Source organism: Epilithonimonas caeni DSM 17710, from assembly GCF_000426465.1.
Taxonomy (GTDB): domain Bacteria; phylum Bacteroidota; class Bacteroidia; order Flavobacteriales; family Weeksellaceae; genus Epilithonimonas; species Epilithonimonas caeni.
The window spans coordinates 1-85,830 of sequence record NZ_AUFK01000002.1; the positions used below are offsets into that span (position 1 = coordinate 1).

Below are 85,830 nucleotides of genomic sequence, written 5' to 3' on the forward strand. Positions count from 1 at the left end.
GGAAAAGAAATTTGTGGCTAACTTGGTTGTAACCCCAAGAACAGCAAAAGAACCCGTTATCGGAAGGGTTATATTACTGAACAGAGGAAATTCCGATGTCAATAAGGCAAAGTTCAACGAATCGTTATCAGCAGAAGCAAGAACGTCTAATCTATTTGGAAAAGAGATAACCTTTTATCTTTGGGAAGAAGGGGCTTCAGAATCTGACAAATACAAAAAGCCTAAGAGAGCCTTTGTTGATAAAAACGGAATAGCCAAAGTAACATTTAGTTTGTCTGAATATGCTACACCAAAAACCCTTATGAGCTTTTTTACAGGAAATTCAAACTCCACAAAGAAGTTTTTTGTATCAGCAGTTTATGAGAATAAAATGGCTACCAACAAAACACCTGTAGTAGCAAGTGACGGAACAACACAACCTGCAAGTCCTCCCGCAAATAGTAATAGTAATAGTAATAGTAATAGTAATAGTAATAGTAATAGTAATAGTAATAGTAATAGTAATAGTAATAGTAATAGTAATAGTAATAGTAATAGTAATAGTAATAGTAATAGTAATAGTAATAGTAATAGTAATAGTAATAGTAATAGTAATAGTAATAGTAATAGTAATAGTAATAGTAATAGTGGTGGTTCTAACATAATAGGCAGATTAGCTGAAATAGTTGCTGAAGGAATTGAAAGTATTACAAGCACCAATCAAGAAAACACGAGGACTGCAACGAGTGTAGGGCAAAGACAACCTGCACAATCTAATACTGAAAATAAATGCCCGAATTGTGAGAAAGATATAACTTTGGAACAAATTAAAGCAATATGTGTAAGTAAGAAAGATAATAAGGGAAAAGAAAAATGTTTGGTTGAAGATGATACTATGATAAAAAAAGCACTTCCTTTTTTGAATCAGTTTAGAAAAAAAGTAGGAATAAACACATGCATTACTAAAGCTCATTTTTTAGCTCAAATATCACACGAGAGTAAATTTTTTGAGTTACAAGAACGGTTTAAATATACTAGTGCTACTCGAATGAATGGAATATTTGATTCTTATTTTAAACAATTTGGAAAAAATAGGATGCAGGAAGCAGAACGTTTGTCTGAACTATCGTTGAAAAAAGAAAATTGGCCAGAAGTTGCTAATGCAATTTACGGCAAAACTCACCCTCTGGGAAAAAAGCATACAAATCCAGATGATGGTTGGAGGTATAGTGGAAAAGGTTTTAAGCAGATAACATGGAAGGATAATTATGTAAATTTACAGTCATATACAAATACGCTTTTTGGTAAAAATTATAAATGGATTGGTGGAGATAACCCTTACAAATTAAAGAATGCCCCTGAAGATGCAATCACTTCAGCTCTTGGTTTTTGGGGCAAACATAATATTAATAGCGTAGCCATAGAAATCAGTAACGCAGCTGTTAAAAATGTGACCATATTGATTAATCCTGCTTTAGATGGTCTTTCTGAAAGAGAACGATTTTTTAAGAAAGCTGTAGAAATTTTAAAGGTAAAAGAATGTAAACCCAAAGGAGAAGTAAGAGTATCTAATGAAAAAGGAACTGTTGTTTTGGTATCTGGTGCAGATAAAGTTTTGAAAAATGACCCTGCAAAAGCGGGTTTGCAATGGGTGATGTACAAAACATTTGTTTATAGAGATATGAGTTTAGATACATTCAAAAAATTGAAAGGAAGTAACAAGTTGCCTGAAGCAGATTATGTTACATATTTAAGTAGGGAGAATGAAATATTTTATAGTTTTACAAAACAAAATGAGGGTGTAATTCTGTCCAACATTCGGGGAGACTTACAAAAGTGTTACGAATTGTTACCGAAATGATAAAAATTGATAAATTATTTTTTCAAAAAAATTCAAATAGCTGTATTTAAGTGAAATAAATAAAAAAACGCCCTTAATAGGGCGTTTCTTGTGGTCCCACCTGGGCTCGAACCAGGGACCACCTGATTATGAGTGAATTGTTTATTCAAGAATCTGCCTGTTTATGCGCTTTTTCAGACGTTTTTATGATGTTATTTTTAAGATTTCCTTATTAATGTTACACGTAACGTTACTAATTATTCCCGGTACATCTTATCGGTGAATCCGAAGATATAGTTCATGTCTACCTTATAAACTTCACCTACCTTTCTGATCTGTTCCAAGGTAAAATGATAATTCCTATCCGGATTCTTTTCAGAATTTTTTATCTTATTGATGTTTGTAGGGTTCAAACCGATAGAAACCGCAAACTGTTTGTTTGGTATCTTGTGAATTTGCTTGAGATGTTCGGCCAATTTCAATATGTTTTTATCAGGACTATCCATAATCGTACATTGTACTATTTATATCTATATTTGTAATAAAATATTAAATTATGATTGTAAAATTTGATTTGTCAAAGACTAAAAGTATTATTGACAAAAAATTAAAACAGATTCGAAAGATTAAAGATTCAGGAAAATCATTATCCGGAAAAAAATTAAAGATGATCGATAGATCGATAATGAACTCTTATCCGAAAAACTCATTGTGAATTTCATCTAATTTCTCATAAAAATATGCTTTGACAACTTCAGGTTTTTCATCTGTTTCCACTTTAAAATCCTCTAAATAGACTACAAAATTTTTGTAGTCAGTTAATTTTCTACTGAGTTCACTCAGATCACTACCATATGAGTTTTTTAGAAATTGATTTTGAGCTGACTCTAAAAATCTATCAATTTTTGATTTATAATCATCCATATTGCATTATTTAATAGTACATTGTACTATATTGATTGTTGGTTTAATTTTTTTTAACATTCATTTATTATGCGACAAGTTTTGTCGTTATGATTAACAATCTTTACAGAGTTATAAATGAAGAATGTTTACATATGTTAACTTATATTTAAACAATTATTTGATAAAGTGTTAAATTTTTATTTATTTTATGTTCATATATGATTAATGTTGAATTATTATTAAATTTGACACCCTTAAAAATTTTAGCGATGAAAAAAAAATCCGAATATATTGAGTCAATCGAAAAATTATCATCAATCAATGATGTGCTTTTTACTTCCAATTTGATTGATTACCATGAATATGATAGTAATTGTAAGGCATTCATGATGCTTATTATAAAGTATATCCAATTCACTGACAATCAGAAGAAACTTATATCAATAGCTGGAAACGATAGGATATGCATCACAAAATTCAGATTATGCATAACAATGATTTTTGTTAATTTGAATTGACAAATGATTTTTGTATTCCAGTTATTTCCTTTTTATCATCTTTTGAAAGGGCTATGTTCAATTTAGCAGATATATTTTTCATGTATATATCCATATATAGCATCATAGCATGTTGGGTCTCAATAATTTTATCATTCTGCTCGATAATTTCACTGTTTTCATTCTTAAGGATTTCAACTTCCGATTTTAAATCAATATTTTGATTTATTAAATATGTCAACTTATCTTCTATAGATAGTTTAGAAAAATCTTTTTTTGGAAGGTTTAATTCCAGAAGTCCTTTGGTTTCACCAGGACTTCCCGTTAATATTTTTCCAATATCAAAACCATACAGTTCCGATAATTGTTTTGCTACTTCTTTCCCAACTTTTTTTTTGCCATTCATTAACGCAGAAACATAGGATTGAGGTTTATTCAAATCTTTAACTATTTCAGCTTGTTTTTTATTGAGTTTTTTAAACTCAATAAATAAATATTCATTTATATCACCGTTTTGGTAATTTATATCACCGTTCCCCATTGTTTAATTTTTATATCTATCCAATTAATTAGCTCAATTATTAATTTTAAATCGATATAATTTAAAATTTTCTTATTGAAAATCAATCAATTACCTTTAATATAACTATTTTAGTTATTTATTTGAGTTATATATCTAAAATAGTTATATATTTGTACTACTAAGTAATACAAAGGTAAATAAAAAAGGAATTAGGAATTACGGAAATCCGTAAAAACATAAAACTGAAAATGATTATGGAAATACAGACAGGAAAATTCATCGATCAAAATCTATCAGAATATCTAAGAAAATATACTTCCAAAAATGATATGCTTGATATCTGCACGGACAATGTAAGTGTTTACACGCTTAGAGAAGTAATGATGAGAAATAGAAAAGTGACAGAAGAAAATAAACCTGTATTTCTTCTGCTAGTAGTGAGAGCCAAGGAAAATGCTGATAAGGAAATAGTATCGGCTACAGCTTGCAAAAAGGACCTTCTTGAACTATTAGACACAATATAGCCATGGCAAAAAGAAATCTACTTCCGGAACAAAAGGCAAAGGCCATTCTTTCAAAAGTACAAACTATGAAGGCCTATGCAAAGAACATGAAGTCATATGCTATCAATCTAGAACATTATGCTGCCAGTCTTGAGGCGCAAATAGGTGATTATCTGGGCGGTGTTGGAGCCGCTCAAGATGATCAGGAAGCAGCTATCAGAAAACAAAATTTAATTCAAAAATTTCATAAAAATTTAATCGTAAAGCAATGAGAAAAACTATCAAAATCGCAAAAAAAATCCTTTGGGTAATCATGTGGCCTTTCTTGAGAGTTGACGTTATCCCTTTCAACGAAAATGGAAGAAAAGTAGAATTCTGCACTCTTTTCATATTGTGCATTCCAACGATCTCTAAAATCTATTTTCATGACAGAACTTGAAAGATTGAAGATCAAGAAACCGGAATTGTTTGAAGAGATCAGCACAATGACACCGGACGAGTTGAGAGAACAATATGCAAATGAAGTTTTGGAGCAAGAAGAATTGGAAAAGGATTTCGGCTATTTATCAGCTCGTATCTCAGATTACATCAAACGGAAATATCCCAAAGATGAAGATAACATATCGGTGATCATTACAACTGAAAAATCGATAGTGACAAAAACTAAAGAAACATATTTATAAAACCTACAGCAATGAGTATTGTAACATTAAAAAAACTTTCCCTTATTAACTTCAAGGGTATCAGAAATCTGACAATTGATTTCGATTCGAACACTAACATCTATGGTGATAACGGAACCGGAAAAACAACGGTTTTCGACTCTTTCGTTTGGCTTCTTTTCGGAAAGGACTCAACCGATAGAAAAGACTTTGAGATCAAAACGCTTGATTCAAACAACATGGCAATTCCAAAGATTGAACATGAAGTATCTGCAGAACTTGAAGTAAATGGGGAATTAGTAATTCTCAAAAGAGTTTTCAAAGAAAAGTGGGTAAAGACCAAAGGTGCTTTGGAAGCTGAATTTTCCGGAAATGAAACACTTTATTATTGGAATGACGTTCCTTTATCAATGAAGGAATTTGGAAACAAAGTGAGCGAGATTCTTGATGAAAAAGTATTCAAGCTTATTACTTCACCTTCTGCATTCAATATGCTTAAATGGCAGGAACGTAGAGATGTTCTAGTAAAGATTGCAGGTGACGTTTCTGATGCGGATCTGGCAGCTGGAAACTCCGACTATTTGGCCTTGCTTTCCCAATTGACAAATAAATCTCTTGACGAATATAAGAAGCAGATCGCAGCAACGATCAAAAAGGCAAAGGATGATATTAAAATGATCCCTACCCGTATCGATGAGGTTGAAAGAAGCAAACCTGAAGCTGTGGATGAAGAAATGGTAAACTCAGTGATTTATGCAAAGGAAAAAGAGATTGCAAGCATCGATAACCAACTTCAAGATAAAGCTGCGGCTTATGATGAGGTTATCAAAAAAAGAAATGAGAACCAGGATAAGATCTATGACCTGAAATCAAAGCAGAACGGTATCAGATTCACGATTTCTGAGCAAGTAAAATCCGAATCAAAATCCGAAACCTCCAAGGCTGATTCTATCAGATCAGAAATACACAAAAAAGACTCAGAAGAATTGGTCCCGGCTCAACAAAAAGTTGATAGACTGAAATCTGAAAGAAATGAAGTTGTATCGATGATCGAAAGATTTGAAAAGATAGTTACTTCAAAGCGTGAAGAATGGAATACTGAAAACTCCAAAACCTTCACTTTTTCAGAAGAAAACGCAGTTTGTCCTACTTGTGGTCATGCTATGGATGCATCCGAAATTGAAGAAAAGAGAAATTCACTTCAGGAAAACTTCAATACAAATAAAGCGAACAGACTTTCCGAAATATCGGCTGAAGGGAAAGGCTATGCAGAAAAGGTTTCTTCTTACAGATCTCAATTATCTGATTTAGATTCAAGAATTGATACTGGTGAACAATATATAAAAGGTATCACGGCTGAAATTACAAAACTCAGATCTGATCTATTACTAGAGAATGACAGTAATAAACCTGCCGTATCAAATGATGTTATCATTTCCCAAAGAATCGAAGCTAATGAGGAATATCAGCAGTTATCTAAAGAGATTGCGAATCTTGAATCTTTGAAATTCGAAATCAATGATAGTGATGATAATACCTCACAATTGAAAATCGCCAAAGGAACATTACAAAATCATATCACTGATTTAAAATCATCCCTTCAGGCAAACGTTCAAATCGCCAACGCTGATAAAAGGATTGCAGAACTTCAAGACGAAGAATCCAAGTTGGCTCAACAGATCGCTGATATTGAGAAAACACAATTCACTATTGAAAGCTTCATCAAGTTGAAAGTAGATACTATCGAATCTATGATCAACAAGAAATTTTCTTTTGTGAAATTCAAGCTTTTCGAAACTCAAATAAATGGTGGTCAGGTTGAATGTTGTGAAGCTTTGATCAATGGAGTGCCGTTCTCCGATGCCAATACAGCAAGTAAAATCAATGCAGGTATAGACATTATTAATACGCTTTGTGAGTTCTACCAGGTTTCGGCTCCGATTTTCATCGATAACCGTGAAAGTGTTGTTAAGCTAATTGATAGTAATTCTCAAATAATCAACCTCATCGTATCTCCAGAAGATAAAAAACTAAGAGTATCATAATGGAAAAAATTTTAATAATAGATATCGAAACTACAGACTTCTTGCAATACGGCGGTAAAATAGTAGAAGTCGGAATTGTAGAACTTGACCTTTCAAATGGTAGTAAAAAAATCATATTCGATGAAGTATGTCAAGAACCAGATATGACAAGAATATCGATTGAGAAAGCTTGGATTTTTGGAAACTCTAATCTTACAGTTGATGAAGTTCTAAATTCTAAACAATTACAAGAACTAAAACCTACAATTCAAAATATCCTTAATGATTATAAGCATGGTGCAACTGCTTTTAATAATGCATTCGACTTTGGATTTTTAGAGCATAGAGGCTTTGTTTTTCCGAACAAACTAGCCTGTCCAATGAAACTTTCAACAAATATTTGTCAAATTCCTTCACACCGTGGATTCAAATGGCCAAAGGTAGAAGAGGCTCACAAATTCTTTTTCGGTGATGTTGGATATATAGAGGCTCACCGAGGGGCTGATGATGCTTTCCATGAAGCCGATATAGTCTATGAACTATACAAAAGAGGAGTTTTCACATTAAATAACAATTAAAATTAATAAAAATGAGTACCGAAAATCAAAACACTCAACTTGACAAAAGTCAAAAAAATACAGACTTAACACAACAAAAAGTAGAAGTTTCGCCATCCGAAAGATTCACTCAAGCTGTATTGAAAGAATTTCCTAATCCAGGAAACGAAACTTTGGAACTAACAAATTTCCAAAGGAAGCTTATTCAGAACTACTTTATAAAATTAGATGGTGTATTAAAGGAAAATGAAACCAAAAGACTGTCTAAATCTGAACAATATAGAGATAGTTTAGCTTATAGTTGGAATAATGTAAACATCAACAAGTTGGCTCAAGATGTTGTTGCATACTCAATGATAGGCCTTGACCCACTTCAAAAAAATCACATCAACCCTATCCCTTACAAAAACAATAAGACCCAAAAATTTGACATCCAATTTATTGAGGGATTCAACGGATTGGAATTGAAAGCAAGAAAATACGGTTATGATGTTCCTGAAAATGTGATTTTCGAATTAAAGTATTCAACAGACAAATTCAAGTCTATTAAAAGAAACATCAATAATAAAATCGAAAGCTACGAATTTGAAATTTTGGATGATTTTAATCGTGGTGAATTGCAAGGAGGTTTCTATTATATGATGTATGAGAATAAGGAAAAAAATAGACTGGTAGTCCTTAGTAGAGAACAAATTGAAAAAAGAAAACCAGAATATGCATCTGCTGAATTTTGGGGAGGTGAAAAGGATGAATATAAAAACGGTCAGAAAACCGGAAACAAGATTGAAATAGAAGGATGGGAAGAGGAAATGTTTATGAAAACATTAAAAAGACATTGTTGGAACTCTATCAATATTGATTCTGAAAAAATAGATGAACATCTACTTAGAATTATCACTAATGAAAACGACAAAGTTCCACAAGAAGTAAAACAAGAAATTGATGCCAACGCCAACAAAGAAGAGATTGGTTTCAAAGATATCTCTGATGCTGTTGTTGTTGAAGAGGTGAAAGAAGAACCTGCACAGGAATCTCCAAAGGAAACTTTATTCGAAGAAACTACAACCACAAATGAAGGACCTGGATTCTAATGGAAATCACTCACAAAATAGAATTCGTTGAAGGAAACTTCGAAACGAAAACAGGGCAACTTGTAGCTGTTATGAATCGGAAGTATGGAGATGTTCACTTATGTGTAAAAGCAAATATGAACATTCCAATCGCTGAAGTAAAGCTTTACTCAAGGGATTTAGCTGTCGATGCAGATGCTGTGATTGATAGTGCTTATGATCTGGCCAATGAGATTGCGAGAAGATTCAATGAATTTCCTGAAGATGATAAATTATGATTCTGAAAGTAATTGGCTCAGGCTCAAAAGGAAATGCTTACCTGCTCGAAAATGAGCAGGAAGCTCTTCTAATCGAATGTGGTGTAAATATTATGGACATCAAGAAAGCTGTGAATTTCAATATTTCAAAGATTTCCGGATGTTTAATAACTCACGAACATGGAGACCACGCAAAGAGTATTTGTGAAGTTCTAGGATCTGGAATCAATACCTATGCAACGTTTGGAACATTCACAAATTCTAAGGCCGGATTATCATTGAATAGTTCACGACAAAAGGTAATTCCACAGAAAGGAGAATTTCAGGTTGGAAATTTCAAAGTGATGAGTTTTCCAACGATACATGATGTTGCAGAACCTTGCGGATTCCTGATTTATCATAAAGATTGTGGAGTGACATTATTCTTGACCGATACTGTTTATTCAAACTTCACTTTCTCCGGACTGAACAATATTATTATCGAGGCCAATTATGATGAAGAAATCATCAATGAGAAATTGGGAGATAAGAAATTCCTTAGAGATAGGATTTATAATTCTCACATGAGTCTTGATACTTGTATGGAGTTTCTGGAAGCCAATGATCTAAGTCAGGTAAACAATATTGTTTTGATTCACTTATCTGACAGCAATAGCCACGAATTAAATTTCGCTAAAAAAGTATCTGCAATCACCGGAAAAACAGTTTCCGTGGCAGATAATGGAATGACAATCAATTTTAACAAAACACCTTTTTAATATGGATAACGGACTAAAAACAATCAATCCTCAATTATTATCTGTTTCAAATAGAGATGATCAGCTAATGGAAGTATTCACTGATGAAGTGAATCCCGGACTTACTAAAAAAGAATATTTCTCAAGTCTTTTCATCCAAGGAATTCTTTCCTCTCAAACACAAATGAGAGCAAATGGTATTCAGAATGATCATTTCAGTGGTCAAGTTGAAAATATTTTTTCAGAAGCAATTGTATTTGCAGATGAACTATTAAAACAATTAGAAAAAACTCAAAAATAATTACAATGACAATCAAAATCCAAAACGCAAAAATCAGAAGTCGCCTTTTCCTTTCATACGGTTATACAGCCAAAGAAAATGAGGTTGAGAACAAAATCAAACAAGATTCTGACGCTCCAATTCACGAGGACCTTGAAAGAGCTTTCGACAACCTTATCCCACATTTCATAATCATCACAGAAGAATCAGAGGTTACTGAAAAACTGAAAAGATTGATCACAAGGCCTGACAACGAAGATTTCATTCTTCCTGAAGATATAGAGAAAAAGTATAAAGTGACAGGAATTTCGATTTCAGGTTCTGAGGACAATCAAGGTGTAACTATTTCAGGTTACAAAAACCTTAACACCGGAAAGTCAGTAAGTTTTGATACTCCAAATCAAAAGTTCGATGATGAGGATTACGAATTCTCACAAGAATTATATGATGCTGTTGAACATCTGAAAAGTGAGGTTCTTGAATATATGGACGGTAAACATGGGACCAGAATGGTAGTTGGTACGCTTGATTTCAACGATAATGAAGATGGAGCATTCCAATTACCTAGCGGTGTAACGGTTGAGGTTTCAATGTCTAAGACAGAAACTGATGATGATATTATGGACCCTGATTTCGAAGATCTATCAGATGTAATAAATGATGAGGAATGAAATTAACCTGATTGATCTGTTTTCCGGCGTTGGAGGGTTCTCATTAGGACTCAAAAATGCCGGGTTCAAGATCGGGAAACATTATTTCTCAGAGATAGATATCCATTCAATTGCAAATTATAAATACAATTTCCCAGATGCAGAATACATCGGTAATATCAAGTTTGTTCAGTCAAGAGACTTTGGAAGAAATGTCGCTGTCTGCTTTGGATCGCCTTGCCAGGATTTCTCATTGGCTGGAAAACGAAGGGGTTTGGGCGGTGAACGAAGTAGTCTTATCCAGCTCGCATTGTCCACAATTATTAGGGTCCAACCAGACTTTTTTATCTGGGAAAATGTTAAAGGAGCATACAGCTCAAACGATCGCGCAGACTTTTGGGCAATTATCAAAGCCTTTGCCGACCTTGATAATTACAGATTCGAAAAACAACTTGTTAATACAGCATGGCTATTACCCCAAAATAGAGAGCGGATATACCTTGTCGGACATCTTGCAGGACGAAGTAGGTACGGAGTATTTCCTATCGGAGAAAATGAAATCATATCTAAATCAGAGACAGAATCAGAGAAAGGACAATCACAAGCCAAACATCGTAGCACAACATTAAGATCTGGAAATATGAAGGCAACTGATACTTTTATTTCAGTACCTAAAATAGCTGGGACATTAACAGCTGGCGGAAATTCGGGCGGACTTCATTCAGATATGACTTTGATAAAATCAGGAACTCTGAGAACACATAATGATGGAAAAGGCTTTCGAGAAAACATAGGAGAAAACATTCCTACCATACCTGCAAGATCGAGAACTGATGGAAGCGGCCAACCCGTAGTAAAGGTTTTCAATATGATGCCTCGAAGCGGTGACCCGAAAAAAGGAGGAACCGGATTATTGACTAAGGAAAATGAAACCTTTTGTCTGGACACAGGTAATACAAATGCTGTTGAGGTTGAAGAAAATATCAGAAGGCTAACCGAGATAGAATGTGAACGCCTTCAAGGCTTTCCGGATGATTGGACGAAATACGGAATGTATCTATCAAAAAAAGTAAACAATTACATCTTCGGGAAAAAGAAGAAATGGAGAACCGAAAAAGCTACACACAGACTATTTGTCCATGCTATCAATAACACAAAACTTGTAAAGAAAGAGATTCCGGCAACTGCGAGATATAAGCAATGTGGAAATGCAGTAACGACCAAAATGGTAGAGACCATAGCAAAAAGAATTGAATTATTATGAACTATCAAGAATTTTTAAAAGGCAAAGTAATTATTTCGGAAGATTTCGGTTTCGAACCTGGAGAACTTTCAAGTAGATTACACCTTCATCAACCAGATATTGTAAGATGGTGCCTTAAAGGTGGGAGACGTGCTATTTTCGCTTCTTTCGGCCTTGGTAAATCAATGATGCAGCTTGAGATAGCGAAGCAATGTATTTTGAAGGAAAACAAACCTTTCCTCATTGTTTGTCCTTTGGGTGTTGTCGGAGAATTTAAAAGAGATAATGAAAAGCTACAAACCGGATTCGATATAGTTTACATCACTGATACTGATTCAATTCAAGATTTGAACAATGTTATTTTCATTACCAACTACGAACGTGTAAGAAAAGGTGATATCGACCCTTCCAAGTTTTCCGGGGTTTCTTTCGATGAAGCATCAATATTGAGAAATCTCAAAACAGAAACTACAAACTATGTTTTGAACCACTTCAAAAAGGTGCCTTACAGATTCGTTGCAACTGCAACACCTACTCCAAATGATTTCATAGAGATATTGAACTATGCTGAATATTTAGGTGTTGCCGATCGCGGACATCTGTTGACAAGATTCTTCAAAAGAGATTCTACAAAGGCCGGAAATCTCACTTTGCTAGAAAGCAAGAAAGATGAGTTCTGGAAATGGGTTGCAACATGGGCTGTATTCATAAACAAACCTTCCGACCTTGGTTATGATGATTCCAAATATGATCTGCCAAATCTTCATATCCATGAAATTGAGGTCGAAAATCTTACAGATGAGCTTATCACTGACAAATACGGAAAACCCATTCTTTTCAAGGACAATACTAAATCTCTGATCGATACTTCACGGGAAAAATCACAAACGGTTGATATCAGAGTCAATAAAGCATTTGAAATTGTTTGGGATAAAGGTACCGAAAATGACAAATGGATCCTTTGGCATCACCTGGAGGCTGAAAGGATAGCGATTGAAAAGAAATTCAAAAGTGAAAATATAGTGATCAATTCTGTTTTTGGTTCACAACCAAATGACATAAAAGAAAATCTTTTGATAGACTTTTCAGAAGGTAAATATCAGATACTTTCTACAAAACCAAAGATTGCAGGTTCAGGATGCAACTTTCAACATGCCTGTCATAAAATGATCTTCGTTGGTATAGACTTCAAATTCAATGATTTCATACAGGCTGTTCACAGAGTGTACAGATTCATGCAGGATAAGGAGGTACACATCTACATTATCTATACCCAGAACGAAAGAGAGGTTTTGAAAACACTTTTTGACAAATGGAGCAAACATAAAGAGCTGCAATCAGAAATGATCGCATTAGTTAGAGAATACGGACTTAATTCAGAATTAATCAAATCTCAAATGGAAAGACAAATATTTAAAAATGGTAGAAAACTTATAATAGGTAATGCTACACTATACAATAACGACACAACAATAATCCACGCAGATAGAAATGAGATTCCGGATGATTCCGTTGGCATGCATCTAAGTTCATGGCCTTTTGGTGACCATTACGAATACTCGGACAACTATAATGATTTTGGACACAATGACGGAAATGCTAAATTCTTTGAACAGGCTGATTTCCTTACGCCGAATCTATATAGGACTTTGAAGCCAGGTAGAATAATGGCCGTTCACGTAAAGGACCGACCTAGATATTCCCATCAAACGGATTTCTCATTCTTCACTATCGAACCGTTTTCCGATCATGTGGTAGACCATTGTAGAAAACATGGATTCGGATATGTAGGAAGAATCACGGTAACAACAGATGTTGTTAGGGAAAATAACCAGACCTATAGATTAGGTTGGGGCGAACAACGTAAAGATGCTTCTAAAATGGGTGTTGGAATTCCTGAATACATTCTACTATTCAGAAAACCACCTAGCCATAATAAAAATGCTTATGCAGATGATCCGGTGATCAAGAAGATAGATGAATATCTTTTGTCTATGTGGCAGTTGGATGCACATTCTTACTGGAGATCTTCAGGAAACAGGTTTTTAACTTCTGAGGAAGTGAAGCGTTTTGACATGGACAAAATATATCGGGCTTGGACGAAATATAACACTTCTGAGATCTATGATTATGAAAAACATCTGGAAGCATGTGAGATGTTGGAGGGAGAAGATAAGCTATCAAAGCTATTCATGACATTACCACCTCATTCAAATCAAGAATGTGTTTGGTCCGATGTCAATAGGATGGAAACATTGAACGCCAAACAAGTTTCTTATAAAAAGGAAAAACACATTTGTCCTTTACAACTTGACATTATCAGAAGATTGATCTACCGGTTCACAAATGAAGGTGATCTTGTGGATGATTGTTTCGGAGGTCTTTTCTCAACTGCTTACATGGCATTGATGTTAAAAAGATTGGCTATTTCTTGTGAGTTGAATCCTGAATATTTCAATGATGGAGTAAGCTATGTGAATGCTATTAATCACAAAGTCAATATGCCAACGTTATTCGACATTCTGGAACAAACTCAAGCTTGATGTTATGCAAAGGACACCTACATCCCAATTGGACGATCTTTCGATATTCTGTCACATTCTGGTTAGAAGGGAGAAAAAAAAAGTAATAGAAGTTGCCGAATTGCTGGGTAAGCACCACGCAACCGTAATATTCCATTTGCAAAGGTATGATGATGCTATCTCGCTTTGTGAAAAGTTCAAACAATGGCCGTCAAGTAAGGATTTCAAAGCTAAAGTAGATAATTTCAAATTGGAAGATTTTGTAAAGAACTACAAGCAGAAAGATATCTATCTGGACCCAATGACCTACGAAGATGTTGAACATTTTTTTATCCATTAAAATGAAAAACCTAATAACTAAAATCAGATCATTTTTCTCCAAAAAAAGGAAATCTGCAACCGAAACGAAATTATTTCCGGAGAACATGAAGATCTTAAATACACACTGGTAAAATGCAAGTAGTAGAATTTATAAACGAATTTCATATAAAGACAGATTTCGGACGTTGGAAAGATTTCCAGACACAAAGGGTGAAAGCTGTCTGCAAGGTCATAGAATGGTCTGTGAGTATATTCGATGGTTCCTATATCAGCAAACCTGCAAAGATCGGTAACATCGTACTGAATAAAACCCAGATGGAAGAAATCGGGATTCCCTTCCAATTCTCCAAAGACAATAAATCGATCGTATTCAGAAAATTCGAATCGGTGGCAACCTGGAACTTCAAGAACAAATGTTGGATAATCCCGATTGATTACATGGTTGAGGTTTACAATATAGGTAAACACTGTAAGGCCTCGCACATCAAGATAGGTGAACAATTGCCGGAAGAGGTCGATAAGATACCTGTACTGCCAGACCTTGATTTCGATGTTCCTTTGAAGAAAGGAGAAATGAGACCATATCAGAAACAAGGTGTTGCTAGAGGCCTTCAACTGAAGAAATATATCAATGGGGACATGCCGGGCCTGGGAAAAACTTTGCAGTCTATTGCCACGGTTTACGCCGCCGAATTGAAAGGAGAACTATCATTTCCATGTCTTGTGATCTGTCCATCTGCTTTGAAGATAAACTGGCAAAGGGAATTTGAGATGTGGACGGATAAGAAGGCAATGGTCCTTGATGATAAGGTAAAAGGTACATGGCACCGTTTCTGGGAAATGCAGGTAGCTGATGTTTTCATTGTCAACTATGAGAGCTTGAGAAAATTCTTTGTTCGAAAATATCCAACTAAAGATGAACTTAAATCAGCTGCAGATATCGAAATGGATTCCAGGATCGAAATGTTCAATTCCGTTATCATCGATGAGATCCACAAGCTGAAAAATACGGCTTCACAAAGGACAAAGATATCTCTGAGAATTACACGAGGAAAGAATTTCATCATCGGCCTTACCGGAACACCTGTTGTGAACAAACCTTTCGACCTCATCGCACAATTGGCGATAATATCAAAACTGAAAAGATTTGGCGGTCTCGATGGATTCAAGACCAGGTATTGTGAAGGTGGTTCCGGAGCTTCCAACCTGAAGGAATTGAATTATCTACTTAATAGTAATTGTTTCTTCAGACGTGAAAAGCACGAGGTATTGAAGGACCTTCCGGCAAAGATGAGACAGACCATCAATTGCGAGATAACCAACATCGATGAATACAAGAAGGTTGAAAGGGATTTCAAGAAATATCTTCAGGAATCGGATATCTCAGATGCTGAGATCAGGAAGAAACTACAATCCGAGGTTATCGTGAAGATAACAATGCTTTTACAGATCGCTGCAAAAGGAAAGCTTGAAGCAGCTCAAGAGTACATTGATGAGGTTTTGGACTCTGATCAGAAGATCGTTGTTTTCTGCAAGCATAAGGCAATTGTTGACGAGCTGTGTAAGATATATCCTCAGGCCGTAAAAGTGACCGGATCTGAAAATGTAGAACAAAAACAGAATTCTGTCGATATGTTCCAGAAGAATCCAAAAACCAATATCATCATCGGTTCGCACAAGGCCGCTGGTGTAGGTTTGACATTGACAGCGAGTTCGGAGGTTCTTTTCCTTGAATTGCCCTGGACATTCGCAGACCTCGAACAATGTGAGGACAGATGTCACAGGATGGGTCAAGCGAACTCGGTAAGATGTACATCATTGATTGCTGAAGGTACTTTGGATAACTGGCTTTATAATGATGTGATAATGACAAAAAAACAGATCGCGGATGCTGTTACGGGGGCTGATGATATAGTTCCTGTGAGTATGCTCGATTCAATTATGAACGCTTTTAAAAAATAATTAAATATGGAAAATACACGAGAAAACAAAGCGAAGTTTTTCGCTCAATATTTAGGTACACAAATCACCTACCCTGATACTGATGATAAATTAATTACATGCAAATTACATGGGGTTACATTCTCAGAAGTTGAGACAATTTATAAAAGAAAAAAGAAAGGTTGTGTTGGAGATATTTTATCATTTAAATCCAATGGAAATCATAATAGTGATGCTATAAATGCATATTTAGAACTCAAACCTCTTTCATTAATTACGAATGACGAATTGGGAGCTATTGCCAGATTTTACAACCGAACAGCAACTAATGTTTACATAGATAATGAACAATTGACTTTTGATTATTACCACGGAGATGAAACACATAGTGCTGCCATTGAATTAAATTCAGGTTATTGTTTGGATTATTTGAGAAATAATGGTTTTGCTGCGGAATGGATGGGACTGACAGTTGAAGAGCAAATCAAATTCGGCTGGGTAAAACTTAAAACTATTTAAACTATGGAAATGTTCCCACCAACAGAGCAAGAGTTGAATGATATCATCGCAGTATTGAAAGCCAGACTTGAAGATGATGCCTATCAGGAAGAATGGATTAAGATCCATGATGAACTTCTATTCAGACAAAAACAACTAAAAGAAATTCAAAACCAATAATTATGAAACTAATATCAATGACAGATTATGTCTTACAATTTGACAAACCAGTTGGATATTTTGAAAATGAATCTGATTTCCTGCATTGTCAAGTAGATTATATGGGAAAAGTAATGAATTATGCTCAATTCCTAAAACAGCCACTAACACTTGGAATGTTTGTTCCATGTGATGAAAACGGAAATGCTTTGCCGGAACCGCAAATGAGACCAGAAAAAAATTCTTTTGATGAGGAAGATATGGATTATGATGTTCAGGAACTTTACGAATATATCGAGGCTAAAAAAAGGGTATTGTTTAAAGGTGCCGAAATCTTGGAAGAAAAAGATGGAAACGAAACTAATTACTATTTGATTCTTTCAGGAATGTCGATTTTGAATAAGATTCAAGGCTACAACTGGGAAACAAGTCCAGGATTTGAAAGAGTTGAGACTCTACTGGATTTTGATAATATCGAATTAACAGAATCAGCAATCAAACAATTAGTATGAAAGCACTATCCATCAAACAACCTTGGGCATCGTTAATTGCTCACGGTATCAAAGACATCGAAAACAGAACTTGGAAAACTAATTTTAGAGGGCGTGTTTTTATTCACGCTTCTGCTAAATGGGATGAAAGGTCCAATAGTAACAATCCTGATGATATTTTTACATGGACACAACGAAAAGCTATTCCAGATAAAGTAGGAAGTAAATTTCTTGATTATGGAGTATTAGTAAAAGATGATGAAACACCTGTTTCCGCAATAATAGGAGAAGTTGACATCGTTGATTGTGTTATCAATCATCAGAGTATTTGGGCTGAAATATCACCTTTTTGTCCGGTTACTGGGTTAAAACATTTTGCCAGTATCACTAATGAAGATAGTGTATTTGTAGAAACTTATGGAGGTCCTTTTGATAGCTACACAATACCCATTCAAGATCCAGATGATCCAAAAGAATTCACAAGAACAAGATACTGTCATGACCGTGGAGAATGGCGAGGTGATGAAATGATTTCTAAGAAAACAGGAATCCCAAAAGATAGAAAACCAATATACAATTGGGTTCTTGCTAATCCCGTAATCTACGAAAAACCTATCCTAAACGTAAAAGGAAAGCTTTCTTTCTGGGAACCGGATATCATAATTGAAGAATGCATCGGATGTTCAGGAAATTTTGATTATGAAACTATGCAGCAAGATTCTGCAGGTGAAAACTATTGTTCTGATTGCGCAAAAGAAATGTTTCCACTTATGAAAGCAGAATACGATGAAATGGTACGTAAAGGTGAAATTGAAGAATAATTGATATGGGTCTTACTGAAAAATCTATCCAAAAAGCTCTTTTTATGAATTTCTTTTCACATGATTATAAATTCATAAATGTGTATTACTTCAACAATGAAAGTGATTGGTTGAGCTTTCTCCCATCCGGATATTGCTACGAAGTTGAAATCAAGATAAGCCGTTCAGATTTCAAAGCCGACTTCAAGAAGGAAAAACACAGACTTCATAATAGCAATACAGTTGGAAGAAAAACATATTTGGTCAGACAGGGTACAAAATTACTTCATGAGCCTAATTGGGAACTATGTAAGGCTTTTCCTGAATTGATCATAGCTCAAGAACATTTCAATCATTGGAGTACTAAAAAAAGAGAATTTGAATCAAGAGTAACTCTGAGAATGGAGCATTCATCAATGATAGATTTCAGGACATTCGCTAACGAAAAGCTACCAAATAAGTTCTTTTATGCAGTTCCTGAAGGTATGATCAGCAAAGATGAGGTTCCGGATTATGCAGGACTACTTTACATCGATGAAAATCTAAAAGTTACCAAAGTAAAAGATGGGAAATTCATTCACAAAGATATTCTGGATGTTAAAAAATTATTCAAGAAAACATATTACGCTTACGAATCTTTTGTAAGAAATAACTTCAATAATAAAGAAATTAAAGCTAGTTAAGATGCCACAATTGATAAAATACAAAACAGATGTCCGCCCGTATAAAAATGGAGAATATTACAATAGATGTACCCTTTATTTCAAATGGCTTTGGTTCAGATGGTCCATAATTTATGATCTCACAATGTTCGATACATTTTCAGTTTATACAAACCATTGGGATGAAATGATAAAAACAAAGGTAAAATTACCTTTTTCTCAAGTTAAGCAAAGAAAAATATTTTAGTTATGGCACAGTTAGGATATACCTGGTACCCTCAGGATTGGTGGACCTCAGAAACGTTTAAAAGGCTTAAAAGATTCCCGATGGTTCGTTATACTATCCGTGAACTTTTCGACCTCATGTACAAAGAAGGTGCGCCCGTGAAAATGAATCGTGAATACCTCGAAGATGATTTCAATATCATACTTACAGATCAGGATTACGAAAAGCTTTTGGAATTTATTACAATTACTGAAGATGGTCTTTGGTGGATTGACTCTATCCGAAAGAGATTGACAAAAGCAGAATCATCTCGCGAAAATGGTAAAAATGGAGGCCGTCCAAAAGGAGTAAAAAACAGTCAAAAAATTGAAGAAAAAAAAACCCAAAAACCCAGCGAAAAAACCCAAGCAAATAACCTAAAAAACCCACCTTTAGAAATAGAAATAGAAAGAGAAAAGAAAGAGAAATTAAATAGAAAAGAAATAGAAGTTGAAAGTGGAAAAAAATTTCCACCAGAAACAACTAGAAATATTCTTTTTTCAAAACCAATTTCGATAAATCAATGGTCGATGAAAAACAAGGTCGATGAAAATCGGATCAAAGAATGCATCATCGAATTTTCAGAGTTCAAAGAACGGACGGGTGAAAATCAAAAATGGCAAAATGAGGCCGACCTGATCAAAAATTTTGAATTCTGGTTAAACTCAAATGCAAAAGAAAAAAAACCGGAAAATTTCACATCAAAAACATTCTCCAATGAGCCAAAAGAAATATTCAGAAATCGAAAATAATACACCGCCCCGAAAAACGGCAATTCTCGAAATGCTTTTGAAGGTCGATAAAGATCATCCGTTAGTGAAAAAATACAACGAGCAAAATGATGAATATCTCAAAAACCTAAACAATCAGATTTCTGCACTTGAGAAAAAAAATAGCGAAAAAATTATTTTGCCGGAATTGAAACCGATCGATGTTGAAAGTTTTTACAGTCGTTTCCTGGAAGCTTTCGAATTTTTCAACGGAAAAAAGTTTGATGAAAATGTGAATGATGGGGAATGTAGAAAATTAGCAAGAACACTTTGCGCATACCTCATCGGTAAAAAAGATTTTTTAAGATCACCACTTCTCAATCGTGACGTTTCAGAACCTAGTTTGAACAAAGGAATTTTAATGATCGGAGGAAAGGGAATTGGAAAAACCACTATCATGAAAACCTTCAAAGAGATGTTTTTGTATGCTTCTAATCCGAATTACAAACCGTTGACGGTCCAGGATATCGAAGGTACCCATCAGATTTTAAACCGATATATCCAGCGTGATAAAATGTCATTTGGTTTCCATACCGCAAATGAGGTTGTCGATGCTTATGAAGCTATAGAAGATTCGAAAGAGCAAGAAAACTTCAACATAAAGTACAGCCAAGGTTTTAGGTACTTTGATGATATTATGACCGAAGAAGTGGCAAGTAGATACGGCAAAAGAGATATTTTCAGAACTATTTTTGAAAAGAGATATTCCAACCACGCTAAAACTATGGTGAGCATAAACTACCATGATGAACAGGAAGGCAAACAAAAGAACCTTGAAAAAACATTGACAGCTTTCGGCAATAGATACGGTGACAGGGTATTTGACAGAAGTTTTGAAATGTACAACATCATAGAACTCAAAGGAGACAGTCTAAGAAAATGAGAATAGAAGATTTACCCGAAAACTTCACGCCTGAAGAGTTTATGAAACTGGACAAGATGGAACTTGATAATTTGCCCTACGATGTTCTGAAATGGGAATGTTGTTTCAAAAATTGTAATCGTGGAACAACTATCAGGGATTATGGAATCGGTCCTTTTTACTTCCTGAATCGGAATAGTAAAGCGGCCGAGAAGCATCCGGAGCGATATTGGAATAACTTAAATCACATTGTTTGGTTCTGTGGCAAACATTATCCGTACTTCAAACGTCTTGGATGGCAACAGATAGAACACCGATACTTTGAGCGTAAAGAATTATCAATCAATCCCATAAAAAAAGTCAATCAAGGAAATGAAAAATTAGGCTGAATTTATGGAATCCCGTAAACAAATCAATAATCAAAATTTTAATTTTAAATCATGAAAGCAATCAAAGAATTTATAAACGAATGTCTTTTATTCAAAAGTAAAGACAAACAAATAAGAATAATCGGAATTCTTTTCTGGATATTGATAATAGCACTCATAGCTAATAACATTTATCCAATATGAACTGGAACAAAGAACTTCTAAAAAAGCTTGAAAAGGAAGGAAAAATAAAGTCCGTTACCATTCCTCCAGATGCAAAGAACAAAATAAAGATCCCTAAAGAAATCGGGAAATATAAGCTGCACATCATCGCAGTTCTCGAAAGGTCCGAACTTCCATTTGTCTCCGAACTGAAATTCGATGAGGTTCGTGATTTTCGTTTCGACTGGGCTATTCCCGAACTAAATCTCGCAATTGAGTATGAAGGTATCTTCTCCGATAAGTCTGGTCATACCACATTATCCGGTTACAAGAAAGATTGTGAAAAGTACAATCTTGCTACTCTGAGAGGTTGGAGAATGCTCCGATATACCGCCGCCAACTACCTTGATATCGAAGAAGATATAAAGAATTTAAAAAATTTTCAATTTAAATAGTACATTGTACGGTTTTTTAATTATATTTGTGACGTTATATGTCTTTTTTCATGAGTAGAACACCTAGGACGACAGCGGTTGAGAAGCAAAAGAGATTAGCTGAAATTAAGAAATGGCTGATTGATGAGGTTCCGAGTTCTACCATTTCAGAAAGGATTGAAAAGAAATATGGATTATCAAAAAGGCAGGGAGATCGATATGTTGCAGAAGCTTCAAAATACTGGTTGAATCAAGTTGATGAAGATTTTACTGTCAAATTGAATAAACGGATAGATAGTCTAAAGAATGATATTCAGAATCTAAGTGCAAAAGAAAAAAAGTCAGCAAAGGGAATCAGGACCATTCTAGCCATCAAAAAGGAAATATCAAGATTGGAAGGTCTTTATCCTGTTAAAAAGGTTCAACATTCTGGTGACAAAGATAATCCGGTTGTGGTAAATTCCACATCATTCAAAAGTGAGCAGGACGAAGAAGATTTCAAAGAGTTCGTAACAAAAAAATATAATTTCAAAACATAAATCAAAGCACGATCGACAGGTTAGTAATATCGAAACATTCAAGAACTATTTTAAATTAATTTTTTCAAACTGTCAGCGTAGGTGTTATCGTGCTTTTTAAAATATACATCCAGTAAGGTTTGCGCCCGGAGTATCCTTTGGAGAAAGATGGGGTGTCCTGTGATAGGTTCTTTTGAGTAAGATTAAATGCCTTGGATTTTCAGCCTAATGAGAAAGCAAACCAAATCGGGGAAGTAGGCGAATGATAGAGCCCCCTCTTAGTTGAGCGGTAATAAGTTGCAGGTTCAAGTCCTGCCTTCTCCACAAACATTTTTTTGAGAAAGGACCATGCAACGGAAAAAAGGTTGATCACCTTGTAAGTTGCAAATTATAGAGGTTGTATGGTCCGCAGTTAATTCTGTTAGCATTTAAGAAATCAAAACAAAATGCAGGGGGGGACGTAGCTCAGGGGTAGAGCGGTTGAGGAAGATAAAGCGAGTAGGTGCAGAATAAGGTACAATAAAAGCAGGAAAGCATAATTTCAATACACAGGTCATGGGTTCGATTCCCATCTCTCCACAAAATCCGGAAGGTTGACTCTTGAAAAAGGGAAAAGAAGATTCTCATGTTTAATTTGAGGTTTTATGGTTATTAGTTTTTGCCCGGCTGAAATATTTCGGTCGGGTTTTTAAATTATCAGAATATAAAAATAGAAACAATGCAAGACATTAAAAACAAAAAATTTGAAATTGATAATTATTTTGATTTCACGATTATGGATGAATACGCCAACAGATGGGATGGAGATTCCGAACCAATTGAAGTATCAATTGGAATAAGTTCAAATGATGAATCTTGTAGCATAGCAGAAGTTAAGGTTAAAGACTTTGATGACTTAACAAAATGGCAAGTTACTCAAGTTGCTGATAATGCTACAGAAATAGAAGTGCGTGAATTCTTGAAAGAGAAACATGCAGAATTAAAAGATTTGCTATACGAAAAACTGAATAACCCTGATAGTAACGGCCAGTGTTAAATTTTAAACCTAAAAATAATCGATGATGATAGTATACAAAGTTTGCAAAAAAGGTGAGTGTAATAATGTTCCTTTTGAAATAGATATAAAAGGAAAAACAAAAAAATTTTGTTGTAAAAAAGGTTTTGAAAAATCAATTTCCGAATTTACAAAATCAATTAAACAATGACAAACAAAGAACTTAAAGCCGATAAAAAACAAACGTTGTTAGGATGCACTATCCTACTATCAATCGCTTTGACATTTGTTGCTGCAGGGGCAACAGTTGGAATATTGTTTTATAAATTCTTGTTTCTGTAATCTTGAATGCCGGAAGTAAAATCAAAGACCGTTAGAAAATCTCCCAGGGATATCCTTCGGGAAATCGTTCTTTCATCATTTGAAAACTTCATCTATTACATTCAGAAAGAACATTTCGGATATAAGCCCAATCTTTATCCATATCAACTTAGAATAGTTGAGGACCTTGAAAAGGTTTTGAGAGGTGAAATAACCCGTGAAATAATCAATCTCCCACCGAGATATAGAAAAACTGAAATAGCCGTAAAGATGTTCATAGCATACGCCCTGGCACATAATCCAAAAGCAAAGTTTATCCATGTATCGTACTCTACCAAGTTGGCACTTGATAACTCGGAGGCTATCAAAGATATTGTGATGAGTGAAGCTTATCAATATCTATTTCCGGAAGTTCAAATAAAGAAAGATTCGAAAGCAAAAGAAAAGTGGTACACAACTCAAGGCGGTGGAGTTTATGCAACATCATCTGGAGGACAGATAACAGGTTTCGGAGCCGGTAGTTCTATTGAGGAATATGATGATGAGGTTGAGGAATCAGAAGATAATAATGAAGGTATTGAAGAATTCATTCCAGTAAATCCGGAAGATCAAAACTCTGTTTTCAATTATGTTTTCGGTGGTGCCATTGTAATCGATGATGCCAACAAACCGGAAGATGCTTGGAGTCGATTGATGTTGAGCCGTGTCAATGAACGATATGATAGTACGATAAAAAACCGTGTCAATTCCAGATTCACACCAATCATCAATATCCAACAAAGGATATCAAAGAATGATCTCAGTTCTCATCTTATCAAAGCAGGTGGATGGAATCTTCTAAAGTTGAAAGCGCTCGATGATAAAGGCAATCCATTATGCAGCAAGATACATACCCGTGATGAATTATTGCAGCTTAAGAAAGAAAACGAGAATATCTTTAACAGTCAATATCAGCAAGAACCACAAGATGCAGAAGGTTTGATGTATGAACTTATCAAAGTTGATAAGATTGAGAAGCGTGGGTTATCTATTTCAGCGTGCGACCCTGCAGATGATGGAGAATGTTACATCGCTTCTATTTTCGCGTACATCTACGATAATACTATTTGGGTCCATGATGTTGTATTCAATCAAGATGGCAGTGAAAAAACTATTCCGGAAAATATCCGGAAGGCCAAACTACACAAGCCTTATGCATTCTGGTTTGAGAAGGATGGTTTAGGTTCAATATATGCAAAGCAGGTTAAGCAGAAATATACTTTAGTGAGGACATTCAACGCAAAAGGTAATAAGGATGCCAGGATATTCGATAAAGCTTATCTGGTATCAAAACATTTCCGGTTCTTGAACATTTCACCAAATCAGGAATATGAGAACGCTATCAACAATCTTTCATCATACGAGAAGAAAGCCGAAAACAATGAGATAAAAGATTTCGCTGATATATGTACCTCGCTTATGGATATAGCTATCAAGAATAAACTAATTAACATCTACAAGGATTAATGAATACTAAATTAATTTGTAAGTGCTGCAACAATCAAATAGGCAATTTCACCAAGGATGTTATTTCCTTTGAAAATATGAAAGCATTATCAAAGCTTGAAATAAACTTTTCATCCGGATTGATGAATGTTAAATGCCATCATTGCCACAATTGGAATAGTATAGATTCAAATAAAACAGTTACTAAGAACGACAAAAGAAAAGCTCAAGAACATTTAAGACTATAAATTCTTAAAACAGAATAGCTATGAAAACAAAGTTTACAAAGGACTCGGATTATCCGGGAAAGCAATATCAAGAATTGCATGATCATATGTTCGAAGAACACGGTCTTATTCTATTAGAAAGCCAAATGCAAGACATAATCCATATAGTCAACAAGATGCAATCCCCTGACAGAGAAGAAGAGATGAGAGAGATGTTGGAGGAACTTGTGGAACTGAAAAGAATCAAAGACCTAGATGGAAAAACGCCATATTATTTAGAAAGACAACCAAAAGTATGGGAAAAAGCTAAAGCACTACTCCAATCCCTAAAACAACCGTAGTTTTCTAACGAAGCAGAAAGTATTTAATATACAATTACTTACAACTGATGTAAGTTTTCTAACGAAGCAAATTAATCCATAAAACAAGAGAAATGATAAGTTTATTAACAATAATAGTTGCTTATTCAATAGCAAAGAAACTTGATGATTCATCAGATTATAAAACCCCGAAAGGAAAATATAAAAACAGGTATAAATAATGGAAGCAAACCAATTACAAGCAAAAGATTTACGTTTGGGGAATTTTGTAAGAGATAAAATTTCAAAAGAGCTATTAGTAGTTATTGAATTAAATGATAATCGCATCTCTACAAAGGTTATTGATAGAAGTAAATTTCCATTACCCGATGGATGGTGCTTAGAGCCTATTCCCCTTTCCGAAGATGTTCTCTTGAAGATGGGGTTTGAGAAAAATAACGGAATGTGGTTTAAAGAAAAATGTGTTTTTTATTTTACAAAATACACTACTGAAATAGGATATTATAGTTTCTTCGTAGGAAATGCTACTATCGCAATACTCAGGTACACTCACCAGTTACAGAACCTTCATTTCGCCCTTTGTGGAGAAGAGCTAACTTTTAAAAATTAGAATTATGGACTGGAAAAACTTAAGTAAAGAAAAATCTATTTGCACACAAACAGGAAATTGGGACGGTAAAAAATCCGATGAACTTATTGTAAGAGATTACAAAGGAAATTATTATATAGCTGTATGTTATCAAGGTTTTATCGATGGTAGTGAATTTTGTGAGTTCTTTGATTATAATGATTTTCAAATTGACGGCGTAATTTTTTGGGCGACAATTCCCGAACCTTTCTAACTACGGAAACCCGTAAACCAATAACAAAAAACAAATTATGAAAGCATTTTTAGACATTGAAACTGGAGGTTTCTCCATTAACAAAAACGGAGTTTGCGAAATTGCCGTTGTGATCACTGATAATAACCTTGTACCAGTTGAAGAATTTCATTCGCTGATCAAACCTTATCTGAGAGAATGTGGAACCGAGCTAGTATCATATAAAGATGATTCGATGGCGGTCAACGGAATTACAATTGAGGACCTGGAAACTAAAGGCCGTGATGTATGTGATGTTATTTATGATATTGTATTGCTTTTAAAATTACATTCTCAAACTGAAAAAATAGTGTTAGTAGGTCATAACTCCACTATATTTGACATTCCTAGAATCCAACATCTGTGTAATAGATTCCATCACGAAAAAGATTTCTTCATCAACTTTCTTCAAGAAGATACGATGAAGATAGCAAAAGGTTTTCTAAATCTTCCATCCTATTCGCTTGAAAATCTTTGTTCTCATTTCCAAATTGTAAATGAGAAAGCACATTCTGCATTGTCTGATACTTATTCGACAATCGAACTTTACAAAAAATTGGTTGGATAAATTTCGGTGCATATAAAACTAATCACACTCTTAGATTAAAGTAAGAAGCTAGCGTAGACGTGAAGCGATAAGTAAAGCTCAATTATTGGCTAATCATAATTCGGCAAGGGAAAGGAGCAAATACCGACAGGCCGTTGATTAAATTCACAGACACTATCAGGAGTGTGATTTTATTAATTTGTTTTTTTTTACAAATAACTAATTGCATATCAAAAATTTATTACATTTGTAGAAATTAAATCACGATCACGGAAATTATGAAATAGGATTTCTTCAAAGCTTATTCGAACGGAATAAACCAACATTTTCTAAACAGGAAAATGGTTTGCCTTTTTTTCATAATACCAGTTCACCTCTTTTTCAAGCGATATTCTCTACTTCTTGGGAAAATATCAATCAAAGCTTTTACACACGCCTTGCACAATCTATTGATCCAATAGATAGCACTATCACTTTTTTCGGAGAAGTTCTTTCATCCGGAATACTCAAATCTGTCAATTCAAAAGGTGAAGATGTTACTGAAAGTGATGATCTTATCAAACTTCTAAGAAATCCTAATTCAAATCAGAATTTCAGTCAATTCATTGAAGAATGGCTCTATTACCATTACTCGCATGGATGGAATTATATTGTACCGCAGAATAGATCTGTAGGTTTTGAAACAAAACTAAATAGCGGTACACAGTTATTTAATTGTGATCCTGATTATATAGATTGGAATAGCTTATATAGTTTCGTATTCAATTTCTTCAGTAAAAATGAAGATCTTCATTTCAGTTATCGTCCATTAGGATTTACGAGAATCAAATATTCCAATGTGATCCCGTATTTCGATGTCCGTCAAAATCCGGAGAAACCTTATATAGGTATATCAAGGTTACTTGCATTAAAGCAGAACATTCAAAATTACGCTTTGGCAGGTCAGGCCAAAGAAAATATGATCAAAAGGTCCGGATCTCAGATAGTTTCATTGGATGTAAAAACATTTGATGATTTCGGATTGGATGGTGAGGTTGGAACCGGTGAAATTGATAAAGATGGAAATCCAATAACTACAACCCACAAAAAGAAACTTGAGAAGGAACTTCGTGAAACAGGTATCGGCAACAATACATATGGTGTTGCATTCTCTACATTACCTTTAAAAGCTTTCTCTTTATCTGATGGACTTGAAAAGCTTGATTATGACAAGTTATCTGTTGAAGATGCGAGGGTTATAATCAACAAATACAACCTTCCAAAAGAATTTCAAAACCTTACAACTGAATCGGCAAAGTTTGCGAATCGTCAGATGGCAATGATAGAGGTTATCCAAAACACAATTGAACCTTTAGCTCAATATTTCTGTGAGAAGATATCATCATTCTTCAAATGGGAAAATACGATATATATCGACTATTCCCATCTACCAGTTTTTGCAGAAAATGAAAAAACGAAGATCGAGACTATGAAAATAAAACTTGAAGTCTTATTCAGCATGTTTGAAAAAGGATTGATAGATGAATCCAAACTGAAAGAAAAAATCCAAGGATATGAAGAATACATATAACCGTGACAAAGAACTTAATAAAGTTCAAGATATAGCTGGAAAACTTAAAGATGAAAAGCTATTGAAAGATTTAAAAAAGAGAAAAGAAAATTCAAATATCTGTAAAGATGGCAAAGATGAACATAAAAAAATTCAGTGATCCTAAAGCACAAGCTAAATGGTTGGTTGAGAATCAAGCATTGTTAAAAGCTCAAAGAAGAAGTGAACCAAAAAAATCTGATGGAATGTCATTCGGGTTTACTTCTTTTGCTGTAAATGAAAAAGGTGAAAGATTAAAAGCTGAATCAGACGATACAGGAAATCCAATTGAGGACAAAGGGGTTTTAAAAGTGAAATGTATTATCAATGCAACGAACATTCTCGATTCTCATCGAGATCTTCATATTCCCGGTTTGTGGAAAAAATCTTTGACAGAAAAGAAATTGATATATCTATGCAAAGAACACAATCTGACATTTGAAGGTATTATATCTGATGAAATTACTGCATATACTCAAAATTACACATTCGCTGAGTTGGGATATCCTGAATATGAGGGTTCAGCTGAATGTTTAGTATTTGATGCTATAATCAGAAAAAGCCGTAACGAATATATGTATGATCAATACAAGCAAGGTTTTGTTCGTAACCATTCCATTAGAATGGAATATGTCAAAGAATATTTCTGTATGCGAGAAAGCTTTGCTGAAGGAGAAGCTAGTTACACAGATTATATAGATCATTGGAACAAATATGCTCCTATGTGTGCAAATCAAGATGATCTTGATAGTGTGAATTGGTTTTATGCAGTGGTAGAAGCAAAAATTAAAGATGAAGGAAGTGCAGTAGTAAAAGGTAGTTGCTTCACAACCCCCACAATAGAGTTGTCAGATGATGACGATGAAGATATAGAAGAAGGTCAAGCCGGCGATAAGTCACTTGATGAAGATAAAAACGAGCCGGATACTTCCACTCAAAAAAGCTATTACTCAAGTTTAATTTAATTTACTAATCAAAATGAAAAAATTTAAAGATTTTCTAAAATCAAAAAACGTAACAGAAGAAGCTTTCAAGACAATGGAAGCAGCTGAACAGGCCAAACTTCACTCTGAATTTCTTAATGAAATGGGTGATGAGATAGATAAAAAGGCTTCTTCTGAAGATCTTGAAAGCTTGAAAAGTGAGCTTGAAACTGAAAAAGGAACAAATGCAACTCTAAAAACTGAAGTTGAGGAACTTAAAGAAATTGTAAAAACTCAAGGTGAAGCAATCAAAGATGGTGCAAATTCCCCTGAAAATGCTGGATTTGGTGTTGCCAAATCCCTAAAAGAAGAGTTGGAAGCTATCCACAAGTCAAGTAATGAAGGCACACTCAATGGAAAGGTAACAATCAAGGCCGATGCTATCGGGGTTAATGCTAATGCAGGTGCAGGAATAGCTGGAGCTATCACAACTATCGGTAACTATTTCGCACAATTGATTCCCGGTATTGCGAAAAAACCGGTACCAAAATCTAATATCTTGGATGAAATTGATATGCTTCCTTTGAATGCTGACAGATTGGTGTCTATTTCTGAAACTGAGACGGTTAATATAGCTGTTACCGCTGAAGGTGCAGTAAAGCCAGAATCTACAGTGATATGGGCTGCTATCGATGAACCTGCTGAAGCAGTTGCAACGACTTGGAAAACAACAACAAAGATGAGAAGATTCTTTGCTATGTTCGTTACTTCGTTCTTGAAAACACTTCAATCCTATTTCGATAAGAAATTACCTCAGTTGGTGATTGCAAAGATCAAAGCAAACGCTACAGCATTTACACCGGTTCCGGCTCAAGCTGTACATACTGCACCTAATAACTTCGATGCTATCATTGCGGTTATCTCATCTTTGGTCAAGCTTGGATATGCCCCTAATTCTGCTAGGATGTCAGTTTATGCATGGGAAAATATGCAAACCCTGAAAGCTAGTGATGGACATTATATGTTGGAGAATAAAGGTAGTATCAATCTATTGAACAATACCATCAATTTTGGTGATGATGTATCTGTCAGAATTCGTACTGATGTTGAATTAGGAAATGATGATCTGATCGTAGGTGATTTCAAAACATCTGTAAAAGCAGGTATTGATACGGCAACAGATTATACTGAATTTTATTCCGGAACAGATGGTAATAAAAACCTATTATCTCACAGATTGGAAAAATTCTTTGCATGCATCGTTCCGGTTGCTACCAGAACGGGAATTGTTTCTGATACATTCACAAACATCAAAGCAGGTATTACAGCAGATTAATTCAGCTGTAATACCTTATCAAAAGTGTAGTTCAATTTTTTAACTAATTCTAAAATAATAATACAATGGCTGGAACAGAAGAAACACCAGAAGTAAAAACGGAAGCTAAAAAAGGCGGTCCAAAATCATTGGCAGATGTCTATAAAGGATATCAGGATAAAGCTGCTAAAACACCTGAAAAAGTCCATAAGGTAAATTTAACGAAACTTTTCAATGTTGAATTTACTGCTGATTTCCGTGGATTCAAGAAAGGTCATAAGTTGACAAACATTTCTCAGGTTATGAGAGACCTATATGTAAGCAATGGAGTTGCAAAAGAGTTTACTCCAGATGTTGAAACCGAATCAGAGGACTAATCAAAATTATCAGACATGCTTTTCACAGATCTAACATTTTTCAAGAACGAACCATTCAAGATATCTAACATTAACGAAATGGGAGATGTTGCTTTGGAAATTTCAAGATTCATTTATGATCATGAAAAGCAATGTTTGATTTTGGTTTTAGGTCAGGAACTTTACAACGAGTTGCAGGATTGTTTTGATACTGATAATAATTTGAAAGATGATGCACCAGAACATTTAAAAGCATTGATAAACGGTATCTCATACGAGGTTACAGTTAATGATATTATCAAAAAAAAAGAATGGAAAGGTATTGTTCAGAAAGATAGTTTCAAATTCAACGGAACTGATATCGAATTGAGATCTTCCTTCATTGCAGATTATATCTACTATCACTACAATTATAATTACAGAACCTCAACTACAGGTGTCGGTCAGGTTATTTTGACAGCTGCAAATTCATTCACGGTGTCAGGATTTCCAAAGCGCATCGATGCTTATAATTCATTCCAGATGAAAGTTGTAGGAGGTATAAAGAATCAAACATCTTTGTATGAGTTTTTAAGAGATCATAAAGAAGATTTTCCAACCTGGAAACCTTCACATATCGAACCTAAAAACAAATTCTAATGCAACCGATAGAGAAAGCTTTGAACAATGTATTTGATTTCCTCGGAAACAAATATGACCTTCCTGCAGGAGAATATATCAATAGTGATTTTGGAGAAGTTGTTCAGATAAAAAATCCTTATTATTTCCAAAGCCCGGCGAATGTAAAATTTTCATTCGGAACCGAAAAAGAGCTTAATGTTTGGCTTCAAGGAAAAAAAGAGAAATATCCATTGGCTTGGTTGGTTTATCCTGTAACGGAAAATTCAGATAATACTCCGAACAAGATAGTCACATATAGATCAATGCGAATCATTTTCGCTATCAACAACGATTCAGATAAGTTGGTCCAAACAAGGGTGCAGACAACGAGATATATTCTTGATCAGGTAGTTGAAAAGTTTTGTAAACTCATGACCCAGGGAAAATTCAGGAAATACATTTGGATGGATAGGAATGGTCAACATTCTCAGAAATTCTTTCCAAATTATTCTGTGAATTCTCAAACTGACAGTGGACAAATAGATATATGGGATGCCATAGTGTTGGAATGCGATATCTATTTTAATCCGAACTGTATGCCAAAATAATTAATTAATAAAAAAAAATATCAAAATGAGTATTGTTATCGATACATTAAATTGTGGAGAAGGTACGATCGGAACTTATTTTAACGGTTGTAATATCTCACTTAAGGATGTCGTAAAGGTATTCCTGAAAAAAAAGAGTCTCAAAATATCATTAGCTGATGGTAATTTTGATTTGGAAGCACGAGCTGAATACATAAAATCAGGGGAATTGATCCCATTAAATGATTTGTTGAATTTCACTGATAATCCACAAAAAAACAACGTACAAACTTTCACCAACAAGATCAAGAAAACAGTATCACAAGGGTTATATGATTTCTCATTGGATTTTGAAGAAAGTACTTGTTTAAGTAACGCCTTTCACAAAATTGCGAAGCAGAATGGTTGGGAGCTTCTAATTCTTGATTCGGAGGACAAACTATTCTTTGATAACAAAGGTGGTTTCCTTAACGGGTTCAGCATTAGCGATATTTCAGTGAATAACACAACATTCAATGATGGTGCTGCAAAAATCTCAATGTTGACATTAGATATCCAATTGGACCAAAATGGAACTGCAGGATTCAACAAAAGAAGAAGCTTTATTGTTGATGATACTTTGGTCGATGTGAATGGTATTCAGGATGTAACAATCTTAAAGCTTTCACAAGCATCAGCTGCTATAAAAGTGCAATTGGTTTCCGGATGTGATAACTCATCTACAGTTTCCGGGTTAGCATCAAAATTCAGAGTCAGAAAAGCTTCCGATAACAGTGTTGTAGCATCGGTTGCAACTGAAGTGAATGGAGAATATAACATCCCAATAGCATCAGCGAATGGCGATTACTTGATTGACCTATATGATAGTGCTGATAGTTCAACTGTGGTTGATATTCTTGATGAGGCATTTTATAAATCGAATGTCCTTCAAGCTTCTTTCCCATAAGAATAGATATTCAAATAAATAAAAGCGGTGGGTATTCTACCGCTTTTTTAAAATCATGACAATCTACGACTACATAGAAAATATAACAGGTTATTCGCCTTCAAAATACGTTTCTGATATAAAAAATGAGTTGGAAAATGACAAAACTATTCCCGAAATCCAAACAAAACAATGGGAAAAAGGTCAAGATTCCAATGGAAATATTGTCGGAACCTATTCTGAAATGACCGAAATATTATCAGGAGGTCGTAAACAGGCCGGTACTCCATATACATTCTACGATACTGGAGATCTTTACAAGCAAACGAAAGCTATTATCAATGAAAAAGATAACGATTTGACATTCATCGTAGATTCAGATAGTCCTCATAAAAAGGACCTGTTTGATTTCTTCGATAAAAATGCAAGTCCGGTTACATCATTCGACCCTGAAGATCTGTTCGGTATTCAAAAGGAAAACATGGATGAGGTTGTAGATGTAGTTCAAGACAAATGTTCCTCACTATTAATAAAAAATCTAAAAATTTAAATCATGTGCGATTGCAAAAATAAAGTAGGCTTCAAGGATAAATTACGAGAAGCCGGAAAGAAAACAAAAGACACGGGAATACTTCACGTAGTTTACGTTCACAAAGCAACTGATAGTATTTTCATCCGCAAAGAAAGCGATCTTAATGATGAATTGAATATCTGCTGCTATTTCACACCAGATGGTAAAGAAGTTCTCTACGTAAAAAAAACAGTTGAAAATTCAGAAACTATCAAGGATGATAAAACTACTCCAAAAAAGAAAACTGCTCCAAAACCTAATTGATTTCTTTAGGAAAACGAAGGTCTTCGATCTGTACGATAAGTGTAATATCCTGCCTATCCATAATTTCAATGAGGCTATGAGCGGAGACCTTTCTTTTCTAAAAAAAGATCCCAATTCCAAGGTTCCTGATTTTATACTTCAAAATCTTTGGATAGAGATATTGGATGAGTTCCTAAAGATATCAGACAATAAGATATCGATGATGATGCTAGGAAAAAAGATCAAGACCGTTTATTTGTTGAGTCAGATGGACGTTTTTACAGCTATTAAAGTATCAATTAATGCAGGTGTGGATGTTGAACCATATCTAAAAAAATATAGGGTAAAAAAAGAAAATATCGACCTTAAGATTTCCCTTTTAAAAAATGAGATAAACAGGATATTTTTCTCTGAAAACAAAAAAGAAAATAATGATGGTCAAGGACACTCAAATTTTGAGATGTCACTGGCCATGATACGAAAAGAAGGTTATTCTGTTGACCGCTTCAAAATGGTAGTTACAGAATGGTGTGCGATACTCAATCAAATCGAAAAACAACACAAAATACAGCAAAAAAATGGCAAAAGAAGTTAGTTTTCCAGGTCTAAAAGAACATATTAAAGAAGTATCTGAACTTACCGAAGAGATGAAAAAGCTTCTTAAGATATCATTGGATATTGCTGTGATGAAGGAAGAAGAGGCCAAACAATATACCAAAAGTACGATTTCCATTAAAAATTATCTGGAGGTTCAGGAAAAGACCAAGAAAATTCAAAAAGAAGCTGATGAAAATGACAAGAAGGTTATAAACACTCAATCAGCATTGGAAAAAGCAAAGGCAAGATTGAAAACTGCTATGGATAATGAAGCAAAGCAAATAGCTTCTGTCAATCTCCAAATTGCAAGACAGAATCAACTTAATAAGGAAAATGCAAAACTAAACGAAGAAGGTTTTTCTGCTTTGGAAAAACTGAACGCCCAAATTTCTAAATATACTCGTGAAGCCAAAGACCTGGGAGCTCAATTGGTTTTATTGAAGCAAGAAGGGAAAGAGACAACTGAAGAATATAAGAATATTGAAAAACAATTCGAAGCTGCTTCTGCTAAATCAAGTCAATTAAATGCTGATTATAGGGCATTGTCTAAAGCTTCCGGGGATAACCGTGCATTGGTTGGAAGTTACTCGGAAGAATTGGAAGGTCATTTCAGCAAACTAGGTGACAATATCAATGGACTTATGGATAATTTAGCTTCCGGAAATATTCTAGGTGTAATCAATCAAGGAAGAGAAGTAGCTATCGGATTTCAACAAGGATATCAGGTTGTAAAAGATACGATAAGCAGTGTTAATGAGACCCTTGTTAATGGAGCTAAAAATATGCTTGGTTTTGGCAGTGCATCTCAAACTGTGGCATCAACACAGGTCGATCTTGCAGCGGCCGAAGAATTGGTGACGGTTGCTACCAATGAACAGAATATATCTCAAGAAACAGCTATCGGATTTAGAACTTCTGCAGCTGTTGCCAACACGGAATTAGCGGTTGCAGAAGGTGCGACAACTATTGCCACTATCACATCTACGGAAGCTACGATTGCAGATACAATTGCGACAGAAGCAAATACGGTTTCAAATATCGAACAGGCTATTTCAGAGGAAGCCTCAACTGCAAGTTCAGTTGCCGAAACATTGGCAACTGAGGCGCAAACAGTAGCACATGTCGAATTGGCAGCATCAGAAAATATTTCAACTGTTGCAATTGCAGAAAATACCACAGCTGAAGCTGCATCTATTGTTGCTACCAATACAGCTACAAATTCCATAGTCAGAGAAACTGCTGCCTTAAATGCAGAAACAGCATCTTTGAATAGAGCAAGTGTTGCATCTGGACAATTGGCAACTGGACAAATAGGTGTTGCCGCCGCTTCTGAGACAGCTGCAGTAGCCGAAGGTACGGCTGCAACGGCTACAGGTATTCTTAATATTGCCATGGGAATTCTATTGGCTCCCATAACACTTGTAATATTGGCTGTAGGAGCCTTGATATACATATTCAAACAGTTCACTCCAATAGTAGATATAGTTGAACAGGCTATTGCCGGTATCAGTGCCGCTTTCAATGTCGTAAAGAATTCTATTATAGGTTTGGTAACAGGAACTAAATCCCTTTCAGAAGCATTTTCCGGACTAGCTGGTGATATGAGGGATGCAGCTGCTGCAGCTGCTGAACTTAAGAAAGCACAACAGGACCTTGAAGATAATATGGAGGGGCAATCTATCCAGAATTCAAAAATTCAAGGTCAGATAGAAGCTTTGATAATACAATCAAAAGATAGGACCAAATCTGAGGAACAAAGACTAGCTGCATTGAAGAAAGCGGAAGAATTGGAAAAGCAGAATTATGCTCAGAGAATTGCTTTGGCAAAAGAAGATCTGAGAATTGCAGAACAGGTAATTCTTCAAAAGGCTGGAATCACTAAAAAGGAAGAGGCTGAATTACGAAAAAGATATACAAATGAAAATGATTTTTACAATGCATTCAAATCTCTAGCAGAAAGCAGAACTACCAGTGTAGATGAAGAATTTACGAATTTCAAAGAATCCCTTTCCGGATATTATGAGGTACTTAACGAACATAATAAATTCACGGAAAAAACCGTAAATGCCAATAATAAGATCATTGAAAAAGGTGAGGCTGATCGCGAAAAGATGGAGAAAAAACGTGAAGAAGAAGCTAAAAAGGCAAAAGAGCGAATGGAAAAAGCTCAGAAAGAAGCTGAAGATCATTCCAGAAAAATAATAGAACTTGCTATAAATAAGAAAAAAGCTGAAATAGATTCTCTTATTTCTGGTTACGATCAAACTAACCACTTACAAGCAGATAATATAAAATTTATTGAAGATATTTCAGCTAGAAAAATGGCTATTTCCCAACTAGAAATGAGTAAGGACCTTATTGGACTAAAAGTAAATAAGGAGTTAATCGATGAAAAAATTAAAAATAATCGTAAATTATCTTCTAGCGAACTTGATTATTTATTGATAAAGCAAAAGTATGCAGATAATGAAGTAAAAATTAATAATGACAAAGAAAATGGAATCAAAAAAGTTAATAATGACAATTCAAAATTCGAATTGGAACTCTATGACGCAAAGCAAAAATCCTTACTAGAGGGTGTTACTTCATTAACAGACGATTTAGTTAATGCTGAAAAAGACAGAATTAAGCAAGTTTACGAAGTACATCAAAAAGCATTAGAAGATGAGTTTAAATTAGATCAAGAAAAGATAGATGAAAAGGTTAAAAACAATGAAAAATTAACAGAGGCTGAAACAAAATTCTACATTCAAAGCTTAAAACTTAAAAAAGATTTTGATAAAGACACAAAGGAGATAGATAAAAAAAGTCAAGAGTATAAACTGAAAGTTATCGATGATGAAGAAAAAAGAAATATTAAAAATTTCAAACAAAAAACAAAAGATAGTAATGCTCAGAAAGCTAATGAATTATCCGAAGAAAGAAAATCTCTTAATTCAAAATTAGCTCTTTATAAAGCTGGATCAAAGGAAGAGATTGACATAAATGAAAAGTTAAAGGATAATAATTTTTACATTAATCAGTTAATCAAAGATTCTAAAATTGAATCCCTAAATTCAGGACTTGATTTCTTCATTAATATTGCCGGAGAAGAATCAAAATTAGGGAAAGCTTTAGCAACTCTAAAAGTTACAATGGACACATACGAGAAAGCATCTAGTGCTTTTAATACGGGACATTTATTAGCCTCAAACCCAGTTACAGCTGCTCTTGCTCCAAACGCATATTTACAAGGAGGTTTAATAATTGCCGGGGGACTTTTAAAGGTTTCTCAAATAAATGGAATAAGTTTGTTTGCTGAAGGTTCTGATTTTGTTCCTTATACTGGTTTAGCAATTAAAGATGAATTAGGTCCTGAATTACACTTAAATAGGTTCGGAAAAATAAAATCCTGGGGTTCTGATCAAGGAGCGCATTTTGAGCAAGTAGAAATAGGGGATAAAATCATACCTGCAGATATTACTGCTATGATTAGGGAAACTGCTTTTGCGGAACCTTTAAGAAGAATTCAAATATTGGATTTTAATAATACAAATGTTGATTCAAGAATTGATTATGAAATGATTGGAAATGAATTTGGAAAGCACGCTTCTAAGATAGTTGGAGCAATTAAAAACAATAAAACAAACATTACTATTAATAATAATCGTGGTCAAGATTTCTATAATCGTGTTCGTCACGTAGGAAAAAAAGTTTAATAAAATTACGGGAAACCGTAATTTTTGTATTTATATTAATTGTAATTTCGTAAAAAATAATTATTATGAGAATAAAATTTACTTTCTTTTTAATTTTAGTTTTGCTGAATTCATGTAGCAGCAACTCTGATGATACAACAGAAACCCAAAACTCTAATGGTATAATGCCAACAGAAGTAATCAATGGTTTCGGAAAAGATTTATATTATTATAATGGTGATAAATTAAATAAGATTATTTCAGGAGGTACTACTACAACATTTACATATAGTGGAGATAAAATAACAAATATAAATAATAGTATAGATAATTATGATTTTAGCTATAACGGCTCAAAACTAATAAAGGTAAATTACACTAATATTAGTACCTTAAAAACTGGAGTAGAAATTTTCACTTGGATTGATGATTACAACTGTAATTATGATGTCAAGTATCCGAGTAGTATAGAAAATGGTAAAATAAAATTAGATTCAAATTTTAATCTTGAAAAAATTTCCGTTAATAAAGACGCGATAAATTACCATACTGAAACTAGATACACTTATACAAATAATAATTCACCATTTATAAATATTAAAGGTTTAAGGTATTTACATGGTTTTTTTTTAGTAGGATATCTTTTTGGATATAACAATAACTTAGCTTTTTCTTCTAAAATACCTCAAGAAAAAAAATTCTATAATTTAGATAACTTATCAAATCCTTTAGATATTACTAAATATAATGCTGAATATATAAGTAACGGAATGCCAAGTCAGATAGAGTCAAGAGGAACAGACCCTTTTAATTATACATTACAAAAGTTCACTTATTAATAATTCCCGATTACGGCAATGAGATATAAATAATCCGATAGATATTAATGCGTTCTCGCATTTCCTCCGATTCAAAAGTCTAGGACGAGAAGAACTTTACCAAATCACTGAACCTTCCGGATTTGATGTAGCTAACTTTGTTATCAAACAGAATGAAGGGCGTTTTGGACGTGATATCGTTTATGGTAATGAGATCCAAAATCTGATGTTCTATTCCGACACCGGATTTGAATTGGTAGATTTTGAACAAGACCTTAATCCCGAAGGTCAAAAAACCAGATACCTCAATACAGGATTTGCCTTTATTATTGAAACTTACAATCAATTCGGCTTCGAAGGTGAAATAGAATACATTCTCAAAAAAAATAACTCACAATTCATTATCGGACTTCTGGATATGGCCAATCCTGATACTGATGGATTAACATATTTCGGGTGTACTCTGATCCAAAACACTAATATTTCTGACTATAAAAAGCAATTATCTACCAGTATAGACCTATTTTCGACAAAAGATATTGATGGTAAACCTATAAGTCCGGCACCTACAATTAAAGTATTGCGTAAAGCTCTCCCGATATATACACGCTCATTTTGGAGCGTAAAAGATACTTGGAATGAAAGAATGTTCAGTGCTGAAAACAAAGATACATTATATTCATACTTCAATCCGTGTGTTAACAATGTAGTATCCGAGATCACAAACTCAAATACTGGAGGTTCAGAAATGCATCAAATAACAATTCCAGATGATGCCTGGGATAACAACGCAGGTTCGTTGATGATAGCAGCCGACAATGTCGCAAAAAGCATGTTCGCTTATGTCAATTCGACTAAGTTCATGGTAGATACCGAGATCACAATTGATAATTTCAGTTTCAGTATAGACGGTTCGCACGGAGGTGGATCTGCAACCGGTGGTACAGCGACAACCAATTTTCAGATAGCCTGGGGATATAATTTGAAAGATGTTCTGGGAACAAACAGCCCAATGCCTCCACGTACAGGTGATATGGGTGGACAAGTTTTTTTTCAAAGCACAATAGGCTCCCACGATGGACATTTTGATTTCAATATGGGAAAGACCGTGATCAAGATTCCTGATCTTCCAATCGGTGCCAAAATATGGATCTTCTTTAACTCATTTGTAAGGCACAAAACCGGAGGTAATACTGTAAGATTTAAACATACTATAAGTAATTTCACAATAGATATCAAGACCACTCAGAAAGCACTTGACAATGTTATAAGTACTGTAAGATATATTGACGTCCTAAAACAGTGTAGTAAATTTATAAAAGGAGTTCCGGTAAATGCTCCATTATTTGATATTGGCGGCGAACATTACAACAATGTATGTTGGAATAGAGCGATGCTTTCTATGAATACTTCCAACTCCAAGGAACTTATATCTGAGACGTTGCCGGAAGGTCTATTCCTGGGTGAAATCGTAAACAATACGCTTGCAGATTCCATGGAATTGGGCTATTATTTCTGGAATGGTCTAAAATGGATATTGCTAAACGAAAGCGAAATAACAAAAAGAAATCTAATTTCAAATACCGAACCTTCCGGAACCTTAGGGGAACTTATTTACAACACCAATAAGATGGTTGAACCTTCTGGGCTATGTTATTGGTCCGGAAGTGCATGGGTTGGGCTTGAATATGCCCGTCCATTTGTTACCAATTTTCAGGATGCATATGAGAATTCTATGGCAATAGAAGCATGTGCAGACTATGAGATCAATGAAAATGAGATATATTTTGGCAAATATGGCGATTTTTACAGAGATGTAAAATTGGCGTCATTTCCCATGGCATCAGGAAAGAACTATAAGGAGGAATGGAATGATAGATTTAAAATCAATAACGTTTTGATAGGATATGATACCTACGAGACCAACAGGCTTTCAAAGAATACTACCAATGATATCCATACATCTGCAGAATGGAGTTTACCTAATTCCAAGGTAGAGAATAAATTCGAAAGAAGTATCAAATATGTAAGATCTGGATTTTCATCTCAAGCTATCATAGATCTGGAAACAAAGACACCGGCAACTGCAGATGATGATGATGATAAGGTTTTTATTAATTCAGTGGTCCCATTGGAATCAGGAATAGCTTGTGAATTTAGTGCTAATTTGCAAATGTCAATATCCGGGGGAAATCTGTTACTTTCAAATTTCAGTGAGAATTCTTCAACAAGTGATGTAACAATAAATTGGAATATGCGAGGTTTGAAAGTTGGGGATGATTTCAAAATAAAGGAAGGTCATAATTCAGGAGATTACGAAATCCTATCAATCACGCAGGTAACATTGACACTTAAACCGATAGGACACACCCCGACATATAACGAGACCTCAGCAATTACGATATATTATGTTTATCAGGATGTCAATTTTCAGACAGCCACAAATGAAGGGTTTGATCTGATACAAAATCTAGCTTCACCTACTCTATATCCGAATCTAGATTATAGTATCAGAAGAAATTTCGACAGATGGAATAACTTTTTTTCTACAGCATGCAGCTTTAGCCGTAACCAGAGCATCAATAATCTTTATTTCAAAAATAACCCACCGTTGGAAAGCCAAAAAACTAATGGTATTCTGGTAAAAGAGATGGGTTCTATCAATTGCGTGAATCTTCCGGAACCAATCTTAACACCTAAATTCCTAAATGTAGAAGTTTATGCAGATTTCGAACTATTCTTGAAAATGATGGAAGATTATAAGAATCTTGATGCAGAGAATTGCCGGGGATATATTGAATGCTTTGATGAAGTTGGAAACGTGATAACAGGATATCCCTTCGAGGTTGACTATACCTGGAAAACCGGAACCTTGAAGTTAAAATTGGAACAAAGGAATGATAAAGAGTTGAGGTATAAGATATTTGATAAAACATTTAGCGATGCATTTGAATAATTAATTATATTTGTAAAATAATACTACGATCACGGCAATAATGAGATAGATATATCTTTTTTAAAATTCTATGAAAGCATTTCCGATGCTTTGATGAATGACAATACCAATGTTTACTTTAATAAGTTCGCAGGTTTTGTTCATATATTGCCTAATGATTCCATACTACAATTTACAAACATTGATTTTGATTGGAATATCAATGGAGTGATTACAGCTCAGTTGATAGACGAATGTGGTAATGCTATCAAAACATTCCAAGATGGATATGATATCTTGATAAAACCATTTCTTGATACCATTTCAGGTAAATATCAGCTGATATTTGAATTCATAACTGATACGGATTTTGGTGAAAGTCTGTTAATGTTGAAGTTTACTTCGTCAGGGAAAAGCATATATTCATACCCATTTTACAGCACATTCGATAACCAGGAAGAAACGTCTAAGTTTTTCTATAAAAACGAGGGATATCTTTTCGGAATACCTTACAGTGACCAATCATTTTATCAGGTTATCAGGCTTAGATGTTTCAAGAATGATTCTGATCAGGAAACTGAGAACGAAGAAATTATTCAATTATCAGGTAATAAGTTCTATTCAAGGAATGTAACCACACCTGTCAATAAATTTTTATTCTATTTGAGTGATTATTTCACTTTCAATCGATTAGTAAAATTATTGAGTCATAATATTACCTATATAGACAGGCAAAGACATACTTCCAGTCCTTCCAAAATATCAAAAGGTGATAGGATACCGGATTCCAATGTTTTTCAGATAGATTTTGAAGGTAATCCTATTGAGGAATATCTTGATATAACCTCCCAGATCCTCTCAGATCTTTACGTTGTCAGTCTATATCATCCGGATGATTCAGTTTTTGACCCTGGAGTAACAGTGACGAAGACATTTACAGTAACTTTTAATAGAAATATTTTCATTTTCGATGATTCTATAAGGTTCAATTTGTACAAAAATGGTTCATTAATAGAATCAAAAAAGCCAAATGCCTATCAAAATACCCTGTTTGCCCAATTTACACCTGATCTTGATGCAGGGGATTACTACATATTAGTTGACGGAGATAAAGCAGGTATTCATACACCTATTCAAGATATATTATGGGAAGGAATCACTGATATAAATGATTGGAATTTCAAAGTTCTTGATGAGATACCTCCGGATCCGGACCCGATTGTTGAAATTACTTGGCCTGATAATAATACAGGTCCTTTAACAGGGATATATAATCAAATAGAGATAAATTCAGGTGTTAGTAACATTTCACCCTCGAACCCTATAACATATTGGAGTTGGCAAAGAAAGGATATCAATAATCCTACAACGTTTGTTGAATATAACAACACTTCGACAACATACACAGAAGTTGTTCTTAGGACCGGGGAAAACTATTTCAGACTTGTTCTGACCTTGCAGAATGGCGACCAAATCACATCGAATATACTGCAATATACAAAGGAGATATCTTCAACTATTTATATTACCGATAAAATATCAGATATTAATTCAGGAACATGCACCTATAAACTGCATGTGGAAGGTATGGAGTTTATAGGATTTGCCAATGTGGTAGGTAGGAAAGGTTCAAAAGTAAAGGCTTCTCATGTTAATGTTAATCCTTTCGGCAATGATCTAACTATACCAACATCAACACCAATAGGTACTGATGTATTTAATTCAACTCCTTTAACAATACCGGTAGGAGTTTACAACTGTTCGATATACTTGAATGCAGCTCCAGTGAGTATGAATGATGATGTAATTTTAGATGGTGCTATATCATATGGCTATGATCAAAATTACTACAATGGTATAGCTCAAGCAGAAGCTCATCTCTTTATCCCGACAAATAATCCACCAGAAGTTTAAAATTATGAGCGTAGAAACCAAACAAGAACTAATTGAGGTAATTAGAAATGAAACAGAGATCGGCGGGAACACTTGTGAAAGAATAGCTACTGCATTTACCGAATCCAACCAAGAAAAGCTGGAAAAAAACGGTACAAACCTTTCACAAAGTGACATTGAGGCGTTACGAATTAAATTAGGTATCTATGATGATGATTCAAATGAAAATCACATTGATCTGATAGGTGAGATAACGACCTCATCAGATAGTGTGACGATCAATATGAGTGATTCAGGTGTTAACAAAGTGACTTTAGGAGGTATTGCCTATTATACCTATGCACCCTCTGAATTTTCCTTCACACCCGTTTCCGAAGATCAGATAAAAGTACTAATTATTTATGCCTTGTCAACAGTCGAACTATTCTATCTGGCAGAAGGTGAGGAAGGATATGAAGCTATCGAACCAACTATCCCAGATGGTGCATTCTTTATAAAAAGAATCACTGTTACATCCGATGGCCAAGTTATAGATCCGGAACTTATTTCTGGATTAAAAGAAAAGATAGAGGATAATTGGAAGAAAGTCATTTTCAATAAGGGAACTACTTTCTATCTGGATTTCAATGATAAACGTCAATCGTTCTATTTAAATCCATCAACCAGGACAAGCTCATTTGCTACAATTATATCCGGAATTACTTTTTCTGAAGAAAGCACAAGGGCTTTTGACTTCCATATATACAACAATTCGAATGTCAATATCAATATAAATACCAGTTCTACATCCGGACTTTCAAAGGGATTTTCGGCAATAAATACTCCTTTTGTTTTAAAGCCAAAAACAACTGTTTTCGTCAAATATGATCCGGAAACAAACCTGTTAGATATTCTAAAACCGGCTGGAGCTATAGCAACTGTAAACGTTACAGGACCTATAACCGGTAACGGTGATGATATCGCATTGGATATATTGCAGGCATCATCTTCACAACGTGGCTCGATGAGTGCAGCTCATTGGAGCAAGTTAGAAGGAATAAATCTTTCGGACTATGTGACCAATGTTACTTATTCGGCTGCAATTGCAAATCGATATGTTATCACAACTACCAATATCACTGCTCCGGACTCGACTTATCTATACGCTTTAATCACTGATTCATTAGGTATTGTAAGACGATTGAATCTTTCCACATATCTAAGCAACACAAGAGAACCTTTGAAGCAACTAAGATATGGTTCCCAAAATCCTCCTACTTTGGCGCAGTTGACCACTTTGGGCATTCAACGGGGAGAATATTATGTACAAACATCCGATGGTACATCATCGGGTACAGAGATACAGCGAACATCATTTAATGGAATTCAGTTAACAGAATGGACGGTAACAACTGCTGTGTATAACGCAATGTCAACAGATCAGAAGAATGCAATTAAAAATCTAAATATAACAGCATAATGTCATTAATATTTAAAGGTCAAACGGTATCAAAGATTCAATCAATGGGAAATAGATCCCTACAAAGGCGAATATCCGATAATATTGTGTTTAATGATGCTGATATCAAGATTTTAGTAGGAATTAGTAAAACAGATAGAACAACCGCTGGAAGCCTTGTTGTAACTTTCAATAAGAGTTTAGATATTATAGCTAATTATGGGATAGGTACAAATGCCAATATCTTTAAAAAAACAACTTCTAATTCAATATCGAAAACATTTAATATAAACGAAGATAATAACGGTTCAGGAAATGGTTTGAAAGATGAGGATTTTCCAAACAATTTTTTTTACCTATCAATATTTGATATTACATCAATAACTATATCTCAAACTTCAAATGGTATATGGAAGACCGAATTACAAATATTCACGAATTTTCCAAATTTAGTTAATTATACCAGCAGTATTAATCAATCGCCAGACTTCACATTTTTGAGTTCTTTACCAGGTATAACGAATTTGGATTTTGCAGTTTCTGTAACTAATGGATGGGCTGCAGGATTAACATCTTTGAAAAATAGCAATCTGAAAGCTTTAACACTTAGGTCTTACAATTCAGTAAACCCACCTTTGATGCAAAATTTACCTGCAACCCTATATTACTTCAAATGCACACAATTAGAAGGGTTGCAGGTCGATTTGAAAGATTATTTTACAGGAAATAGAGTGGCATTTGTCAGTATGGGAAATTCTGCTGGCGGCCCTGTTAATAGGCTTACATATTCGGGAGGTGCTGTATTCCCATCTGTTTTAACTGAAAATGTTCAGGCAGTAGATTATTTATTATACCAATCAACTAATACACCTAATAAATTAACAAGTGACCAGTTTTCTCAATTTATCATAGATATGGCAAATCAGGTGACAGCGGTAAACTTAACGACAAAAAGAATTACCGTTCAAGGCACATCACCGAATACGAGTTATACCGATAATACAAAACCTATCTACCAAACTTATACAGCTGCTAGGAATTATCTTATCGGAACATTAGGAATAGTGATCACAACATCATAACATTAAAATAAATCAAAATGAAAGAATTAACAAAACCTTGTATCGTAGTTTGGAATAATGAGAATATAATCCAAACAAAACTTTATGACAACGTATCTACATGGCATGGTCCAATGTATGAATCAGCAGAATTCGATTCCCCGGAAGAATTGGACCAATTCATCTCAGATAATGAGCTTATCGATATGGGTTGGAGAAATTCAGCTGATGAAATAGCAGAAGATGATAATATGGAACTTTAGTAAGATGAGAACAAAATTAAAATATATCATCACAAGAATAGCATTATGGTTAACGCCTGTTATTTTGCTTTTCGCACACCGGATTCCACTAACTTATGAAGATCGCTTTCGATATTTCTACAAAGGTTTTTTTAAAATAACACCAATTATTTTCATCGTTAATCTCTTGGTCGGATGGCACAATGAACATCTAATTTTTTTAAAAAGTTTATATGGTGTTTTAGTGATTAATGCTGGAATTGGTATTTGGGCGCATATTAAACTTGGAACCTTTGACATTGGTGAATTTTTCAAATCTACACTTATCACGATTGCTGTTATTTTCGCAGTCTATTTTTCATTAGATAAATTGGGAGAATCTATTCCGGAGGGATTTCTGGAAATAGGATTTGCAAGCACAGTCCAAGTGATGACATTACTATTTCCTATATCAAAAATAGCTCGAAACGGCTTCATTTTAACCAATGGAGGATTTCCACCTGAATTTTTAATAAAAGCACTTTATAATTATCAAAAAGATGGAAATCTCAAAGCTTTCCTTGAATTTCAAAATACCCAAAATAATAATGAAGAAAATAATTTACCTGCTGCTTAGCATTGTTTTGATTTCTTGTGGAAGTCGAAACACCGAAAAAGAAAAGACAAAAGAGTCTGAGAAAGCTTCTTTGAATCAATTTTCAGAAAGTAAATCAGATATTTCTAAAATTGAAAACACTGAAAAATCAGAGTCGAAAACGGAAGATAATTCAGTTGCTCAAGATTTTCGAACAACTGAATTATCAAAATCGGATTCTGAGAAATCCGGAGAAAAATCAAATTCAGAAAATAGTTCCGAGATCGAGAAGATCAGAGAATATTATGAGAATGGAAAATTGAAATCAGAACGGGAAACTTCAAAAAACTATTCGAAATTATCACAAGAAAAAGATTACTGGAAATCATCAGCCGAATCTTTGAGAGAAGATAATTTAAAAATACTTGAAAATTCAAAACTGATTTACCGGGATAATTTGAAACTTCAGCGAAATAATCAGAAATTAATAACCACAAATAATAAATCACTATCTAAATTACAAAAAACTAGTCTTGAATTATCGAAAAAAACAGAAAGCAAAAGAGATTCGTGGTGGCTTTATGTTTTGATTGTGGTTGTTTCAATTATTGGATGGGAACTATTGACAAAGTATAATCGAACCGGAAGAATGTTTAATTTTTAATGTTATAAATATGAAAACAACTTCACAATACATTTTAAAATATGGTGTGCCGACACCTAACGGAACGGGCTATCTCACAACAATAGAGCTTCCATTTCCTTTGCGTATTGCTTGGGATAAAAAGACATCTGTAAAAAAATTGACTTGTCACAAAGCTATTGCGGAACCTTTGAAGGCCGTTTTTGCTGATTTACTCAAAGCTTACGGCTATGAAAAAATCAAAGAATTAGGGATTGATCTGTTTGGCGGCTGCTTTAATTTCAGGCAAATGAGGGGCGGTTCTAACTATTCGGTTCATGCTTGGGGTTTGGCAATCGATTTGGACCCAGAACGTAATCAATTAAAGGAAACTTCCAAAACTGCAAGATTTGCACGTCCTGAATATAAGCAGATGATTGACATATTTTATAAAAATGGATTTGTTTCACTAGGCCGTGAAAAAAACTATGACTGGATGCATTTTCAATGGGATAATTTCTAAAAAAATGAGATGTTTATCTAATCCCGGACGTGTTCCGGGATTTTTATTATTCGTTCACTGGTTTTGCTTCATCACAATATAAATGCGTGAAGTATGATTTTTTCTTTGTTTTTGGTTCTTCAAATATTTCTGATTGGAATCTTATTTTGAATTCCCAATAATCCCATTTACGAATTCCCAATTGATATGGATTGAACGTGCAATGCACTTCAAAATGCTGTTTTTTGGCATCACCATAAAATTCAACTATTACACTTTTATCAGTTGGTTCAATTGATTCCCGGATTGTGGCTTTAAGTTTCATCTTTTGAAATTGATAAACTAAATTAAAGTAAAAATAATTAAAAAAAGTTGCAAAAATATTTGCATATTAGTATATAATTATATACCTTTACAGGGTTGAATTAATACAGAAAAACGTTCTATGAAATCAAGCGAATTACACCGAAAGGTAAAAAAGAATGGATGGATTCACATCAGAACCGATGGAAGCCATTACATCTACGAGAAAGACGGTCGAACTTACCCAGTTCCTTATCATGGACCAAAAGAAGTTGGAAAAGGTCTTGAACGTAAGATCATCAAAGAAATGGGGCTTTAATTAGCCCCTATTTTTGAAAGCTGATTAATTCATAAAACAATTAGTAAATCTTTAAAATCTCTAAAACAATGAATACTATTAAAATAGTTATCGAAAAAACACCGGATATGTATTCTGCTTATGCTGAAAATGTTGAAGGTATTTATGGCGGTGGTGATACACCACAAGAAGCCAAAGAATCCATTTTAAAATCGATTCAACTTTTAATTGAGAATAATGCACCTGAAAATGTTCCTAGCATTTTAAAAGGTCAATACACTGTCAAGTATGAATTTGACACAGAAAGTCTGATTAATTACTTGAAAGGAATTATCACTTATCCTGGATTCGAAACGCTGACAGGAATCAACGAAAAACAAATTGCACATTATTCATCTGGTTTAAAAAAACCGAGAAGGGAACAAAAAGATAAAATTCAAATCGGATTACATAACTTTGCAAAAGAATTATTGGCAATAGAACTTTAGTATTAATTCAACACTTCTACTTATCTATTGTTAAGAAGCCCTGAATAAATCAGGGCTTTATTATTTTTATTATATTTGCGTTAAGTTTAACTCATTGCTGAATATAAACTTAACTTTAATAGCGACAGATCCAACATTGTCGCTATTTTTTTATCCGACCTCGATATTCTTTAGGAACTCAAGCTGCCTTTTGCTTCTGCCAACCGTATATATTGATGTTGTTTTATCAGTTGTGTGTGAAGCTGCGGTTTGGGCAATATTAAAGTCGATAGGGATAACATTTGACGAATTTTGAATTTGGTCCAGTTTATCCAAATAAAGATATTTCCATGAATAGAAATCTTCTGTAATGGGAATAACATTACCATTCTCATCTTTGATATTATCCGTATTTTTTACATATTTTGACCATCTATGTGTTATCCTAGATGGAGATATCGAATAATTGCCTGGAACAAGACCTTCAGAGAATATATAATCATCTTCAGAAGTACAAAGCTCACATAGCTCTTTCCAATATTTCAATGAGCCTATATTTATGGCTTTAGTAACCCATTTATAATAGCTTCCTTTCTGTATTTGGATAACATATTCGTGTTTTTCGATATTGACATGCTTTTTCTGTATCCGGAACAGCTCGGAAGATCGCGAACCACTTCTATAGAATATCTCTTTATATCTGAAGAAACTATAATGTCTTTCCTTTAAAAATTTGTCAATATATGGGAGCTTCTCATCCGAAATGATTTCCCTGATCTTTGGAATGACCTTTCTCTTATCGATCTCCCTGACCGGATTATTCTCAATACATCCCCTTTGAACCAATATCTTGAAGATATCTTTCAGATATTGCCTGAACTTATTGAAGTAACTTGGACCTAATTTCAGATGGTCCAATGTATTTACGATATGCCATATCTTGACCGTGGAAATATTGATATAGGAATAGTTCATTTCATCGATACCCTTTTCGAATCTATTAATGGCAATCCTTACTTCATTCAGATGTTTATCGGACCCGGAAAGATGCAAACGTGCTTTCTGCAAAGCTGATTTGAAGTCAGTATCCGGATTCAGTTCGCTTGATTCGTCCACCATATATTTTTGCGTGATGGGATTGTAATGATAATCGTCCAGAAGCCTTTCCATTTCACTTCTATAAACAACAGCGGCCTCCTTTAGTTCTGCTAGTGTCGTAAATCCATTCAACCGTTTCCGGAACTGGTAACCTGAAGGGTGTTTCACTTGGAATTTCGGATCATGGAAACGACATTCTATGAAACAATCTTTTTGTAATGTGATGTTTGACCTTGCTGTAAGGAGGTCTTTAGGTGAAAAGTAGAATTGAGTTCTGGAACATCCGTTCCTGAGGTCTTTTCTAGGGACCCTTTGTTTTGTCTTTTTCATTGCTGACAGATTTAATGTTACTTATAATGTTACTCGTAAACATAAACTGCCAGATTCTTGAGGCTTTAAAAAACCGGAGAAACCTAATGTTGGAGCGGTTTCCCCGATTAGTGGTCCCACCTGGGCTCGAACCAGGGACCACCTGATTATGAGTCAGGTGCTCTAACCAACTGAGCTATAGGACCTCAAAATTTGGTTAAATTTTGTGTGTGCAAAAATAACAAAATTTATCTATCTACAAAACTTTTCAAGGTTTTTCTTGGCACAATTCTACCAATACCCCATTGGTCGATTTAGGATGGAGGAAGACAACTAATTTATTATCAGCACCTTCTTTCGGTTCTTCAGAGATGAAAGCAAAGCCTTCCTTTTTTAATCTTTCGATCTCATTTTGTATGTTTTCGACCCCGAATGCAATATGATGGATTCCTTCTCCCTTTTTATCGAGGAATTTACCGATCGGGCTTTCTGGTTTTGCGGCTTCCAAAAGTTCGATTTTGCTTTCCCCTATTTTGTAAAAAGAAGTTGTTACACCCTCTCTTTCAACAGATTCTCTTTTGTAGTTTGATCTTCCTAAAAGTCGGGCAAACAGATCGTCGGAATTTTCCAGGGAATTTACCGCAATTCCTATGTGTTCGATTTTCATTTTGAATTATTGATTTTATAAATACTTTGCCAAAGTTATTATTTATTGATGTTACTTCCCAATATTCCTCCGATGGGATTGATTGTACAGAAGCGATAAGACATTGGATATTTAACATAAAAATAACTTTTATTAAGTAAATTTTAATTTTTTGTGGCCTAGTTATTGTTTATGGATGAAGCGATTCTCATGTTTAATTTGAGTTTTCATGGTTATTAGTTTTTACCCAGCTTCGGCTGGGTTTTTTTATTGGAATAAGCGTAGATCATGCTGGTTTATTGAAAGGTCTGGTGGAGGGTGGTGATTGTCCCGGCATATAGGTGGGCTCGCAGGTTTCAGAAGCCTGTTCTGGAAAGGTCAAAAAATACAGTAGCATAATTGCACGTGCCAACCAAAGGATGCCTTCATGTATTCGATTTGCTTAACGATATGGAAAAAAACTTGAAATAACAGTCGCAGAGTATGATTGGTACGAACAGTAAACCACATCGGAAAAACAATTCCAGATATTTATTTTGAAAAATATATTTTAATTGTTCTGATATGATTTTGTTGAAATAGGAAATGTTCGTGACAACCATTTAAAATAAAAGATCCTCTGATAACGATAGTTTCAGAGGATCTGATGTACCCCTTCCCGAATTATCATTGAACCAGTTTTGCTTAGACATGACAGCGATTTTGGAAGCTGTAGCAAGCTGTAATAACAGTTAATTTAGTATAGCGAATTAATATAAAACATCCGGTTATTAAGTTAAATCATTAATCCCTTTTTTCTGAAACTGATGAGTATCCGCTATTATATAATCCCATCTTTAAACACCCATCCACATACACCTGCGGAATTTTCTCCTGTTCCAGCCTGTTTTTTTCCAAAGTCTTTAAATATTGGAAAAGATCATTTTCCTCTTTGGTCAGGAGGTTTAAATTATTGGATTGATTTCTGGCGCCGCTTACGGCGTAGTTTTGGAAAGTTTCAAAAGTCGTCCGGTCCATCATGACACTTTGGGCATGCGGATGGTACGACCGTAGCTGATGCAGAATCTGAAAGCCATGTTCATCGATATCGCCCCAATATCTGATCTTTTTGCCCGACAGCCAGGGAGCATTTTTTAGATAGGAAATATTAAAACCTCCTCCGCTCCAGATAGCGACAGTGGATCCTAATAGTGGTAAGGTTAAAAAATTCATTTTATTCTCTGCTATCAGAACGTTTCCTGCATGCAGTTCAAGGGTTTCGAAATCGGATAGTGGAATGCTGATGTCCCTGAACTTGAAATCCGGATGCGGGTTTTCATCCAGAAAGCGGAGCCTGATCAACGGTTCATCGTACCGCAAAAAGAATCGCTCGGCAAAACGTTTTTGTTGAGCTGAACGCACATGATCCTGAATTAGGAAATCGAGTAAGGATTGAATCAGCGCATTATTTTCTTCAATAAATTTGGTGTGAATCTCAATAGGTAGTTGCCGCAGGTAAAGGTTGGGCCGGGGTGTCTCCATGAAAAATTGGCAAACCTTCAGCACATCTTTCCAGTTGATTTCTCCTTTTGTTAACCATAAGCAATTGTTTAAGGTCCAGTCTTTCAATTCCGGAATAGTATTGATAATGGTTTTATAATTGTCTATAAAAAGACGCCATTCCTTTGTACAGCCAATAAAATAAATATAATCATCAATCGTTTCGAAAACCAGGGTATCCGGCAAATCATGACTGCCCGTCCGCCTGAAATTCCGACCGGCAGTCTGCACGAGATAGCCTTTACCGGTTTGGTTTTTAGAAAAGCGGTATAACTCTTCTATTTCCTTTTGCAGGATTTCAAATCGCTCTGTAATTTGACCCGATTTTACTTTTCCGATGCGGTCTATTATTTTCGGGAAAAAGGGTTCTCCATGGATATGGCTTTGCAGTAAAGGCTTCCACCATTTCAATGCCTGTTTTTTTATTTCTGCCGGACTAATCATATTTCAGGAGTATTAGGGAAAATTCCGTTATGTTTATCGCGTTCGCTCTCATATTCTTCTTTGGTGAAATTACTCACCTGCGAATTGTTGCCTTCCCGGTTGCTCACAAAGTGAAAGGAGTTGACATGACCTTCTATTACATGGATTTTCTGCAGCGGTGTTACAATCAGCAGTTGGAGATTAAGCTTTTTAAACAACTCCAGTCCGTAACGGGTACTTTCGTCGCTGCCTCTTCCAAAGGCTTCATCAATCACCACGAAACGGAAACTTTTACTCTTGCGCTCTCCGAACTGCAAGCCAAACTGGTAGGCCAAAGCACTGGCCAGAATGGTGTAGGCTAGTTTTTCCTTTTGTCCGCCGCTTTTTCCGCCTGAACCTTCATAAAATTCTTTTTCCGTACCATCGGAGCGGTAACGTTCGCTGGCGTTGAATTCAAACCACTGGCGTACATCGGTAACGGTTGAAGTCCAGTCGCGGTCTGCGTTTTCCATACTGGCAAAACGGTCTAAAATCCTTTTCACCTGTTCGTATTTTTCTTCCGTGTATAGATCATTATGGCTGCTGAAGGAATGGATATAACATTTTTTCAACTCTTCCCTGAAAAGCCGTACTTCTTTATTTGGAGTAGCATCCATTAAAATGGTGATATAGGTATCCTGAACGGCATTATACACAATCTCCGAAAGATGTTCGTTTATGGTCCTGATTTTCTGTTTGATGTCTTTTTCGTGTTTCTGCAGCTGGCTGTCGAAGACGGCAATGCTGTTGATCAGGTTTTTGTTCAGCTCTTCCTTAAAGCGTTCTTCGTGCCGTTTCAGATCTTCAGACTCCAGTTGTCTGAATTTTATGATGTATTCGGCACGGGCATCGATGCTATCGGTAACTTCGCTGTATTCAGCCCGGGAATGTTCCTTGATTTCCCGCATCTTTTTTTCAATATTTGTTCGATGCCCCGCCTGTCGTCCGCGAAGTCTTTTCAATTCGCCGCTCTCTCCCTGAAATTGTTTGCGGAATTCTTCCTGCCTGTTCTCTATGCCCCTGAGGTTGATTTTCACTCCACTGAGTTTTTCATCGATCAGTGGATACCATTTTTCTTTCAGGTGAGGCGATAATTGTTCTTTTTGCTGTATGGCCTGGTGTTGCTGATCCCGATAGTTTTGAATATTCGTTTTAAATCCTCCGATATCTTCTGTAAACTGATTGCGCCTATCCCTTCCTTCCATAATCTGCTGGTCTACCTCACTTTTGTTGCGTTCCAGCTGGGCAAGCTTATCATCTTTATTCAATAATTGATCACGTTCCTGTTCCAATTCGTAGATTTTAGCAACATGATATTGCCAGTTGATGCGGGAAAAGTCTTTCACATAAAGCAAAAGCCCCAGCAATTGCTTCTGTTCACTGTTCTTTTTCTCTTTTTCTTCAAAATCCTTTAGTCTGGATTCGAGTTCACGGATGGTTAGTTCCAGCTTATCGACCGAATTTTCCAATACTTTTATTTTTTCAGCATTGCTCCAGCCCAATACATAATTACGCCGGTCGTCAATCCGTTTGCGGTCATCTTTGGTATGCCGGATGCGGCCGCTCTTAATCAGCCCTTGCCGGGTGATCCCGAAAGGAACATGTTGTAAACCATCAACATCGGTACAAATATAATCGCCGAAGCTGCGTTGCAGGTAACTTTCCAGCCAATCGTAAAAAGGTGTCTCAGGTTTAATGTCTATTTTATATGCGATGCTGTCTTCATCCAATTCTTTAAGGATTCGAGCATTGCCATTCCAATCTGCTTCCAAATAGGTCAGCTTGATGCCCCTTCCATCCGCACCCTTCAATGGATTGCTGTTAACGTAATGGCTGACACTCCGGTAATGCTTTCCGGGAACCAGTAAGCTGATGCCTGCATCACGGAGCAGTTTTTCAATCGCGCCTTCCCATTCGGTTTCCTGTTCATTCACTTTCAGCAATTCTCCTGCAAAGGGTAAATCTTCTTCATCAATCCGCAGATCGGCACAGAGTTGTGAGCGAAAGGCTACCAGCCAGGCCGGAATCTGGGTTTTACGTTCTTTGAGTGATTGCAGTTCTTTTCGTTCCATCTGAAATTCCGCTTCCTGCTTGCGCAGCTCAGTCACCTGGTTGTCCCGCTGTTCCCGCAGCTCTTCTTCCAGACGGCCGCATTTTTCCATTGATTCATTGGCACGCCTGATGTTGTTCTGAAAATCACTTTCCTGTTTTATGCTTGATAACCCAGTTTGTAAAGCGAGATATTCATATTGATCGAAATCCCTTTGCTTAATTTCTTTGTCTTGCTCATGTCGCTTCACTTCTCCGGCAATCTGTTCGATCCGTGTTCCGCCGTTGCTCGCAATGTCCTGTATAATGGTTTGCCGGCGTTGTTCCCAGGCTTCTATTTCATGGGTAATGGTGCGCAGCTGTTGTGTGGTCTTTTCCAGTTCCTGATGCGATTCTGTGATGGCCTGTTCCAGCAGTTCCCATTTCTTTTCGGCAAACCAGACCGGCATCACCTCCAGCATGGCTTCGATGTCCTCAATTTCACGGGTAACCTTTTCATAGGTTTCGCTAGCTTCTGCTAAGGGCTTCAGGATCTGGTATTGTTCCCGGGTATGCACCACCGCGGCGTGGGCTTTATTGAGGTCATCAAAACGTTTCAGTAAGGCCTCGATCTGTTCCTTTACATCGGTTTTTTCCAGCATCTGTTCACGGACAAAATCAGTCAGGCTGCTGACGGACTTCATGGAAACGGTCTGATAAAACAAGTCGATCGCTTTATCACTATTCATGCCGAAAAGCCTGCGGAACTGTTCGCTGTATTGCGAGAAATTATCATTAAATAATTGGATGCCGGGTATGTTGCGCAGGTTCTTCCGCAACTCATTGATATCGCTGAAATGCTGGAAATGGTCTTTAATGGTTAAAGGGATTGTTCCGATGATGAGCAGTTTTTCTACTTTTCCCTCTTTGCCGATCCAGAAAAACTGGGCCAGGCAAATGTGTTCGTTATAGCCCTGGTTATAAAAATTTCCGATAATTATGGTATAGGTATGATCATCCGGGCGGAGGTAGACCTTCTTGGCGGTTTTGGTGATTTCTTCCTTCTCTTTTTTAAATTCTCCTCTCACGTAACTCAGCAGGTTGCGCTCTTTACCTTCGGCACCGGCAGCTTTATTAAAGATGATTTTATGATGAGGCACGAGCAGGCAAGTCAGGGCATCCACCAGCGTAGATTTCCCTGAACCGATATCGCCTGTCAGCAGGGCATTTTGTCCGTTGGGCTGAATCTGCCAGCGCACCTGGTTAAAAGTCCCCCAGTTGAGCACTTCCAGGTATTGAAGCCGGTAACCGGCCAGGTTGAAGTCTTCCGGATGGGTATCAAATAGTTCTTCCATAAATAAGTTTAGTCTTTCGGTTGGTTTTCATCGGCATGGTTCCGGAACTTTTGCAAGGTTTCATCGATCACATCGGCATTCACAAAACCTTTGATGATCCGGTGTATTTCGTAGTTTTTCTCCTGGTCTTCCAGTTTTCTGAGGAATCCGATGTCCAGGACTTTATTAATGGCAGTGTTGATCTTTTCCTGCTGTTTGGCTTCATCATGAACAGTGGGCAAGAATACTTTTACCCGGTTGATGATTTCCTGTTCGCTGATGATGGAACGCATGGAGCCGCCCTGTGCATCATGTTCCAGTAAGAACTTTCTCAGGACGATACAGACCAGAGAGGTCATGAAATTGAGCGGCCGCTTATCGGCCATTCTCGGCAGGGGTTTTTCGTCTTCCTCCCATTCTTTCTGGCGGAGAAAAGCATACCCTTCGCTTTTATCCAGGAAGAGTTCCAGCCCGATCGGGATAAAATATTTCTTTACATCGGGTTCGTATTGCAGCAGATTTTCCCAGGTTTCTTTCTGGTGGCTGTACACAATTCCTTTCAATAAGGCAATGAGGCTGGTGGAGTAGCGGTATTCCATATTTATCTGTTAAAGATGATGAGCGGGGTTTGCATGCGATAGGTTTTTCCGGTGCTGAGGTTTTCGATGATGTGGTATTCGGGCTGATCGCGGTTGACGAAATGTTTGCCTTCGTTGGTGGCGATCTGCATGTAGCCCAATATTTCAGCAACGCCTTTGGTGGGCCTGTAATGATGGAGCAGCTCGGAAAGCGCAACCTGTGAGCGGTTTTTTAAGAGCGTTTTTACATGGCTTCTCAAGATTTCCACATCCACATAAAACTGTTCAAACAGCAGGTCGGTATCAGCCGTAGCCACGCCGTCTGCAATTTCGGTGGCTGCAAAGGCAACCTTAATTGGTGGATTGAAAAGCGGGCGGTCCATGGTAAAGGAAGGTTTAAAAACCTCATCGATTTCCATCCATGCGGCTTGCTGATCAAGCGTTTCTTTGTGCTGGAGCAGCAGGCTTTCCATTTCTTCAATGCTTTGGAGGATATGGCGGCTTTCGGAAAGGTTTTTTTGTTCTACAAATTTCCGGAGCTGTTCAATCAGGCCGTCGTTGCTCCGGTTTACTTTATCTCCGGCATCCACCAGGTTGGTTTTGATGCGGTCTACGGTCTGTTCTTTTTTGATTTCGGCAATCGCCGGGATGGTATTGATCTTATCCAGCAAATCTTCGAGTTCTTCCTGCATCTGTTCGCTCATCAGAAACTCCCAGAACGCTTTAAAACTCTTTCCCTGATCGGTATTCCAAAGAAAATCCTGCTGCTGGAAAACATTGTCGAGCAGGTCTGCTTTGGCCAGATGGCTTTTGATAATGGTCTGGCGGGTCTGGCTATCGAGTTCCCTGAAATTTTCTTCGACCTGCCTGAAATCGGAGAGTAAACGTTTTGCAGTTTCCTCGGCCAGGAAATAGTTTTCTTTCAGTTGGGTATCGGAAGGTTGTGCATAATTGCCCTGGCGGATCTGTTCAATTTCCTGATCAATCTTCCGGCGTTCTTCCAGCAACTGCTGGATGCGCTCGTAAGGTCCGGAAGTGGTGTTCACAATGCGCTGCAGCAAATCAAAAAACTGGATGAGCCGGCTGTGGGTACCTACAAATTGCTGTTTATTGAGATCTTCGAGCCACTTCAAGGCATTTTCCGTTGCCGGGGAAAGTTCATACACAGGTTCGTCTGCCCGTTCATAATAGCGGCGAAGGTAGCCCTGCTCGGCCCACTTCTGTAAGTAATCTACCGGTGCTTTCTGGTAATCTTCAATACCCAGCCTTTGGAGGGAAAAAATATAATCGCCCAGAATGCCTTGCAATTCGGTTTGCAGGTATGAAATCCTGTCTTGCTGTTTGAAAACCAAATGGAAAAAACTCACTAGCAACGGGAAGTGTTCTGCCCGCAGAAGTTGCAGAGTTTTGTCGTTTTTGTAGAGGGAGAGCGCTTTTTCGTAGTTCATGGTTAAGGTTGATTCTAGTTCTATCAGATTCAGTCTTATTATTTATTTTATGCAGCTAATACTTCTTTCCCCTTATGCCCAACATTCCCATGTCTGCAAAATTTTAAAGTAGCCTACCAACAATGTTGCCGATAGGCTACTGGATTTTATTATTTGTCAATCTCAATGACCAACTTACCCTGTAATGTAGTAACGATTACATGTGAATGGCACTCGAAACCGATTTGCTCCAACCATTTTCCTTGTAACATGATTTGCGGAACAATTGATCTGTTCCAGGCATAATCCCTACATTTTGGTTGAATTTTTAACCTTCTCATTCCGTTTGGAAGTTTTGGTTTTCTGGGTTCACAAGCTCCGCACCTACAAGTTTTGTTCGGTTGTAACTCCTGGGTTACTTTTGGTGTTTTTTTCGTGTGTCGCATGGCTGAAAAAAAATAAACGTCCAGGTCGCTGCGACAGATGTCGGAAACCGAAGATAGGCCGGACTTACACCGGATCGCCGGAGCTATGTTGTTAATAAGAAAATTTGTTGAATTGCAAATGTGTATCGTATCATAAATATAGAATTTTACTTTAATTGGTTAGAGACAAATGGCTGATATTTGTATTTTTTTATAGTTAAAAAACCCAGGTCGCTGTTAGTGCCACAACTTTTTAAATGTCCTGCTTTCATATTCTCTCAAATTATGGAGTAATTTCAACACCAATACTTTTTAATAAAGCATCATATTGTTCATTATCTTTCTCCTTTATCTTATCCAATACAAAGGCAGCGACTTTCTTCATTTCAGGAACATCAATAGGAATCATACTTCGCTCAAAAATTCCTTCAAGATGTGAGTATTCATTATTAATCCGATCTGTCATTGAAGAAGCCTGCCTATCGTTTCCAAAAAATCTATTCAGCTTATCGTCATGTTCAATAGCATTAGGATATTTATAAAATAAGAATGCTTCAAGAAATTTACGAGTGTTGTTTGCAAAATTATAGTATACTATATGCTGATCGTCATCATCGGTATCTGCGTTTGCACAAATGTATATTTGGTGAAAGAGATAATTGAATTCCGTTACATAATCCTTCAGATATTTGGGCATCATTTTAATTCTACTTTTTTCGCCTTCTCTTATTGTGATAAAATATCTACTTTGATTTTTATTTAAAGCTCCCGGTAAGCGTTTAAGATATTTCAGAAAATCTAAATTGTGAGTAGAAATAAACAATTGCTCGAATTCCTGACTAGCAACAATTTCAGAATTTATCAAACTATATATGAAGAAGATATGATTTCCATCCAAACTTGAAATAGGATCGTCAATCCAAATAATTGGTTTTTTACCTTTAGTTTCTATATCTTCAAGCTTAGCCATAAAATAACAGAATGCAATTAAGCTACACTCTCCTTCACTAAGATGATGTGCTTTGCTTCCACTTCTAACAATTTCAAATCTGATTTTCTTACCATTTGTAATTGTATCTTGATCTTCAACTGCTTTTAAAGTCAAGAAATCATGACCAAAATAATTGTTGAGATATTCATTTACTTTTAAGGCACCTTTTTCCTCATCATTCATTAGTCGTTGTTTGCTTTCAATAAGTGCAATTTGATCTCTGATTTTATCAGAGATAGCTTTTCCAATTTCAATCTTCTCATCAAGTTCATCTTTTAGTTTTCCAATATTTTTCACTTCATCTTCGTATCGTATATTCTTCACAAAATCATGAACTTCCTTTAATCTTAGTGCAGTTTTAGAATTGGATTGATCAGTTGCTAATGTGTCTGTGTAAGCATTAGATTCTCTACGGATGCTATCATAAAAATCAAATATCTTTAACAGTCTAGCAGATACATCATAAGGAGGGATAAACTTGCCTGTTGTTATAATATCGTCAGCTCTAGAATCAAGTTGTTCTTTTAAAGAATTTAATGATTCAATATATTGCCCAAGTATGCGATCTCTTAGTACCGCTAGCCGATTAAGACTATTGTGAAACTTCGAATAAAATTTATTATTTTCAAAAGATAAAATGTCAGATACAGAGAGTATTTCTTGCTGTATTTTATTCAAAAGTATGTCAATTGCTTTACTTAGTCTTTCTGATTCCTCATCAAAATGGCTTTCTAAGGCTGACCATCTTTCATTGGTAATTCTATTTCCACAAAAAGAACAATCTTCTAATTTATGTTCATGCAGCAATTTCCCTTCCTTAACCCATTTATTTAAAATAGAATTCTTAACCAATTCCTCAATTTTGCCAGATTTTATTAATGATTTATTTACTAGCTGTTCACATTGTGCACTTAATTCTGCAAATTGAAAATTGGGGTTTGATGTTTCCGAAATATTTGCATTAGGCTTTTCGTTTAAAAGATTTAAAAGATCTTGTTGTTTTTCATCATTAATTGGCGTAAAGTTTTCCGATAAGGTTAAAGCAATGTCAGCATCAAGTTTTGCCTTATTATAGTTTTGGTCTCCAAATCTTTCAGGCTTATATTTTATACCAATATCTCTGCTAGTTGCCTTTTGAGTTAATTTGGCATCCAATTGCTTGGATGCTGTATCAAATGCTGATTTTGCTATGTTGTAAACTTCGAGCATATTTTTTCGCTCTAAATAAAAACCAGTTGGCGTCTCGTCATCATTCTGACCTAGTTCGTTATTGAGAATCTCTATTTCCTCTTCTATATTAGCATTCCCACCTAATATTGCAAAGGGAACAATACTTTCATCAGCATTAGAGATAAATCTTAAATTTTCTTTAACAAAATCTTCATTAAAGACTCTTATTTTTTTATCATGACCTAACAGATTTAATTGATTTACATCTGGTGAGTCAGAAAAAGAAAGTGTAAATTCAGGATTTTCATATTTGTCTGATATTTTGCCGAGTTCAAGCGCTCTAATTATCCTGGACAGTGTTGTTTTGCCTGAATAATTTCTACCATATAAGATATTCACAGTACTACATTCAGTAATTGTACCATGTGTATCTCGCATTGCTGAATCCCAATTGAAATCTTGAAATACAGCAAGATTTTTAATACTCTTGATTTTTTTAATAGCCATATTAAATTAATTTTGTCTTTCATAATTAAACTCCCATTACCTCCACCTTACTTCTACCGCTCTGCTGTTTACTCACTTTAATCTGCACCGGGATCCGTTCGGTCATTTCCTGCACGTGAGAGATGACGCCTACTTTGCGGCCCTGGTTGTGCAGCCTTTCCAGGGCATCCATGGCGATATTGAGCGTAGTGGGATCCAGCGAGCCGAAACCTTCATCAATAAATAGAGATTCCACTTTCATGCGGCTGGACGACAATGAGGCCAAACCTAAGGCCAGAGCCAGCGACACGAGGAAAGATTCTCCACCCGAAAGCGAATAAACCGTACGTACTTCATCGCCCATGTCCTGATCTACCACCTGGAGACCCAGCGATGCCGGAATGCGTTCGATCCGGTAGCGGTTGGTCAAGGCCTGCAAATGGATATTGGCATAACCGAGCAATACATCCAGCGTATATTCCTGGGCAATCTGGCGGAATTTTTTCCCATTGGCCGAACCAATGATCTCGTTGAGCTTGGCCCAGTTTTCGGTGATGGCTGCCTGTGTTGCGATACTTTGCAGCAGGTCGCCGATCCGGGTTTTATTGGCTTCATCCTGTTGCAACCGGAAGCTGTTTTCTCCTTTTTTATGCTTCTTTTCTTCCACTTCCAACCGCGTATTTGTTTGCAGGGTTATCAGTTCTTCGAGTGCTGTTTCCACCTTACTATTTTCCTGATGACGGTCCAGAGCCTGTTTCCGTTCGGTAAGAATGCTGTTGGCTTTGGTCAGTTCCTCGTCAATGGCCTGCAATGCCATCCGTTCATTTTCGATCCAGTCATTTCCTGAAACCAGTAAGCGGTAAAGGTCGTCCAGGTTTAAGGATTGACCGTTCTTTTGATTATAATCGTCCAGCCAGTCCTGCATTTGCCCGGAAGTTTTCCGGATGGCCGTCTCCAATGTGGTTAGGGCATTCGTGAGTTCCTGCTGCCGGGTTAGGATTTTAGTATGTTCGATGGCCAGTTCTTGCTGCCTGGCTTTCACATGTTCTACATCCGCCTGTGCTTGGGTAACCGCCTGTTTGAGTTGATGTTCCGTCTCATCGGCAGGCTGACCATCAAAGAGTACTTTACGTTGATGAACCAGATCCAGATACGATTGCTGTTGCGTCAGGTGCATTTCTGCTTTCCTGCCGGCTTCCGTTGCGATAGTTTCGGCCTGGCTTTTAAGTTCTTTCAGCGTAGCTTCTAAGGCTGTTTTTTCCCGGGTATGAACTTCCAGTTTTTCGGCATGTTCTTTCCATTGCCGGGCAAAGTTGGTGATGCTTTCCACAAATGTTTCAGGGTCTTCTTTCCACTTGTCTATCCAGCCGGATGCTGTAAAATAAGGCGTAAGAAGCTGTTCAATTTCACTTAAGTGGACGGTGGCGAGTTCCTGTTCACGTTCAGACTGGCTTTGCTGTTCGTTATAAAGCGACAAGCTGTTTTGAAGATCTTTGAGTTGTCCGGAAAGCGCATCGGTACTTTCTTTGAGCTGATCGATCCCAGTTTTAGCGGTTTCAAGTTCCAGCTTCTGCTCGGCATAGGCTTTTAATTTGGCAGCTAAACTGATTTGTCTCGTTTTAAGGGCTTCTAATTGTGCTGCGATCCAGTCTGCTTTTTCGGTATCGGCGATGTCATGGCTATTTTTGGCGATATCAAAGTGCGTCCAGTTTTGTCTTTGTTGATTTAAGGCTGATGCTTTAGACTGTATTTCTTCATTTCGACGCCGGATGTTTTCCTGTAGCGTTTTACATTCCTGTTCCAGGGCATCGTGACGGCTGTGGAGGCTCAGATGGTGTTGAGTTTTCTCCTGACAGGATTTTTCCAGCTGGGCCAATACTTTTTCCAGTTGCGGATTTTGAATGGCATAAGGATGATGAGTGCTGCCACATACCGGGCAGGGTTTATCTTCCACAAGGGCTTCCCTCAACGTTTCTACATTTTCTGCCGATGCCAGACGGGCCTGTTGCAGGAGCTGATCTGCGGTATCTCTTTCCGCTTTTGCTAAAGGGATTTCCTGCTTCAGTTGTTGCAAAATTGCTTGTTTGCCCTGATAATCGGCTTCGTCTTGCACTTGTTGCTGCCCCAGGTTTTCCCACTCCGTTTGTGCATAATACAAGAGCTGCCATTGTGCCTGTGCCCTGATGCTTTCCTCTACTTTTTGGTCAGTTTCGGTTTTATCGAGGGTTAAAGTGTCAACCGGAATGGAGCGTAACGTTTCAGACTTTGCTTCATACGTTTTCCGGGTATCGTCCAGCAATTGAAGCTGTTGTTTCCAGCTGATCTCAAGGGTTTTATGCTGTACTTCTGTCGTCTGGATTTTATTTTTTACCTCGACCATTTTTGCCGAGGAAGCTTCCAGGTTTACCAGGAGTTTTCGCGCATCTTGAAGTTTGGCGAGGATGAGGTCTGTCTGTTCAGCAACCGCTTTGCGGTGAGCCTGTTCGTTTTGCCACTGCGTAATACTTTCAATCTGTGAAACCAGATCGCTAAAGGTTTGCTGTTTTTCTTTTAAAATATCCTGATGCTGCCGGTTTTGTACGTCCGCTTTTTCAGCGTCTGCTTTCAGCCCGTCCAACTGTTCTTTTTTCTCTCCCAGTAAGGTATCCAGTTTGCGGGCTTGTTCCAATAATGGCAGAGCATCGGCCAGTTTCTGGCTTTGAAGGGAAAGCTGGTGTTCAACCTGTTGAAGTTGTGTTTCCAGAGTTTCTTTTTGTTGTTGTAAAGAAGTGAGGGTTTCTTTGACGGTTGCCAAATCGGCTGTTTTAGCGGCGTGTTGTTCTTGTGACTGCGCTAAAGCATCTGCCCAGCTTCGGGTTTGTTGCGCATGTTCAACCATACGCAGGTGCTGGCTTCTTAAAAAGGCAGCATTTTTGTTTTCAGACGCCAGCTGTAAAGAAAGGACGGCTTCATCATGGCCTTGCCGATATTTTGCCAGCTGCTCGTGCCAGCTGATTCCTGCATTTAACCTTTCCATTTCTTTGTCCAGGTCTGCGATCTGCTTTTCCAGAAGTGCCTGATCTGCGGTTAAGGCTTGCAGTTCCTCATCGCTCAGGGTGACGATGCCTTCTTTACGGACATGGAGATCACGCAGTTGTAGTTCTTCTCCCTTGTATTTTTCAAAGATCTTCCTGGAGATTTCGGAATAAATGTGGGTTCCGGTCAGTTTTTCAAGCAGGGACGATTTCTCATCCCGATTGGCTTTCATAAAAGCGGTAAAATCGCCCTGCGCCAGTAATACCGACCGGGTAAACTGTTCGAAATTCAAGCCGACCAATCTTGCGATTTCACTATAGGTTTCTGCTTTTCTTCCCGGAAGATCAACATGGTTAGAGATGTCCTTTAAGGTCACGGCATCCGACTGCATGCTTCCGTCGGCGCGGTTCCGAGCCCGCCGTACACTCCAGGTTGCCCGATAGTTTTGCCCGTCGATTCCCCTGAAATCCACCTCTGCAAATCCGTCTGCCGTACCGTCACGTAAGATACCGCGTACATCGCCCTGGCTCAGGGTGCTGCCCTGAACGTCTTTAATCTCTATACCTGTTTCCCTCGCTTGCAGATATCGCGGTGTTTTACCATATAAGGCCAGGCATAAGGCATCCAGTATGGTCGATTTTCCCGCGCCGGTAGCGCCGGTAATGGCAAAAATACCCGCCGAACATAAGGGTTCTGTCGTAAAATCAATTTCGGTAGTGCCTTCCAGAGACGCTAAATTTTTGATGCGTATGGCTAGTATCTTCATGTTATCCGGCGGTTTGGTTTACTTCCTCTGCAACCTGTTGAAATAATTGCATGATTTCCGATGGTACTTCGCTATGATACCGGGATCGGTAGGCTTTACCGAAAACATCAATTGGTTGCAATTCATTCAGTTTTTCAGCGGTAATGAGTTCCTGGGTCTCCGTGGTGGAAGCCGGATACTGCGCATCGATTTTGGCTAGCCGTACGGGTTTACCACCCAAGGCCGTTTCTATTTTATGCCGTAAAGCGGGCTCGGGTCCATCGAGCAACACACGCACCTGCAGATAAGGCAGGTTTTCAGGGTTGGAATCGGTTACTGGTAATTGTTCCAACAGGGAAATGACTTCATGCAAAGGCTGATGCTGATGTGGGATTCTTTGCAATGGTACAGATACCGGAATTTCAATAGCTCTCAGATCGCTGATTTCCTGATCGAGATCAAAAACAATGACCTGATGTTTGTAATGAATTTCGGAAAAGTACATCGGCAAAGGACTGCCGGAATAACGGATGTGTTCTTTTCCGCCAATTTTTTGTGCTTTGTGGATGTGTCCCAAAGCCACATATTTGATATCGGGATGAAAAGCTGTGGCCGAAATGCATTCCACACCGCCCATGATCAGCCTTTCGGTTTTATCCAGATCAGTAATTTCTGCCTGCTGGGTGTGCAAATGTCCCATAGCAATAATGGGTTGATTATCCGTGTTATATTGTTGAGCATAATCAAAAGCGTCCTGATATAAAGCTGCTACGCCTTCGGTATACGGATTGGCGCAGTCGGCAATGGCCGGATAGTCGCCCATACGCAGGAAAGGAATGGCCAAACACAAGGCTTTGATGGTCCCGGCAGCATCGTGTATTTTGATCAGCAATTTTTCGTAATCGATATTTCCTCCGGCATCTTTTTCTACCAGGCCTATAATATGAACATTAGAAGACTCAAGCAATGGTTTGGGTGCTTCCAAACGTGCTGCTGAGTCGTGGTTGCCGGCCGTAATGATAATTTGCAGACCGGGCAGTGCAGTTGTTGCTTCATTTAGAAAACGGTAGAACATCCGGACCGAGGCGGCAGACGGATTGGAGCTATCGAAGATATCACCACTGATCAGCAGCACGTCGATTTTTTCAGTGACCAAGGTTTCTACCAGCCAATTCAGAAATTGCTGATGTTCGTAGCTGCGGTCATATTCGTGAAACAGCTGACCAATATGCCAGTCTGCAGTGTGTAGAAATTTCATAATAGGGATTAAGGACGATTAACTTTGAATTCAAAAAATCAGGACATCTGCAATCAGGATTGCCGATGCATGATCAGGTCAAATCAAGTGACACGTTCATTAAAACTTGCAATGGAAGAAAAGGAGAATAGTCTATTTGGTCTTTTCATGATGAGGCGTTATTAGTTGATGCAATTTAATAATTAATTTAAAATCAGCAATATATTTGAAAAATAATTTATGTGTCAATGAAAAATATCTTTATGCTTCTCATTGTATTCGTTCAAAATTACTGATATAAGATGATGTAGGTTTACGGAAAACAGTAAGGTCACGTAATATATTTTTATATGAATTATCTTCTATAATTGATGACTGATTTTAAAATCATCAGCACCTACTTTTCAAATAAATTGCATGGTTTTCCCGTTCCATTAATATGAAATATTGATATTAATTCTTAAAAACCATTAAATTATGCAGCCTGTATATGCCTACATAAGAGTCAGTACAGATGAACAGGCCATCAAAGGATATTCACAGCGAAGCCAGCTAGAACGAATAAAAAATTACTGTGAGTATAACAACATAATTATTACCGAAGTTATTTTCGAAGATTACTCTGCAAAAACCTTTAATCGTCCTGAATGGAAGAGATTAATCACAAAACTTAAGTTCGTAAAGAATCAACCTTCGCTCATCTTATTTACTTATTGGGATCGGTTTAGCCGAAATATTACAGATGCCTACAGTATGCTGGAACAGCTTAAAATAAAGAATGTTTCGATTCAGGCTATTGAGCAACCTATTGATTTTTCCATACCGGAAAGTAAAATTATGCTTGCTATATACCTTGCAACGTCTGAAGTTGAAAATGACAAGAGAAGCCGCAATGTAAGCTTGGGGATGCAAAAAGCAAGGTTGGAAGGTCGATATATAGGTAAAGCCCCTATTGGATACAGAAATAAAGTTACAGCTGATGGTCATAAATATATTGCACCACATGAGCCCGAGGCCATCATTATTAGGGACGTGTTTAAAATTATAGTTCAAGAAAAGAATTTACCTTTATCTGATGTATATAAACAAGCAGTATCGAAAGGACTAAAGTGTAGTCTAACTACTTTTTATGAAATGTTGCGAAACCCCGTCTATTGCGGAAGAATCAGAATCCCAAATAAAGATGATGCGGAAACTAAAACGATTAAAGGTAATTATGATGATGTGATTTCTTTACTATTGTTTGAGCAAGTACAACTGAAATTAAAAAAGCCAAAGCACCTAAATTCCATCATTAGAAAATCTATAAATGAAAATCTTGTATTAAGGGGTATATTTGAGTGCCCTAACTGCGGGAAAACACTTACGGGCAGCGGTTCTAAAGGCAGAAGGAAAAAATATTACTACTATCACTGTACAAAAGGATGCCCATATAGATTAAGCGCAGCTCTTCTTAATATTAATTTTTTGAAGTTTCTCAAAAATCTTAATGTCGATGATGTTTTCCGAGAATCAGTTCGTAAAATATCAAATGATATAAACACTAATGAACAAGAAACTTATAATTACAAGAAAAGTGAAATTGCGAGAGCAGTGGAAAAAGTTGTCAATAGAAACTTAAATGCTCAGCAACTTTTTACCAGAGGAGAAATTGATTACGATGATTATAATCTGATTAAAAATAATTGTAGAACATCTTTAGAAAACTATACAGAACAATTACAAACTGAAGCTATAAAGCTTATATCTAAAAAACAAACCGATAAACATTGTGATTTGATAATTAATAATTTAGCGGATCTCTATGAATCTGCTGATATCATTACGAAACAAAAGATTATCAGACTATTTTTTCCGGAAAAGATAATACTCGTTTCGCATCAAATTGAAGAATTATTATCTGATCAAATTAAGTTTATTCTGGGTATATCCGAGTTTAAACAAAACGATCAAGAGTATAATCAGGAAATTAATGATTTTATAAAAGAACTTATTTTTCTAAGGCATGATTTCAATTTTACGGAATTGAATGAGAGTATTAGTTAATGTGATACTGAAAATTTGATTTTACCAGATTTCTAGTGAAAATAAGATTTAATTTTCTTAAAATCAATAAGATATATATGGTTCGATTCCGGTATGGTCACCTTGGCAGAATCTCGATCCGTTTTTCCTTTAAATAAAGAGTTTTCCATATTAAGTTATTGATATACAATTGTTTTGTACGATTCGATCATTCTACAAATAGCCTATGAAGTAGAAAAGATATATTAAATAGTTAAAACTTTATAATATTGATATATTACTGATTATCAAGTATATAAAAAATAAATGGCACCAATTGTCTTCAATTGGCGCCATTTGGCTTGTGTACCCAGGACCGGGATCGAACCGGTACTCCTAAGAACTGGTGTTTGAGACCAGCGCGTCTACCAATTCCGCCACCTGGGCAAGTGTTACAGTGTGTTGTAAATCGGTGTGCAAATATATAAATATTTTTTACCCGAAAAAATGATTTTCGATTATTTTTCGTTTTTATTTTTTAATGATCTGTAAATCAAAAAAATATTTTTATCAAAATTCTATTTCCAGCCCGTCATAGGCCAAATGGATATTGTCAGGAAGCTCTTTTTCCACTTCTTCATGAAAACCCAGATGATGGCTGATGTGTATTAGATATGTTTTCTTCGGTTTCAGTTCTTCTACCAGTTCCAAAATTTGGGGAAGGATAAAATGCGAATGATGGGGTTCTGTTTTTCTGAGACAATTGATAATGAAGAGGTCTAGGTCTTTCAGCTTTTCTTTTTCCTGGTCATCAATTTTACTCGCATCGGTGATATAGGCCAGGTTTTTGAATTTGAACCCAAGGATATTGATCTCGGAATGGATAATATCGATCGGACGGATCTCAACTTCATCAAAAAGAGTGAAATTATCCCCGATCTCAAATAGGTCGAAACTTGGCGCACCTGGATACTTATGGTATTGAAAAGCGTAAGGGAAACGGTCTTTTATTTCTTTGGCGACTCTGGCATTGCAATAGATGGGCATAGAGGCCTTGTTCTTAAAGATCAGAGGGCGCAGGTCGTCCAGGCCGATAATATGGTCATTGTGCTCGTGCGTTATCAGAACAGCATCGATTTGTTCCTCGTTATTGTTCAACATTTGCTGTCTGAAATCGGGGCCGCAGTCAATTAATATTTTCTTTCCGGAATCAGTGGTCACTAATGCAGAAGTACGTAAACGCTTATCTTTTTGGTCTTTGGAAAGGCAAACCGGATGATGGCTGCCGATAACAGGAATGCCTTGTGAAGTGCCGGTCCCTAAAAATTTTAAAAGCATTTTTATTTTTGCTGTTATTTTGGTAAATTTACAAAATAAATCTAATTCTTTGTGATAAAGCCAAAACTTACCCCAAAACAGAAAGCTTTAGCTATTAATCTCGATTCTTCAATTTACGGAACTTTTGCGGAGATAGGAGCGGGTCAGGAAACTGTAAGACATTTTTTCCGGGCTGGTGGCGCTTCTCAGACCATTGCGAAAGCAATGTCTGCTTACGATAAGGACTTTTCTGATGCGATATATGGCAAAGAGGCCAAAAACCGCTATGTAACGCAGAACAGGCTAAGGAAAATGTTGCGTTACGAGGTGGCGCTTATCGAGGAGAGGATCCCGAGGGAGAACAACCCAGGGAAAAAATTCTTTTCTTATGCCAATACGGTCACGACCATCAATTTTGATAAAACGACCAAAGGACACGGTTGGGTAGGTGTGAGGTTTCAAAATTCTGAAAATGAGGAATATAACGAGATTATCATCCACGTAAAATTCAAAGAGACCAATCCGACTTTGCAACAGGAGACCTTGGGAAGTCTGGGCGTTAATTTGATCTATGGAGCTTATTTTTATACGGACAATCCAAGGATTCTTGTAGAATCTTTGTACGATGACCTTTCTTTGGACAGGTTGGAGATCGATATGATAGATTTCAGCGGACCGGCTTTCAGGTACGTGGACAATCGACTGATGAGTCTCCAGCTTGTGAAATTGGGAATGACAGATGCCGTGATCTTCAATTCTCAGGGGAATAATATGTTGCCGGCGGATATTCTTTACAAGAAAAACATTTTTGCGGTGAGGGGTAGTTTCAGGCCTGTAACGCGAGTGAATATCGATATGTTCGAGAATGGTCTGGAAATGTTCAGTCAGGATAATTCTTGTGACCACGAGAATACTCAGATTCTTTTCGAAATAACCATCTCAAATCTAAGGGCCGCCGGAGATATCGATGAAAGGGATTTTCTGGACAGGGTCGACATTTTGGGAACGTTGGGTTATACGGTAATGATTTCCAACTTCTCCGAATATTACCGGATGGTGGACTATTTCTCAACGTTTACAAATCAGCATATCGGTGTTGCAATGGGAGTTAATAACTTGCTGGATGTCTTCGATGAGGAATACTATAAAAATCTTCCGGGAGGGATTTTGGAAGCTTTTGGCAAGTTCTTCAAAAAGGATATGCGCGTTTACCTTTATCCTTACAAAAATCCGGAGGATGGCGAATTGCTGACTTCGGAAAACCTGAAGGTCCATGATAATCTCAAAGAATTGTACAAATATTTCAAGCTCAATAAGAGGATTGTGGACATTTCCAATTACAATCCGAAATTCTTGGAGATCTATTCCCGGGAGATTCTTAAAAAGATCGTTACTCACGAGTTGGGATGGGAAGATGAGTTGCCGAAAAGTGTGGCCGAAATGATAAAGGAAAGGGGAATGTTCGGTTACAAAGAATTAACTTTTGAAGGATTAAATTAACAACGATGGTAGAACTTAAAAAAAGGCTTTCATTCATTTTGGAAAGTCCGGAACACGATACGAACGCGAAACTTCTGAAGATCTGTCAGGTTTTGGACAAGGAGGTTTCCTATTACAATTGGACTGGTTTTTATTTCAGGAATGGGGATAAGGACGAGTTGATTCTTGGCCCTTATGTTGGAGCGGAAACAGACCATACGGTTATTCCTTTTGGAAAAGGGATCTGTGGTCAGGTTGCGGTCTCTGGGGAGACTTTTGTTGTTCCGGATGTTTGGGCGCAGGATAATTATCTGGCTTGTTCCATTGATACAAAGGCGGAGATTGTAGTTCCGATCTTCAAGAATGGGGAAAATATTGGACAGATAGATATAGACAGCCATTCCAAAGACCCGTTTACCAAAGAAGATGAAGAGCTTCTGAACTGGCTTTGTGAGGAGGTTGCGAAGATTTTGTAATCTTATTTAGTAAAGAAGATTTTGAAAAAAATATCAAAATTTGAAAATGTTGAATATTGCGAATCTAGCAAAGCGCTATATCTTGTTTTATCTTGCATTTTAATTTTTGCGGTATTTTTTTTTATTTTAATAAAACTTCTTAATCCAGTTTTTGTCTTTTCAATTTCGCTTTTATCGGCATTTATTTTTTATAAATCGTTAAAACATAAATTTGTTTCTATTTCAGATTTTCGACTTGATGATGAGAAAATTGATTTCGGAAATAGAATTATAAAACTTGAAGATATTTTACACTACAGAACTGAATTCATAAACGGAGCGGTTTTAAATATCAAATTGAAATCTGGAAAAAGAATTAACTTATCTTCAAATAGTTATATCTGTAAAACAATCGTCTTCGAAAATTTTTGTGAATCATTAGAAAAAAGAATTGATTCTTTGGAAAATTTAAATATTAAGAGAAAGAAATCTGCTTATGAATCTAAAGCATATTTCTATTTTACTATTGTATTTACGATAATTGCGATTGTCGCTTTCCTATTTTCAATTTTTTCTGAAAAGAAAATGAAATTCCAAACATTAGGATTAATCTTATTAGGTCTATCAACAATGTGGGCAGGAATTTTAAATAGAAAAAATATTAATTCCAAAAAGAACATTCATCGTAAATCTTCTAACAATTTGCCATAATAATTTCCACATTTCGCAAGATGCGTCCCATACCAGGAAAAAGCTTCGCCATCAACGATCATTATTCTTTGGTTGATACAAACTTTTTTGATCTCGTCAATATGTTTTTCTTTGAAGGGAAAAGGTTCCGACGAAAGAAAGATCAAATCTGCATTCTTCAGGTCTTCCAACTGAACTTCGGGATAACGTTTCAGTTTCTTAAACAAATTTTCAAATCCCAATTCTTCCAAAATTCTCGAGATAAAAGTATCGCCACCAATTGTCATATATGGGTTTTTCCAGATGAGATAAGCGACTTTTAGTTTCTTGTCAGGCTTCGGGATATCAAAAGCTTCATAGGTTCTCAAATTGAAAAACTGAGCTTTTTCTTCCTTTCCAAAGATGTGTCCAAGTTGTTTGATGAGGTAATAATTATCTTCAAGAGTTTCAATATTCGTTAATAGAACTTTGAGGTCTTTCATCAATTCTTCAACTTGTTCTTTGACGTTTTCTTCTTTGTTGGCGATAATTAAATCGGGTTTAAGAGATTTTATTTTCTCAATATTAATATTTTTCGTTCCGCCAATTAATTCAACTTTATCGACCAAATTTTCCGGATGGATACAGAACTTTGTCCTGCCAACAATTTCGTCGGTTGATAGACCCAGGTCAAATAATGTCTCCGTGATCGATGGAACAAGTGAAATAACTCTCATAAAAAAGAATTTTACTTTAATGTTTCGAGAATCTCAGCAGGACAAATTCAATATTGAATTGAAATTGTAGATAATGTCAGTCTGAGGCTCTCGAAGACTTTGAATAAAAAAACTCTCTCAAAAATAAGAATTTCTGAGAGAGCATATATTTTAAAAGACCAATAATTAATCTTCTTTCTTAGTTGCTTTTTTAGCGGCAGGTTTTTTAGCTGGAGCTTTTTCTTCCTTAGCTTCTTCTGCCTTTTCCGCAGCCTTTTTTGCAGGAGCTTTTTTAGCAGCTGGTTTTTTCTCTGTTTTTTCTTCAGCTACTTTAGCTTCTTCAACAGGCTCTGCTGCTGGAGCTTCTGGTTTTATAAAACTTTCCGGCGTGATGTAACCGGCCTTTTGAAGCAAGTTATACCATTGGGCCAGCTTTTTGATATCGGATTCATAAACTCTTTCCACATCATAGTTGGGAAGGGATTCTGCCATAAAGGCTCTTAGTTCTTCGCTGGAAGATTTGTGGTTGATAGTCGGTTTGTAATCGTATTTTTTTGCAATATTTTCAAAAACTTCGAACAAAGGAACTTCTTTATCAAATGTGAACATTGCGATGTTGTCAAGAAGGCTTACCTGGCTTGAGTTCGAGATGCTTGCTTTTTTCTTGGTTGTGATATCCTCAACGATAAAACCGTTTTTTAGTTGAGAGACCAATTTGAAAAGTCCCGGTTTTCCGGAGATTGAAATGATTTTTTCTAACTGCATTTTAATATTTTTCTTTAGTATATTTTTAATAGTTGATAATTGTTGGGCTAAATCTAGATTCTAGCATCTGATTTCTATTTCGGAAATCTCATTTTATAATTAACGCTCACATCTCCGTTTGCGATTTTCTGAAGTTTCCCTTTTACGATTTTTTTCTTCAAAGCGCTCAAATGGTCTGTGAATAGGATTCCTTCGATGTGGTCATACTCGTGTTGTATAACTCTGGCTCTGATATCAGAAAATATATCGGTATGTTTAACGAAATTTCTGTCGTAATATTCTATTTTGATGGTCGATTTACGCTTCACATCCTCACGAACTTCCGGAATGCTCAAACATCCCTCATTGAATTTCCATTCCTCACCGGATTCTTCCAGGATTTTGGCGTTGATGAAAACTTTTTTGAAGTCTTTCAGCTCCTCTGCAATATCCTCATAATCCTCATCATCGGAAAGTGGGGAAACATCCACGACAAAAAGCCTGATGTCCAGACCGATCTGGGGCGCAGCCAAACCAATACCGTTTGCACCGTACATGGTCTCGAACATATTGTCGATCAATATCTGCAGCTCAGGATAATCCTTATCGATATCATGGGCTTTCTTTCTCAAAACACTGTCGCCAAAGGCTCTAATTGGTAGAATCATCTCTTTTGCTCTAAAAAATTCTGCAACAAAATGGTTGCGCTTACTTTATCGATCAGTCCTTTTTCCTGTCTCTGTTTTTTGTTTTTTCCGCTTTGGCTGATGAAGAAAGAAGCCATTTTGGAAGTGAAACGTTCATCCAGACGATTGATTTTTTTATCGGGAAATTCCTTTTCAAATACCGAAATAAATTTCTGGATATCGGTTTCGATCTCGGACATATTGCCTTTCAGGTCTGTGGGTAGTCCGATGACGATCTCGTCCACTTTGTTCTCGGAAAAATATTTTTTCAGAAATTCCGCAAGTTTTGGTGTCTCCACTGTTGTAAGCCCGCTTGCAATGATCTGCATATCGTCTGTAACAGCGATTCCGGTTCTTGCCTTTCCGTAGTCGATAGCCAGGATTTGTCCCATAAGTCTGCAAATTTACAAAAATTTTCAGCTTATGAAAATTAAAAAGCCTTGCATTCTTAATAAGGGTCGCAAGGCTTTTTGATGATTAAAATGATATTAATCCTGTTTCATTTCATCCACAAGTTTTTCAATTTTATTGATGTATTTTCCGTAGAAATGTTTGAACCACCAGTTTCCTGCAAAGTATAAGACAAATAGACCAAACAAAATAGAAAGCAGGAATTTGAAAGCTAAAAGTCCATCTGTATATTCATGGGTATAGGGGATAGATTCTGTAATTATGATGATTTCGCAAACAAAAAACGGAACAAAACTTAAATAGAAAGACAAATAATATTGTTTGTTCAATTCAAATTGATGTAACAGATCTTTCAGAGAATCCAAGGTTCCTAATGTCGGGTTGCTGATCTCTTTATACAGTTTAAAGAACTTGCTGAAGAAAAAAGCCGTCACCAATGCCATAGACGCCACTAAAACATCGATGTAAAGCCTGAACCGGAAAGGGATTGGAAAAAGCCAAATAACAACTAAAATTATGGGTAGCAACACAATTGTTGACCAAAATTCATAACGCATGTTTTTTCGGATCCTTTCCAATGGATTGTGTATCTGTCTCTGTTTCTCCGGCGAGATCTCCGGTGTCTCGGAAACATCTTCTTTATGCCAAAGTGATTTTATATTATCTAAGTCCATATCTTTGATAGTTGATAGTTGATAGTTGATAGTTGATGCTGTCTTAAAAAAGTTGTCAGGCCGAGGCTCTCGAAGCCTTTTAAAAAAAATCTTTTACCTTTTTTCTTGTTTCTTAATAAGTTCCTTCAGTTTTTCCTTTGCTCGATTCAGTTTTACTCTTGCGTTGCCCTCCGAGATTCCCATCTGTTCTGCCATTTCCTTTCCTGAAAAATCTTCCAGATAATAGAAGATCAAAGCCTTGTCAATAGGATTCAGTTGTTGGATAGATTCGTACATCAGCTTTAGGTTTAGTTCATCTTCGTAGTTATATTCCTCTTCTTTTATTTTGTAGAGCGAGACATCATCGTTTTGGATAAAAGTTCTTCTTTTCTCAGATTTCAGGAATATAATTGCTGTATTTAGAGCGATTCTATAAAGCCAGGTCGAGAATTCTGACTTTCCTTCAAAACTCGAAAAAGACTTCCAGACCTGATAAACGATTTCCTGAAAAAGGTCATTCTGGTCATCACGATTATCCATATACATTTTAGAGATCTTGAAGATGATTCCTTTATGTTTATCGATTTTCTCTAAAAATTCTTTCTCGGATGAACCCATTTCTGTTTTAACTCTATTCGGTTAGTAATGATATCAAAAATTTGTTACAAAATAAATTAAGAAACAAGATAAAAGGCAAAAGAAAAACTCTCCAACCCACAAACACTCCAACTCAAAATAATTATTTGGGCGCCTTTATCCGCCTGTAGTTTATCCTGAGCTTGTCGAAGGGTTCCCGCTTTTTTCTGTCATGGCCAACGAAGTGAAGCGATCTGTTGAACTTTCGGACAACCGCAATGTCAGAAAAAGAGCTCCACTCAGGTCGGGGGGCGCTTCGCCAAGTTTGAACATTTGTCTTTTAACTCATAATCTATGATTAATAATATAATCCACAAAACTTAGCCATCATATTTGTCATTCCGGAGGAATCTAGACTGCTGAGATTCCTATCGGAATGACAAACATACTTTTTTTATTTTCTGTTTTCTTTGCTGAGCGAAGCACCTTCGCGACTCTTAAAAATATTTTCAATAATGTATAAAAATCTTTGCGCTCTTTGCGTTCAAAAAGATGTAGTAATTTTCATATTTTTGTAAAGATTAACGATCATTCATAATTCATCACTTATAACTAACTCGATGTCTTTAAAAATTTCAGGACTTACAAAGCATTTCGGAGAGCAGATTGCGCTCAACGATATCAATATCAATATTGCTAATAACGAAATCATCGGATTACTAGGGCCAAATGGCGCCGGGAAATCCACGTTGATGAAATCCATAACAGGCGTTCTGAAAATCGACGAAGGTGAGATTCTTCTGGACGAAAAAAATATCTCAGAGAACGAAATCCAGTCTAAAAAGAAAATAGGTTTTCTTCCGGAGAACAATCCGCTTTACAACGAGATGTTTGTGAAAGAATATCTGCAATTCGTGGCAAATCTTCACAATATCAAAAAAGAAAGGGTAGAACAGGTGATCGATCTGGTTGGAATTACGCCTGAAAAATCAAAAAAAATCGGGCAGCTTTCCAAAGGTTACAAACAAAGAGTTGGCTTAGCCCAAGCCATTCTTCACGAACCGGATTTATTGATTTTGGACGAACCAACCAACGGACTAGACCCAAACCAGATCGTAGAGATCCGAAATGTGATCAAAGAGATCGGGAAAGAAAAAACCGTGATCTTGTCCACGCATATTATGCAGGAAGTAGAAGCGCTTTGTTCGCGTGTGATTCTCATTCATCAAGGAAAAATATTACAGGATTCACCGATCTCAGAATTCAAAGGGAAATTCGCTAGTTTGGAAGAAGCGTTTCAGAGTTATACAGTTTAGTTTTAATGGCAGATTAAAATGAGCAGTACTACAAAAAAAATTCTGATTGCTATTTTAATTCCGACAGTTTATGCCGTAATTTTAAGATTGCTTTTTGGAATAAAAACTTGGAATGACATTTTTTCAGTAATGTCAATCACATTTTTGTTTTGCTTACCAACAATTGTCGGAGCATTAACGGTTTATCTTTCGGATTATGAAAAAGTAAAAAGTTATACTTATAGATTTTTTATACCTTGGGTTCCTGTTTTTCTTTTTTTAGTAATTACAATGTTTCTTAAAATCGAAGGTTGGGCTTGTTGGTTGATGATTCTTCCAATATTTCTGATTGCGTCATCAATTGGAGGTTTAGTTGGAGGTTACCTTAAGAATAGAAAAGGGAATTCAAATTTAAATGTTTCTCTTTTGGTATTAATACCATTATCAATTGGACCAGTAGAAAGTTTATTTCAGAAAATCCCAGCAACTTATACTGCTTATACGTCTATTGAAATTGATGCGCCGGCTGAGGTTATTTGGGAAAACGTGACAGCAGTTCGGAAAATTGATGAAAAAGATGATAAGGGATATCTTAATAAAATTATTGGCTTTCCAAGACCTTTAGAAGCTGTTTTAAATTATAAAGGAATTGGAGCTTACAGAGAAGCAAGATTTACTAAAGGATTAGTTTTTCACGAAACGGTAAAACAATACGAAGAAAATAAGAAAATGCTTTTTAGTATTAAGGCTTATCCTTATGAGATTCCTTCTACAACATTGGATGAACACGTTGTAATTGGTGGAAATTATTTTGATGTTTTAGATGGAACTTATGAACTTGAAAAAATATCGAATAACAAGTATAAATTAATATTATATAGCCGATTCAAACTCAATACAACATTTAATTTCTATGCTGGACTTTGGGCAAAATGGATTATGAAAGATATTCAAAACAATATATTACAAATCGAAAAAAAACGAGCCGAGTCTTTTAAATCCTAATATTGAAATAATTGCTTAATTGGGCTTTAAATCTTTGCGACTTTATAATATTCTCAATAATTAATAAAAAATCTTTGCGCACTTTGCGTTAAAAATATCACAACTTGAACTTCGCTCAAATCATCCTTCCACTCAATCTCAAAGGGACTTTCACGTACAAAGTCCCAGCAGATTTTTTGGATAAGATCGAAGTCGGAATGCGGGTTTTGGTTCCGTTTCGCGGTAAGAAAATATACACAGGAATTGTTGCAGAATTATTCGATGATTTCGAAGAAACTTTTGTTCCGAAAGAAATCATCAATCTGTTGGACAATCAGCCGATTGTTCCGAAACAGCAGCTGGAATTCTGGAATTGGATGAGTTCCTATTATCTCTGCAATCTGGGCGAAATTTACCGTTTGGCGTTTCCGTCTTCTCTCAAGCTGGAAAGCGAAACTTACGTCAGATTATTGTCAGAAAGAACCATTGACTGGCAAAATCTTGATGCCAATGAAACTTATCTTCTTCAAGCTTTAGAGGTTCGTCAAATGCTGAATTTGCAGGAAATCGAAGCTTTCATTCCCAAAAAGGAGATCATCAAAACCATCAATGCACTGATTGATGAACGATATATTTCTGTTGATGAAAAAATCACGGAAAAATATAAGGCGAAAGAAATTGCTTATCTGAAAATCAATGATGAGGCTTTGGTTTCAGAGAATCTGGCAATGATCCTTTTGAAATTGGATAAGGCTAAAAAACAAAAAGACTTATTCTTAAATATTCTTTCAAAACAAATTGATGATCCGGAAAATCCAATCCGGAAATCTTTGGTTTTTGATGAAGGCAATTTTGTTAATCAGCAACTGAGATCTTTGATAGAAAAAGGTTGGGTCACAGAATATTATCTGGAGAAAGACAGAATCGATTCTTACGAAGGCGAGATTGAGAAAATCGAAGAACTGACAGACGATCAGAAAACTGCGATTTCGGAAATCAACCAAGGTTTTGAGGAAGAGAAAAATGTGCTGCTTCACGGTGTGACTTCATCGGGGAAAACGCATATTTATCTTGAGAAGATTGAAGACTGCATCAATTCCGGGCAAAATGTGTTGTTGCTTTTGCCGGAAATTGCTTTGACCAAACAGATCACAATCCGTCTGGAGAAAAAATACGGCAAAAAACTCGGTTTTTATCATAATAAACTGACAGATTTTGAAAGGGTAGAAGTATGGCGGAAAATCAAGAAAAATGAACTGCAGATTCTCATCGGAACTCGTAATTCGTTGTTCCTTCCTTTTGAAAATCTGGGATTGATCATTGTGGACGAAGAACACGATTCGGCATACAGACAAAGGGACCAGCATTTCTTTTTCAATGCGAAAGATTCGGCGATGATGCTGGCAGAATTTTATAGGTCAAGAGTGATTCTAGGTTCAGCAACACCCTCTTTGGAAAGCTACGATTTGGCGATGAAAGACAAGTTACGTTATGTTTCTATTAATGAAAGATTTGGGAAAGTGGATCTGCCAAGATTTGAGATCATTGATATCAAAGAAGCACAAAATCAAAAAAAGATCGTAGGGAATTTCAGCCAGAAAATGGTTGACGAGATCAATCTTCAGCTTTACCATAAAAAGCAAACCATCATTCTTCACAACCGCCGTGGTTATGCGAATGTCATCGAGTGTGAAACTTGTGGTCACGTGACCTATTGCAGCAATTGCGATGTGGTGATGACCTATCACAAATCTTCCAACGAACTGAAATGCCATTACTGCGGACATCGTGCCTCCAAACCCATGGCCTGCCCAAGTTGTAATAGCGATAACCTTAATACAAAAGGCGTTGGCGTGGAACAAATAGAAGAGGAAACGCAAAAGGTATTTTCTGATGCAGCGGTTGATAGAATGGATGTTGATGCCATGCGAAAGAAATTCGCGTATGAAAAACTTTATGAAAAACTGGAAAACGGAGAAACCGATATTTTGGTTGGTACGCAGATGATTTCCAAAGGTTTGGATTTTGATAATATCGAATTGGTGGCGATCCCCAAAGCAGATTCTTTGATTCACGTTCAGGATTTTCGTGCGGAAGAGAGAGCTTACCAATTGATCACGCAGCTTGCAGGAAGAGCCGGAAGAGTTTCCGGAAATGGAAAGATTTTGATCCAGACTTATAACCCGTCGCATTCTCTTTTTGAATTAATTAAAAATCAGAATGTTAAAGAGATCTATAACTATTTTCTTGTCGAAAGAAAAAAGTTTCTTTATCCTCCATTTGTGAAATTGATAATGATTGAACTGAAACACAGGAAAGAAGACAAAATCAACCGGGCTTCCCAATTTCTAGGTTCGATTCTCAGAAAATATATTCCGGAAGAATGTATCCTCGGTCCGGAGAAATCGCCTATTGCAAGGATGAACAATCTTTATCAATATCAGATCCTTCTCAAATTTCCAAAAAACAAAAACTACAAGATCTACAAAGAATTACTTTTGAAGTCTTTTGATGAGTTTGATGAGATCACGGCTTATAGATCCATCAGAAAAGATATTTTTGTTGATTTTTAACGATTTTTAACAAAATTTCTGGTTTTTTATTACAATTAGCGATATGATCATCGGCAATATTATCTAACTTTACTTAGTTATGATAATAAGATTGATTGATCTTGAGCCATATTTAATAAAAATTCAATAAAAATTGTAATTGTTTTGAGAATGAATAAAATCAGAAATTACGTTTCAATTTTCGCTATTGGTTTTTCCTCATTTGCATTTTCACAAGGGAGCGTCGCAGTTTCTACCTATCCACAAGTTGCTGATCAGCAGAATCTTGTAAAGGATATCACGGCAGAAAAGGCGCTGTTGTCTCCGAAAGAGCAGATCGAGTTTAATATCAATAAAATGTTTACCGACCCGGTTCTTAGGAATGCCAACTGGGGATTTGTGGTCTATGACCCGAAAACGGAGAAAATTGTAACGGCGTATAATGAAACTGCGCCATTGATTCCGGCTTCCACAACCAAACTATTAACCACTGAAACTGCATTTTCACTTCTGGGGACACAGTACAGATGGAATACCCAGCTAGAATATTCGGGAAGTATTGACACGGAAGGTGTTTTGACCGGAAATCTCTACATCGTTGGAAGCGGAGACCCTTCTTTGGGCGGAAACAGAGGTGGTGCCGCAAGCTATGGAGATATTGTCAATCAATATCTAGGGGCGATAAAAGAAAAAGGAATAAAGAAAATTACAGGAGATATTATTATCCAGACTGCTATTTTCAAAGAAAATAAGAAGCAGGAACTTCCACAGAACATCGTTTGGCTGGAGCAAAATAATTATTATTTACCTGTCGGGACAACGGAAGGGATCGAACCAAGAAATGAAAAACTGATCATCAATCAATCTAATAATCCGTTTAACCAGCAAAAAAGATATTTTTATATTTCGCCTTACGCCAAGAAAATGGTTTATGCGGATAAGTTCGAAGGCAATTGGGTAACAACCAAAGTTGCTGAGCCACCAGCTTTTTTGGCTAATAAGCTTAAAGAAAGTTTAGCTAAAAATAAAATCACTGTTGTGGGAAAAGTTACACCTAAAATTGTTGATAGGGAACCCGAACCTAGAGAAATTCTTACAACTTACAAATCTCCGACTTTAGCAGAAATTGTGAATTACACCAACCAGAGAAGTGATAACAGTTATGCTGAGGCATTGTTGAAGTCAAACGGTTTCCAGAAATTAGGTGATCAGACCGTAGAATCCGGAAGGTTGGCTGTAACAGATCATTTGCGGTCTATCGGTTTTGATCTGGAAGGTCTTAATTTTATAGACGGCAGCGGGCTTTCCAGAGCGCATACGGTAACACCGCTTTCTCAGGCCAAATTCTTAGCTAAAATGATGAAATCACCTTATTATAAGGAATACTTCGATTCTTTACCAATCGCGGGACAATCGGGAACGCTTAAGCATATGTTCATGGTAAATTCCAATGGGCAGATCTTTGCTAAAACAGGAACTCTAAATGGCGTGAAATGTTTGGCGGGTTATATTAAAACAAGAAATAATAAAACATTGGCATTTTCTCTATTGATCAACAAGTTTTCAGGTTCTGTAAATCAAGTGAAAGATAGGATGGAGCAATTGCTCGACCCGACTTTAGATCTGTAATTGTCAGTACTTTATAAATAAAAAAACTCACAAGAATTTGTGAGTTTTTTTTGTAGCTTTGAATTCAAATATTTGAATAAAATGAAACAGCTTTATGTATTTTTGATTGTTTTCTTAACAATTGATACAGTTTTCGGTCAATTTGGTAATGTTGACAGGAAAGGTTTGATAGAATCAGAGATGAAAGCCGCATCGAGGTCGGCCTTGGATGTAAATGTCAACCCAAATACACTGAACTATGATCTGCAGTATGTAAGGTTGGAGCTTGATCTGGACCCGACCCAACAATATGTTTCCGGGACAATGACCTCCCATTTCAAGATGTTGGCCAATTCTCCTGATATATATTTTGACCTTGCTAATAATCTGACTGTTTCCAATGTGAAATACCATGGGCAGAATCTGACGTTCCAGCAATTGAATACCGATGAGATCAGAATAAGTTTCCCTGCTTCCTTGACTGCCCAGACCACGGATTCTTTGTATATAACCTATAGTGGAGTTCCAGATGCAAGTGCTGATTCCTTTTCGGCAGATTTTACACCTGCCGGGGATCCTATTTTAGCAACTTTGTCTGAGCCTTTCGGCGCAAGAGAATGGTGGCCGACAAAACAAAGTATGAACGATAAAATAGAGAAGATGGACATTAAAATTACCACACCAGCACAATATACAGTGGGCTCCAATGGGAAATTGATGTCAGAAACTATTTTGGGAAATGGAAAAAAACTGACTTACTGGCAAACTAATTACCCGATTGCGGCTTATCTTTTTGCTTTGGGAATTTCCAATTATACGAAAGTCAATTCTACAATTACTACATCAGAAAGCAGTTTTCCGTTTGTAAATTATCTTTATCCTGCAACGGCAGCGGATGCAAATAGTCAGTATGGTTTGGCCTGGACACCTGATTGTATGCAAAATTTCGAAACCAATTTTGGACCTTATCCTTTCCGAAATGAAAAATACGGGCATATGCAATTCAATTGGGGCGGTGGGATGGAGCATCAAACAATGACCTCGATGATCAATTTTGGACAAGGTCTTATTGCGCACGAACTGGCACATCAATGGTTTGGAGATAAATTGACTTGCGGTAGCTGGAATGATATCTGGCTGAACGAAGGTTTTGCTACATTCGGAGAACATGTTACTTATGAAAAACTACTTATGCCGCCAAGTACATTTCAAAGTTATCTGGCTAACGAAATCGGTTATATAACTAGTGAGGCAGGAGGAAGTGTCTATATACCGGAATCTTCACAACTGGATTTTAACAGGATCTTTAACGGGAGATTATCGTATTCAAAAGGTGGTTTTGTATTGAGGATGATCAAGTGGATTCTTGGTGATGATCAGTTTTATGCCATGTTAAAAGCTTACCAGAATAATCCTGCCTTTGTTTATAATTATGTGAAAACCTCAGACTTCAAGAATTTTCTGAGTTCTTATACAGGAAAAGATTTTACAGAATTCTTTAATGATTGGATCTATGGAGAAGGTTATCCAACCTATCAGATCCGATGGATGCAAAATGCAGCTACCAAACAATTGACGTTCAAGGTTGGGCAGACAAGAAGCAGTCCTTCTGTAAGCTTTTTCGAAATGCCTTTGCCGATCAAAGTATCAGGTTCGGGCGGGCAAACAGCTTATTTTGTCTTGGACAATACTTCCAATAATCAATATTTTACACAAGACGTTGGTTTCACAGTAACAAGTGTTACATTCAATTATGAAAATCAGATCATTACAAAAGGTTCTACAGTAATTAAAGATAATAATCTTGCAGTTAATGATACCAATCAAAAAAACATCAATGTCTATCCGAATCCAGCCAAATCCTCGATCAAAATTTCCGGTTTGGTAAAATCAGCAGATTACGAATTATTCTCAGTTGACGGGAAATTGGTCAAAAAAGGTACTACATATCCCGATTCCGAAATCAACATTTCGACCTTGGTCAAGGGAGCTTATGTTTTGAAGTTCAATGACCAGTCAGTTAAGATTATAAAAGAATAATTAAAAAGTTAATATATCACAAAAAAGCACTTTATAACGTAGTCATGGTCGGAAGAAATTCCGACCATTTTTTATGTTTTAAAAACTTTACCTGGGTCGCCTCCTGCAAATATGATTAGAATAGCAGTTATCATATCCCGGAGCTCCATGGCTATTCGTCTTTTAGCGGTTTTGTAGCCCAGATTATTGGCTTTTTTGTAGATCAACAAAAGCATCGCTGCAATCATTGTCATATAGACCATCACTTCAATCCCGTTCTTGTTCATTGAAACCAGGTGACTTAGGTTGAGTTCCTGTTTCAGGAACCTGAAAAACACTTCAATGTCCCACCGCTTTCTGTAATAATCAGAAATTTCCTTGG

The 85,830-nt window shown here is 36.3% G+C and carries 86 protein-coding genes and 3 tRNA genes; 65 read left to right on the forward strand and 24 right to left on the reverse strand.

Annotated features, from left to right (window positions below):
* Positions 1–1,840, forward strand: a 1,840-nt coding sequence (locus K319_RS21700; protein WP_213083425.1) for a glycoside hydrolase family 19 protein, incomplete at its 5' end; no start/stop codon positions are given.
* A gap of 236 nt (positions 1,841–2,076) precedes the next feature.
* On the opposite strand, the gene K319_RS0100445 is transcribed toward K319_RS21700, so the two are convergent.
* From K319_RS0100445 to K319_RS0100465, 3 genes are all read right to left on the reverse strand, one after another.
* Positions 2,077–2,325: a hypothetical protein gene (locus tag K319_RS0100445; protein ID WP_027381837.1), complete on the reverse strand. Its 249-nt coding sequence runs from the start codon at positions 2,323–2,325 to the stop codon at positions 2,077–2,079.
* Positions 2,326–2,512: 187 nt separating this feature from the next.
* Positions 2,513–2,743 carry a hypothetical protein gene (locus K319_RS0100455; protein ID WP_027381838.1) on the reverse strand — a complete coding sequence of 77 codons (231 nt, stop codon included), beginning with the start codon at positions 2,741–2,743 and terminating at the stop codon, positions 2,513–2,515.
* A 486-nt stretch (positions 2,744–3,229) separates the two neighbouring features.
* Positions 3,230–3,763, reverse strand: a complete 534-nt coding sequence (locus K319_RS0100465) for a helix-turn-helix domain-containing protein (RefSeq protein WP_027381840.1) — start codon at positions 3,761–3,763, stop codon at positions 3,230–3,232.
* Positions 3,764–3,999: 236 nt separating this feature from the next.
* Between K319_RS0100465 and K319_RS0100470 the strand changes: the two genes are divergently transcribed.
* The 53 genes from K319_RS0100470 (at position 4,000) to K319_RS0100750 (ending at position 48,743) form a co-directional block, all read left to right on the forward strand.
* Positions 4,000–4,269: a hypothetical protein gene (locus tag K319_RS0100470; protein ID WP_156907015.1), complete on the forward strand. Its 270-nt coding sequence runs from the start codon at positions 4,000–4,002 to the stop codon at positions 4,267–4,269.
* Between the two features lie 2 nt (positions 4,270–4,271).
* Positions 4,272–4,520: a hypothetical protein gene (locus K319_RS0100475; protein ID WP_027381842.1), complete on the forward strand. Its 249-nt coding sequence runs from the start codon at positions 4,272–4,274 to the stop codon at positions 4,518–4,520.
* Positions 4,517–4,687: a hypothetical protein gene (locus K319_RS21415; protein ID WP_156907016.1), complete on the forward strand. Its 171-nt coding sequence runs from the start codon at positions 4,517–4,519 to the stop codon at positions 4,685–4,687. Before K319_RS0100475 ends, K319_RS21415 begins: the two co-directional genes overlap by 4 nt.
* Complete coding sequence (locus tag K319_RS0100485; RefSeq protein WP_027381843.1) at positions 4,674–4,931, forward strand: hypothetical protein; 258 nt, start codon at positions 4,674–4,676, stop codon at positions 4,929–4,931. The genes K319_RS21415 and K319_RS0100485 overlap by 14 nt, the downstream gene beginning before the upstream one ends.
* 11 nt (positions 4,932–4,942) lie before the next feature.
* On the forward strand, positions 4,943–6,955 hold the full coding sequence (locus tag K319_RS0100490; protein ID WP_034671141.1) for an AAA family ATPase: 2,013 nt from the start codon (positions 4,943–4,945) through the stop codon (positions 6,953–6,955).
* On the forward strand, positions 6,955–7,512 hold the full coding sequence (locus K319_RS0100495) for an exonuclease domain-containing protein (RefSeq protein ID WP_027381845.1): 558 nt from the start codon (positions 6,955–6,957) through the stop codon (positions 7,510–7,512). Before K319_RS0100490 ends, K319_RS0100495 begins: the two co-directional genes overlap by 1 nt.
* An 11-nt stretch (positions 7,513–7,523) precedes the next feature.
* Positions 7,524–8,582, forward strand: coding sequence for a recombinase RecT (locus tag K319_RS19505; RefSeq protein WP_051230318.1), 1,059 nt, complete (start codon positions 7,524–7,526; stop codon positions 8,580–8,582).
* Positions 8,582–8,839: a hypothetical protein gene (locus K319_RS0100505; protein ID WP_027381846.1), complete on the forward strand. Its 258-nt coding sequence runs from the start codon at positions 8,582–8,584 to the stop codon at positions 8,837–8,839. The genes K319_RS19505 and K319_RS0100505 overlap by 1 nt, the downstream gene beginning before the upstream one ends.
* Positions 8,836–9,576 carry an MBL fold metallo-hydrolase gene (locus K319_RS0100510; protein WP_027381847.1) on the forward strand — a complete coding sequence of 247 codons (741 nt, stop codon included), beginning with the start codon at positions 8,836–8,838 and terminating at the stop codon, positions 9,574–9,576. The genes K319_RS0100505 and K319_RS0100510 overlap by 4 nt, the downstream gene beginning before the upstream one ends.
* A gap of 1 nt (position 9,577) precedes the next feature.
* A complete protein-coding gene (locus K319_RS0100515) occupies positions 9,578–9,856 on the forward strand; it encodes a hypothetical protein (protein ID WP_027381848.1) in 279 nt (92 codons plus the stop codon).
* A gap of 5 nt (positions 9,857–9,861) precedes the next feature.
* The gene (locus K319_RS0100520) at positions 9,862–10,506 is read left to right on the forward strand and encodes a hypothetical protein (RefSeq protein ID WP_027381849.1); all 645 of its coding nucleotides are present in this window, start codon (positions 9,862–9,864) and stop codon (positions 10,504–10,506) included.
* Positions 10,493–11,749, forward strand: coding sequence for a DNA cytosine methyltransferase (locus K319_RS0100525; protein ID WP_235696065.1), 1,257 nt, complete (start codon positions 10,493–10,495; stop codon positions 11,747–11,749). The genes K319_RS0100520 and K319_RS0100525 overlap by 14 nt, the downstream gene beginning before the upstream one ends.
* A complete protein-coding gene (locus tag K319_RS0100530; RefSeq protein ID WP_027381851.1) occupies positions 11,746–14,271 on the forward strand; it encodes a DNA methyltransferase in 2,526 nt (841 codons plus the stop codon). The genes K319_RS0100525 and K319_RS0100530 overlap by 4 nt, the downstream gene beginning before the upstream one ends.
* Positions 14,272–14,275: 4 nt before the next feature.
* The gene (locus K319_RS0100535; protein WP_027381852.1) at positions 14,276–14,590 is read left to right on the forward strand and encodes a hypothetical protein; all 315 of its coding nucleotides are present in this window, start codon (positions 14,276–14,278) and stop codon (positions 14,588–14,590) included.
* A 113-nt stretch (positions 14,591–14,703) separates the two neighbouring features.
* Complete coding sequence (locus tag K319_RS19510; protein WP_051230320.1) at positions 14,704–16,533, forward strand: DEAD/DEAH box helicase; 1,830 nt, start codon at positions 14,704–14,706, stop codon at positions 16,531–16,533.
* 6 nt (positions 16,534–16,539) lie between these two features.
* Complete coding sequence (locus K319_RS0100550; RefSeq protein WP_027381853.1) at positions 16,540–17,031, forward strand: hypothetical protein; 492 nt, start codon at positions 16,540–16,542, stop codon at positions 17,029–17,031.
* Between the two features lie 9 nt (positions 17,032–17,040).
* Positions 17,041–17,190, forward strand: a complete 150-nt coding sequence (locus K319_RS21625; RefSeq protein WP_169712638.1) for a hypothetical protein — start codon at positions 17,041–17,043, stop codon at positions 17,188–17,190.
* A gap of 2 nt (positions 17,191–17,192) precedes the next feature.
* Positions 17,193–17,681, forward strand: coding sequence for a hypothetical protein (locus K319_RS0100560; protein ID WP_156907017.1), 489 nt, complete (start codon positions 17,193–17,195; stop codon positions 17,679–17,681).
* Complete coding sequence (locus tag K319_RS20830; RefSeq protein WP_051230322.1) at positions 17,678–18,481, forward strand: ASCH domain-containing protein; 804 nt, start codon at positions 17,678–17,680, stop codon at positions 18,479–18,481. The genes K319_RS0100560 and K319_RS20830 overlap by 4 nt, the downstream gene beginning before the upstream one ends.
* Positions 18,482–18,525: 44 nt before the next feature.
* Positions 18,526–19,143, forward strand: coding sequence for a hypothetical protein (locus K319_RS0100570; protein WP_156907018.1), 618 nt, complete (start codon positions 18,526–18,528; stop codon positions 19,141–19,143).
* A gap of 228 nt (positions 19,144–19,371) precedes the next feature.
* A complete protein-coding gene (locus K319_RS0100580; protein WP_027381857.1) occupies positions 19,372–20,139 on the forward strand; it encodes a hypothetical protein in 768 nt (255 codons plus the stop codon).
* Positions 20,105–21,040: a hypothetical protein gene (locus tag K319_RS0100585; protein ID WP_027381858.1), complete on the forward strand. Its 936-nt coding sequence runs from the start codon at positions 20,105–20,107 to the stop codon at positions 21,038–21,040. Before K319_RS0100580 ends, K319_RS0100585 begins: the two co-directional genes overlap by 35 nt.
* Positions 21,037–21,408, forward strand: a complete 372-nt coding sequence (locus tag K319_RS0100590) for a hypothetical protein (protein WP_027381859.1) — start codon at positions 21,037–21,039, stop codon at positions 21,406–21,408. Before K319_RS0100585 ends, K319_RS0100590 begins: the two co-directional genes overlap by 4 nt.
* 179 nt (positions 21,409–21,587) lie before the next feature.
* Positions 21,588–22,004 (forward strand): hypothetical protein, encoded by a 417-nt coding sequence (locus K319_RS21705; protein ID WP_185092680.1) that lies wholly within the window; start codon positions 21,588–21,590, stop codon positions 22,002–22,004.
* 50 nt (positions 22,005–22,054) lie between these two features.
* On the forward strand, positions 22,055–22,522 hold the full coding sequence (locus K319_RS0100605; RefSeq protein ID WP_034671145.1) for a hypothetical protein: 468 nt from the start codon (positions 22,055–22,057) through the stop codon (positions 22,520–22,522).
* Between the two features lie 227 nt (positions 22,523–22,749).
* Positions 22,750–22,825: transfer RNA gene (locus K319_RS21420), tRNA-OTHER, on the forward strand.
* Between the two features lie 394 nt (positions 22,826–23,219).
* On the forward strand, positions 23,220–23,537 hold the full coding sequence (locus K319_RS19525; protein ID WP_034671148.1) for a hypothetical protein: 318 nt from the start codon (positions 23,220–23,222) through the stop codon (positions 23,535–23,537).
* Positions 23,538–23,843: 306 nt separating this feature from the next.
* Positions 23,844–25,322: a hypothetical protein gene (locus K319_RS19530; protein ID WP_051230324.1), complete on the forward strand. Its 1,479-nt coding sequence runs from the start codon at positions 23,844–23,846 to the stop codon at positions 25,320–25,322.
* Between the two features lie 247 nt (positions 25,323–25,569).
* Complete coding sequence (locus tag K319_RS0100630) at positions 25,570–25,869, forward strand: hypothetical protein (RefSeq protein ID WP_027381861.1); 300 nt, start codon at positions 25,570–25,572, stop codon at positions 25,867–25,869.
* 199 nt (positions 25,870–26,068) lie between these two features.
* Positions 26,069–26,458, forward strand: coding sequence for a hypothetical protein (locus K319_RS19535; RefSeq protein ID WP_034671150.1), 390 nt, complete (start codon positions 26,069–26,071; stop codon positions 26,456–26,458).
* Between the two features lie 4 nt (positions 26,459–26,462).
* Positions 26,463–26,690 carry a hypothetical protein gene (locus K319_RS0100640; protein ID WP_027381862.1) on the forward strand — a complete coding sequence of 76 codons (228 nt, stop codon included), beginning with the start codon at positions 26,463–26,465 and terminating at the stop codon, positions 26,688–26,690.
* Between the two features lie 37 nt (positions 26,691–26,727).
* Complete coding sequence (locus K319_RS0100645; protein ID WP_027381863.1) at positions 26,728–27,276, forward strand: 3'-5' exonuclease; 549 nt, start codon at positions 26,728–26,730, stop codon at positions 27,274–27,276.
* A gap of 325 nt (positions 27,277–27,601) precedes the next feature.
* Entirely contained in the window at positions 27,602–28,825 is a 1,224-nt protein-coding gene (locus tag K319_RS0100650) for a phage portal protein (protein ID WP_027381864.1), read from the forward strand.
* Positions 28,809–28,964, forward strand: a complete 156-nt coding sequence (locus tag K319_RS21425) for a hypothetical protein (protein WP_156907019.1) — start codon at positions 28,809–28,811, stop codon at positions 28,962–28,964. Before K319_RS0100650 ends, K319_RS21425 begins: the two co-directional genes overlap by 17 nt.
* Positions 28,933–29,808, forward strand: coding sequence for a hypothetical protein (locus tag K319_RS0100660; RefSeq protein WP_156907020.1), 876 nt, complete (start codon positions 28,933–28,935; stop codon positions 29,806–29,808). Before K319_RS21425 ends, K319_RS0100660 begins: the two co-directional genes overlap by 32 nt.
* Positions 29,809–29,821: 13 nt before the next feature.
* Positions 29,822–31,102, forward strand: a complete 1,281-nt coding sequence (locus K319_RS0100665) for a hypothetical protein (RefSeq protein ID WP_027381866.1) — start codon at positions 29,822–29,824, stop codon at positions 31,100–31,102.
* A 65-nt stretch (positions 31,103–31,167) separates the two neighbouring features.
* Positions 31,168–31,458, forward strand: coding sequence for a hypothetical protein (locus tag K319_RS0100670; protein WP_027381867.1), 291 nt, complete (start codon positions 31,168–31,170; stop codon positions 31,456–31,458).
* A 15-nt stretch (positions 31,459–31,473) separates the two neighbouring features.
* The gene (locus tag K319_RS0100675; RefSeq protein WP_027381868.1) at positions 31,474–32,076 is read left to right on the forward strand and encodes a hypothetical protein; all 603 of its coding nucleotides are present in this window, start codon (positions 31,474–31,476) and stop codon (positions 32,074–32,076) included.
* The gene (locus K319_RS0100680) at positions 32,076–32,645 is read left to right on the forward strand and encodes a hypothetical protein (protein WP_027381869.1); all 570 of its coding nucleotides are present in this window, start codon (positions 32,076–32,078) and stop codon (positions 32,643–32,645) included. Before K319_RS0100675 ends, K319_RS0100680 begins: the two co-directional genes overlap by 1 nt.
* 25 nt (positions 32,646–32,670) lie before the next feature.
* Positions 32,671–33,570 carry a hypothetical protein gene (locus K319_RS0100685; protein ID WP_027381870.1) on the forward strand — a complete coding sequence of 300 codons (900 nt, stop codon included), beginning with the start codon at positions 32,671–32,673 and terminating at the stop codon, positions 33,568–33,570.
* Positions 33,571–33,625: 55 nt separating this feature from the next.
* A complete protein-coding gene (locus K319_RS0100690) occupies positions 33,626–34,099 on the forward strand; it encodes a hypothetical protein (RefSeq protein WP_027381871.1) in 474 nt (157 codons plus the stop codon).
* Positions 34,100–34,102: 3 nt separating this feature from the next.
* A complete protein-coding gene (locus K319_RS0100695; protein ID WP_027381872.1) occupies positions 34,103–34,384 on the forward strand; it encodes a hypothetical protein in 282 nt (93 codons plus the stop codon).
* Positions 34,338–34,958, forward strand: a complete 621-nt coding sequence (locus tag K319_RS0100700; protein ID WP_027381873.1) for a hypothetical protein — start codon at positions 34,338–34,340, stop codon at positions 34,956–34,958. Before K319_RS0100695 ends, K319_RS0100700 begins: the two co-directional genes overlap by 47 nt.
* Entirely contained in the window at positions 34,942–38,658 is a 3,717-nt protein-coding gene (locus tag K319_RS0100705; RefSeq protein ID WP_027381874.1) for a coiled-coil domain-containing protein, read from the forward strand. Before K319_RS0100700 ends, K319_RS0100705 begins: the two co-directional genes overlap by 17 nt.
* A 65-nt stretch (positions 38,659–38,723) precedes the next feature.
* Positions 38,724–39,476, forward strand: a complete 753-nt coding sequence (locus K319_RS0100710) for a hypothetical protein (protein WP_027381875.1) — start codon at positions 38,724–38,726, stop codon at positions 39,474–39,476.
* A 205-nt stretch (positions 39,477–39,681) separates the two neighbouring features.
* Positions 39,682–42,411: a hypothetical protein gene (locus K319_RS0100715; protein WP_027381876.1), complete on the forward strand. Its 2,730-nt coding sequence runs from the start codon at positions 39,682–39,684 to the stop codon at positions 42,409–42,411.
* Positions 42,412–42,558: 147 nt separating this feature from the next.
* Complete coding sequence (locus K319_RS0100720) at positions 42,559–44,304, forward strand: hypothetical protein (protein ID WP_169712639.1); 1,746 nt, start codon at positions 42,559–42,561, stop codon at positions 44,302–44,304.
* A gap of 4 nt (positions 44,305–44,308) precedes the next feature.
* Positions 44,309–45,742, forward strand: coding sequence for a hypothetical protein (locus tag K319_RS0100725; protein WP_027381878.1), 1,434 nt, complete (start codon positions 44,309–44,311; stop codon positions 45,740–45,742).
* Positions 45,743–45,786: 44 nt separating this feature from the next.
* Complete coding sequence (locus K319_RS0100730) at positions 45,787–46,803, forward strand: hypothetical protein (RefSeq protein WP_027381879.1); 1,017 nt, start codon at positions 45,787–45,789, stop codon at positions 46,801–46,803.
* Positions 46,804–46,820: 17 nt separating this feature from the next.
* On the forward strand, positions 46,821–47,045 hold the full coding sequence (locus tag K319_RS0100735; protein WP_027381880.1) for a hypothetical protein: 225 nt from the start codon (positions 46,821–46,823) through the stop codon (positions 47,043–47,045).
* A 4-nt stretch (positions 47,046–47,049) separates the two neighbouring features.
* Positions 47,050–47,640, forward strand: coding sequence for a hypothetical protein (locus K319_RS0100740; protein ID WP_027381881.1), 591 nt, complete (start codon positions 47,050–47,052; stop codon positions 47,638–47,640).
* Complete coding sequence (locus K319_RS0100745; protein ID WP_027381882.1) at positions 47,612–48,262, forward strand: hypothetical protein; 651 nt, start codon at positions 47,612–47,614, stop codon at positions 48,260–48,262. Before K319_RS0100740 ends, K319_RS0100745 begins: the two co-directional genes overlap by 29 nt.
* A gap of 10 nt (positions 48,263–48,272) precedes the next feature.
* The gene (locus tag K319_RS0100750) at positions 48,273–48,743 is read left to right on the forward strand and encodes a M15 family metallopeptidase (RefSeq protein ID WP_027381883.1); all 471 of its coding nucleotides are present in this window, start codon (positions 48,273–48,275) and stop codon (positions 48,741–48,743) included.
* 46 nt (positions 48,744–48,789) lie between these two features.
* Here K319_RS0100750 and K319_RS0100755 read toward each other — a convergent pair whose 3' ends face one another.
* Positions 48,790–49,047, reverse strand: a complete 258-nt coding sequence (locus tag K319_RS0100755) for a hypothetical protein (RefSeq protein ID WP_027381884.1) — start codon at positions 49,045–49,047, stop codon at positions 48,790–48,792.
* Between the two features lie 120 nt (positions 49,048–49,167).
* On the opposite strand from K319_RS0100755, the gene K319_RS19540 reads away from it, so the two are divergent.
* Together K319_RS19540 and K319_RS0100765 are read left to right on the forward strand one after the other, a co-directional pair.
* Positions 49,168–49,344 (forward strand): type II toxin-antitoxin system HicA family toxin, encoded by a 177-nt coding sequence (locus K319_RS19540; RefSeq protein WP_034671152.1) that lies wholly within the window; start codon positions 49,168–49,170, stop codon positions 49,342–49,344.
* A 68-nt stretch (positions 49,345–49,412) separates the two neighbouring features.
* The gene (locus tag K319_RS0100765) at positions 49,413–49,811 is read left to right on the forward strand and encodes a type II toxin-antitoxin system HicB family antitoxin (RefSeq protein WP_027381885.1); all 399 of its coding nucleotides are present in this window, start codon (positions 49,413–49,415) and stop codon (positions 49,809–49,811) included.
* A gap of 150 nt (positions 49,812–49,961) precedes the next feature.
* Here K319_RS0100765 and K319_RS0100770 read toward each other — a convergent pair whose 3' ends face one another.
* The 11 genes from K319_RS0100770 to K319_RS0100820 form a co-directional block, all read right to left on the reverse strand.
* Positions 49,962–51,218, reverse strand: coding sequence for a hypothetical protein (locus K319_RS0100770; RefSeq protein WP_027381886.1), 1,257 nt, complete (start codon positions 51,216–51,218; stop codon positions 49,962–49,964).
* A 111-nt stretch (positions 51,219–51,329) separates the two neighbouring features.
* Positions 51,330–51,403: transfer RNA gene (locus tag K319_RS0100775), tRNA-Ile, on the reverse strand.
* 62 nt (positions 51,404–51,465) lie between these two features.
* On the reverse strand, positions 51,466–51,864 hold the full coding sequence (gene mce, locus K319_RS0100780) for a methylmalonyl-CoA epimerase (RefSeq protein WP_027381887.1): 399 nt from the start codon (positions 51,862–51,864) through the stop codon (positions 51,466–51,468).
* 762 nt (positions 51,865–52,626) lie between these two features.
* The gene (locus K319_RS19545) at positions 52,627–53,826 is read right to left on the reverse strand and encodes a Wadjet anti-phage system protein JetD domain-containing protein (RefSeq protein ID WP_051230326.1); all 1,200 of its coding nucleotides are present in this window, start codon (positions 53,824–53,826) and stop codon (positions 52,627–52,629) included.
* On the reverse strand, positions 53,823–57,227 hold the full coding sequence (locus tag K319_RS0100790; protein WP_027381888.1) for an ATP-binding protein: 3,405 nt from the start codon (positions 57,225–57,227) through the stop codon (positions 53,823–53,825). The genes K319_RS19545 and K319_RS0100790 overlap by 4 nt, the downstream gene beginning before the upstream one ends.
* A gap of 8 nt (positions 57,228–57,235) precedes the next feature.
* Positions 57,236–57,805, reverse strand: a complete 570-nt coding sequence (locus K319_RS0100795; protein ID WP_027381889.1) for a DUF4194 domain-containing protein — start codon at positions 57,803–57,805, stop codon at positions 57,236–57,238.
* Between the two features lie 2 nt (positions 57,806–57,807).
* Positions 57,808–59,232: a DUF3375 domain-containing protein gene (locus K319_RS0100800; protein WP_027381890.1), complete on the reverse strand. Its 1,425-nt coding sequence runs from the start codon at positions 59,230–59,232 to the stop codon at positions 57,808–57,810.
* 149 nt (positions 59,233–59,381) lie between these two features.
* Positions 59,382–59,552, reverse strand: a complete 171-nt coding sequence (locus K319_RS21430; protein ID WP_156907022.1) for a SymE family type I addiction module toxin — start codon at positions 59,550–59,552, stop codon at positions 59,382–59,384.
* A gap of 367 nt (positions 59,553–59,919) precedes the next feature.
* Entirely contained in the window at positions 59,920–62,304 is a 2,385-nt protein-coding gene (locus tag K319_RS0100810) for an AAA family ATPase (protein ID WP_027381891.1), read from the reverse strand.
* A 25-nt stretch (positions 62,305–62,329) separates the two neighbouring features.
* Positions 62,330–66,064, reverse strand: a complete 3,735-nt coding sequence (locus K319_RS0100815; RefSeq protein WP_027381892.1) for an AAA family ATPase — start codon at positions 66,062–66,064, stop codon at positions 62,330–62,332.
* A 1-nt stretch (position 66,065) separates the two neighbouring features.
* Entirely contained in the window at positions 66,066–67,301 is a 1,236-nt protein-coding gene (locus K319_RS0100820) for an exonuclease SbcCD subunit D (RefSeq protein ID WP_027381893.1), read from the reverse strand.
* A 456-nt stretch (positions 67,302–67,757) separates the two neighbouring features.
* On the opposite strand from K319_RS0100820, the gene K319_RS0100825 reads away from it, so the two are divergent.
* Entirely contained in the window at positions 67,758–69,326 is a 1,569-nt protein-coding gene (locus K319_RS0100825) for a recombinase family protein (RefSeq protein ID WP_027381894.1), read from the forward strand.
* A gap of 325 nt (positions 69,327–69,651) precedes the next feature.
* Here K319_RS0100825 and K319_RS0100830 read toward each other — a convergent pair.
* Both K319_RS0100830 and K319_RS0100835 read right to left on the reverse strand, forming a co-directional pair.
* Positions 69,652–69,731 (reverse strand) — tRNA-Leu (locus K319_RS0100830).
* Between the two features lie 123 nt (positions 69,732–69,854).
* Complete coding sequence (locus K319_RS0100835) at positions 69,855–70,622, reverse strand: MBL fold metallo-hydrolase (protein ID WP_027381895.1); 768 nt, start codon at positions 70,620–70,622, stop codon at positions 69,855–69,857.
* Positions 70,623–70,676: 54 nt separating this feature from the next.
* On the opposite strand from K319_RS0100835, the gene K319_RS0100840 reads away from it, so the two are divergent.
* From K319_RS0100840 to K319_RS0100850, 3 genes are read left to right on the forward strand one after another with little or no spacing between them, the layout of a single operon-like run.
* A complete protein-coding gene (locus tag K319_RS0100840) occupies positions 70,677–72,101 on the forward strand; it encodes a hypothetical protein (protein ID WP_034671179.1) in 1,425 nt (474 codons plus the stop codon).
* 5 nt (positions 72,102–72,106) lie between these two features.
* Positions 72,107–72,556 (forward strand): GAF domain-containing protein, encoded by a 450-nt coding sequence (locus K319_RS0100845; RefSeq protein WP_027381897.1) that lies wholly within the window; start codon positions 72,107–72,109, stop codon positions 72,554–72,556.
* Between the two features lie 21 nt (positions 72,557–72,577).
* Positions 72,578–73,246, forward strand: coding sequence for a hypothetical protein (locus K319_RS0100850; RefSeq protein WP_027381898.1), 669 nt, complete (start codon positions 72,578–72,580; stop codon positions 73,244–73,246).
* On the opposite strand, the gene K319_RS0100855 is transcribed toward K319_RS0100850, so the two are convergent.
* The 6 genes from K319_RS0100855 to K319_RS0100880 form a co-directional block, all read right to left on the reverse strand.
* Complete coding sequence (locus tag K319_RS0100855) at positions 73,216–73,941, reverse strand: ABC transporter substrate-binding protein (RefSeq protein WP_027381899.1); 726 nt, start codon at positions 73,939–73,941, stop codon at positions 73,216–73,218. The genes K319_RS0100850 and K319_RS0100855 overlap by 31 nt on opposite strands.
* A 165-nt stretch (positions 73,942–74,106) precedes the next feature.
* Positions 74,107–74,685 carry a DUF5606 family protein gene (locus K319_RS0100860; RefSeq protein WP_027381900.1) on the reverse strand — a complete coding sequence of 193 codons (579 nt, stop codon included), beginning with the start codon at positions 74,683–74,685 and terminating at the stop codon, positions 74,107–74,109.
* 74 nt (positions 74,686–74,759) lie between these two features.
* A complete protein-coding gene (gene def / locus K319_RS0100865; protein ID WP_027381901.1) occupies positions 74,760–75,332 on the reverse strand; it encodes a peptide deformylase in 573 nt (190 codons plus the stop codon).
* On the reverse strand, positions 75,329–75,742 hold the full coding sequence (gene ruvX, locus K319_RS0100870) for a Holliday junction resolvase RuvX (protein WP_027381902.1): 414 nt from the start codon (positions 75,740–75,742) through the stop codon (positions 75,329–75,331). Before ruvX ends, def begins: the two co-directional genes overlap by 4 nt.
* 96 nt (positions 75,743–75,838) lie before the next feature.
* Positions 75,839–76,435: a hypothetical protein gene (locus tag K319_RS0100875; protein ID WP_027381903.1), complete on the reverse strand. Its 597-nt coding sequence runs from the start codon at positions 76,433–76,435 to the stop codon at positions 75,839–75,841.
* A gap of 93 nt (positions 76,436–76,528) precedes the next feature.
* Positions 76,529–77,032 (reverse strand): RNA polymerase sigma factor, encoded by a 504-nt coding sequence (locus tag K319_RS0100880; RefSeq protein ID WP_027381904.1) that lies wholly within the window; start codon positions 77,030–77,032, stop codon positions 76,529–76,531.
* A 578-nt stretch (positions 77,033–77,610) separates the two neighbouring features.
* Between K319_RS0100880 and K319_RS0100885 the strand changes: the two genes are divergently transcribed.
* The 5 genes from K319_RS0100885 to K319_RS0100905 all read left to right on the forward strand — a co-directional run bounded on the left by K319_RS0100885 (position 77,611) and on the right by K319_RS0100905 (position 85,469).
* Complete coding sequence (locus K319_RS0100885) at positions 77,611–78,306, forward strand: ATP-binding cassette domain-containing protein (RefSeq protein ID WP_027381905.1); 696 nt, start codon at positions 77,611–77,613, stop codon at positions 78,304–78,306.
* Positions 78,307–78,324: 18 nt separating this feature from the next.
* Positions 78,325–79,290: a hypothetical protein gene (locus K319_RS0100890; protein ID WP_034671158.1), complete on the forward strand. Its 966-nt coding sequence runs from the start codon at positions 78,325–78,327 to the stop codon at positions 79,288–79,290.
* A gap of 104 nt (positions 79,291–79,394) precedes the next feature.
* Complete coding sequence (gene priA / locus K319_RS0100895) at positions 79,395–81,842, forward strand: replication restart helicase PriA (RefSeq protein WP_027381907.1); 2,448 nt, start codon at positions 79,395–79,397, stop codon at positions 81,840–81,842.
* A gap of 150 nt (positions 81,843–81,992) precedes the next feature.
* The gene (dacB, locus tag K319_RS0100900) at positions 81,993–83,450 is read left to right on the forward strand and encodes a D-alanyl-D-alanine carboxypeptidase/D-alanyl-D-alanine endopeptidase (RefSeq protein ID WP_027381908.1); all 1,458 of its coding nucleotides are present in this window, start codon (positions 81,993–81,995) and stop codon (positions 83,448–83,450) included.
* Between the two features lie 81 nt (positions 83,451–83,531).
* Positions 83,532–85,469: a M1 family aminopeptidase gene (locus tag K319_RS0100905; protein ID WP_027381909.1), complete on the forward strand. Its 1,938-nt coding sequence runs from the start codon at positions 83,532–83,534 to the stop codon at positions 85,467–85,469.
* A gap of 71 nt (positions 85,470–85,540) precedes the next feature.
* Here the strand turns inward: K319_RS0100905 and K319_RS0100910 are convergent.
* Positions 85,541–85,830, reverse strand: a 290-nt coding sequence (locus K319_RS0100910) for an IS4 family transposase (RefSeq protein ID WP_027381910.1), incomplete at its 5' end; no start/stop codon positions are given.

Coding starts and splice junctions, on each gene's coding strand:
- K319_RS0100445 (WP_027381837.1), bottom strand. CDS start 2,325: ATGGATAGTCCTGATAAAAACATATTGAAATTGGCCGAACATCTCAAG.
- K319_RS0100455 (WP_027381838.1), bottom strand. CDS start 2,743: ATGGATGATTATAAATCAAAAATTGATAGATTTTTAGAGTCAGCTCAA.
- K319_RS0100465 (WP_027381840.1), bottom strand. CDS start 3,763: ATGGGGAACGGTGATATAAATTACCAAAACGGTGATATAAATGAATAT.
- K319_RS0100470 (WP_156907015.1), top strand. CDS start 4,000: ATGGAAATACAGACAGGAAAATTCATCGATCAAAATCTATCAGAATAT.
- K319_RS0100475 (WP_027381842.1), top strand. CDS start 4,272: ATGGCAAAAAGAAATCTACTTCCGGAACAAAAGGCAAAGGCCATTCTT.
- K319_RS21415 (WP_156907016.1), top strand. CDS start 4,517: ATGAGAAAAACTATCAAAATCGCAAAAAAAATCCTTTGGGTAATCATG.
- K319_RS0100485 (WP_027381843.1), top strand. CDS start 4,674: ATGACAGAACTTGAAAGATTGAAGATCAAGAAACCGGAATTGTTTGAA.
- K319_RS0100490 (WP_034671141.1), top strand. CDS start 4,943: ATGAGTATTGTAACATTAAAAAAACTTTCCCTTATTAACTTCAAGGGT.
- K319_RS0100495 (WP_027381845.1), top strand. CDS start 6,955: ATGGAAAAAATTTTAATAATAGATATCGAAACTACAGACTTCTTGCAA.
- K319_RS19505 (WP_051230318.1), top strand. CDS start 7,524: ATGAGTACCGAAAATCAAAACACTCAACTTGACAAAAGTCAAAAAAAT.
- K319_RS0100505 (WP_027381846.1), top strand. CDS start 8,582: ATGGAAATCACTCACAAAATAGAATTCGTTGAAGGAAACTTCGAAACG.
- K319_RS0100510 (WP_027381847.1), top strand. CDS start 8,836: ATGATTCTGAAAGTAATTGGCTCAGGCTCAAAAGGAAATGCTTACCTG.
- K319_RS0100515 (WP_027381848.1), top strand. CDS start 9,578: ATGGATAACGGACTAAAAACAATCAATCCTCAATTATTATCTGTTTCA.
- K319_RS0100520 (WP_027381849.1), top strand. CDS start 9,862: ATGACAATCAAAATCCAAAACGCAAAAATCAGAAGTCGCCTTTTCCTT.
- K319_RS0100525 (WP_235696065.1), top strand. CDS start 10,493: ATGATGAGGAATGAAATTAACCTGATTGATCTGTTTTCCGGCGTTGGA.
- K319_RS0100530 (WP_027381851.1), top strand. CDS start 11,746: ATGAACTATCAAGAATTTTTAAAAGGCAAAGTAATTATTTCGGAAGAT.
- K319_RS0100535 (WP_027381852.1), top strand. CDS start 14,276: ATGCAAAGGACACCTACATCCCAATTGGACGATCTTTCGATATTCTGT.
- K319_RS19510 (WP_051230320.1), top strand. CDS start 14,704: ATGCAAGTAGTAGAATTTATAAACGAATTTCATATAAAGACAGATTTC.
- K319_RS0100550 (WP_027381853.1), top strand. CDS start 16,540: ATGGAAAATACACGAGAAAACAAAGCGAAGTTTTTCGCTCAATATTTA.
- K319_RS21625 (WP_169712638.1), top strand. CDS start 17,041: ATGTTCCCACCAACAGAGCAAGAGTTGAATGATATCATCGCAGTATTG.
- K319_RS0100560 (WP_156907017.1), top strand. CDS start 17,193: ATGAAACTAATATCAATGACAGATTATGTCTTACAATTTGACAAACCA.
- K319_RS20830 (WP_051230322.1), top strand. CDS start 17,678: ATGAAAGCACTATCCATCAAACAACCTTGGGCATCGTTAATTGCTCAC.
- K319_RS0100570 (WP_156907018.1), top strand. CDS start 18,526: ATGAATTTCTTTTCACATGATTATAAATTCATAAATGTGTATTACTTC.
- K319_RS0100580 (WP_027381857.1), top strand. CDS start 19,372: ATGGCACAGTTAGGATATACCTGGTACCCTCAGGATTGGTGGACCTCA.
- K319_RS0100585 (WP_027381858.1), top strand. CDS start 20,105: ATGAGCCAAAAGAAATATTCAGAAATCGAAAATAATACACCGCCCCGA.
- K319_RS0100590 (WP_027381859.1), top strand. CDS start 21,037: ATGAGAATAGAAGATTTACCCGAAAACTTCACGCCTGAAGAGTTTATG.
- K319_RS21705 (WP_185092680.1), top strand. CDS start 21,588: ATGAACTGGAACAAAGAACTTCTAAAAAAGCTTGAAAAGGAAGGAAAA.
- K319_RS0100605 (WP_034671145.1), top strand. CDS start 22,055: ATGAGTAGAACACCTAGGACGACAGCGGTTGAGAAGCAAAAGAGATTA.
- K319_RS19525 (WP_034671148.1), top strand. CDS start 23,220: ATGCAAGACATTAAAAACAAAAAATTTGAAATTGATAATTATTTTGAT.
- K319_RS19530 (WP_051230324.1), top strand. CDS start 23,844: ATGCCGGAAGTAAAATCAAAGACCGTTAGAAAATCTCCCAGGGATATC.
- K319_RS0100630 (WP_027381861.1), top strand. CDS start 25,570: ATGAAAACAAAGTTTACAAAGGACTCGGATTATCCGGGAAAGCAATAT.
- K319_RS19535 (WP_034671150.1), top strand. CDS start 26,069: ATGGAAGCAAACCAATTACAAGCAAAAGATTTACGTTTGGGGAATTTT.
- K319_RS0100640 (WP_027381862.1), top strand. CDS start 26,463: ATGGACTGGAAAAACTTAAGTAAAGAAAAATCTATTTGCACACAAACA.
- K319_RS0100645 (WP_027381863.1), top strand. CDS start 26,728: ATGAAAGCATTTTTAGACATTGAAACTGGAGGTTTCTCCATTAACAAA.
- K319_RS21425 (WP_156907019.1), top strand. CDS start 28,809: ATGAAGAATACATATAACCGTGACAAAGAACTTAATAAAGTTCAAGAT.
- K319_RS0100660 (WP_156907020.1), top strand. CDS start 28,933: ATGGCAAAGATGAACATAAAAAAATTCAGTGATCCTAAAGCACAAGCT.
- K319_RS0100665 (WP_027381866.1), top strand. CDS start 29,822: ATGAAAAAATTTAAAGATTTTCTAAAATCAAAAAACGTAACAGAAGAA.
- K319_RS0100670 (WP_027381867.1), top strand. CDS start 31,168: ATGGCTGGAACAGAAGAAACACCAGAAGTAAAAACGGAAGCTAAAAAA.
- K319_RS0100675 (WP_027381868.1), top strand. CDS start 31,474: ATGCTTTTCACAGATCTAACATTTTTCAAGAACGAACCATTCAAGATA.
- K319_RS0100680 (WP_027381869.1), top strand. CDS start 32,076: ATGCAACCGATAGAGAAAGCTTTGAACAATGTATTTGATTTCCTCGGA.
- K319_RS0100685 (WP_027381870.1), top strand. CDS start 32,671: ATGAGTATTGTTATCGATACATTAAATTGTGGAGAAGGTACGATCGGA.
- K319_RS0100690 (WP_027381871.1), top strand. CDS start 33,626: ATGACAATCTACGACTACATAGAAAATATAACAGGTTATTCGCCTTCA.
- K319_RS0100695 (WP_027381872.1), top strand. CDS start 34,103: ATGTGCGATTGCAAAAATAAAGTAGGCTTCAAGGATAAATTACGAGAA.
- K319_RS0100700 (WP_027381873.1), top strand. CDS start 34,338: ATGATAAAACTACTCCAAAAAAGAAAACTGCTCCAAAACCTAATTGAT.
- K319_RS0100705 (WP_027381874.1), top strand. CDS start 34,942: ATGGCAAAAGAAGTTAGTTTTCCAGGTCTAAAAGAACATATTAAAGAA.
- K319_RS0100710 (WP_027381875.1), top strand. CDS start 38,724: ATGAGAATAAAATTTACTTTCTTTTTAATTTTAGTTTTGCTGAATTCA.
- K319_RS0100715 (WP_027381876.1), top strand. CDS start 39,682: ATGTTCTATTCCGACACCGGATTTGAATTGGTAGATTTTGAACAAGAC.
- K319_RS0100725 (WP_027381878.1), top strand. CDS start 44,309: ATGAGCGTAGAAACCAAACAAGAACTAATTGAGGTAATTAGAAATGAA.
- K319_RS0100730 (WP_027381879.1), top strand. CDS start 45,787: ATGGGAAATAGATCCCTACAAAGGCGAATATCCGATAATATTGTGTTT.
- K319_RS0100735 (WP_027381880.1), top strand. CDS start 46,821: ATGAAAGAATTAACAAAACCTTGTATCGTAGTTTGGAATAATGAGAAT.
- K319_RS0100740 (WP_027381881.1), top strand. CDS start 47,050: ATGAGAACAAAATTAAAATATATCATCACAAGAATAGCATTATGGTTA.
- K319_RS0100745 (WP_027381882.1), top strand. CDS start 47,612: ATGAAGAAAATAATTTACCTGCTGCTTAGCATTGTTTTGATTTCTTGT.
- K319_RS0100750 (WP_027381883.1), top strand. CDS start 48,273: ATGAAAACAACTTCACAATACATTTTAAAATATGGTGTGCCGACACCT.
- K319_RS0100755 (WP_027381884.1), bottom strand. CDS start 49,047: ATGAAACTTAAAGCCACAATCCGGGAATCAATTGAACCAACTGATAAA.
- K319_RS19540 (WP_034671152.1), top strand. CDS start 49,168: ATGAAATCAAGCGAATTACACCGAAAGGTAAAAAAGAATGGATGGATT.
- K319_RS0100765 (WP_027381885.1), top strand. CDS start 49,413: ATGAATACTATTAAAATAGTTATCGAAAAAACACCGGATATGTATTCT.
- K319_RS0100770 (WP_027381886.1), bottom strand. CDS start 51,218: ATGAAAAAGACAAAACAAAGGGTCCCTAGAAAAGACCTCAGGAACGGA.
- mce (WP_027381887.1), bottom strand. CDS start 51,864: ATGAAAATCGAACACATAGGAATTGCGGTAAATTCCCTGGAAAATTCC.
- K319_RS19545 (WP_051230326.1), bottom strand. CDS start 53,826: ATGATTAGTCCGGCAGAAATAAAAAAACAGGCATTGAAATGGTGGAAG.
- K319_RS0100790 (WP_027381888.1), bottom strand. CDS start 57,227: ATGGAAGAACTATTTGATACCCATCCGGAAGACTTCAACCTGGCCGGT.
- K319_RS0100795 (WP_027381889.1), bottom strand. CDS start 57,805: ATGGAATACCGCTACTCCACCAGCCTCATTGCCTTATTGAAAGGAATT.
- K319_RS0100800 (WP_027381890.1), bottom strand. CDS start 59,232: ATGAACTACGAAAAAGCGCTCTCCCTCTACAAAAACGACAAAACTCTG.
- K319_RS21430 (WP_156907022.1), bottom strand. CDS start 59,552: ATGAGAAGGTTAAAAATTCAACCAAAATGTAGGGATTATGCCTGGAAC.
- K319_RS0100810 (WP_027381891.1), bottom strand. CDS start 62,304: ATGGCTATTAAAAAAATCAAGAGTATTAAAAATCTTGCTGTATTTCAA.
- K319_RS0100815 (WP_027381892.1), bottom strand. CDS start 66,064: ATGAAGATACTAGCCATACGCATCAAAAATTTAGCGTCTCTGGAAGGC.
- K319_RS0100820 (WP_027381893.1), bottom strand. CDS start 67,301: ATGAAATTTCTACACACTGCAGACTGGCATATTGGTCAGCTGTTTCAC.
- K319_RS0100825 (WP_027381894.1), top strand. CDS start 67,758: ATGCAGCCTGTATATGCCTACATAAGAGTCAGTACAGATGAACAGGCC.
- K319_RS0100835 (WP_027381895.1), bottom strand. CDS start 70,622: ATGCTTTTAAAATTTTTAGGGACCGGCACTTCACAAGGCATTCCTGTT.
- K319_RS0100845 (WP_027381897.1), top strand. CDS start 72,107: ATGGTAGAACTTAAAAAAAGGCTTTCATTCATTTTGGAAAGTCCGGAA.
- K319_RS0100855 (WP_027381899.1), bottom strand. CDS start 73,941: ATGAGAGTTATTTCACTTGTTCCATCGATCACGGAGACATTATTTGAC.
- K319_RS0100860 (WP_027381900.1), bottom strand. CDS start 74,685: ATGCAGTTAGAAAAAATCATTTCAATCTCCGGAAAACCGGGACTTTTC.
- def (WP_027381901.1), bottom strand. CDS start 75,332: ATGATTCTACCAATTAGAGCCTTTGGCGACAGTGTTTTGAGAAAGAAA.
- ruvX (WP_027381902.1), bottom strand. CDS start 75,742: ATGGGACAAATCCTGGCTATCGACTACGGAAAGGCAAGAACCGGAATC.
- K319_RS0100875 (WP_027381903.1), bottom strand. CDS start 76,435: ATGGACTTAGATAATATAAAATCACTTTGGCATAAAGAAGATGTTTCC.
- K319_RS0100880 (WP_027381904.1), bottom strand. CDS start 77,032: ATGGGTTCATCCGAGAAAGAATTTTTAGAGAAAATCGATAAACATAAA.
- K319_RS0100885 (WP_027381905.1), top strand. CDS start 77,611: ATGTCTTTAAAAATTTCAGGACTTACAAAGCATTTCGGAGAGCAGATT.
- K319_RS0100890 (WP_034671158.1), top strand. CDS start 78,325: ATGAGCAGTACTACAAAAAAAATTCTGATTGCTATTTTAATTCCGACA.
- dacB (WP_027381908.1), top strand. CDS start 81,993: ATGAATAAAATCAGAAATTACGTTTCAATTTTCGCTATTGGTTTTTCC.
- K319_RS0100905 (WP_027381909.1), top strand. CDS start 83,532: ATGAAACAGCTTTATGTATTTTTGATTGTTTTCTTAACAATTGATACA.